Origin of the sequence: Janthinobacterium agaricidamnosum NBRC 102515 = DSM 9628 (assembly GCF_000723165.1) — a bacterium.
GTDB classification, from domain to species: domain Bacteria; phylum Pseudomonadota; class Gammaproteobacteria; order Burkholderiales; family Burkholderiaceae_D; genus Janthinobacterium; species Janthinobacterium agaricidamnosum.
The window spans coordinates 2,898,903-2,995,901 of the sequence record NZ_HG322949.1; the positions used below are offsets into that span (position 1 = coordinate 2,898,903).

General features: G+C 61.4%; 86 protein-coding genes. 41 read left to right on the forward strand and 45 right to left on the reverse strand.

The features are described 5' to 3' along the window. Nucleotides 1-15 precede the first annotated feature (15 nt). The 3 genes from prsT to GJA_RS12285 are packed head-to-tail and all read left to right on the forward strand — an operon-like array spanning nt 16 to nt 5,944. Entirely contained in the window at nt 16-2,766 is a 2,751-nt protein-coding gene (gene prsT / locus GJA_RS12275; RefSeq protein ID WP_038492586.1) for an XrtA/PEP-CTERM system TPR-repeat protein PrsT, read from the forward strand. A 5-nt stretch (nt 2,767-2,771) separates the two neighbouring features. Then, the gene (locus GJA_RS12280) at nt 2,772-5,195 is read left to right on the forward strand and encodes a hypothetical protein (protein WP_169803237.1); all 2,424 of its coding nucleotides are present in this window, start codon (nt 2,772-2,774) and stop codon (nt 5,193-5,195) included. Further along, nucleotides 5,192-5,944: a S1 family peptidase gene (locus tag GJA_RS12285; protein ID WP_038492591.1), complete on the forward strand. Its 753-nt coding sequence runs from the start codon at nt 5,192-5,194 to the stop codon at nt 5,942-5,944. The genes GJA_RS12280 and GJA_RS12285 overlap by 4 nt, the downstream gene beginning before the upstream one ends. A 29-nt stretch (nt 5,945-5,973) precedes the next feature. Here GJA_RS12285 and GJA_RS12290 read toward each other — a convergent pair whose 3' ends face one another. Next, the gene (locus GJA_RS12290; protein ID WP_038492594.1) at nt 5,974-6,720 is read right to left on the reverse strand and encodes an N-acyl amino acid synthase FeeM domain-containing protein; all 747 of its coding nucleotides are present in this window, start codon (nt 6,718-6,720) and stop codon (nt 5,974-5,976) included. 253 nt (nt 6,721-6,973) lie between these two features. Continuing rightward, the gene (locus GJA_RS12295; RefSeq protein WP_038492597.1) at nt 6,974-7,597 is read right to left on the reverse strand and encodes an XrtA/PEP-CTERM system exopolysaccharide export protein; all 624 of its coding nucleotides are present in this window, start codon (nt 7,595-7,597) and stop codon (nt 6,974-6,976) included. A gap of 189 nt (nt 7,598-7,786) precedes the next feature. Here GJA_RS12295 and GJA_RS12305 point away from each other — a divergent pair, with 189 nt between their 5' ends. Genes GJA_RS12305 through GJA_RS12365 form a run of 13 tightly spaced genes read left to right on the forward strand, consistent with a single transcriptional unit; the run spans nt 7,787 to nt 25,508 of the window. Continuing rightward, on the forward strand, nt 7,787-9,316 hold the full coding sequence (locus tag GJA_RS12305) for an XrtA system polysaccharide chain length determinant (protein ID WP_038492603.1): 1,530 nt from the start codon (nt 7,787-7,789) through the stop codon (nt 9,314-9,316). A gap of 42 nt (nt 9,317-9,358) precedes the next feature. Continuing rightward, entirely contained in the window at nt 9,359-10,219 is an 861-nt protein-coding gene (locus tag GJA_RS12310; protein WP_242404526.1) for an XrtA-associated tyrosine autokinase, read from the forward strand. Continuing rightward, the gene (locus GJA_RS12315; protein WP_081905374.1) at nt 10,203-11,765 is read left to right on the forward strand and encodes a TIGR03016 family PEP-CTERM system-associated outer membrane protein; all 1,563 of its coding nucleotides are present in this window, start codon (nt 10,203-10,205) and stop codon (nt 11,763-11,765) included. The genes GJA_RS12310 and GJA_RS12315 overlap by 17 nt, the downstream gene beginning before the upstream one ends. Before the next feature lie 16 nt (nt 11,766-11,781). After that, complete coding sequence (gene wecB, locus GJA_RS12320) at nt 11,782-12,927, forward strand: non-hydrolyzing UDP-N-acetylglucosamine 2-epimerase (protein ID WP_038492619.1); 1,146 nt, start codon at nt 11,782-11,784, stop codon at nt 12,925-12,927. Nucleotides 12,928-12,929: 2 nt separating this feature from the next. Continuing rightward, a complete protein-coding gene (locus GJA_RS12325) occupies nt 12,930-13,817 on the forward strand; it encodes an XrtA system polysaccharide deacetylase (protein WP_242404527.1) in 888 nt (295 codons plus the stop codon). Continuing rightward, complete coding sequence (locus GJA_RS12330; RefSeq protein ID WP_339325658.1) at nt 13,814-14,935, forward strand: FemAB family XrtA/PEP-CTERM system-associated protein; 1,122 nt, start codon at nt 13,814-13,816, stop codon at nt 14,933-14,935. The genes GJA_RS12325 and GJA_RS12330 overlap by 4 nt, the downstream gene beginning before the upstream one ends. Nucleotides 14,936-14,938: 3 nt before the next feature. Further along, entirely contained in the window at nt 14,939-16,231 is a 1,293-nt protein-coding gene (locus GJA_RS12335) for a TIGR03087 family PEP-CTERM/XrtA system glycosyltransferase (RefSeq protein WP_051780747.1), read from the forward strand. After that, entirely contained in the window at nt 16,228-17,814 is a 1,587-nt protein-coding gene (xrtA, locus tag GJA_RS12340; RefSeq protein ID WP_051780749.1) for an exosortase A, read from the forward strand. Before GJA_RS12335 ends, xrtA begins: the two co-directional genes overlap by 4 nt. Next, a complete protein-coding gene (locus GJA_RS12345) occupies nt 17,798-19,012 on the forward strand; it encodes a TIGR03088 family PEP-CTERM/XrtA system glycosyltransferase (protein WP_081905375.1) in 1,215 nt (404 codons plus the stop codon). Before xrtA ends, GJA_RS12345 begins: the two co-directional genes overlap by 17 nt. Before the next feature lie 25 nt (nt 19,013-19,037). Continuing rightward, nucleotides 19,038-20,972 (forward strand): XrtA/PEP-CTERM system amidotransferase, encoded by a 1,935-nt coding sequence (locus GJA_RS12350; protein WP_038492626.1) that lies wholly within the window; start codon nt 19,038-19,040, stop codon nt 20,970-20,972. Nucleotides 20,973-21,009: 37 nt separating this feature from the next. Next, nucleotides 21,010-22,287: a TIGR04063 family PEP-CTERM/XrtA system glycosyltransferase gene (locus GJA_RS12355; RefSeq protein ID WP_051780751.1), complete on the forward strand. Its 1,278-nt coding sequence runs from the start codon at nt 21,010-21,012 to the stop codon at nt 22,285-22,287. Then, complete coding sequence (locus tag GJA_RS26695; RefSeq protein ID WP_081905376.1) at nt 22,284-24,743, forward strand: glycosyltransferase; 2,460 nt, start codon at nt 22,284-22,286, stop codon at nt 24,741-24,743. Before GJA_RS12355 ends, GJA_RS26695 begins: the two co-directional genes overlap by 4 nt. 12 nt (nt 24,744-24,755) lie before the next feature. Next, on the forward strand, nt 24,756-25,508 hold the full coding sequence (locus GJA_RS12365; protein ID WP_038492629.1) for a class I SAM-dependent methyltransferase: 753 nt from the start codon (nt 24,756-24,758) through the stop codon (nt 25,506-25,508). Nucleotides 25,509-25,819: 311 nt separating this feature from the next. Here the strand turns inward: GJA_RS12365 and GJA_RS27805 are convergent, their stop codons facing one another. Next, nucleotides 25,820-25,996: a hypothetical protein gene (locus GJA_RS27805; protein ID WP_156484122.1), complete on the reverse strand. Its 177-nt coding sequence runs from the start codon at nt 25,994-25,996 to the stop codon at nt 25,820-25,822. 24 nt (nt 25,997-26,020) lie between these two features. Between GJA_RS27805 and GJA_RS12370 the strand changes: the two genes are divergently transcribed. Next, complete coding sequence (locus GJA_RS12370; protein WP_144241511.1) at nt 26,021-28,087, forward strand: hypothetical protein; 2,067 nt, start codon at nt 26,021-26,023, stop codon at nt 28,085-28,087. A 53-nt stretch (nt 28,088-28,140) separates the two neighbouring features. Here GJA_RS12370 and GJA_RS12375 read toward each other — a convergent pair whose 3' ends face one another. Further along, the gene (locus GJA_RS12375; protein WP_038492635.1) at nt 28,141-28,683 is read right to left on the reverse strand and encodes a TetR/AcrR family transcriptional regulator; all 543 of its coding nucleotides are present in this window, start codon (nt 28,681-28,683) and stop codon (nt 28,141-28,143) included. Between the two features lie 101 nt (nt 28,684-28,784). On the opposite strand from GJA_RS12375, the gene GJA_RS12380 reads away from it, so the two are divergent. Both GJA_RS12380 and GJA_RS12385 read left to right on the forward strand, forming a co-directional pair. After that, entirely contained in the window at nt 28,785-30,350 is a 1,566-nt protein-coding gene (locus GJA_RS12380; protein ID WP_081905377.1) for an MFS transporter, read from the forward strand. Nucleotides 30,351-30,397: 47 nt separating this feature from the next. Continuing rightward, entirely contained in the window at nt 30,398-31,414 is a 1,017-nt protein-coding gene (locus GJA_RS12385; protein ID WP_167541108.1) for an acyltransferase, read from the forward strand. On the opposite strand, the gene GJA_RS12390 is transcribed toward GJA_RS12385, so the two are convergent. The 5 genes from GJA_RS12390 to GJA_RS12410 are packed head-to-tail and all read right to left on the reverse strand — an operon-like array spanning nt 31,407 to nt 38,812. Continuing rightward, nucleotides 31,407-32,642 carry a hypothetical protein gene (locus GJA_RS12390; protein WP_174525976.1) on the reverse strand — a complete coding sequence of 412 codons (1,236 nt, stop codon included), beginning with the start codon at nt 32,640-32,642 and terminating at the stop codon, nt 31,407-31,409. The genes GJA_RS12385 and GJA_RS12390 overlap by 8 nt on opposite strands. Continuing rightward, nucleotides 32,642-34,168: an MBOAT family O-acyltransferase gene (locus tag GJA_RS12395; protein WP_038492640.1), complete on the reverse strand. Its 1,527-nt coding sequence runs from the start codon at nt 34,166-34,168 to the stop codon at nt 32,642-32,644. Before GJA_RS12395 ends, GJA_RS12390 begins: the two co-directional genes overlap by 1 nt. Beyond that, the gene (locus tag GJA_RS12400; RefSeq protein ID WP_051780753.1) at nt 34,158-35,243 is read right to left on the reverse strand and encodes a glycosyltransferase; all 1,086 of its coding nucleotides are present in this window, start codon (nt 35,241-35,243) and stop codon (nt 34,158-34,160) included. The genes GJA_RS12395 and GJA_RS12400 overlap by 11 nt, the downstream gene beginning before the upstream one ends. 9 nt (nt 35,244-35,252) lie before the next feature. After that, complete coding sequence (locus tag GJA_RS12405) at nt 35,253-36,701, reverse strand: lipopolysaccharide biosynthesis protein (RefSeq protein WP_242404528.1); 1,449 nt, start codon at nt 36,699-36,701, stop codon at nt 35,253-35,255. An 11-nt stretch (nt 36,702-36,712) separates the two neighbouring features. Further along, nucleotides 36,713-38,812: a glycosyltransferase gene (locus GJA_RS12410; protein WP_242404529.1), complete on the reverse strand. Its 2,100-nt coding sequence runs from the start codon at nt 38,810-38,812 to the stop codon at nt 36,713-36,715. 116 nt (nt 38,813-38,928) lie between these two features. Here GJA_RS12410 and GJA_RS12415 point away from each other — a divergent pair, with 116 nt between their 5' ends. Together GJA_RS12415 and GJA_RS12420 are read left to right on the forward strand one after the other, a co-directional pair. Next, on the forward strand, nt 38,929-40,230 hold the full coding sequence (locus GJA_RS12415) for a putative O-glycosylation ligase, exosortase A system-associated (RefSeq protein WP_051780757.1): 1,302 nt from the start codon (nt 38,929-38,931) through the stop codon (nt 40,228-40,230). Further along, nucleotides 40,227-41,168 carry a polysaccharide deacetylase family protein gene (locus tag GJA_RS12420; RefSeq protein WP_038492649.1) on the forward strand — a complete coding sequence of 314 codons (942 nt, stop codon included), beginning with the start codon at nt 40,227-40,229 and terminating at the stop codon, nt 41,166-41,168. Before GJA_RS12415 ends, GJA_RS12420 begins: the two co-directional genes overlap by 4 nt. Nucleotides 41,169-41,322: 154 nt before the next feature. Here the strand turns inward: GJA_RS12420 and GJA_RS12425 are convergent, their stop codons facing one another. Next, nucleotides 41,323-41,994, reverse strand: a complete 672-nt coding sequence (locus GJA_RS12425) for an SDR family NAD(P)-dependent oxidoreductase (RefSeq protein ID WP_038492652.1) — start codon at nt 41,992-41,994, stop codon at nt 41,323-41,325. Nucleotides 41,995-42,129: 135 nt separating this feature from the next. Between GJA_RS12425 and GJA_RS12430 the strand changes: the two genes are divergently transcribed. After that, nucleotides 42,130-43,086 (forward strand): LysR family transcriptional regulator, encoded by a 957-nt coding sequence (locus GJA_RS12430; protein ID WP_197539794.1) that lies wholly within the window; start codon nt 42,130-42,132, stop codon nt 43,084-43,086. Here the strand turns inward: GJA_RS12430 and GJA_RS12435 are convergent. From GJA_RS12435 to GJA_RS12445, 3 genes are read right to left on the reverse strand one after another with little or no spacing between them, the layout of a single operon-like run. After that, nucleotides 43,083-44,990, reverse strand: coding sequence for an asparagine synthetase B family protein (locus GJA_RS12435; protein ID WP_051780759.1), 1,908 nt, complete (start codon nt 44,988-44,990; stop codon nt 43,083-43,085). The two genes, GJA_RS12430 and GJA_RS12435, sit on opposite strands and share 4 nt — an antisense overlap. Next, nucleotides 44,987-46,216: a pyridoxal-dependent decarboxylase, exosortase A system-associated gene (locus tag GJA_RS12440; RefSeq protein ID WP_038492658.1), complete on the reverse strand. Its 1,230-nt coding sequence runs from the start codon at nt 46,214-46,216 to the stop codon at nt 44,987-44,989. Before GJA_RS12440 ends, GJA_RS12435 begins: the two co-directional genes overlap by 4 nt. Continuing rightward, entirely contained in the window at nt 46,213-47,856 is a 1,644-nt protein-coding gene (locus tag GJA_RS12445) for an acyl-CoA ligase (AMP-forming), exosortase A system-associated (protein ID WP_038499718.1), read from the reverse strand. The genes GJA_RS12440 and GJA_RS12445 overlap by 4 nt, the downstream gene beginning before the upstream one ends. Nucleotides 47,857-48,051: 195 nt before the next feature. Here GJA_RS12445 and GJA_RS12450 point away from each other — a divergent pair, with 195 nt between their 5' ends. Genes GJA_RS12450 through GJA_RS12475 form a run of 6 tightly spaced genes read left to right on the forward strand, consistent with a single transcriptional unit; the run spans nt 48,052 to nt 52,678 of the window. Further along, nucleotides 48,052-48,831: a hypothetical protein gene (locus GJA_RS12450; protein ID WP_038499719.1), complete on the forward strand. Its 780-nt coding sequence runs from the start codon at nt 48,052-48,054 to the stop codon at nt 48,829-48,831. After that, nucleotides 48,810-49,052 (forward strand): acyl carrier protein, encoded by a 243-nt coding sequence (locus tag GJA_RS12455; protein WP_038492661.1) that lies wholly within the window; start codon nt 48,810-48,812, stop codon nt 49,050-49,052. Before GJA_RS12450 ends, GJA_RS12455 begins: the two co-directional genes overlap by 22 nt. Next, a complete protein-coding gene (locus GJA_RS12460) occupies nt 49,049-49,888 on the forward strand; it encodes a hydrolase 2, exosortase A system-associated (protein WP_038492663.1) in 840 nt (279 codons plus the stop codon). Before GJA_RS12455 ends, GJA_RS12460 begins: the two co-directional genes overlap by 4 nt. Next, nucleotides 49,885-50,769, forward strand: a complete 885-nt coding sequence (locus tag GJA_RS12465; RefSeq protein WP_242404530.1) for a hydrolase 1, exosortase A system-associated — start codon at nt 49,885-49,887, stop codon at nt 50,767-50,769. The genes GJA_RS12460 and GJA_RS12465 overlap by 4 nt, the downstream gene beginning before the upstream one ends. Next, nucleotides 50,763-52,028 carry a glycosyltransferase gene (locus GJA_RS12470; protein WP_038492669.1) on the forward strand — a complete coding sequence of 422 codons (1,266 nt, stop codon included), beginning with the start codon at nt 50,763-50,765 and terminating at the stop codon, nt 52,026-52,028. The genes GJA_RS12465 and GJA_RS12470 overlap by 7 nt, the downstream gene beginning before the upstream one ends. Continuing rightward, on the forward strand, nt 52,025-52,678 hold the full coding sequence (locus tag GJA_RS12475) for a tetratricopeptide repeat protein (protein WP_051780763.1): 654 nt from the start codon (nt 52,025-52,027) through the stop codon (nt 52,676-52,678). The genes GJA_RS12470 and GJA_RS12475 overlap by 4 nt, the downstream gene beginning before the upstream one ends. A gap of 213 nt (nt 52,679-52,891) precedes the next feature. Here the strand turns inward: GJA_RS12475 and GJA_RS12480 are convergent, their stop codons facing one another. The 5 genes from GJA_RS12480 to queE form a co-directional block, all read right to left on the reverse strand. Next, nucleotides 52,892-53,839, reverse strand: coding sequence for an MBL fold metallo-hydrolase (locus GJA_RS12480; RefSeq protein ID WP_038492674.1), 948 nt, complete (start codon nt 53,837-53,839; stop codon nt 52,892-52,894). A gap of 197 nt (nt 53,840-54,036) precedes the next feature. Beyond that, on the reverse strand, nt 54,037-54,474 hold the full coding sequence (locus GJA_RS12485; RefSeq protein ID WP_051780765.1) for a DUF6678 family protein: 438 nt from the start codon (nt 54,472-54,474) through the stop codon (nt 54,037-54,039). A 206-nt stretch (nt 54,475-54,680) separates the two neighbouring features. Beyond that, nucleotides 54,681-55,166, reverse strand: a complete 486-nt coding sequence (gene tadA / locus GJA_RS12490; RefSeq protein ID WP_038492677.1) for a tRNA adenosine(34) deaminase TadA — start codon at nt 55,164-55,166, stop codon at nt 54,681-54,683. Beyond that, nucleotides 55,159-55,605, reverse strand: a complete 447-nt coding sequence (queD, locus tag GJA_RS12495) for a 6-carboxytetrahydropterin synthase QueD (RefSeq protein ID WP_038492680.1) — start codon at nt 55,603-55,605, stop codon at nt 55,159-55,161. The genes tadA and queD overlap by 8 nt, the downstream gene beginning before the upstream one ends. A 15-nt stretch (nt 55,606-55,620) precedes the next feature. Next, nucleotides 55,621-56,256: a 7-carboxy-7-deazaguanine synthase gene (queE, locus tag GJA_RS12500; RefSeq protein ID WP_038492683.1), complete on the reverse strand. Its 636-nt coding sequence runs from the start codon at nt 56,254-56,256 to the stop codon at nt 55,621-55,623. A 230-nt stretch (nt 56,257-56,486) separates the two neighbouring features. On the opposite strand from queE, the gene GJA_RS12505 reads away from it, so the two are divergent. The 5 genes from GJA_RS12505 to GJA_RS12525 all read left to right on the forward strand — a co-directional run bounded on the left by GJA_RS12505 (nt 56,487) and on the right by GJA_RS12525 (nt 62,759). Continuing rightward, nucleotides 56,487-57,446 (forward strand): sensor histidine kinase, encoded by a 960-nt coding sequence (locus GJA_RS12505; protein WP_051780767.1) that lies wholly within the window; start codon nt 56,487-56,489, stop codon nt 57,444-57,446. Nucleotides 57,447-57,592: 146 nt separating this feature from the next. Further along, entirely contained in the window at nt 57,593-58,639 is a 1,047-nt protein-coding gene (locus GJA_RS12510; protein ID WP_051780769.1) for a sensor domain-containing diguanylate cyclase, read from the forward strand. Between the two features lie 46 nt (nt 58,640-58,685). After that, nucleotides 58,686-59,276, forward strand: a complete 591-nt coding sequence (locus tag GJA_RS12515) for a TetR/AcrR family transcriptional regulator (RefSeq protein ID WP_038492685.1) — start codon at nt 58,686-58,688, stop codon at nt 59,274-59,276. 11 nt (nt 59,277-59,287) lie between these two features. Further along, the gene (locus tag GJA_RS12520) at nt 59,288-59,767 is read left to right on the forward strand and encodes a nuclear transport factor 2 family protein (protein WP_038492689.1); all 480 of its coding nucleotides are present in this window, start codon (nt 59,288-59,290) and stop codon (nt 59,765-59,767) included. A 112-nt stretch (nt 59,768-59,879) separates the two neighbouring features. After that, nucleotides 59,880-62,759: a M16 family metallopeptidase gene (locus tag GJA_RS12525; protein WP_038492692.1), complete on the forward strand. Its 2,880-nt coding sequence runs from the start codon at nt 59,880-59,882 to the stop codon at nt 62,757-62,759. A 55-nt stretch (nt 62,760-62,814) separates the two neighbouring features. On the opposite strand, the gene GJA_RS12530 is transcribed toward GJA_RS12525, so the two are convergent. The 4 genes from GJA_RS12530 to GJA_RS12545 all read right to left on the reverse strand — a co-directional run bounded on the left by GJA_RS12530 (nt 62,815) and on the right by GJA_RS12545 (nt 64,600). After that, nucleotides 62,815-63,264, reverse strand: a complete 450-nt coding sequence (locus GJA_RS12530) for a type II toxin-antitoxin system YafO family toxin (protein ID WP_051780771.1) — start codon at nt 63,262-63,264, stop codon at nt 62,815-62,817. Further along, nucleotides 63,261-63,449 carry a hypothetical protein gene (locus GJA_RS12535; RefSeq protein ID WP_144241513.1) on the reverse strand — a complete coding sequence of 63 codons (189 nt, stop codon included), beginning with the start codon at nt 63,447-63,449 and terminating at the stop codon, nt 63,261-63,263. Before GJA_RS12535 ends, GJA_RS12530 begins: the two co-directional genes overlap by 4 nt. Before the next feature lie 104 nt (nt 63,450-63,553). Then, nucleotides 63,554-63,808, reverse strand: coding sequence for a hypothetical protein (locus GJA_RS12540; RefSeq protein ID WP_038492698.1), 255 nt, complete (start codon nt 63,806-63,808; stop codon nt 63,554-63,556). A gap of 18 nt (nt 63,809-63,826) precedes the next feature. After that, nucleotides 63,827-64,600, reverse strand: a complete 774-nt coding sequence (locus GJA_RS12545; protein WP_038492702.1) for a DNA/RNA non-specific endonuclease — start codon at nt 64,598-64,600, stop codon at nt 63,827-63,829. 216 nt (nt 64,601-64,816) lie between these two features. On the opposite strand from GJA_RS12545, the gene GJA_RS12550 reads away from it, so the two are divergent. Continuing rightward, nucleotides 64,817-65,344: an SRPBCC family protein gene (locus GJA_RS12550; protein WP_038492705.1), complete on the forward strand. Its 528-nt coding sequence runs from the start codon at nt 64,817-64,819 to the stop codon at nt 65,342-65,344. A gap of 26 nt (nt 65,345-65,370) precedes the next feature. On the opposite strand, the gene GJA_RS12555 is transcribed toward GJA_RS12550, so the two are convergent. From GJA_RS12555 to GJA_RS12570, 4 genes are all read right to left on the reverse strand, one after another. Further along, the gene (locus GJA_RS12555) at nt 65,371-66,357 is read right to left on the reverse strand and encodes a response regulator (RefSeq protein WP_038492708.1); all 987 of its coding nucleotides are present in this window, start codon (nt 66,355-66,357) and stop codon (nt 65,371-65,373) included. A 511-nt stretch (nt 66,358-66,868) separates the two neighbouring features. Continuing rightward, on the reverse strand, nt 66,869-68,209 hold the full coding sequence (locus GJA_RS12560) for a sensor histidine kinase (protein ID WP_038492710.1): 1,341 nt from the start codon (nt 68,207-68,209) through the stop codon (nt 66,869-66,871). Between the two features lie 157 nt (nt 68,210-68,366). Further along, on the reverse strand, nt 68,367-69,794 hold the full coding sequence (locus GJA_RS12565) for a class I SAM-dependent methyltransferase (RefSeq protein ID WP_038492712.1): 1,428 nt from the start codon (nt 69,792-69,794) through the stop codon (nt 68,367-68,369). 507 nt (nt 69,795-70,301) lie between these two features. Next, nucleotides 70,302-70,568: a DUF378 domain-containing protein gene (locus GJA_RS12570; protein WP_051780773.1), complete on the reverse strand. Its 267-nt coding sequence runs from the start codon at nt 70,566-70,568 to the stop codon at nt 70,302-70,304. Between the two features lie 249 nt (nt 70,569-70,817). On the opposite strand from GJA_RS12570, the gene GJA_RS12575 reads away from it, so the two are divergent. Beyond that, on the forward strand, nt 70,818-71,768 hold the full coding sequence (locus GJA_RS12575) for a bifunctional helix-turn-helix transcriptional regulator/GNAT family N-acetyltransferase (RefSeq protein ID WP_038492715.1): 951 nt from the start codon (nt 70,818-70,820) through the stop codon (nt 71,766-71,768). A gap of 269 nt (nt 71,769-72,037) precedes the next feature. Here GJA_RS12575 and GJA_RS12580 read toward each other — a convergent pair whose 3' ends face one another. From GJA_RS12580 to GJA_RS12590, 3 genes are all read right to left on the reverse strand, one after another. After that, nucleotides 72,038-74,200 carry a prolyl oligopeptidase family serine peptidase gene (locus tag GJA_RS12580; RefSeq protein ID WP_038492719.1) on the reverse strand — a complete coding sequence of 721 codons (2,163 nt, stop codon included), beginning with the start codon at nt 74,198-74,200 and terminating at the stop codon, nt 72,038-72,040. A gap of 93 nt (nt 74,201-74,293) precedes the next feature. Next, the gene (locus GJA_RS12585; RefSeq protein ID WP_038492722.1) at nt 74,294-76,711 is read right to left on the reverse strand and encodes a putative bifunctional diguanylate cyclase/phosphodiesterase; all 2,418 of its coding nucleotides are present in this window, start codon (nt 76,709-76,711) and stop codon (nt 74,294-74,296) included. An 8-nt stretch (nt 76,712-76,719) separates the two neighbouring features. Next, on the reverse strand, nt 76,720-77,358 hold the full coding sequence (locus GJA_RS12590) for a methylamine utilization protein (RefSeq protein WP_051780775.1): 639 nt from the start codon (nt 77,356-77,358) through the stop codon (nt 76,720-76,722). A gap of 366 nt (nt 77,359-77,724) precedes the next feature. Between GJA_RS12590 and GJA_RS12595 the strand changes: the two genes are divergently transcribed. Continuing rightward, complete coding sequence (locus GJA_RS12595) at nt 77,725-79,539, forward strand: GGDEF domain-containing protein (RefSeq protein WP_167541157.1); 1,815 nt, start codon at nt 77,725-77,727, stop codon at nt 79,537-79,539. A 63-nt stretch (nt 79,540-79,602) separates the two neighbouring features. Here the strand turns inward: GJA_RS12595 and GJA_RS28520 are convergent, their stop codons facing one another. From GJA_RS28520 to GJA_RS12610, 3 genes are all read right to left on the reverse strand, one after another. Continuing rightward, nucleotides 79,603-80,985: a tetratricopeptide repeat protein gene (locus tag GJA_RS28520; protein WP_038499737.1), complete on the reverse strand. Its 1,383-nt coding sequence runs from the start codon at nt 80,983-80,985 to the stop codon at nt 79,603-79,605. Between the two features lie 180 nt (nt 80,986-81,165). Continuing rightward, nucleotides 81,166-81,798, reverse strand: coding sequence for a 3'-5' exonuclease (locus tag GJA_RS12605; protein ID WP_174525975.1), 633 nt, complete (start codon nt 81,796-81,798; stop codon nt 81,166-81,168). A 69-nt stretch (nt 81,799-81,867) separates the two neighbouring features. Beyond that, complete coding sequence (locus GJA_RS12610) at nt 81,868-83,118, reverse strand: Hsp70 family protein (protein ID WP_038492725.1); 1,251 nt, start codon at nt 83,116-83,118, stop codon at nt 81,868-81,870. 203 nt (nt 83,119-83,321) lie between these two features. Here GJA_RS12610 and GJA_RS12615 point away from each other — a divergent pair, with 203 nt between their 5' ends. Next, nucleotides 83,322-85,340, forward strand: coding sequence for an Ig-like domain-containing protein (locus GJA_RS12615; protein ID WP_167541109.1), 2,019 nt, complete (start codon nt 83,322-83,324; stop codon nt 85,338-85,340). Nucleotides 85,341-85,510: 170 nt separating this feature from the next. Continuing rightward, a complete protein-coding gene (locus GJA_RS12620; RefSeq protein WP_081905381.1) occupies nt 85,511-86,644 on the forward strand; it encodes a LacI family DNA-binding transcriptional regulator in 1,134 nt (377 codons plus the stop codon). A gap of 57 nt (nt 86,645-86,701) precedes the next feature. Here the strand turns inward: GJA_RS12620 and GJA_RS12625 are convergent, their stop codons facing one another. Then, nucleotides 86,702-87,115, reverse strand: a complete 414-nt coding sequence (locus GJA_RS12625; RefSeq protein ID WP_038492731.1) for a YidB family protein — start codon at nt 87,113-87,115, stop codon at nt 86,702-86,704. 230 nt (nt 87,116-87,345) lie between these two features. Here GJA_RS12625 and GJA_RS12630 point away from each other — a divergent pair, with 230 nt between their 5' ends. Then, entirely contained in the window at nt 87,346-87,558 is a 213-nt protein-coding gene (locus GJA_RS12630; protein WP_038492734.1) for a hypothetical protein, read from the forward strand. A 280-nt stretch (nt 87,559-87,838) separates the two neighbouring features. Beyond that, a complete protein-coding gene (locus tag GJA_RS12635; protein WP_081905382.1) occupies nt 87,839-88,324 on the forward strand; it encodes a helix-turn-helix transcriptional regulator in 486 nt (161 codons plus the stop codon). 25 nt (nt 88,325-88,349) lie between these two features. On the opposite strand, the gene GJA_RS12640 is transcribed toward GJA_RS12635, so the two are convergent. Then, complete coding sequence (locus GJA_RS12640) at nt 88,350-89,054, reverse strand: ribonuclease T2 family protein (protein WP_038492738.1); 705 nt, start codon at nt 89,052-89,054, stop codon at nt 88,350-88,352. A gap of 367 nt (nt 89,055-89,421) precedes the next feature. On the opposite strand from GJA_RS12640, the gene GJA_RS12645 reads away from it, so the two are divergent. Beyond that, a complete protein-coding gene (locus GJA_RS12645; RefSeq protein WP_081905383.1) occupies nt 89,422-90,108 on the forward strand; it encodes an HAD family hydrolase in 687 nt (228 codons plus the stop codon). Nucleotides 90,109-90,622: 514 nt separating this feature from the next. On the opposite strand, the gene GJA_RS12655 is transcribed toward GJA_RS12645, so the two are convergent. From GJA_RS12655 to GJA_RS12695, 11 genes are all read right to left on the reverse strand, one after another. Then, nucleotides 90,623-91,111: a hypothetical protein gene (locus GJA_RS12655; protein ID WP_038492744.1), complete on the reverse strand. Its 489-nt coding sequence runs from the start codon at nt 91,109-91,111 to the stop codon at nt 90,623-90,625. Next, nucleotides 91,111-91,596, reverse strand: coding sequence for a hypothetical protein (locus GJA_RS12660; RefSeq protein ID WP_038492747.1), 486 nt, complete (start codon nt 91,594-91,596; stop codon nt 91,111-91,113). The genes GJA_RS12655 and GJA_RS12660 overlap by 1 nt, the downstream gene beginning before the upstream one ends. 187 nt (nt 91,597-91,783) lie before the next feature. After that, nucleotides 91,784-91,930 (reverse strand): hypothetical protein, encoded by a 147-nt coding sequence (locus GJA_RS27810; RefSeq protein ID WP_156484178.1) that lies wholly within the window; start codon nt 91,928-91,930, stop codon nt 91,784-91,786. A 189-nt stretch (nt 91,931-92,119) separates the two neighbouring features. Beyond that, on the reverse strand, nt 92,120-92,266 hold the full coding sequence (locus GJA_RS27815) for a hypothetical protein (protein ID WP_156484177.1): 147 nt from the start codon (nt 92,264-92,266) through the stop codon (nt 92,120-92,122). 9 nt (nt 92,267-92,275) lie between these two features. Next, nucleotides 92,276-92,455 (reverse strand): hemagglutinin repeat-containing protein, encoded by a 180-nt coding sequence (locus GJA_RS12665; protein ID WP_038492750.1) that lies wholly within the window; start codon nt 92,453-92,455, stop codon nt 92,276-92,278. Nucleotides 92,456-92,644: 189 nt separating this feature from the next. Continuing rightward, nucleotides 92,645-92,977 (reverse strand): hypothetical protein, encoded by a 333-nt coding sequence (locus GJA_RS12670; protein WP_038492752.1) that lies wholly within the window; start codon nt 92,975-92,977, stop codon nt 92,645-92,647. Nucleotides 92,978-92,989: 12 nt separating this feature from the next. Next, nucleotides 92,990-93,472 (reverse strand): S-layer family protein, encoded by a 483-nt coding sequence (locus tag GJA_RS12675; RefSeq protein ID WP_038492755.1) that lies wholly within the window; start codon nt 93,470-93,472, stop codon nt 92,990-92,992. Nucleotides 93,473-93,546: 74 nt separating this feature from the next. Next, nucleotides 93,547-93,987 carry a hypothetical protein gene (locus GJA_RS12680; protein WP_038492758.1) on the reverse strand — a complete coding sequence of 147 codons (441 nt, stop codon included), beginning with the start codon at nt 93,985-93,987 and terminating at the stop codon, nt 93,547-93,549. Between the two features lie 22 nt (nt 93,988-94,009). Continuing rightward, nucleotides 94,010-94,612: a hypothetical protein gene (locus GJA_RS12685; RefSeq protein WP_038492761.1), complete on the reverse strand. Its 603-nt coding sequence runs from the start codon at nt 94,610-94,612 to the stop codon at nt 94,010-94,012. A gap of 205 nt (nt 94,613-94,817) precedes the next feature. Continuing rightward, complete coding sequence (locus GJA_RS12690) at nt 94,818-95,078, reverse strand: hypothetical protein (protein ID WP_038492763.1); 261 nt, start codon at nt 95,076-95,078, stop codon at nt 94,818-94,820. Continuing rightward, nucleotides 95,078-96,970 carry a hypothetical protein gene (locus GJA_RS12695; protein WP_144241516.1) on the reverse strand — a complete coding sequence of 631 codons (1,893 nt, stop codon included), beginning with the start codon at nt 96,968-96,970 and terminating at the stop codon, nt 95,078-95,080. The genes GJA_RS12690 and GJA_RS12695 overlap by 1 nt, the downstream gene beginning before the upstream one ends. Between the last annotated feature and the right edge of the window lie 29 nt (nt 96,971-96,999).

Here is a 96,999-nt window from a genome sequence, read left to right on the forward strand (position 1 = left end):
CTCATTCTTTCCGGTATGCCGCGCCTGAGCCGCGCCCTGTGCGCCTTGCTGATCTTGTCCGGACTGGCCGCCTGTCATGGCCGGCCAGGCACCGACGAGCTGCTGGCGGAAGCGCAGGCCTACCGCCAGCAAGGCGAAACCAAGGCCGCGGTGATCCAGTTGAAGAACGCCTTGCAAAACGCACCCGACAACACCCGCGCCCGACTGTTGCTGGGCCAGGTGTATATCGACGCCGGCGATCCGCTGTCGGCCGAAAAGGAATTGCGCAAGGCATTGTCGCTGGGTGAAAAATCCGAACTGGTGTGGCCATCGCTGGGCCAGGCAATGCTGATGATGGGGCAATTCGACAAACTGTTGCTGGAACTGGCCGACGATACGCGGCAGCCGGCATTGCGGCTGTTGCGCGCCAATGCCTATCTGGGGCTGGGCAAGATCGAACCGGCGCGCCAACTGTATGCACAGGTATTGCAAGCCCAACCCGACATGGTGCCGGCCCTGCTGGGCATGGCGCGCATTGCCGTCGCGACACAACAATTGGACCAGGCGATATCGCTGATACAGCAAGCGCTGAAAAAAGATCCGGCCGACACCGACAGTTTACGGCTGAAAGGCGATGTGCTGCGCATCCAGGGCAAGAACGACGCGGCGCTACTGGTCTATCAGCACATCTTGCAATTACATCCGGATAACACCCTGGCCCGTATCGATATTGCCAGCCTGCATATCCAGGCCGGACACTTCAACGATGCCAGGGCTGAAATCGGCATAGCCCGCAAGACCGCGCCGACCAGCCTGGCCGTGATGCACGCGCAAGCGCTGCTGGACTTCCGCGAAGGCAAGAACAAGGCCGCGCTGGAAGGCTTGCAGCAAATTCTCAGGGTGGCGCCGGATCATATGCCCAGCATCTTGCTGGCCGGCTCGGTGCAACTGGCGCTGGGCGCCCAACAGCAAGCCGAGCAATATCTGCACCGTTTCCTGGACGCCAATCCCGGCCATCCGTACGCGATCAAGATGCTGGCGTCGATCGCGATGGCGCGCGGCCAGACCGATAGCGCGCTCGACATGGTCATGCCCTTGCTACAAAGCAATCCGGATGACGTCGAACTACTGTCGATTGCCGGCGAAGCCAATATGCGCGCGCGGCGCTTTACCCAGGCCGCCGGCTACTTTGAAAAAGCCAGCGCACTGGCGCCGGACACCGCCGCGCTGCACACCGCGCTGGGCGTGACCCGGCTCGGCCTGGGCGAGAATGCGCGCGCGCTGGTCGAACTGGAGCGCGCCACCCAGCTCGACACGGGCGAGTCGCGGGCCGGCATCATGCTGGTGATGACCTTGCTGCGCAATCACGACAACGACAAGGCGCTGGCTGCCGTGAACAGCATGCAACAGCGGCAGCCGAATAATCCGCTGGTGCTGAATTTAAAGGGCGGCGTGTATCTGTCGATGAAAAATGTAGTGGCGGCGCGCGCCAGTTTTGAACAAGCGCTGCGTGCCGATCCGGCGTATATGCCGGCGCTGGAAAACCTGTCGCAACTCGATATTTCAGAGAAAAAGCCGCAACAGGCGCAAAAACGGCTCGAAGCGGCGTTGTCCAAGCAGCCGAAAAGTGCCGACTTGACGATGGCGCTGGCACGGCTGGCCAGTTTGCAAGGCAACAAGGCCGACACGCTGCGCTGGCTGGAACGGGCCAGCAAGGATCATCCGGACGCCTTGCCGCCGGCCATCATGCTCAGCAATTTCTACCTGCAAAACGGCGACACGCAAAAAGCCCTGACGCTGGCGCAGAACCTGCAATCGAGCAATCCATCGAATCCGCAAACGCTGGCCTTGCGCGCCCAGGTCGAATATGGCGCAGGCAATGTCCAGGCGGCGCTGGACAGCTACTACAAACTGGCCCAGCTGCAACCGCATCTGGCATCGCTGCAAATGCGCATCGCCGGCTTGCAAATCAGCATGAACGATATCGATGGCGCCTTGCAATCGGTAAAAAGGGCATTGACGCTGGAGCCGAATTTGCTGGAAGCACAAGTAATGCAAGTAGCCTTGTTGCTGGACAAGGGCAAACCTGCCGAAGCGCTGGTGCTGGCCAGGCGCTTGCAACAGCAGCAACCCTTGCTGGCGGCCGGCTTCAAACTGGAAGGCGACGTGCTGATGGCGCAAAAGCAGCCGCTGCCGGCGCTGGCCATGTACGACAAAGCCTTTAGCCTGAGCAAGATCGGACCGCTGCAAATACAAATCCACCGCGCCCTGCTGCAGGCCGGCAAGCCGCAAGACGCCGCAAGACGCATCGATGCGTGGCTGGCCGCCAATCCGGCCGATTTGAGCACCCGTTTGTATCTGGCCGGCAGCAGGCTGGCGCGCAAGGAATACAAACCGGCGATTGAACAATATGAAAAAATCGTCGCGCAGGACGGCAGGCACATCATTGCCTTGAACGACCTGGCCTGGGCTTACCAGCAAGACCAGGATGGGCGCGCGCTGGCCACCGCCGAACGGGCCCACCATCTTGCGCCGGACAATCCGGTAGTGCTCGATACGCTGGGCTGGATACTGGTCACGCAGGGCGATGCAAAACGCGCCCTGCCCTTGCTGCAAAGAGCGGCCAAGGCCGCGCCGGGTTCGGCCGACACTCAATATCACCTGGGTGTGGCCTGGATGAAAAGCGGCGATAAAAAAGCGGCCCGCAAACAATTGGAACGGGCGATCGCCACCAGCCAGGAGTTTGCCCACCGCGCCGAAGCGCAAGCATTGCTGACGCAGCTTTGACACCCATGGCCCGGCCCGGCACGTTTGCCAGTGCGACAACAATGCCGGGCCTGGCTTGTAGCGCGGCGCTCGGCGCAGTCTTTTTGTATGCGCTACATTTTTATCCGCTGGAGCACAGCTGGCTGCTGCCGATATTGCTGCTGTATATAGCGCTGCTGTGCTGGCGCCCGGATGGCTGGCTGTTCGCCTTGCCGGCCACGCTGCCGATGCTGGACCTGGCGCCGTGGACCGGCTGGTTCTTTTTCGAAGAAATCGACTTGCTGCTGCTGGTGACGGCGGCCTTTGCTTATTGGCGGCTGGCGACGCGTTCGCCACTATCGCCGCCGGGCCGCCTGCCGCGCGGAGCGGCCATCGGCATCGGCTTGCTGACGCTGGCTTACCTGGCCGGCACGGCCAAGGGCTTGCTGCCGTTGCCGGCGCTGGACGCGAATGCCTTCAACAATTACCTGAGTTCCTACAATAGCTTGCGTATCGCCAAAGCATGGCTGTGGGCCTTGATTTTATTGCCGCCGCTGTTAAACCATCCGGCGCGGCAGATATTTATTCCCGGCATGCTGACCGGCCTGGGCCTGGTGGCGCTGGCGACCTTGTGGGAACGCACGGTGTTTCCCGGCTTGAGCAATTTATCCAGCGATTACCGCACCACGGCGCCGTTTTCCGGCATGCATACCGGTGGCGCCGCACTGGATGGATATCTGGCGCTGAGCTTGCCCTTGCTGCTGATCTGGCTGCTGGTCCGGCCAGCGCGCTGGCGAAACGGCGCCGCGCTGGCCTTGCTGGTGCTGGGCGTCCATGCCGCGCTGACCACGTTTTCACGCGGCCTGTACGCGGGCTTGGCCGCGTCCGCGCTGCTGATCGCCTTTTTCCAGCTGGCGCTGCGCTTGCGCCTGCCTGGACTGCGCCGCACGCGGCTGGTCGCGGGCGCAGGGTTCGCCTTGCTGGTGTGGTGGGCGCTGCAGCACATGTTCGCGACCAGCGGCTATCGAGGTTTGCTTGCCGCCATCATGTTACTGGCTGCCGCTTGCTTGCTGGCCGGCATGGACTTGCCGCGCCGGCTGCTGCCCGCATCGGTCCTGTCCGGAAGCGCCGCGCTTGTCTTGCCGGGACTGCTAATGGCCAGCCTGCCCCACGCGGGCAGCGGCTGGCTGAAACCGCCCTACCTGCTGTTTATCGTGTCCACCCTGCTATTGGCCGCCGTCATCGGCCGCGCCTGGCTGCTGAAAGCGCCATGGCCGCGCGGCGCCGCCGCTGTCGCGCTGATGGCGTTTTCAGGCATGGCGTGCTGCACTGTCTGGATCGCCTGGCACCGGGCCGGCGCCGGCGCGCTGTGGCCGGCCTTGCTGGCGGTGGCGCTGGCGCTGCTGTTACTCAGCATTAAATCCGCCGGCGGCGCGCCATGGTGGACCATCCGCCGCGGCGCCGTTACCGGCCTGGCCGCCGGCATGATGCTGTTGATGCTGGTGATACCGATCTCGGCCAGTTATTACGCCACTGAACGGTTTTCCAGCAGCGCCGGCGATTTGCGCGGCCGCCTGCGGCACTGGTCGCAAGTGCTGGCCATGATGGACGATGGCTGGCCGACGGCGCTGACGGGCATGGGACTGGGCACCTTCCCGGCGACCTATTTCTGGCGCAACCAGCAACACGACTTGCCGGGCCGGCTGCAATACGTGGATCAGCCAGGCAACCGCTACCTGCGGCTGGACGCGCCCGGCTACAGCCATGGCTACGGTGAATTGCTGCGCCTGCTGCAACATGTATCGCTGCAGCCGCATACGCCCTATCTGCTGGCGCTCGACGTGCGGCGCACCGGCTTGATGCCGGTGCTGCAAATCAGGCTGTGCCAGCGCCTGCTGCTGTATCCGCAAAATTGCGTGGATGCGCCGCTGCGCCTGCTGCCGCCGGACGGCCACTGGCACCGCTATCAAATGACACTCGACAGCGCCGTGCTGGGCAGCGGTTCCTGGTGGCGGCGCGCGCCGGTGCAACTGGAAGTGGCGGCGGCCGGCGGGCCGGATGGCGGCAGTATCGATATCGATAATCTGAGCTTGCTCGATACATCGGGGCAGCATCAACTGATTAGCAATGGCAACTTTTCGCACGCCAATGATTACTGGTTTTTCAGCAGCGACCACCATCATTTGCCGTGGCATGCGAAAAATTTCGCGCTGAACCTGTATTTCGAGATGGGCTGGCCGGGCTTGCTGGCCATGACTGTGCTGCTGGCCGCAACCATGCGCCATCTGATCCGGCTAGCGCGCCAGCGCTGCACCGAAGCAATCGCCTGCCTCGCCGCGCTGGGCGGCTTCCTGGTGGTCGGTCTGTTCGACAGCCTGCTCGACGTGCCGCGCATCGGCCTGCTGTTCTTTTTACTCCTGCTGTATTCGCTGCTGTTGCCGCCGTCCAAGCTGAAAGAAAATCCGCCATGAAAACCGTGCTGAGCTGTGCAATAATGCTGTGCCTGCTTTCCACCGGCCGCGCCGAACCGCTGGCGCAGGTGGTCAACGCGATCAAGCCATCGATCGTCGGCATCGGCAGTTATCAAAAAACGCGCAGCCCTGCGATTACCTTCATCGGCACCGGTTTTGTCGTCGGCGACGGCTTGAGCGTGGTAACGGCGGCGCATGTGATCCAGTCGCTGCTGACCGCTGGCAGCCAGGAAACCATCGGCATCCTGACCGGGCGTGGCGACAACGCGCAGTTCCGCCCCGGCGCGGTGGTGGCGCTGGACCAGGAGCACGACCTGGCGCAAGTGCGCCTGACAGGCAGCGCCCTGCCCGCCTTGAAACTGGGCGACTCGGCCAGCGTGGCAGAGGGGCAGGCGATGGCGTTCACAGGATTTCCGTTAGGAATGATTCTCGGCTTGCACCATGTCACGCACCGTGCCACCGTATCGGCCATCACGCCGGTCATCATGCCATCGCTGAGCGCACAAAAACTGGACGCCAAACGGCTCGGTCAATTGCAAAAACCACTGTACAACGTGTTCCAGCTCGATGGCACGGCGTATCCCGGCAGCAGCGGCAGTCCGCTGTACGATCCGGAAACCGGCTTGGTCTACGGCGTGGTCAATATGGTGTATGTCAAAGGGTACAAGGAAGCGGCGCTTACCGCGCCCAGCGGCATCGCTTATGCGATCCCGGGAAACTATATCCGCAACCTGCTGCTGAAACAATAGGCGTTGGCGAAGAAGATATTGAATTAATATCAACTTCGCCCCTGCTTCAGCCGTTCGGTAATACCCGGCTCATCCCATGTAGGAAAAAAATACGGATAAAACGACCGCTCCCCTCCGTGCTGCTCCATCATGCCGCCGTATTTACGAATTTGCTCGCCCATGTAAGCCAGGTCCAGGTGCAGCAGCACGGCCGGCGCACCGACCCGGGTGCAGGGCCGTTCGCCGCCAAAATCCTTGAATCCCAGCATGCGCTTGTAAAACACCACATGGCGCGGATTCACTTCGATCACGTAATCGGTAAAACCGTGGATATTATGCGCGTAGATATACGAGATATGGATCAGCGCGGCGAATACCCGCTTGGTGACGCCCTTGTCGATCGCCAGGCGCGACGGTTCGCACAGGCGGCGGCCTTTTTCGCGCAATTCGTCAAGCTTGTCGCGGAAATTTTCATCGGCCGGCAAGCCGCTTTCCATATCGTCGAGGCACAAGGTCATGGTGCCGACCGTGGTGCCGTCGGTTTCGGCAAACAGGGTGATTTTATTCAAGGCGTGGCTGGCCGACGGATTGACCGAATAACCGCGCCAGCCATACATTTTCTTGATCAGGAGGCTGGCCGCTTCGCGCCGGCCGCGGGAGTTGGCCATGCGAATATGAAAACGCTGCTGGTCGATGGGATGGTCTAGCGCCGGGTCCAGTGCCCCTTCGCCAACGACAAGGTCGTTGAGTCCGGTCGGCGTGTCGAAAGAAATGATAGGTTGGTCATCTTGGCTCATCTTTTCCTCACAGTTTTGTTGACAGACCGCCTATAAAAGACGAGCTGAACGCAATGCCCTGTGACAATAGAAAAGACGGCTAAGTTCCCCTGATGCTGAAAATTTTGCAGGGGTCCAGCCGTATTTATAGTCTATCGACAAGTAAAAATTTTGAAGTTATCCTGTTTTATAAAACAAAGAACGCTGTTCGACGCCATACGCCGATTTTAAGAAAAAACGATTTTTTTGCTGAACAGCTCGGCAATTTGCTGACTTAAAAGAAACTTTCCGGTATTAATAAAACATCGCCGGGCCGCATCGCCACATTCGCCGAAATGTCGCCATCCTTCAATAAATCGTTCAGGCGCACCCGCATCTTTTGTTGCTTGCCATCTCTGATGCGGATGATGCTGGCCTTGTTGCCGGCGGCAAAATCGGTGATGCCGCCGACCGCGATCAGCACATCCATCAGCGACATGCCGAGCCGGTAAGGCAGCGCCTGCGGCTTGGCCGCCGCGCCGATGACGCGGATTTGCTGCGCATACGGTCCCGAGAAATTGGTGACGATCACCGTCACCACCGGTTGCTGGATGAATTTGCCCAGCGCCTGTTCGATATCGCGCGCCAGTTCGGTCGAGGTCTTGCCGCTGGCCGGCAAATCCTCGACCAGCGGCGTGGTGATCTTGCCGTCCGGCCGCACCGCGACCGTCAGCGACACTTCCGGATTGCGCCAGACGATGATATTGACCGAGTCGCCCGGTCCGATCAGGTAATCGCCGGTCGGGCTGGCGTCTTCCGCGAACGTTACGGAATCGCGTGTGGCGCAGCCGCCCAGCCACCCGGCCGGCAGCGATAGCGCCAATACTTTTCGTGCGAACACGCGCCTGCTCAGGTTCATCTGATGCCTCTTGTCGAAAGTGTGCCTGCCCTATGATTCATAAGAAGCCTGCCGGCATCTTTGACCTGAATCAACAACTTCCCACTTACAAGAAAGTGCAAGCACAGCCGCCCTATAATTCGCAGCATCAGGCCGATTATCAACCTCATCCCACACGCCGCGGTACCAAGAGAGACTGGGAGATCGAGCATGGAAGAATTGATCGAGCAATTGCTTTCCAGTCTCAAGGGGATTTGGAAGTACCGCTGGCACGCGGTGCTGGTGGCGTGGCTGGTGGCGATAGCCGGCTGGAGCAAGGTGATCAGCATGCCGGACGATTATCAAACCTCGGCGCGGGTTTTCGTCGATACCCAAAGCATCTTGAAACCATTGCTGGCCGGCATGACCAGCGTCCCCAACGTCGAACAGCAAGTGTCGATCATGAGCCGCACGCTGCTGAGCCGGCCGAACGTGGAACGGGTGATGCGCATGGTCGACCTGGACCTGGACGCCAGGACGGCGCGCGACCACGAACAGCAGCTCGATGAATTACTGAGCAAAATTAAGATCGGCGGCACCAATTCCTACGATATTTACACCATCACGTATAACAACAAAAACCCGAAACTGGTGCGCGACGTGGTGCAATCGCTGCTGACGATTTTTGTCGAAGGCAGTTTTAAAGGCAAAAAAGGCGATTCCGATAAAGCCGTGCAATTCATCGACGAACAAATCAAGAATTACGAAGATAAATTGAATGCCGCCGAAAACCTGGTCAAGGAATTCAAGATCAAGAACAATTTGCTGTTGCCGCGCCAGGGCATCGATTACGGCAGCCAGTTATGGATGTCGTCCGACAGCTTGAATAATGCGCGCCTCGAACTGGTCGAGGCGGAACAGGCGCGCAATGCGATCAATAGCCAGATTGCCGGCGATGAACCGGTGCTGGACCTCGATACCGCCCCCGCCGCGATCGACAACCCGGAAATCGACGGCCGGATTTCGGCGCTGAATAAAAACCTCGATGCGCTGCGCATGCAATATACCGAATTGCATCCAGACATTATTTCCACCAAGCGCCTGGTAGCCCAGCTGGAACAACGCAAGATCGAGGAAAGCAAGCTGAAAACGGCGAACAACGATCCCGGCAAGAATTACAGTCCGATGCTGCAACAGCTCAAGGTCGCGCTGGCCGAGGCCGACGCCAAGGTGGCGTCGATCAAGGCCCGGGTGCAAGAGTATGCGGCGCGTTATGAGCGGCTGACGGCGCAAAGCAATGCCGTGCCGGAAGTGGAATCGCAATTGTCGCAACTGAACCGCGACTACCAGATCAACAAGGAAAACTATGAAAAGCTGATCGGCCGGCGCGAAGCGGCCAAACTGTCCGGCGACCTGAGCAGTACCACCGAAATGATGACTTTCAAGATCATCGACCCGCCCACCGTGCCGTTCACGCCGGTCGGGCCGAACCGGCCCTTGCTGCTGAGCGCGGTGCTGGCCGGCGCGGTGCTGGCCGGCGCCGCCGCCGCGCTGCTGATCAGTCAAATCCGCCCGACCTTCCTGAGTCCGTCCGAATTGCGCGAAGTCACCGGCATGGCGGTGCTGGGCACGGTGGCGATGAACTGGACCGCCGCCCAGCGCATCAAGCGCCGCCACAGCCTGTACGGTTTCGGCCTGTGCCTGGGCGGGCTGTTCGTCATCTACGGCGGCGTGCTGACGGTCGCGCTGGTCCGGATTTAAGCCGTCACAACAGCGCCGCGCGCGCAAGGTGGAGAGCATATCGTGAGCGACAAGCAGATCCCCGATGGCACAAGCGGACCGGACAGCGCCGGCTTGCAGGTGGCCGAGGCGCCGGTCCATTATTACAGCGCCACTCCCGGCCCCGACGCCGGCGCCGCCGATGCTGTTCCGGACGCCACGGTCTCGCCCCGTTACCGCGAGCTGAACCTGGACCGGCTGCACCAGCTCGGCATGGTGACCCACGATGGCGGGCGCACCTCGGTGGCCGAGGATTTCCGCATCATCAAGCGGCCATTGCTGCGTTATGCGCGCGAAGCGGCGGCCACCACCAAGCATGGCAACCTGATCATCGTCACCAGCGCCCTGCCCGGCGAAGGCAAGACGTATTGTGCGGTGAACCTGGCGATGAGCATCGCGATGGAAATGGATATCACGGTCTTGCTGGTCGATGCGGACGTGGCCCGGCCTTCGGTCCTGAAGGTGCTGGGCCTGGGCGCGGAGCCGGGCTTGATGGATATCTTGCTCAACGATCAGCTGGAAATGTCGGAAGTGATCTTGAAGACCAATATCCCGACGCTGAGCATCTTGCCGGCCGGACGCAGCAACAAGCACGCCACGGAAAGGCTGGCCAGCCGCACCATGAGCCGCCTGCTCGATGAAATTTCCAGCCGCTACGCCGACCGCATCGTCATTTTCGATTCGCCGCCGCTGCTGATCACCACCGAGGCAAATGTGCTGGCGGCGCAAATGGGCCAGGTGGTGATGGTGGTCGAGGCCGAGACCACCACCCAGCACGCGGTGCGCGAAGCGCTGCGCCAGATCGACGGCTGTCCGCATATCAACCTGATCTACAACAAGACCAAGGCGTTTTCGGGCGGCGATTATTATGGCTATTACGACTAGCCGCCGATTGCGCCGCTGGTTGACCATGCGCCATCCGGCCGCCGGCCTGTGCACTTTGCTGGTCATGACGAGCATGGCGCCGGCGCGGACCAGCGCCGCCGACTGGACTGTCAATCCCGCGCTCAGGCTGCGCGAAAGTTATAGCGACAATATCTTGCTGGCGGCGCCCGGGCAAACCAGGTCCGACCTGATCACTGAAATCGCGCCGTCGATCGCGCTGATCGGCAGCGGTCCGCGCTTGCGCATCCACCTCGACTACACGCTGCAAAAACTGTTTTACCGGCACCAGGCCGACACCACCAATCATCAACTGGCGGCCGACGCCGCCGCCGAATTGCTGGAGGACTGGCTGTTCGCCGACGCCCGCGCGCATATCGCCCAGCACAATATTTCCGCATTCGGCGGACAAACGGTCGACAATTTGCCGCAGGGCGACAATAGCACCACGGTGCGCACGCTGACCCTCAGTCCCTACCTGCGCCACCGCCTGCGCGGCCTGGCCACGGCCGAATTGCGCTACACGCACGACCAGCTGAAAAGCGGCAACGATTTATTGTCGGTGCGCAGCGATGCGCTATTGTTCCAGCTCGATGGCGATACCGATCCGCGCAGCCTGGGCTGGAATGCGCGCTACGACCGGAAACGCACCGAGGATGGGCTGCTGGCGCCGGTCGACATGAGAAAAACCACCTTGTCGCTGCGTTATCCGCTGAGTAGCAAGCTGAACCTGTTCGGCAGCGGCGGCCATGAGGACGAGGGCTATGCGGCCAACGCCGGCGCCGCGTCGCAGGGCCGCTTCTGGTCGCTGGGCGCCGGCTGGTATCCCTCCGCGCGCAGCAGCCTGGTGGCCAGCACCGGCAAGCGTTTTTTCGGCAATACCTACACGCTCGACGCCAGCCACCGCAGCCGCTACACCAGCTGGGCGCTGAGCTACAGCGAAGACATCACCAGTTCGCCGGCGCAATTTTCGCGGCTGTCGCCGAGCCAGACCGCCAGCATGCTGGACCAGTTGTGGAGCGGCCTGCTGCCCGATGCGCTGCAACGCCGGCAGCGCATCATCGCCTTCCTGCGCTATTCGCAAGCGCTGGGGCCGGATGCCGGCGCGGTCAATTATTTCAGTCATCGTTATTTCCTGCAAAAACAATTCAAGCTGTCGATGCTGCGCGCCACAGGCAGAAGCACGTTTGTGCTGGCCTTCAATGCGACCGACCGCAACGCCCAGACCAGCAGCGGCATCGACAGCGCGCTGTTGCCGCCATCGGAACTGGCACTGCAAGACCGGACCCGCCAGACCGGCATCAATAGCGGCTGGAGCTGGCGCATGTCGCCGCGCAACAACGTCAATGCCAGTGCCGGCTACGGCACCATCGCCTCGGCCAGCAACGGCCGCAAGGACGCCAACCTGGCATTGAACGTCGGACTGAGCCGGACGCTGCAGCCGAAAGTCACCGCCGCCGTCGATCTGCGCCACTTGCGCCACACCAGCAACCGCGGCGGCGACTACCGTGAAAACGGCGTCAGCGCCACCCTCACCATCTTGTTTTAACTTAAGGAGTGACAGCATGCCGACCCGCCCTTCCGCACACATCGTCTGCGTGGTCGCCGCGCGCCCCAACCTGATGAAGATGGCGCCGATCCTGGCCGCGCTGCGGCGCCTGGTCCCGGCGCCGGCCATCACGCTGGTGCATACCGGCCAGCATTATGATAGCGCGATGAACCAGCGCCAATTCGCGGCGCTGGGCCTGGAAGCACCGGACCTGAACCTGGAAGTCGGGTCCGCCAGCCATGCCGTGCAAACCGCCGACGTGATGAAGCGCTTTGAAACCGTGCTCGAAAGCAGGAGACCGACGGCGGTGCTGGTGGTCGGCGACGTCAATTCGACGCTGGCCTGCGCGCTGGTGGCGGCCAAGATGGCGATCCCGGTGATTCACGTCGAGGCCGGCCTGCGCAGTTTCGACCGCGCCATGCCGGAAGAAATCAACCGCATCCTGACCGATCAATTGTCCGACCTGCTGTTCACCAGCGAAGCGGGAGCGCAGGAAAACCTGTTGCGCGAGGGCATACGGCAAGACGCCATCCATTTTGCCGGCAATGTGATGATCGATACGCTGCACCAGCAATTACCGTGCGCTGTCGCGCCGGAGCAGTCGCTGCGCAGGCATGGCCTGTCGCTGGAGAGTTGCGCGGCGGCGCCCGGCTACGCGGTGCTGACGCTGCACCGGCCGTCGAATGTCGACGATGCCGAACGGCTGGCTGGACTGCTGCATGCGGTGGCCAGCCTGAGCCGGAGCCTGCCGGTGCTGTTCCCGGTCCATCCGCGCACCGGCGCGGCGCTGGACCAGCCGGGCTTGCGCGACTTGCTGCGGCAACCCGGCATCGTGCCGCTGCCGCCGCTCGATTACCTGGAAATGCTTGGTTTGATGCAACACGCAACGCTGGTCCTGACCGATTCCGGCGGCATCCAGGAAGAAACCACGGCGCTCGGCGTACCGTGCCTGACGCTGCGCGCCAATACCGAACGGCCGGTCACCGTCAGCCAGGGCACGAATACCGTGGCCGGCCACGATCCGGCCGTGATCCTGGCACTGTGCGACGACATCCTGGTCAACGGCGGCAAGCGCGGCAAGGTTCCACCGCTATGGGACGGCCACGCCGCCGACCGCATCGCCGCCACCATCGCCGCCTGGTTGCGCGGACGGGGAGCATGACCATGGGCGCGCCTGAAATCTTGCTGGAACAAGTCTTGCAGCCGCAAGTTTTACCAATGCGCAATGCGCTGACCATCGATGTCGAGGATTATTTCCAGGTCTCGGCCTTCGCGCCCCACATTGAACGCGCGTCGTGGCCGGCCATGCCGTGCCGCGTCGAAGCCAACGTCGAACGCATCCTGGCGCTGCTGGCCACGCACCGTATCCACGCCACCTTTTTCACGCTGGGCTGGATCGCCGAACGCTATCCGGGACTATTGCGCAGCATCGTTGCCCAAGGCCATGAATTGGCCAGCCACGGTTACGGCCACTTGCGCGCCTGCGGCCAGACCCGCGCCGAATTCCTCAACGACATCAGTTCCAGCAAGGCCATCATCGAACAGATCGGCGGCCAGGCGGTGCTGGGCTACCGGGCGCCCAGCTTTTCCATCGGCAAAGGCAATCTGTGGGCGCTGGACAGCTTGCGCGAAGCCGGCTACCGCTACAGTTCCAGCATCTACCCTATCCTCCACGACCATTACGGCATGCCGGACGCGCCGCGGTTTGCGCACTATCCGAACGGCGCCGACGGCTTGCTGGAATTGCCGATCAGCACGGTGCGCCTGTGGTCGCGCAATTTCCCGGCCGGCGGCGGCGGATACTTCCGCTTGCTGCCCTATCCACTGTCGCGCTGGCTTTTGCGCCGTATCAACTCACTAGAGCGGCAAGCTGGCATATTCTATTTTCATCCGTGGGAGCTGGACCCCGGCCAGCCCAGGCTTTCCGGGCTCACATTCAAGACGCGTTTCCGGCATTACCTGAACCTGGAACAGATGGAAACCCGGCTCGATGCGCTGATGCGCGACTTCCACTGGGATCGCATGGATAGAATTTTCCTCGGGAGCACATGATGGTCGAGTGTCACACGGTTCTCCCGCCCGGCGCCGACGCGCAAGACATGCCGCCGGCAATGCGGCCGGACAGTGCGCTACTGAAGGTCGGCCAGCTGGCGCCGGGCGGCGCGGCGCGCTGGGACGCGTTTGTCATGCGCTGCCCGAATGCGACGTTTTTCCACCGCGCCGGCTGGCAGCACGTCATCGAACAGGCGTTCGGCCATCAAACCTGGTTCCTGTACGCCGAAATGGACCAGCGCATCGTCGCCGTGTTGCCGCTGGCGCTGATCGACAGCCGGCTGTTCGGCCGCTCGCTGTCTTCGCTGCCGTTTTGCGTGTATGGCGGCATAGCCGGCACCGACCCGCAAGCCTGCGCCGCGCTGGACCAGGCCGCGCAGGCGCTGGCCGGCCGGCTCGGCGTCGGCCACCTGGAATACCGCAACCGCGACGCGGCCGGTCCGTACCATGACCCGGCTGGCTGGCTGCAAAAACCGCTGTATGCGACCTTCCGCAAGGCCATCCACCTCGACGCGGCGCAAAACATGCTGGAAATTCCCCGCAAACAGCGCGCCATGGTACGCAAGGGCATCGCGGCCGGCTTGCACAGCGCCATCGATTACGATGTACAGCGGTTTTATCCGGTGTACGCCAACAATCTGCACCGGCTCGGCACGCCGGTATTCGGACGCCGCTATTTTGACTTGCTGCTGCGCGAATTCGGCCGCGATTGCGACATCATCAGCGTTTACCGCGAGCAGGAGGTGCTCAGCAGCGTGCTGGTGTTTTATTTCCGGAATGAAGTACTGCCCTATTACGGCGCCGGCAGCGCCAGCGCGCGCGACGTGGCCGGCAACGACTTCATGTACTGGGAAGTCATGCGCCGCGCCGGCGAGCGCGCCTGCACGCTATTCGATTTCGGACGCAGCAAGCTCGGTACCGGCGCCTACGATTTCAAGAAAAACTGGGGCTTCCCGGCGCACGTGCTGCCCTACCAATACAAATTGTACCGGGCCAAAACCTTACCGGAAGTGCATCCCTTGAATCCCAGATACCGTCACTTCATCCGGGCGTGGCGCCAGTTGCCGCTGCCGCTGGCCAATGCACTGGGACCATTGATCGTAAGAAATCTTGGATAGACCATGGCGGATTTACTTTATCTGGTGCACCGCATTCCGTATCCGCCCAACAAGGGCGACAAGATACGCTCCTGGCATGTGCTGAAATACCTGGCGGTCCATTTCCGCGTCCACCTCGGCTGCTTCATCGACGACGCCGACGATGCGCATCATATCGATACCGTCAAGGCGCTGTGCGCCAGCACCTGTTTTATCCGGCAATACCCGATGCTGGCGCGTGTGCGCAGCGTGAGCGGGCTGCTGACGGAACAGCCGATGAGCCTGCCCTACTACCGCAATGCCGGATTGCAACGCTGGGTCGACGCACTGCTGCATACCGGCCAGTTGCGCCAGGCGCTGGTGTTTTCCGGCCCGATGGCGCAATACCTCGATACCGGCCCCGGCCATGTGTTGCAGCGGGTGATAGATTTTGTCGATGTCGATTCCGAAAAATGGGACCAGTACGCGGCGACCAAGGCGTGGCCGCTGTCGCTGCTGTACGCGCGCGAAGCGCATTATTTGCGCAATTACGAACGCCATATCGCCCAGCAATTTAATGCCTCCACCTTCGTGTCCAGCGCCGAAGCGGCGCTGTTCCGCCAGCGCGCGCCCATGGCCAGGCGCAAGACCGGCTATTTCAATAATGGCGTCGACGCGGCCTACTTCGCGCCGCCCGCTGATACCGGCGCCGCCTGCGACAATCCGTATCCGGCCGGCCGGCGCGTGCTGGTGTTTACCGGCGCCATGGATTACTGGCCGAACGCGGAGGCGGTCGGCTGGTTCGTGCAACGGGTCTGGCCAGCGCTGCGGCTGCGCTTTCCCGAGCTGCTGTTCTATATCGCCGGCAGCCGGCCAGCGCGGCAAGTACGGGCGCTGGCCGATACGCCCGGCGTCGCGGTCACCGGTTTTGTCGCCGATATCCGGCCCTACCTGGCACACGCCGCGCTGGTGGTGGCGCCGCTGCGCATCGCCCGCGGCGTGCAAAACAAGGTGCTCGAAGCGATGGCGATGCAAAAGACCGTGCTGGCCACGCCGCAAGCGCTGCAAGGCATCAACGCGCAAGATGGCGTGGAAGTGGCCAGCGCGTCCGACGAGCATGAGTTTGTGCAACAAGCCAGCCGTCTGCTGACGGAAAATATCGACCTGGGCCCGGCCGCCCGCCTGCGCATCTTGCAAGATTACAGCTGGGACAAAAACCTGCAACGCCTGGGCGCGCTGCTCGGCATCCACAGCGATCCCAGCCTGGGCCGCGGCCCAGGCCATGGCGCGGGCAATGGTGCGGCTCACCCTCAGGCCCGGCGGGAACCGCCGTCATGAGCGCCGATGTCAAATCCGCGCTGCCGGCAGTCGCGCCACGCGGCGTGACATTGCTGCCCACGGCCAACCTTACGCTGCGCCCTCGCCAACTGCTGCCATGCCTGGGCGTGATCGCCGCGATCCTGCTGTTATATCGCGACACGCTGTCGGACATGGTCTTGTTATGGTGGCGTTCGCAAACCTTCGCCCATGGTTTTGCCGTGCTGCCGGTCTGCCTGTGGCTGGCCTGGCGCCAGCGCCGCAGCCTGGCCGCGCTGCGGCTGGCGCCGGCCGCCGGCGGCTTCGTGCTGCTGCCGTTGCTGGCGCTGGCATGGCTGCTGGCCTTTGCCGCCAATGTGCAAGTGGTCGCCCAATACGCGGTCACCGCGATGATCCCGGCCGCCGTGATCGCCATGCTGGGCTGGCCGGCGGCGCGGCGGCTGGCCTTTCCGCTGGCCTATCTATTCCTGGCCGTGCCGTTCGGCGAAGTGTTCATTCCGCCGCTGATCGATTTCACGGCCCGTTTCACGGTCGGCGCACTGCAACTGACCGGCGTGCCGGTATTTCGTGAAAATAATAATTTCAGTATTCCCAGCGGCAACTGGTCGGTGGTCGAGGCATGCAGCGGCTTGCGCTACGTGATCGCCTCGCTGGCGCTGGGTATCTTGTATGCGTACCTGAATTACCATGGCTTGTGGCGCCGCATCGCCTTCATCGTGGTGGCGCTGTTATTGCCGATCCTGGCCAACGGCTTGCGCGCCTATCTGATCGTGATGATAGGCCACTGGAGCAATATGCAACTGGCGGTCGGCGTCGACCACCTGGTCTATGGCTGGCTGTTTTTCGGCCTGGTGTCGCTGCTGCTGTTCTGGGCCGCCTCGTTCTGGCGCGACTCGCCGCCGGCGCACAGCAAGCCGGGCATGGCGGCGGCAAGCCTCCCCTTCCCCGCCCCGGCGCGCGCCATCCTGCTGGGGGCGGCGGCTGGCTGCGTCGCACTGGCGGCGGCCGGCCCGCTGCTGGCCGGGCGGATAGCGGCGCCCGGCGGCGACAGCCGTCCGGCCGCCGCCGCGCTGTCGATCGCAGCACCTGGCGGCGCCTGGTCGGCGTTGCCGGCCGCCGCCGGCCAATGGCGCGCGCCGCACGCCGGCACGCCGCTCGAATTCGTGCAATCGTACCGCGGTCCGGACGGCCCGGTCAGCCTGCAAGTGGCCTGGTATGCGCGCCAGAGCCGCGACGCTCAATTGCTGGCCCATCTCAACAAGCCGTATGGCGAGCCATGGCTGGCGCTGGACGATGACGCCAGGAGCGTGCCGGTCAACGGCAAAACCTTGCATCTGCGGCAAATCACGCTGCAAAACGGCAGTAGCCGGCTGCTGTTGTGGCGCTGGTACCGCCAGAGCGGCAGCGACACCGGCAACAGTTTTTTGGTCAAACTACTGCTGGCCAAGGCCAAACTCTTGCAGACCGACCAGGGCGGCGCCGAAATTACCATCAGCGCGCCCTACGATGACCTGGGCCCGCCGCCGGAGGCCCGTCTGTCGGCATTCTTGTCGGCCATGCTGCCGTCCATACAACAAGGATTGAACAATGCTGTTGACCAGTGAACCCGTCAGCGGCGCGCAGGGCGCCAGCCTGCAGGCCACGGCGCCGGGCACGCCGCCGCTGATCGTGCACCTGATCCACCAGTTGGGCGTCGGCGGCCTGGAAAACGGCCTGGTGAACCTGATTAACAATATGCCGCCGACACATTACCGGCACGCCATCGTCTGCCTCAAGGATTACACCGACTTTCATCAGCGCATCACTACGCCCGGCGTGCAAATCATCAGCCTGAACAAGCTTGAAGGCAAGGACTGGCGCCATTACCTGCGCCTGTACCGCACCTTGCGCGACTTGCGTCCGGCGCTGATCCATACCCGCAACCTGGGCTGCATCGAAGGCTTGCTGCTGGCGGCGCTGGCCGGCATCAAGTTGCGCGTGCATGGCGAACATGGGCGCGACATGCACGATTTGCATGGCACCAACTGGAAATACAATCTGCTGCGCAAGATGATGCGCCCGCTGGTCGGTCATTTCATTGCCGTCAGTCAAGACCTGCAATCGTGGCTGGTCGAGCGCATCGGCGCCCATCCGGCCCGTGTCACGCATATCGGCAACGGCGTCAACAGCCTGCAATTCCATCCGCGCCTGGGACCGGCGGCGGCGGTCGGTCCGCCTGGCTTCCTGTGCAATAACGCGTTTGTCATCGGCAGTGTCGGGCGGATGGTCGATGTCAAGGATTTCAAATCGCTGGTGCAAGCCTTTTTATTGTTGCTGGCACAGGAGCCGGGACCGGGTTCGCGCTTGCGCCTGATCATCGCCGGCGACGGTCCGTGCCGCGAAGCATGCCTGGCCCAGTTGCGCCAGGCCGGCGTGGCCAGCCTGGCCTGGCTGCCCGGCGCGCGCGACGACGTGCCCCAGTTGATGCGCGCCATGGACCTGTTCGTCTTGCCGTCGCTGACCGAAGGCAGTTCCAATACGATACTGGAAGCGATGTCGAGCGGCTTGCCGGTGGTCGCCACCACGGTCGGCGGCAATGTCGACCTGGTACAGCCGGGCTGGACTGGCACACTGGTGCCGCCGCAAGCGCCCGATTTGCTGGCCGACGCGATCGCCGACTACTACAGCATGCCGGAACTGGGACCGCGCCACGGCATGCGCGGCCGGCGCCAGGTGTTGGCGGAACACAGCTTGCTGGCGATGTCGGACGCGTATCTGGCGGTCTACGACGCGATGTTCCAGTCATTGCACCAGCAAAGCTGAGGGCCAGCGCCCCGAAAGGACCACCATGTGCGGCATCGTCGGCATTTTCGATTTATACGGCAGGCGCGACATCGACGCCCGGGTCTTGCACGCGATGAACCAGAGCCAGCGCCATCGCGGCCCCGATGAAGCCGGGCTGCACCGCGAACCGGGACTGGGACTGGGTCACCGGCGCCTGTCCATCATCGACCTGGCCAGCGGCCAGCAGCCGCTGTTCAATCAAGCGCGCGACGTGGTGCTGGTATTTAATGGTGAAATTTATAATTTCCAGGCATTACGACGCGAATTGAGCCAGTTCGGCCACCGTTTCCGCACCCACAGCGATACCGAAGTGATCGTGCATGCCTGGGAACAATGGGGCGAACGCTGCGTCGACCGCTTGCGCGGCATGTTCGCCTTCGGGCTGTGGGATAAGCGGCAGCAGCTGTTATTCCTGGCGCGCGACCGGCTCGGCGAAAAACCGCTGTATTACGGATTGCCCGGCGACGGCTGTTTGCTGTTCGGCTCGGAACTCAAGGCGCTGCTGGCCTATCCGGCGATGCCACGCAAGCTCGATCCCCTGGCGGTGGAGGATTATTTTGCCTACGGTTACGTGCCTGAACCGCGCAGCATCTTTGCCGCCATACATAAATTACCACCCGGCCATACACTCACACTACGCCACGGCGCGCCGCCGCCAGCCAGCCGGCAATATTGGGACGTTCCCTTCGAACCGCGCCAGGTGGCCAGCGAAGCGCAGGCCGGCGACGAATTGATCAGCCGGCTGCGCGAAGCAGTCAGCATCAGGCTGGTGGCCGAAGTGCCGCTGGGCGCGTTTTTATCCGGCGGCGTCGATTCCAGCGCGGTGGTGGCGATGATGGCCGGCTGCAGGCAGGAGCCGGTCGAGACTTGCTCGATTTCGTTTGGCGACCCGGCCTTCGACGAATCGTCTTACGCCGACCGCGTGGCGCGGCGCTACCAGACCCGGCACCATGCGCTGCGCGTCGAGCAAGACGATTTTGCGCTGGTCGACCAGTTGGCCGCGCTGTACGATGAACCGTTCGCCGACAGTTCCGCGTTGCCGACCTACCGCGTGTGCCAGCTGGCGCGCCAGCGCGTCACGGTGGCCCTGTCCGGCGATGGCGGCGACGAAAACCTGGCCGGTTACCGGCGCTACCGCTGGTTCATGCATGAGGAACGCTGGCGCAAGCTGTTGCCGGCGGGCTTGCGCCGGCCGCTGTTCGGCGCGCTCGGCCACCTTTATCCGAAAGCCGACTGGGCTCCGCGCATGCTACGCGCCAAGACCACCTTCGAAGGCCTGGCGCGCGATTCGGTGGCGGCCTATTTCCATGGCGTATCGATCATCAGCGATGCGATGCGCCAGCGCCTGTTCAGCGCCTCGCTGCGCCGCGAACTGGGCGGCTACCAGGCGGTCGAAGTGATGCGCCGCCACGCCGCCGCCAGCCCGACGCAAGACAGCCTGTCGCTGATCCAGTACCTGGACCTGAAAACCTATTTGCCGGGCGATATATTAACCAAGGTCGACCGGGCCAGCATGGCGCATGGCCTGGAAGTGCGCGTGCCGCTGCTCGACCATCCACTGGTGGAATGGATCTCCGGCTTGCCGCCCGGCTTGAAACTGCGCGGCGCCGAAGGCAAATACCTGTTCAAGCAAGCGTTGCGGCCCTACCTGCCGGACGACATCCTGTACCGCGACAAGATGGGTTTTTCGGTGCCGCTGGCGGCATGGCTGCGCGGCCCGCTGCGCCAGCGCCTGCGCAGCAGGCTGCTGGGGCCGACCTTGCGCGAATCCGGCCTGTTCGACATGGCGTGTATCGAAGACATGCTGGAACGCCACGATTCGGGCCGGCGCGACCATAGCGCGCCGCTGTGGTCGTTGCTGATGTTCGAATCCTTTTTGCGCCACACACTGGCCGGCGCCATGCCGCCAGCGACACAACCCGACCTGGCCATGGCCTGAAGCGCCGACTATCCATGGTATTACCCTAAGGAATCGCATGCGCATCCTGCACATACTGGATCATTCGCTGCCGCTGCAAAGCGGCTATACCTTTCGCACGCTGGCGATCTTGAAGCAGCAGCGCGCCTTCGGCTGGTCGACCAGCCATTTGACCAGCGCAAAACAAAGCCAGCATCGAGACAGGCACGACCAGCAATCCGGCCTGGCCGAACAGCGCGTCGACGGCTGGCATTTTTTTCGCACCGCGCCCAGCCGCCACTGGTGGGCCTGCCTGCCGCTGCTGGGCCATTACAGCATCATCATCGGCCTGCGCCAGCGCTTGCGCCAACTGGCGCAACAACTCAGGCCGGACATCCTGCACGCCCATTCGCCGGCGCTGAACGCCATCGCCGCGCTCAGCGTCGGCCGCGCGCTGGGCATTCCGGTGGTGTATGAAATCCGCGCCTTCTGGGAAGATGCGGCGGCCGACCATGGCACTGGCCGCATCAACGGCTTGCGCTACCGGCTCAGCCGCGCGCTGGAAAGCTATGCGCTGCACCGGGTCGACGCGGTCACCACCATTTGCGAGGGCTTGCGCATAGACCTGGCCGCGCGCGGCATTCCGGCGGCAAAAATCACGGTGATCCCGAACGCGGTCGACAGCAGCGCCTTCGAGCGGCCCTCGGCCGACGGACCGCAACTGGCGCGCCAACTGGGGCTGCACGGCCATCTGGTGCTGGGTTTCATCGGCTCCTTTTACGCTTATGAAGGCTTGGCGCTGTTGTTGCAAGCGATGCCGCGCCTGCTGGCCGCGTTTCCATCGCTGCGCCTGCTGCTGGCCGGCGGCGGACCGCAGGAAGCCGAATTGATGCGTCTGTCCGAACGGCTCGGCATCAGCCGCCAGGTGGTGTTCGCCGGCCGCGTGCCGCACGCGCAGATCGGCGCGTATTACCAGATGATCGACATGCTGGTCTATCCGCGCCTGCCGATGCGGTTGACCGAGCTGGTCACGCCCTTAAAACCGCTGGAAGCGATGGCGCAAGGCCGGCTGGTGGTCGCTTCCGACGTCGGCGGCCACCGTGAATTGATTAGCCATGGCAAGACCGGCATCTTGTTCGAGGCTGGCAAGGCCGATGCGCTGGCCGACGCGGTGCTGCAATTGCTGCACGACGCCGACAGCTGGCCGTTCCTGCGCCGGGCGGCGCGCCATTATGTGCTGCAGGAACGCAACTGGAGCAGCAGCGTCAGCCGCTACGCCGGCATTTACCAGCGCCTGATTTCAAACAATCAATCGCACCAGTCCCCGAGCAAGCCGTCCAGCAAGGTGCCGCCATGAAACTGTCCGGCCTCCGCATCGCGCTGGTCGGTCCCGTGCCGCCGCCGTCGGGCGGCATGGCCAACCAGACCGGACAACTGGCGGCGCTGCTGCGCGCCGACGGCGCCACCGTGCAACTGCTGGCAGTCAACCTGCCGTGGCCGCCGCACTGGGCCTGGCTGGGCCGGATCAAGTTCCTGCGCGCCATGCTGCGCCTGCCGCTCCATGTATGGCGCTTGTGGCGCGTGGCCGATACGGTCGACCTGTTCCACATCATGGCCAATTCCGGCTGGTCCTGGCATTTGCACGCCGCGCCGGCTGTATGGATCGCCATGCTCAAAGGCAAGCCATCGGTATTGAACTACCGCGGCGGCGAGGCGGCGGCATTTTTCGCCAGGAGTCCACGGCTGGTGACGCTCAGCCTGCGCCGCGCCGACAGCATCGTGGTGCCGTCGGCCTTCCTGGCCGCGATCTTCGAGCAATACGGCTTTGCCGCCCAGATCGTGCCGAATGTCATCGACCTGGGCCGCTTTGCGCCGCGTGGCCCCAGCCAGCCCCGGCTCCGTCCGGCCGGGAACGGTCCGCACATCCTGGTGGCGCGCAACCTGGAAACCATTTACGACAATGCCAGCGCCATACGCGCGTTTGCCGTCGTCAGGCAAACCTGCCCTGGAGCCAAGCTGTGCATCGCCGGCAGCGGTCCGCAACTGCCATCCTTGCAACAATTGGTGGCCACGCTGGGACTGGCCGATAGCGTCACCTTTACCGGCCGGATCGACAACAGTGCCATGAGCGCGCTGTACCAGGCCAGCGACATCGTGCTCAATCCCAGCCTGGCCGACAATATGCCGGTCTCGGTGCTGGAAGCGCTGGCTTGCGGCGTGCCGCTGGTCAGTACCGACGCCGGCGGCATTCCGCATCTCTTGCAACACCAGGCCAGCGCGCTGCTGGTGCCGCCCGGCGATGTGCAAGCGATGGCGCAGGCGCTGCTGACGCTGATCCGCAGCCCGTCGACGGCGCGTCGCCTGGCCGCCAACGGCTTGCTGCATGTCGCGCAATTTTCGTGGGACAGCGTGGCACCGCTGCTGATGGCGCAATACCGCCGCGTGCTGCGCGGCCCCCGTTCCGGCCTGTACACCCGGCTGGTAGCCGCCGTGCTGTTTCCGCTGCATGAAAAATGCAAGCGCCACGACAGCCTGGCGCTGCGCCGCCAGATGGAATTGTCGCAATGGTGGAGCGCCGAGCGGCTGCGGCAATGGCAATTGCAGCGCTTGCGCAGCTTGCTGGAACACGCCCAGGCCCATGTGCCCTACTACCGGGCCTTGTTCGCCAGCATCGGCTTCGACGCCGGCCAGGTCGATACGCTGGCCGACCTGGTCCGCTTGCCGCTGCTGGTCAAGGCCGACATCGGCTTTTGCCGCAACGCATTCAAATCCAGCCAGGCGCGCGGTTTGCAGCGTTTTAACACCGGCGGCTCCAGCGGCGAACCGCTGGTATTTTATATCGGCCGCGAACGCATCAGCCACGATGTCGCCGCCAAATGGCGCGCCACGCGCTGGTGGGGCGTCGATATCGGCGACCGCGAAGTGGTGGTGTGGGGTTCGCCGATCGAGCTCAAGGTGCAAGACCGGCTGCGGCGGCTGCGCGACCGCCTATTGCGCAGCACGCTGCTGCCGGCGTTTGAAATGTCGGCCAACAAAGTCGACGGCTTCATCCGCCAAATCCGCCGCATCCGGCCGCGCATGCTGTTCGGCTACCCGTCGGCGCTGAGCCATATCGCGCGCCGCGCCGCCGATACCGGCACCGCGCTGGACGGCCTCGGCGTGCGGGTCGCCTTCGTCACCTCGGAACGGCTGTACGATGAACAGCGCGACACCATCGGCCGCGCGTTCGGCTGCCCGGTGGCCAATGGCTACGGCGCGCGCGACGCCGGTTTCATCGCCCATGAATGCCCGGAAGGCGGCATGCACATCACCGCCGAAGACATCATCGTCGAAATCGTCGACGCGGCCGGCCAGCCGCTGCCGCCGGGCGCCAGCGGCGCCATCGTGGTGACCCACCTGGCCAGCCGCGATTTTCCCTTCATCCGCTACGCCACCGGCGACGTCGGCACGCTGGCGAGCGAACCGTGCGCCTGCGGCCGCGGCTTGCCGCTGCTCAAGCACATCGACGGCCGCAGCACCGACTTCGTGGTGGCCCACGACGGCACCGTCATGCATGGCCTGGCGCTGGTCTACATCTTGCGCGACTTGCCGCAAGTGCGCGGTTTCAAGATCATCCAGGAAAGCCTGCTGTTGACGCGCATCCTGCTGGTCGCGCTGCCGGTGCTGGACCAGGCCGCCAGGCTGGCCATCGTCGCCGGCTTCCAGGCCAGGCTGGGCGCGGCAGTCGCCATCGTCATCGAAGAAATGACGGAAATCAGCCCCGACACGTCCGGCAAATTCCGCTATGTCGTCAGTAAAATCCTTGCAACTTGAAAGAGAGCCCGCATGTTTCCCTTCACCACAGTGTTACTGATCCTTGCCGTATCGCTGCTGTGCCTCTATACGCTGCACAAAGTGCGGCTGATCCATTTGCTGCTGCACGATATCAAGGACCAGTCGCTGCACGGCCCCGACCAGTTGTTCCGCCAGGTCGAAGCGTTGCACAATCTGCAGCTGGAATTGCGGCTGGACAAAAGCCTGCCCGCCACGCGCGGCTGGGCGGCCTCGCCCGACTTCTTGCTGGAAGTGGCGCGCAACGTGCTGGCCGCCAAGCCGCGCAAGGTGCTGGAATGCGGCAGCGGCGCGTCGACCGTGGTGCTGGCGCGCTGCCTGCAATTGAATGGCGGCGGCAAATTATGGAGCCTGGAACACGATGCCGCTTACGCCGAGCAAACCCGGCAGCAACTGGCGCGCCACGGCTTGTCCGACTGGGCCGAAGTGCTGCATGCGCCCTTGCACGATGGCGTGACCGGCATCGATGGCTGGCCATGGTACCAGCATGACATTCTGTCCAGCAAAGAAGCAATCGACATGCTGGTAATCGACGGCCCGCCGCAAGCGGTACACCAGCTGGCGCGCTACCCGGCCGGCCCGGTCCTGTTCGAACGACTGCGCCTGGGCGGCAAGATCTTCCTCGACGATGCGGCCCGGCCCGATGAACAGCAAACGCTGCAACGCTGGAAAAGCGAATTCCCGCAATTCGAACATGCCACCCGGGTGTGCGAAAAAGGTTGTGCGGTGCTGACGCGTTGCCTTTGAATCGATCCGTGCAGCACTCCGCTGGCATGGCTCGGGTAGGGAACTTTACTTTGATCACGACCACTGAGATGGATACGCCATCCACTCAGCCATTCCTTATGCATTCCATTACCAGTTCCCTTGCCCAGCAACGCATCAGCCAGACGCGGCCACCGCACCATCCCTCCGCCAGCGCGCACAATTCTTCCGATTTCTTTGATGAAATCGAGAAGTTGGGCAGCTCCATCGAACCACGGCTCGATCAAATACATCTGTGCACCCAGAAATGCAGCGAGCATCCCGACGGGGCGCTGCAAGCGCTTGGCCAGCCGTCAGGCAAAGCGCTGTTCGAGCACCTGACAAGCATCTTCAACAGCGTCCAGAAGGATCTCAGTCACATTGGCCGCCAGGCAAAAGCGCATCTTGACGGCGATCACTTTGCAGGTCACAAAGAAACCTTGAAAGATCATATAGGCAACGCCAATGAAAGGCTGGCGGAAGCCTGTCATATCTATGGCGCCGCTCTATTGCATATGACCAAGATCGAAAAGCAGGCAAAAGTACAGGAACAGTTGCTCTACAAATCGCAAGAATTGCATGTCCAGGGCTTGAAGTATATAGACCAGGCGCTGGCCTTGCACGAAGAGCGCCAGCCACGGCCAAGGCTGACCGAGTTTTTACGGACCAAAAATAATTTCAAGGAACAGAGAAAAACCATCATTCTGTCGATGATACAAGTCGGTTACACGCTGCGCAACCTGCAGGCCAGCGCGGGCCGCGCCGCCACCGAGGCGCGGGTGCAGTGCGAGGCTTACGGCAAGGCGGCCACGCATATGGAACATGTGGTGCGCAATGAGCTGATGCTGCTGTCGGATCACCCTGACATGCGTGAAACCATGCGCAATGACTTGACCACGGTGATACAAGACCATGAACATGCGGCCCACCTGCATCTGCGTTTCGTCCAGGATATTTTGCGGCGCAAGCGAGCCGGCCTGCTGCAAGGCGGACTCAACCCGGCAGTACTGGCCGAACTGTTGAACAGGGCCCGTTTGCACGCGAACGGCGCGCAAAATGGGGTAGCCACGCTGCTGCAACAGATCGATAGCCAATCGGATCACCGCACCATCAGCAATTACCGCAGCCCGCTGACACAAAGCGCGCGCCTGGACGCGATCGCGGCGCGCGGCCGGGTCACAGGCGTATTCATCGAATCGGTCGCCACCCATGCGTGGCTGCAAAGGCAGTTAGTCATGCAAAACCTGGGCCGGATGGAATATGGCGGCGATGCCAGCATGCACCAGCGTATCAAGGAATGGCTGCATGAATTCAATACGCGCAGCGTGGTACTGGAAGGCGTGCTGCAGCAACAGTTGATCCCGATGCTGACGCAGCAGCGCACCGATGGCGGCATGGATGTGTCTTCCTATCGGATCTTGCATAGCGCCGTGCAGAATTTCCGCACGCTGGAACAAGAAGCCAGCGCAATTGCATCGTCGGCCAAAGAACATGGCCTGGCAGACAACGTGGCGGCCGCCTTCGCCGAACTGGCGCATCAAAAAGCCTATGTCTGCGAAACCTTGCAAGAAGATTTGGAACGCTTGAAGAATTACGCCGAACTACTCGATGCACCGATGTCCAGCGAAGCGGCGCCAGCGGCATCGTCGAAAAAGTCCAGGAAAACGGCCTCGGCGGAGCAAAAGAATTCACAAGGCCAGTCCGCGGCAAGCAGGCCGGCGCCGGCCAGCGACGCCCAGGAAGTATTCGACACCGTCATGGAAGGAACGCTCGCGGGAAGAAAAGAAGGCAGCTTAATGATCGTCGATAACGACTTCAACGGAAAACCGATCGCCTATCGCCAAAGTGAAGATGGTTTATGGAAACGCTTTGACGCCGATAGCGACCAGCAAGACGTTACAGCCGCGGCCCTTCCAGTCACGGCGCCTACCAAGCTGAGCGGTGTTGCAAAGGTGGTCGACAAGGCGCGCCAGCATGAAGCCAAGGCCGGCGCATGCATGCGTCATCTGAATCAGGAAACGAATTTCGCACTTGCGCATTTCTGGTACAAGCGCGCGATACAGGCACAAGACGACGCCGTCAACTACCTGACGGAGCGCTTGTCGGATATCAGGGCGTCCCATGGCATGCCCCAGGACATCAGAATAGTGGAACGACAACTACAACAAACCAAGGATGCCGGCAAGGCCATGCGGCCGCGTTTGCTGGACTGGACTTATCGCCAGGCACAGCAAAATAACGCCTCCTTGGCTTATCTGCTGGATCACGCGCCCCATGCCACCATCGAAAAAACGCTGACGCGCAAGCTGCTGGCCAATGCCAAAGTCATGCGAACCAGCGTACAAGTCGACTATATGGATGAGTATCACATCGATTTCGGCAACGGCACCGCGCCGTGCCAGGTGCACGTCCATTACGGCCAATCCAAGGCCGCCCTCGCCGACTTTACCGCCTGCCATCTGAAGTACGGCACCGAGGAAGAGCCTGTGCGCAACAAAGTGAGCCTGGAATTACTGGAGAAAATAGCCGGCAAGGTATTGCCGCAAACCAGAAGCAAACCCCAGCGCAGGAACAAAAGGTAAGGAACCAGCTTGACCGCCGCCGGCCCTGCCCGCCACGGTTTTCGGGGGATGGCCTAGCGTTGATTCATCAACGCCTTGATATCGGTAAACGCGTCACGCCACTCCTGCTCGCTCATTTTCATGAAGCCGAAGCTGCGCAGCAGGAACGCGCCTTCGTTGGCCAGGAAGGCCAGCCGCAGCCGGCGCGCTTCTTCACCGGCAAAATCCAGTCCCTGCAAGCGCGACGCATACCATTGCTGGGTGCGCCGCAAATGTTCGGTGGTGTCGAGCAAGGCCGCCATCATGCCGGCGGCCCGGTCGCTCTCGGCGTCGTCGGTGCGTTCGGTCACTTCGATATGCGCGCGGATAGTGGCTCCCGGCGTGCGCTGGGGGCCGGTGATGGCGCTGATATCGTTTTCAAACTCGGTTCCCCAACGCAAGAACATCGCGTCGATCAACGCATCCTTGCTGCCGAAACACGATTGCACCCCGCCCTTGGTGATGCCGACCGCCTTCGCCACCGCATCGATGGTCAAGCCCGCGACACCCTCGCTGCGGACGATTTTTTCCGCCGCATCCAATACCTGGTCCGGGTCGATGGTCCGCCGTCTGCCCATGAAAGTCTCTTCCTTTTTTTAAAGTACGATCGTATTTCTATTTATCTTTTCCCCAAATAGGAATATGATTGTATTCCTATTCTGAAAATACTGAGTATTATATGTCCCGCGTCCCTCTCCATCCCGCGGCGCATCCGCCTGCCGCTGCACAAAAATGGCTGATCCTCGCCATCATTTCCAGCGCATTGCTGCTGATCGTCATCGACATGACCGTACTGTACACCGCCCTGCCGCGCCTGACGCACGACCTGGGCGCGTCGGCGTCGGCCAAGTTATGGATCGTCAACGCCTATCCGCTGGTGGTGTCCGGCCTGCTGCCGGGTTTCGGCACGCTGGGCGACAAGCTGGGTCACAAGCGCCTGTTCATCGGCGGCCTGGCCGTGTTCGGCATCGCGTCGCTGGGCGCCGCCTATGCGCCGACGGCCGGGCTGCTGATTGTCGCGCGCGGTTTCCTGGCCGTTGGCGCGGCGATGATGATGCCGGCCACCTTGTCGATCATCCGCATCACCTTTACCGACGAGCGCGAACGTGCACTGGCGATCGGCGTGTGGGCCTCGGTCGCATCCGGCGGCGCCGCGTTCGGCCCGGTGCTGGGCGGCTTCTTGCTGGAACATTTCTGGTGGGGCTCGGTATTCCTGATCAATGTGCCGATCGTCTTGCTGGCCCTGGTGCTGGGCCTGATCCATATGCCGTATCATCCGGGCCAGCCGCAGCGGCGCTGGGATTTGCTGGGCTCGCTGCACATCATGGTGGGATTGATCGGCATCACCTATGCGATCAAGGAATTGAGCAAACGCCAGCCCTCGCCGGAAGCGGCGCTGGTGGCCCTGCTGGCCGGCCTGCTGTTCATGGTGTTGTTCGTGCGCCGCCAGCGGCGCCGTCCCGACCCGCTGATCGATTTCAGGATTTTCCGCGAACGCCGCTTTGCATCGGCCGTCGGCGCCGCGCTGATCGCCGCCGCGGCGCTGGTCGGCATGGAACTGGTGTTGAGCCAGCGCTTGCAACTGGTGCTGGACATGTCGCCGCTGCAAGCCGGCCTGTTCTTCTTGCCGATCCCGCTCGCGTCGTTCGTGGCCGGCCCGCTGACCGGCTTGCTGATACCGCGCATCGGCAGCGCGCGCGTGCTGTGGGGTTCGCTGCTCATCTCCGGCGTCGGCATGGGCGCCTATCTGCTGGCTTACCAGTCGGGCAACCTGATGCAGATGGCCAGCCTGACGGTGCAGGGTTTCGGCCTCGGCGCGGCGATGACGGCGGCGTCCAGCGCGATCATGCAAAACGCGCCGCCGGGCCAGGAAGGCATGGCCGCGTCGATCGAAGAGGTGTCGTTCGAACTGGGCGGCGCGATCGGCGTCACCGTGCTGGGCAGCATCATGTCGGGCGTCTATACCGCGTCGATGACGATACCCTCCGCCGTGCACGTGACGCCACTGGTGCGCGACAGCCTCGATGAAGCGCTGCTGGCCGCCGCACAACTGGCGCCGCAGGCCGCCGCCGTGCTGGTAACGCTGGGCAAAACCGCATTCGACCACGCGTTTGTCGCCGTGCTGGCCAGCGCGACGTCGATCTTGCTGCTGGCCGCGCTGGCGGTACGCTTATGGTCGGGAGCTGGCGGGCCGGCCACCACCAGGCAATCCATTCCGGCAAGCGGCGCTGTCGAACAAACATAACAATATTGTATGATTGCCTGAAAAATAAATTCTTTCAGGTAAATACAATGGATAGAAGAACCAGCTGGCTACGCGTCATCGCCTGTTTCATGGTCGTCTTGCTGCATGTCTGCGCCGATAATTTTTATGTCTACGACACGCGCTGGGCGTCGGCCAATCTTTATGACTCGATGATGCGCGCCTGCGTGCCGCTGTTTTTCATGATCAGCGGCGCCAACCTGCTGGCCAAGCGCGAATCGCTGTCGTCATTCTTGCGCAAGCGCTGCATGCGCATCCTGCCGCCGTTCCTGTTCTGGTCCTTGTTTTACTTGTGCTGGCGCAGCGCCAATGGCGAAACCATCGCCAACTGGGCGCAAGAAATCATCGCCAGGCCGGCCAGTTTTCACCTGTGGTATTTTTATGCGCTGATCGGCCTGTATGCGGTGGTGCCGGTATTGCGCAAATTTTACCAGCACGGCAGCAGCAATGAACAACTGGCCTTCCTGGCGCTGTGGCTGCTGGTGGCGTCGATTTATCCGATGATCGTAGGCTTGCAAGACGATCTGGCATGCGGCCACTGGCAAGCCAGCGGCGTGCCCGCCATGTATCAATTATTGTATTTCGGCGGTTTCATCGGCTATTTTGTGCTGGGCGCGATGCTGGCCGAGAATCGCGGTCCGATCAGCAATGGACTCGGCAGCGGCTTGCTGCTGTTCATGCTGGGGTCGGCCGGCACGGCCATCGCCACCTGGTGGCTGGCCGTCAGGTCTGGCGGCCGACCCTGCGAATTCTTTTACAGCTATCTGTCGCCGCTGGTCATCACCGCCGCCTATGGCCTGTTCTCGGCCTGCATGTCGCTGCCAGCGGGGCTGCCGTCGCGCCGGCTGGCGGTCGTGTCCGATTGCACGCTGGGGATATATTGCCTGCATATTTTTGTCATGCAAAACTTCAAGCTGACCGGCGTCACGGCGGCCGCCGGCAATGCCTGGATCACGTCGCTGACCACGGCGGCGGCGGTGTTTGCCGTGTCGTTGGCCGTGATCTGGCTGATGCGCAGCATCAAGCTATTCCGTCATGTCACTTGAGAGCGTGCTTGCCATTCACATCGCCACGACCGTCGACGATCGCCTTGGCGAACGCGGTTTCTTGCGCATGGTCCAGGTGATAACGCTCGCGGCTGCTGCGCAGCGCGGCCACGTGCGCCGGCAACATGGTGGTGTCGAGTTCGATGCCAAAATCGTCCGGCACCGGCTCGACGCCATGGAAGATGCGGTTCAGGATCAGGCTGCCGACGCTGGTCCGGTAATGCGATGCCTCCCAGTAATGCGCCATTTCGCGGCGCTGGCTCACTTGCGGGATCGGTTCGCTGGTGATGCTGTTGTAGCCTGAAAAATCGAAGATGCGCAGATCGCAGCCGGCCGCGCGCCGGCGCTCGCCTAATAACGCCAGGCCGCGCTGCCACTGCTCCATCGCCGGCCACTTGCCGGACCAGTACAGCACATCCAGCGTCAGCGCATGGGTCGGGTTGATATACAGCCGCACCCGCGTGCCGGCCTTGCACAAGTTGCCGACGCTGGTGCCGAAGGCAGCCATCGCCGCCGTCGTCGGGCCATCGCCGCGGCCGAATTCGCCCAGCCGCGGTCCCATCGCCGCGCTGGTGCCGCCCCAGCCGGATATCCGGTCGGAAATGCAGCTATCGTCGCGCTGGCCATAAAACGCCAGGCTGGAGCGGCATACCTTGCCAAAACTACCGTTCAACACACGCAGCGCATCGCCGGTCATGTCGACCGTCAAGCCGCGTTTTACGTTCAGCAAGGCGCGCCGCGCGAAAAACAGCGGTCCCGGCGCGGTCAATTCCGGCTCCAGGCCGGCCGAACCGGTCGCCATCGAAAACGAGGGCGCGTCGATGCCCCATACCACGGTGTCGAGCCGGCCGACCCGCGCCGCATGCCCGACCATGGCGATCGCATCGCCGACCGACGCGCCGGACAAGGCGGCATTGAACACGGTCTTGCCTTCAAATAATTCCGGCGCGCTGGTCGGCAAGCCCAGTTCGGTGCGTGAATTGCCGATATACACCACCGCCGGCCGGTATTTCGCCAATACATAGGTCTTGCCCCAGGCACTCAATTTTTCGCGGGTTGGCCGCATCCGTTGCAGCAATGGCGAATCCCACTGGTGTATCAGATAGGGATCGACCAGATAATTCAGCGTGGACACTGCAAGCAGGGCCAGCACGACCAGCCCGAAAAAGGTGCCGACGTAGGCGCGCCATGGCGTCACAACGATGTTGGTGGCCGGCGTATTCATCATCAGAATTGGAAATAAAGGAATTCGGTGACCCGGTTCATGCCGAAGATGCAGGCGATGAACAGCGCGGCACACCCCACGCTCCAGCGCTGGCTGGGAGACCAGCTGAATGTCCAGCGTTGCCGAGCTTGAAATATTCTTTCAATACAAGGTTCGTAATGACAGAATATTTCTTGCGTATTCGGCGCCAGAAACGCCAGCAACATTGCGCCCAGCAATACCGGCAAGCCGGGCCCGCCGAATTCGATCCAGCGGATGCCGTCGAACAGCGGCGCGAAGCCGAGGCTGTGGAACCAGCCGGCGTGGCCGGACCAGCCGCGCGGCAAGTTCAAGCCGTTGGCGCCGAACAGCGCGCCGAGAATGTCGACCGCGCTGGCCACATCGGGCGCGCGGAAAAATACCCAGCCCAGCATCACGGCGCTCAAGGTCAGCCAAGCCGCGGCATAGCGCCACCAGCGCGCGCGGCGCAGCGCGAGCTGCCCCGCCCACGCATCCCAGGCGTGGTGGATCACCAGATAAACCCCGTGCAAGCCGCCCCAGATGACGAAGGTCCAGCCGGCGCCATGCCACAGGCCGCCCAGCAACATGGTCAGCATCAGATTGCGGTAGCGCAGCAGCCTGCCGTTGCGGCTGCCGCCCAGCGCGATATACAGATAATCGCGCAAGAAACGCGACAAGGTCATATGCCAGCGGCGCCAGAATTCGCTGATATTGCCAGCCTTGTACGGTGAATTGAAATTCAGCGGCAATTTGACGCCGAACAGCCGCGACAGCCCGATCGCCATATCGGAATAACCGGAAAAATCGAAATACAGTTGAAAGGTATAAGCCAGCAAGCCGATCCACGCCTCGATCAGTTGCGGATGCGCGCCGGCCGCGAATACCGGGATCGCCATCGGCGACAGGTTGTCGGCGATCAGCACTTTTTTGGCCAGCCCGACCACGAAGATCGACATGCCGACCGCAAAATTGGCGGCGCTGGGCCGGCAATTGGCGGGGTCGGCGAATTGCGGCATCATTTCCTTGTGATGCAGCACCGGTCCGGCGATCAAGTGCGGAAAGTAACTGACGAACAAGACGTAATGGATAAAGCGGACCTCGCGCACTTCGCTGCGGTAACAATCGACGAGGAAAGCGATTTGCGTGAAGGTAAAAAAGGAGATGCCGATCGGCAGCACGATCGTCCACCCGGCCCAGCCGGTGCCGGCCACGCTGTTGACACTGTCGACAAAAAAATTCGCGTATTTATAATAGGCCAGCAACAGCAAATTGCCGCCCAGGGCCAGCACCAGCCAGCGTTTGCGGGCAAGCGATGAAGCGCTCGCCAGCATCCGGCCGCAGCCATAATTGATGCTGATCGAGGTAAGCAACAACGGCAGGTAGCGGGCATCCCAGTACGCATAGAAAAACAGCGAGGCCAGCGCCAGCCAGGCCACGGCCCGGCGCGGGTTGTAGCGGCCCAGCCAGAAATAGCCGGCCAGCACCAGCGGCAAGTAAAAAAACAGGAAGCCGAACGAATTAAACAACATGCAGCCGGCCCTCCCCGGCCTTGGCATGACGTTCCAGCAAATCGAAATAGGCGTCGGCAATTTGCGCAGCCACCCGTTCCCACGTGAAATGGGCCACCAGCGCGCGCACTTTTTCGCGTTCGGGCCTGGCTGCGACCAGCGCTTCGATGGCGTTGCGCTGCGCGACAGCATCGTCCCAATGCACTTTCTTCAGCGCAAAGGCCGCATCCGGCAAGTCCAGCGCGCTTTGCGCCGTCATCACCACCGGCGTGCCGGCCGCCAGCGCTTCCAGCACTGCCAGCGGAAACACTTCGCCATGGCTGGGCAAGGCCACCACCGCCGCCGCATGGAAGGCGCTGGCCAGCAAGGGGGCGGCATGTTCCAGCGCGCCCAGCCAGGTGACCAGCGGCAAGTGCAGCAAGTCTTGCAGATAAGCCAGGTCTTGCCGCTGCGGCGTGCCGATCATCACCAGCGGCAGCCCTGAGCCTTGCAAGGCCCGCGCCAGCCCGAGCTGGTTTTTATAGGGCGAAATCGCGCCGACCATCAGCACGAACGGCCCGCCGATGCCGGTTTCGCGGCGGAACAGCTTGCTATCCGACGTAAAGAAATGCGGGTTAATGCCGTTCGGAAAAACCTGGATCTTGTCCGGCGCGACCTGGAAGCCATCGATGATCGCTTGCCGTTCGGCGTCGCCCAGCGCGATCACCAGGTCGGCCAGTTGCAGCGCACGCTTGCTTTGCGCATAGCTGGTTTGCACATTCCACTCGGTCAATCTGCCGGCCAGCCGGTCGGCCAGCCGCGCGCGCAAGCCGCTGCCCCGGTTCCAGCCTGGCGACAGCAGCGGCGACAAGACCACCGGCAAACCCAGTTCGCTGGCCAGTTCGACGATGCGGTAATTGCCATTGATCGCAGAAAACACGTGGATCAAGTCGTAATCGTCCAGCCTCTCATGGTTGGCGTCGACCAGTTCGACTTGCAGCGGGCGCCCGGAACCGGCGCTGACACGGTTCAGCGCAGCAATCGTTTCACGCACCTGGATTTGCAGGCCGCCATCGCGCTGGAACAGCATCGGGTACGACAATATGCCTGCACGCATGGGACGCCCTTATTTGACGACATGATGGGGATGCGGCAAACCGAACACTTTGCGCCGCACGATATCGAATTCCAACGCGATCTCATGTTTCAGCAACAACACCCCGGCCACCCAGCACAGCAGCGCACCAAGCGCCGCCACGGCCAGCGGCCACAGCCAGTCCCCGGCATGGGGCCGCATCAGCAGCAGCACCAGCAGCGGCGCCAATGCCGTCAGGCAGCACAAGGCCAGGCTCTTGCGCACCGCCAGCAGCATCGGCTGGAGTGTCATGCCGCTCAGCCTCGCCAGGCAGCGGTATGTCAGCCAGCTGCGCAACAGCGTTCCCAGCAGCACCGCCCAGGCCACCGCTTCCAGTCCGAACGGCGCGGCGATGACGATGCCGGCAATCCGCGGCGGCACTGCCTGGGCGTCGAGTTGGGCCTGGGCTTTTACGTGCCCGATAGCAACAAATAAATACCGCGCCATGCTGAACATGCTATACAAGGCCGATGAGGCACACATGATGCGGATCAAGGGCACGGCGGCGTTCCATTGCGGTCCGTACAGCAGGTTGACCAGCGGCAAAGCCATCAAGCCGAGAAAGATAAAAAACGGCCAGGCCAGCGCCGTCAGGTAGCTGATGGTATGCAAATAGGCCAGGCGCACATCGCCGCCATCGCGCGCGCGCGCCGCGAACAAGGGAAAAATCACCGGCGAAATCGCGCTGGTGATCGCCTGGTTAAACACATTCAACATGCCTTGCGCCTTGCCGAAGATGCCGACGCTGGCGATATCGATCATCTTGCCGATCACCAGCTCCGGCGCCGCCACGCCGGCTTCATCGATCAGCCCGCCGCCAGTCGACAGCGCGCCGAACGACATGATCTTGCCGATACCCCGATGATGTGGCAGCCACGGCAATTCCGGCGGCCGCAGCCACAGGCTGACCAGCAAGGCCGCGCCGGTGCCGGCCACGGCGGCCCAGACCAGGCTCAGATACCCGAAACCGAGCAGCGCCAGCAATAGCGCCACCAGCAAGCTCACCGCGCTATTGCTGGTATTGATGGCGTACATCGCCGAAAAACGCATCTGCCGCCGCAAATACGGCAAGGTGGTGGCGCTGAAGGGTATCAGGATGAAGTTCACGGATAAGCATTGCAGCACGCCTTGCAAGCGCGGCTCGCCATAAAAGCGCGCCACCAGCCCGCTGGCCAGGAGCACCAGCGCCGCCAGCAGCCACGCGACGATCATGCTGGTCGCCAGCGCGGCGCGGATCTTTGCGGTAGTCAATTCCTTTTCCTGGATCAGGTATTGACCGACGCCGAAGTCGCGCACCACTTGCGCCAGCCCGACCAGGACCGCGCCGACCGAATACACGCCGATCTCGGCCGGCGTCAGCAAACGCGCCAGCACCATCGTCCCGGCCATGCCGAGCAATAACGCGGTATATTTCTCGCCGAACGAAAACAGCAAGGACATGCGCGTGCTATTCACAGCAAGCCGCTGTAAAAATCCACTACCTGTTGTTTCAAGCGGATACTGGAATACAGGGTCTCCGCCTCGCTGCGGGCCGCCAGTCCCATGGCCAGCCGGCGCGGCGTATCGGCCAGCAAGGCGGCCAGCGCATCGAGGATCGCGTCGTCGTCATGCAGCGGCACCAGCAGCCCGCCCTGGCTATGGCGCAAGATGTCGGCAGTACCCGGCACATCGGTGCCGAGCGCCGGCACGCCGCACGCCATCGCCTCGATGGTCGAAATGCCGAAGCCCTCATTGCGGCTCAGCAGCAAATGCAGATCGAAGGCCGGCATCAGCAATTCGACCTGCGCGCTGAAACCGGTGAATATCACCCGCTCGCCGACCTGCGCCGCTTGCGCCTGCAGACGCAGCATCGCTTCCAGCGGGCCGCTGCCGACCAGCACCAGGTACAAGCCTGGAAATCGGGCCAGCAAGGCGCAGAATAGTTTCAACAACACTTGCGGCCGTTTTTGCGCCGACAGCCGGGCCACCGAACCGAGCACCAGCGCATCCGGCGGGATATTCAGCAAGCGGCGGGCGTCGATGCGGCGTTGCGCCGAGACGATGAAGCGTTCGGTATCGACACTGTTCGGTATCACCGTCAGCCGCGTCGCCGGCACGATGTATTCCTGGTACAGCGCCAGGAAATGGGCCATCGCCGATTCCGACACCGCGTAAATTCCGCGCACCGAACGGAATGCCTGGCGCAGCAAGGGCCGGTGCCAGGCGCTGATTTCCTGTGGCGGGAACGCATTATGCACGCTGATGACGCTCGGCAAACGGCAATGCGAGGCCAGCCACAAGGCCGACGCGCCATAATGGCTCCAGCAAAACGCCACATGCACCAGGTCGCTGCGCTGGCGCCGCAGCGTCCAGGCCGTACCCAGCCGCGCGCGCCACAGGTTCAGGCGGCGCCACTCCCATTGTTCGAAAAATAGCGGCGGCTCGAACACCAGCACCGGCAGCCGCTCCTTGCGCAAGGTAGCGGCCCAGTCATCGAACCCGGGAAAGCGCCGCAGCGCCAGCGTGCTGTCGTATCCGGCGCCGGCCAGCCAGCGCGCCTCTTGCGCCATGCGCAATTCCATGCCGCCCAACTCGCCGGAATAACTGGTGATCAGCACTTTCGGCCGGATACCGGATGTGCCGGACCACGCTTCATGGAAATACCCGCGCAAATACGCCAGTTCCCAGCGCCGCAAGAACCGCTGGCCGGCATCGCCTGTCAGCGATGCGCGCAGCAAACCCAGGCATTCCAGCAAGAAACGCCGCCACATCCAGCGCGGCACCCTGGCGATCATGGGCAGCTTGTGTGCCGGATTGAATTTTTCCTGGCGAAACTTGCCGCGTCCAAACTGATACGCGCGCCGCAACACATACGCGGCGGCGACCTGGCGCGGCCGGATATGATGGGCGACCACGGCGTCAGGGCAAAACCATGACAGATAACCGGCGTCAAACAGCGCCCGCGTCATCAGCGTTTCGCTGCCCATCGCATAATTGCCGCGAGCGGCATGCGGACCGATGCTGTCGTCGAAGCGCCAGCCGGACTCGAACACCTGGCGCCGGATCGCCATATTGGCGCCCCACACCAAACCGGGAAATACCGGGCCTGACGGCAAAGCCGGGTCGGTGATGCCGTAAGTCAGCCCGAGCGGGGCCAGTTGCAGCAGCCATGCGGGCGGCGTTTCGCTCCAGTCGGCGACGATGGCGCCGCCGAATACCGTGTAGCCGGGCTGGGCCTTGGCGCACTCGGCCAGCCGCAGCAGCCAGTCGGGCGCCGGCGCCGCGTCGTCATCGGAAAACACGAAGACATCATCGCCGGCGCCGGGTTCTTGCAAGCTGAACGCCAGCGCACTGTTCAACGCGGCGTTCTTGCCGCGCCGGCCCTCGTATAAATACGTGATCGGCAGGCTGGACTGGAATTGGTCGATCACGGCGCATGTGCGGTCGCTGCTGCCATTGTCGGCGATCAGCAATTTCCAGCCGCCGGGCGGTGCGATCAAGCCTTGATAGGCTTGCAATACTTTCGGCAAGGTCGCAGCGCCATTGTAGGTCGCCATGAGAACGGTCAACAAGGGCGTCTCTCCTGTGTCTTACTATTACAAGGCCATCACAAAACAGTGTACTGATCGCTGTTAAGGTCCGGTTGACAGGGATCAAGACCGGTTCGCCACCCTTCCTCTGCCCAGCCATGCGCGACCTGCTGATTACCCTGGTGATATTCGGCTCCCTGCCCTTCATCTTGAAGGCGCCGGCGCTGGGCGGCCTGATGTGGGTCTGGGTCAGCGTGATGAATCCGCATACCCAGGGCTGGGGTTTCGCTACCCACTTGCCGTTCGCCTTCATCATCGCCATCGTCACCATGTTCAGCCTGCTGATTTCGCGCTTGCCGAAAAGCTTGCCGCTGACGCCGATCAGCGTGACGCTGCTGCTGTTCGTGCTGTGGATGAACGTGACCACCCCGTTCGCGCTGGTGCAGTCGGCGTCGTGGGTGCAATGGAACAAGGTCATGAAAATCATGCTGATGACGTTTGTCACCATGATGGTGATCCGCAACAAGCAAGACGTGCAGCGCCTGATCTGGGTACTGGTGGTTTCGATCGGTTATTACGGCGTCAAGGGCGGACTCTTCACGATACGCAGCGGCGGCACCGAGCGGGTCTGGGGACCGGAAGATACCTTTATCGGCGATAACAATGCGCTGGCGCTGGCGCTGATCATCACGATTCCGCTGATGCATTACCTGCAGCAAATCACGGATAAAAAATGGCTGCGCCGTGGCTTGACCGGCATGATGCTGCTGTCCGGCCTGGCCGCGCTGGGTTCGTATTCGCGCGGCGGCTTGCTGGCGATCGCCGCCATGTGCTTATTTATGTGGATCAAGAGCGGGCGCAAGCTGGCGCTGGGTGCCTTGTTGACCATGTGTATCCCCGTGTTCCTGCTGTTCATGCCGGCGCAATGGGCCGAGCGCATGGATACCATCAGTAATTACGAGGCCGACGAATCGGCGCAAGGCCGGCTGAACGCGTGGCGCATGGCCTACAACCTGGCCCGGGACCGCTTCCTCGGCGGCGGTTTCGACGTCTCCGACCCGCTGGTATTCTTGCGCTATGCGCCGAATCCGCTCGATGTCCATGCGGCGCACAGCATTTATTTTCAGGCCTTGGGCGAACACGGCTTTGTCGGCCTGATCCTCTACCTGGTGCTGGGCTTGCTGACCTGGCGCTCGGCCGCGTGGATCGTGCGCAATACGCGCGGCCGGGCCGAACTGGCGTGGGCGTTCGGACTGGCGCTGATGATACAGGCCAGCATGATCGGCTTCGCCGTCGGCGGCGCCTTCCTGAGCCTGCTGTATTTCGACATGCCGTATTATCTGATGGCGGCCGTCATCGCGACCCGCATCCTGGTGACGCAAGCACTGCTTGGCGCGGCGCCTGTGCCGCAAGCCAAAACCCGATTGGGCCGGCCCGTCGCCACGGCCGCCAAACCATGATTCCGGCCTGGCCATGGCGCACGCCATGCCTGTCGATCCTGATTTACCATCGGGTGGCCGCCAGCCCGCAAGCGCTGTTTCCCGGCGCAATGCATGCCAGGCTGTTCGAACGCCAGCTATCCGTGCTGAAACGGTTTTTCACCGTCTTGCCGCTGGAGCTCGCCGTGTGCCGGCTGCAAGACGGCAGCTTGCCGCAACGCGCGGCCTGCATTACCTTCGACGATGGCTATGCCGACAATGCCTCAGTGGCGCTGCCCTTGCTGCAAAAATACGGCTTGCCCGCCTGTTTCTTCATCAGCACAGGCTATCTGGATGGCGGCCGCATGTGGAACGACGACATCATCGAAGCGGTGCGCGATGCGCCGGACGCCTGCCTCGACCTGTCTGCACTGGGACTGGCAGTGTTGCCGATCGCCACGCTGGCCGAACGGCGCAGCGCCATCGCCACCATCATTGCCAAGCTGAAATACCTGCCCTTCAGCCGGCGCCAGGCGATCGCCGCGCAATTACATGCACAAAGCAGCCATCCGGCGGCGCCGCCGCTGATGATGAGCAGCGCACAAGTACGCACGCTGCAGCAGGCCGGCATGAGCATCGGCGCGCATACCGTCAGCCATCCTATCCTGTCCAGCTTGTCCGAACCCGCCGCCCGGGCCGAGATCGCCAACGGCAAGCGCCAATTGGAAGAATGCATTCAAGCGCCGGTGACGCTGTTTGCCTATCCGAACGGCAAGCTGCAACAGGATTACGGCCCGCTGCATGCGCAGATCGTCAAAAGCCTGGGTTTTACGGCGGCCGCGAGCACCGACCCGGGCGCGGCGCGGCACGGCGACGACTTGTTTCACTTGCCGCGATATACACCGTGGCGTCCTGGCGCGCTGGGATTTCTACTGCAACTGCAACAAAACCGTTATCGCCACGCGCCCTGTGCGCCATAAAAAAAATGCGGCCGGAACCAGGCCCGGCCGCACAAAACCTGCCGCCGCCACGCTTGGAGCGGACTTTGCAGGAAGGGTCGCTAATACACCGAGGAGCTACCCGTCACACCTTGCATATCGTTTACACACTCATCACAAGAACAGGCGGCGCGGATCAGCCGAAAGTGTGTTCCCAGGTCCAGTCATTCCTGGCTTGCGCATGCAGATCCCAGAACAGCTCGGCGATCTGGCGCGGCGCGTCGGACGCCGTATCCACCACTTGGCAAACGGTCACCGTGCCGATATGGATATTGTCTTTTTTCAGCGGCTGGAACAGCGCTTGCGCCGCGGTTCGCAAGCCGGCCTTGCCAATGCTCAGCGTCAGGAAATCGGCCGACGGATGCAGGGCCAGGCCGCCGCCGGTCAGCAAGATGGTGCCGCCGCCCTGCTGCCGCATGGCCGGCAAGGCCGTCTTGATCGCGACCAGCGCGCTGGACAAGTTGATTTGTAGGTCAGACGACAATTCGCCGGAAGATTGCTGGTCGATAGGCATCGCTTGCAATCCGCCCAGTGGATCGTAGTGCAACACTCCGGCGTTGTAATGCAGCACCAGCTCGCCATGAATCGCGGCGCGGCCGACCAGTTCCAGGATTTGCGCCGGTTTGCTGGCGTCGGCTTGCATCAGCGTGACATGGGCGCCGCCCTGGCCGAGCACTTCGGCCAGCTTGCGCAAGCTTTCCAGTTTGCGCGAAGAAAGAATGATGTTGTAGCCTTCTTTGGCAAAGCGCAAGGCCGTCGCCAGGCCGATGCCCGGGCCGCAGCCGATACTCAGGAAAGTCTTGGGCATGTATTGATCCTAAAAAATAAATGGACGCCGTGATGCGCTGTCATGGGTACAATGTAAAGCATGGCAACAATGAAGAGAATCGCCGCATTCATTCATACAGTATCAACAAATTATTCATAATCAGTGCAGACAAAAATGATGTCCCTTCCTCATACCGAATTGGCGTCCAATACCCGGGCGCTGTATTTGCCGGGCTTGTTCGCGTTTGAAAGCGTGGCGCGGCACATGAATTTTTCCAGGGCGGCAGTCGAAATGGGCGTCACGCCGACCGCCATCTCGCGTACCGTCAAAGTATTGGAAGAGCAATTGAATGTGCGGCTGTTCAACCGCACCACCCGCAGCGTGGCATTGACGGAAGCCGGTGCGCAATTGCTGGACACGCTGGCGCCGGCGCTGGAACAAATCCGCAATTCGGTACAGCAAGCCGGCCTGTCGGCGGACCAGCCGGTCGGCCTGCTGCGCATCAATACCTCGTATGTGGCGTACCGGACCCTGATCGAACCGCACCTGGAATCATTCCTGGCCCAGCATCCGGGCGTCAATGTCGAACTGGCGCTGGACAACCAGTTGAGCGATGTGGTCGGCGAAGGTTACGACGCCGGCATCCGGCTGGGGCATGCCATCCAGCGCGACATGATCGCCGTCTTGCTGGGCGGCGCGCAGCTGCGCACGCTGGTGGCGGCGCCGTCCTATTTACAACGGCATGGCGCGCCGAAAACGCCGCACGACTTGCTGAACCACGCTTGCATACGCCAGCGTTTCCCCGACAGCGGCCGGCCATTCGAATGGCGTTTCCAGAACGGCCGCGAGATCACCCAAATCGATGTGCAAGGCCGGCTGGTGTTCGATGAAATGCGTTCCGCGCAGGAAGCGGCCGTACGCGGCCTGGGCATCGCCTATGTCTTCGAGGACTTCGCCCGCGCAGACATCGACAGCGGCCGGCTGCTGCCGCTGCTGGAACGCTCCAGGGTGGCCGGCAGCGCGTTCTACCTGTATTACCCGAACCGGGCGCACATGCCCGGCAAGCTGCGCGCCTTCATCGACTTCATGCAGGCCGCCAACCGGCCGCCCGCACAGGACTCGCACGCCTAGGCCAGCTCGCGCCGCGGCCGCGGCCGCTCGACAAGTTGCTGATCCTGGTGTTGCTGCAGCCATTGCTCCAGCATCATCAAGACCCACACCATGGTGCCGTGATACGCCGGATGCCGCGGCAGATGGCGTTGTTGCAAGTCGTCGATGAACGACGCCCGCACGATGCGGCGTTTTTTCAAGGCGCTCAAGCTGTCGAAGGCCAGCGCGCGCAAGCCGGCATGGCCTTGCAGCCACAAGCCGAACGGCAAGCCGAAGCCATGTTTTTGCTTGCGCAATACCTGGCGCGGCAGGAAATCGGCCAGCGCCTGCTTGAAAAAGTAACGCAGCTGCGTGCCATGCAGTTTTTGCCACGGCGCCAGCCGGGCCGAGAATTCCACCATCGCATCGTTTAGAAAGGGAAACGCCACCTCGATGCCGGCCAATTCACACGCTTTCATCACTTTCGGCAAATCGTTATCGGCCAGCGTGAACTTCATGTCCAGCGCCAGCAAGCGGTTGATCTGGCTGTGGCCGTCGCTTAACCAGTACGCCTGGTTCAACAGGCCGATCGGCGCGCTGCTATCGATGGCGGCAAGAAAGCCGTCTTCCAGTACATGGGGATGGCCATAACGCTGCAACAGATTATAGGTTTCCAGCCGCGCCGGCAGCGGCAATGACGCTTGCTCGATATAACTGCGCGCCTTGCACAGCAGCTTGTGACGGCTGTTTCCCGCCAATTTGAATAACAGCGGCTCCAGTATCGCCTGGCGCAGCAGCGCCGGGACCTTGTCGTAGCGCTCGAAGACGGCCTGGCGCGCATAGCGCTCATTCCCGCCAAACAATTCGTCGCCGCCATCGCCGCCCAGCAGGCGCGTCACGCCATCGGCGCGCGCCATTTGTGCGCAATAAAAGGCCGGCACCACCGAGGCATTGCCGAACGGCTGGTCGACGATCGCGGCGATGCGCGGAATTGCCACCATCACATCGTCGGCCGTCACATACCGTTCATGGTGCTCGGCGCCGAAATGGCGCGCGGCAATGCGCGCATAGTCCATTTCATCGTAGCCGGGCGCATCGAAACCGATCGAATAAGCGCGCGCCGGCCGGCCCGACACTTGCCCCAGCATGCCGGCCAGCGTGGAACTGTCGGTGCCGCCGCTCAGGAAAGTGCCGGTAACGGCGCCAGCGCTATCTTGCTCGACCGCGCTGCGCAAGATGGCGAGGAATTCCGCTTTCAATTGCGGGAATGAACGAGCGGCATGCTGCTGCGCCTGGCCCCGTTCCTGGTACGCCATCTGCCAATAACAGCCGCGCTGCAAGCGTCCGGCGCGGAAATGCAGATATTCCCCCGGCAACAGGCGCTGCTGGCCCTGGTAAATCGTGGCCGGTCCCGGCACCATGTGGAAATACAGATAATTGTAAATCGCTTGCTTGTCGAGTCCGCTTTGCGCGGCCGGATGGGCCAACAACGCCACAGCCGACGACGCAAAGAACAAACCGTGCGCGCCATGCCGGTAAAACAGCGGCTGGATGCCGCTACGGTCGACCGCCAGCAACGCTTCGCCGCTGAATTCATCGACGATGGCCAAGGCGAACCCACCGCACAGGCTGGCGCACACCTTGCTGCCATGCGCACGCCACAACGGCGCCAGGTCGGCCGCCTGCAACAAGGCGCCGGCCAGCACCGGCCGGCCCAGCAGCGCGATGATCAGGCCATCCTTGTGATGCAACTGAGCGCCGGCCTGGATGCCGGCATCATCTGCAAGCGCCGCGACCGCCGCCGCACTGCCAGTGCTGACAAACGACTGCGGCATGCTGTCGTCATGCCGGCACAATGGCGCGGCCATGCGCGCCAGCAAGCGTGCATGTTCCGCTTCCGAATCGATTTCAGCCTGGCTCGCCAGCCAACCGCACAGGCCGCTCATACCAGCACCTCCAGCGCCGCCGGATGGCTCAGGAAAGCCCCCGGACTGGCGCTCAGGCCATACGCGCCGGACTGGAACACCACCACCAGGTCGCCGACTTCGGCATACGCCATTTCCATCCGGTCGGCCAGCAAGTCGAGCGGCGTGCACAAGGGGCCGACCACCGAGACAATTTCCCGCGCATCGCTAACGATATGGTTGCCGATCGCGACAGGATAATTCTTGCGCAGTACCTGGCCAAAATTACCCGACGCGGCCAGATGGTGGTGCAAGCCGCCATCGGTAATCAGGAATACTTGCCCGCGCGATATCTTGCGCTCCAATACACGGCACACATAGACCCCCGCCGGCGCCACCAGGTAGCGTCCCAGTTCCAGCACCAGCCGGGTTTGCGGCGAGACACGCTGCAGCAAGGCCAGTTGCCGCGCCAGGTTGTCGGCCACCGGCTGCAATTCCAGCGCCTGTTCACCAGGAAAATACGGCACGCCGAAACCGCCGCCGATATTCAGCAGGCGCATGGCTTTCGGCGCCTGCGGCAGCAATTCCAGCGCCAGCGCCACGCTCAGGCGCTGCGCTTCGCAAATCGCCGGTGCCGACAGGTTTTGCGAACCGCTGAAGATGTGAAAACCGTAAAAATCCAGCCCCAACTGGCCCAGCCGCACCAGCATGGCCGGCACGCGCTGCTGGTCGATACCGAACTGATGCGGGCCGCCGCCCATTTTCATGCCGGCATGTTTCAATTCAAAATCGGGATTGATGCGCAGCGCCACTTTCGGCCGGACCCGCTGGTATTGTCCCAGCAGCGCCACTTTTTCCATTTCCTGTTCCGACTCCAGGTTGATCAGCACGCCGGCCGCGACAGCGCAGCCGAGTTCGGCGTCGGTCTTGCCCGGGCCGGCAAAACTGATGCGTTCCGGCGCCATCGGCGTATCCAGCGCGGTCTTCAATTCACCGCCGGACGCGACATCGATGCCATCGACGAGACCGGCCATCAAGTTGACCAACGCCGGCATCGGGTTGGCTTTCATGGCGTAATGCAGCTCTATTCCAGCCGGCAAGGCTTCACGCAGCATGCCGATACGCCGCTCGATCTGGCGCCGCTCATACGCATAAAAAGGCGTGCGGCCGACCCGCCGCGCCAATTGCGGCAAGGACCAGTCGCCAATCCGCAGGCAATCGCCGCGCACCTCGAATTGCGTCATCGGCGCATGCACGGGCGCGCTCATGCCGCACCGCCGGCAAACACGCGCGACAGTTCGGCGGCCAGCGATTTGCGGTCGATCTTGCCGTTCGGATTGCGCGGCAAGGCATCGCTGCGGATATCGACCCAGGCCGGCACCATATAACCGGGCAAGGCCGCCTTGCATGCCGCCAGCAGCGCATCGGCCTGCAACGCCTGGCCAGGAGCGCTGGTGGCCAGCAAGGCGATGGCTTGGCCCAGCATCGGATGCGGCACGCCGAACGCCGCCGCTTCGCCGACCAGGCCGCTGCCATACGCGACATCCTCGATTTCACCGGGGCTGACACGATAACCGGACGTCTTGATCATATCGTCTTCGCGGCCAATAAAATACAGGAATCCTTCGCTATCGCGGCGCACCGTGTCGCCCGACCATACCGCCAGTTCCGGCAGCGGCAAACCGGGCTGGCGCGGCGGCAAGGGTTTGAAACGTTCAGAGGTCTTGCCGGCATCGTTCCAGTAGCCCATCGCCACCAGCGCGCCGCGATGTACCAGTTCGCCCGGCTCATCCGCCGCGCACGGCGTGCCGTCGTTGCGCAACACCATCACTTCAGCGTTCGGGATCGCCTTGCCGATCGAGTCCGGGCGCCGCGCCAGTTGTTCGGGCGCCAGGAAGGTCGAGCGGAACGCTTCGGTCAAGCCGTACATCAGGTAAATCTGGGTGCGCGGCAAGGCAGCGCGCAATTTATCGATGGTGCTGCGCTGCATGGCACCGCCCGAATTGGTGATGTAGCGCAAGGTGCACGACAACGGCCAGCTCAATTGCGACAACTGTATCCACAACGGCGGCACGGCGGCCAGGCCGGTGATCGATTCCTGCTCGACGGTTTCAATGATGTCGCGCACCAGCAAGTGATTCATCAGCACCGCGCAGGCGCCGCTGGCGAACACCGTGGTCAACTGGCTCAAGCCATAATCGAAACTGAGCGGCAACAGACACAAGATCCGGTCTTGCGCATGATTGCCGAGGTAGCCCGATACGCTCAGTGCGCCGGCCACCAGATTGCGGTGCGACAGCACCACGCCCTTGGGCTTGCCGGTGCTGCCGGAGGTGTACAGGATCGCCGCCATATCGCTGTCGATGACGCGGTGCGCTTCAGGCCGCGATCCAGGCTGCGACTCATGCCACGACTCATGCGGCGATTCTTGCGTATGCGCTGCGGCAATACCCAGGCTATCGCCCCAGTCGATGCAGCGGATGCCGGGCACCGGCACTGCCGGAAACTCGGGCGTGCCGGCCAGCACCACGGTGTTCAAGTCGGGACATCCGGCCAATACGCCATGCAACTGGCGCAGCCGCTCGCGCGACGTGACCAGGATACGCACATTGCAATCGGCTAATATATAAGCGACTTGTTCCGGCTTCAGCAAGGGATTGACCGGCACGAACACGGCGCCGGCCGCCGCCGCGCCAAACATCGCGATCACCGTTTCTTCGCGCTTTTCCAGGTACACCGCGACCCGCTCGCCACGCTCCAGTCCCAGCGCCAGCAACGCTACGGCGGCGCCGCCAAGCGCCGCGGCCAGCGCCGCATAATCCAGTTGCAGGCCCTGGCAAGACAAGGCGGGCGCCAGCGGCGTACGCCTTGCGGTCTCGATAATCAACTCGTGTATCAATTGGGTCATGACTTCCCTCGAAATGCGGCAGCCGATGGCCGGCAGCCATCCACCCTGCACTTCGCTATGATTCAGACAAACCGGACTGAGCCTCTTGATCTTTATCAATGAAACAAGTCCAAGCGAAGCTTGAGCCTGCTCAAGCCGAACGCGGGCCCGCTGCGGTCTAATAAAACCCTGAGCGCCACCGGGTCACCACATTTCATGCTGAAACGCATCCTCAACAATATCAGGCGCCTGGGCTGGCTCAATACCGGCTTGCTGGCCCTGTCGCGGCTGCTGGCACGCGCGTCGGGGGGCCGCTGCTCGCTGCTCAAATACCAGTTCGTCGCGCAAGCCGTGGCGCCCGGCTCGCTGTGCCACGGGCGCGGTCTCGGCATTACCATCCGCCTGTGCCGCAACATGGCCGAGTTGCCGCCCACCACCTTGCGTCCGGCGGCGGTGCTGGCCGGCCGTTTTGCGCAAGGCGCGGTATGCCTGGCCGCGCTGCGCGAGACCGGCCGCGATATTGGGCCGGATAGCGGGCCCGATACGCAGTCCGATAGCGGGCTGCGCGGATTCTTGTGGCTGTTGCGGGATGCTTGTCAGGAGGACGAGGTGCGGGTCCGCTATATCTTGCCATCGAGCCAGTCGGCCTGGGACCTGGATGTCTGGGTGCACCCGGATGCGCGCCTTGGCCTGACCTTTGCGCGCCTGTGGGAAGAAGCCAACCGCCTGCTGCACGCCGATGGCGTGCGCTGGTCGTGCAGCCGGATTTCCGCATTTAATGTGTCGTCGTTAAGCGCCCATGCCCGCATCGGCACGCTGCGCCTGGGCAGCGCCACCTTCCTGCGCTGCGGCCGCTGGCAATGGATGGCCAGCAGCATCGCGCCGTATTTCCACCTGTCGCGCAGTCCGACATCCTTTCCCAGCCTGTGGTTCGATACGTCAGGGCTGCGTTACTTTCCTTCGATGGAGTTGACATGCCGCATCTTGAAGCAGTAAAACATATATTGAGCACGACGCTGGGGCTGGGCCGGCAAGCGCTGGACGCCGAAACGCCGTTGCTGGGCAGCATACCCGAGCTCGATTCGATGGCGGTGGTCAACGTCATTACCGCGCTGGAAGGCCATTTTGGCATCGCCGTGGCCGACGACGAGATCCATGCGCGGCACTTCTCCACCGTCGCTACCCTGGCCGAGTTCGTCCGGGAAAAGCTGAGATGAATACGCCGCTGGCCGACTCCACCGGAGCCTTGCCGTTTTTCATGCCGGCCAGTCCGGGCGAACGCTTTTGCATCTTTCATTTGCCGGCGCCGGGTCAGAAGCCGCATGGCGCCATCCTGTATATCCATCCGTTCGGCGAGGAACTCAATAAAAGCCGGCGCACGGCGGCCTTGCAGGCGCGCGCCTTCGCGGCCAGCGGCTACAGCGTGCTGCAAATCGACCTGTACGGTTGCGGCGACAGCAGCGGCGAGTTTGCCGATGCGCGCTGGCACATCTGGCGCCACGACTTGCGCCTGGCCAGCGCCTGGCTGGCGCAGCGCGTCAACGGTCCGCTCAGCCTGTGGGGCTTGCGCCTCGGCGGCCTGCTGGCGCTCGACGTCGCGCACGGCATGCGCGGCGCGGCTGGCACGCCGCTCGACCAGCTGATCCTGTGGCACCCGGTGCTCAAGGGCTCGGCCTTCGTCGACCAATTGCTGCGCATCGAACTGGCCAGCCGCATGCTGTCGGGCGCCGACAGCGCCGACGGCATGAGCGCGCGCCAGCAACTGGCGGCGGGCCGCAGCATCGAGGTTGGCGGTTATCAATTGACGCCGGAACTGGCGTGCGCCATCGACGCCATCGACCTGGCCGCGATGACGCCCGGTGTTCCGGTGCGCTGGTTTGAAAACACCGTCAACGGCGACGTGGCGCCAGCCGCCATGCGCCAGGCGGAACGCTGGACCGCCGCCGGCGTCGAACTGGAGCTGGTGCCGGTGCAAGGTTTGCCATTCTGGAATAGCGGAGAAATCATCGAATGCCAGGCCCTGCTGGCGGCAACCGCGGCGCGCTACCCATGAGTTTACCGATGATCATCGAACAGCTTCTCCCTCCTCTTCGCGAACCCGTGCAGGCGGTCGAACAGCGCGCGCTAAGCTTCCTGTGCCAGTCGTGCCGCCTGGTCGGCATCCTCAGCGTGCCGCAACAGCCGCGGGCCCGCGGCGTGCTGATCGTCACCGGCGGCCCGCAATACCGCGTCGGCAGCCACCGCCAGTTCGCGTTGCTGGCCCGGGAACTGGCGGCACGCGGCATTCCGGTGATGCGTTTCGATTATCGCGGCATGGGCGACAGCCAGGGCGAAGCCCGCGATTACCGGCAGATCGGCGACGACATCGATAGTGCGACACAAGCATTTTTCAGTTGCGTGCCGCAATTGCGCGAACTGGTGCTCTGGGGCTTGTGCGACGGCGCCACGGCGGCGGCTTGCCATGCTTATCAAGACCCGCGCATCAGCGGACTGATCTTGCTCAATCCGTGGGTGCGCAGCGAAGCCGGCAACGCCCGGGTCACCTTGCGCCACTATTACCTGGCGCGGCTGCGACAGCGCGACTTTTGGCGCAAGCTGCTGAGCGGAAAATGGCACGCCGGCCAATCGCTGTCCGCGATGCGTCGGTTGCAGCTCAGCAGCCGCGCCGACCAGCAGCCAGACGACAGCCCGGCGCAGCGCCTGTACACGGGCCTGCGGCGGTTTCGCGGCCGTACGCTGGTGATCCTCAGCGGCGCCGACCTGGGCGCGCGTGAATACAGCGACCTGCCAAACCACCAGCCATTATGGCGCGAACTGCACCACAATCCGCTGATGCGGCAAGTCACCGTGCCGTACGCCAACCACACGTTTGCCCGCCGCGCCTGGCGCGATGCCGTGACAGGCATGTGCGCCGACTGGATCGGCTCATGGTAAGGCGCGTACTGATGATCGCCTACCATTTTCCGCCGATGCAAGGCAGCAGCGGCATCCAGCGCACGCTGAAGTTCGCCCAATACCTGCCGCAACATGGCTGGGAAGCTATCATCCTCAGCGTCAACCTGCGCGCCTACGCCGCCACCAGCACCGGCCAACTGCCTGAAATCAATGCCGCGATGACCGTCCGGCGCAGCTTCGCGCTGGACGCCGCGCGCCACATGGCGCTCGGGGGCCGTTATCCGGCGTGGCTGGCCTTGCCCGACCGCTGGAGTTCATGGTGGCTCAGCGCGGTGCCGGCCGGCCTGCGCCTGATCCGGCAATATCGCCCGGACGTGATCTGGTCGACCTACCCGATCGCCACCGCCCACCTGATCGCACTGACCTTGCAGCGCCTGAGCGGCTTGCCGTGGATCGCCGACCAGCGCGACCCGATGAGCGAAAACAACGGCGGCAAGCCTTATCCTGCCGATGCGCGCACGCGCCGCCTGCATCAATGGCTGGAACACAATATCGCTGAACACAGCGCCGCCGTGGTATGCACCACGCCTGGCGCCATGGGCAACTACCGTGCACGGTTCCCCCAATTGGAAGACCGGCTCAGCCTGATCGAAAACGCTTACGACGAAAGCAATTTCACGCTGGCCGGCGCCACGCCAGCCGCCGCACGCCAGCCTGGCGCGCCATTCAAATTACTGCACAGCGGCATCCTCTATCCATCCGAGCGCGACCCTTCGGCGCTGTTCGAGGCGCTGGCAAAGCTACGCGACGACAACGCCATCGGCGCGCATGACTTTCAACTGCTGTTGCGCGCCAGCGGCCACGACCGGTATTTACGGGGCATGCTGCAACAGTTCGCCATCGAAGACCTGGTGCAACTGGCGCCGACGCTGCCCTACCAGGCGGCGCTGGCCGACATGCTCGACGCCGACGGTTTATTGTTGCTGCAAGCAGCCCATTGCAACCATCAAATTCCCGCCAAACTGTACGAATACCTGCGCGCGCGGCGCCCGCTGCTGGCGCTGACCGACCTGGCCGGCGACAGCGCCGCCAAGCTGCGCAGTTGCGGCATCGACACGATAGCCCCGCTGAACTCGCCGGCCGGGATCGCCCACGCGCTGCCGCGCTTCCTGGCGCTGGCCCGTTCACACCAGGCGCCGCTGGCCGACAGCGACACCATCGCCCAACAATCGCGGCAAGCCAGGACCACCGTTCTAGCCGGCTTGCTGGACCGCATCAGCCACCGGGAGACCCCATGAAGCCAGCCATTTACCTGTTCTCGATGATCGTCTGCGGCCCCTGCGCAGCGGCACAAGCGGATTGCCCGGCCTATGTCAAGCACGACCCGGGCGGCGACTACACCAACGCCGACGACCGGCAAGGATTGGACGTGGTGGAAAGTTTTCACTTTTCCAAAAAAGTGGAAAACCTGGTGCAAGGCCTGTCCGGCAGCATCGGCGGCGACATCAGCTACACGCTGGAACATTTCCCCAACCACCACCGGGCGCTGGCGGCGATGGCCAAACTGAGCTTGCGCGACAAAAAGCCGCAACCGAACGGCGCACGATATCCGATCGACTGCTTTTTCGACCGGGCCATACGCTTCAAGCCGGACGATGCGACGGTGCGCATGGTGTACGGTTCCTACCTGTTGAGCGCGGGCCAGAACGATGCCGCGCTGGTGCAACTGAACGAAGCGGCACGGCTGGCGCCGGAACACCCGACCATCAATTACAACCTGGGCTTGATGTATATGAAAAAGAAAGACTACCCCAAGGCGCGCGACTATGCGTGGAAGGCGTACGCGCTGGGATTTCCGCTGCCGGGGCTGAAGAACAAGCTGCTGGAAGCGGGCCAGTGGCGAGAAGCGCCGGCCAGGGTGCTGGAAGAAAAGGAAGCCGCGGACTGAACTGTGCCAACTCAGGCGACTGGTTCGCCGCTGCAGGCGGCGTCAAGCAAACGCATTTGGGCTTGCTTGACGTCCTGCCTGCCCGCATCCAGCCGAGACAATCGCTGCTTGTCTCCCGGACGCGGTCATGGAGCAAGGTTTATTGCCGATACCCTGGCGCGCGGTTTAGAGCCTATCCCAGTAGATGAATACGTCCCCTGCTGGGATAGGCTCTTAATGCAGCTGGGTGTAATTGACCGGCAGCCACTCGAAGCCCTGGCCGACGCTGCGCAGACGCCCCAGGCCTGGGAACTGCATGTGGGCCGCGCCTATCATGGTGCCGTCTTTGGCGACCGTGGTGAAGACTTGCTTGCGCGTGGCGGCCGCAGCCTTCGGGTCGGCGTCGAAGTCGATGGTCACTTCCGGATGCGGCAGCTGCACGATGGCATTGTGGATCAGGTCGCCCACCAACAGCAACTTTTGGCCCTTGCTTTCTACCATGTAGTTGATGTGGCCGGGAGTGTGGCCGTAGCTGGTCACCGCGCGAATCCCTGGCACGATTTCACTCGCGCCGCTGAACTGTTGCATGTGCTTGTTTGCGATGTAGGGCGCCAGCGACGATGTCGCGCCCTGGAAGAAGCTCTTATCGGACGCCTTATCCATATTGGCCTGGCTGAGCCAGAAATCACTGTCACGCTGATCGGCACGGACAATAGCGTTGGGGAAGACCACGCGGCCATCGGCCACCAGACCGCCAACATGGTCCGGATGCAGATGGGTGATCAACACTTCATCGACCTGCTCCGGCTGGTACCCGGAAGCCTTCAGATTGGCCAGCATCTGCCCCAGCGTAGGGCCGAACAGGCTGCCTGCGCCGGTATCGATCAGCACCAGCCTGGACCCGGTGTTGATCAGATAGCTCATCACCGAGTTTTCCAGCGGACTGGACTCGTAGGCGCGCGCCAGTTGCTGGCCGGTCTTGGCCGGCGGCTGGTGCAAGAACTTTTCAATCGGCAGTGCGACGGTGCCATCGCTGATGGCGGTGACTTCAAAATCGCCCAGCATGATACGGAAGAAACCTGGGGCATTGGTGCCGGCCATCGGAGCCGCCGCCAGTACCGGGCTGCTGGCGGCGAACGCGAGCGCAGCCGCAAGTGGTATCAGTTTGTTGATGAATTTCATTTGGTTTCCTTGTGGATGAATTACGAAATGAAAGTATGCAATGAAAAGATTAGTTCGATAATACGCATAATTCAACAAGAGTTTATGAGCCAAATTCAGCAATAAGGGTTATGGGATTTTCTGTGTGAAATTGAACTATCGAACAGAGATGGCAGACACGCCCGGCGCTGGAGTTAGGGCTGGGGTTGAGACCGACATTACTCCCCCGCCCCGATCCGCAATGCATCGTACGACTTCGGCAAATGCCCCCAAATCCGCACGATGTCGCCGACCACTTCGTGCTCCAGGCCGATCTCAATCAGTTTCGGGCAAATCCAGGCCGCATGGTTGATGATGTCCGGCTCCGGCAATGGCCCGGCATGGATACGCTGATGGATGCCCAGGTCAAGCCATTCGACGCATAAAAATGAAAACGGCAGATGGTTACACCATGCGACCTCCCAGTTGGAAATATGGCCATCGACCGATTTATGCCGGTACGACGGGGTCCAGCCGTCCCGCTGGCGCATGAAGCGTATCAATGCATTCCACTTGCTGTTGTCAGCGGCGCCAGGCAGGCTGCGCTGCTCGGTCATGGCGTGCGACTTTTCGCCTTGCCGAGCGCCCAAGGTATCCGCCATCATGGAACCGTTCATGTCGATGCAAGCTTTCTCTTTTGGTAATTTATTTCAAATATACCAAATGTCGCATCTTTTATGCAATATTATTGCTAACAAGCACCATTTCTGCTGACAGTTTTCCAGACGGCATTACATTGCTGGGCAGGCCAGGCGCCGCTGTCAAGAAAACCGGCGCCGGATTCGATTGAAATTGAATTTCACTGACGCGGGTTTGCTTATGCTCAGGACTGGCTGGCCGCCAGCCGCGCTGCGGCCTGGGCTTTGCGCCGTTCGGCAAAAAAACTTTTGAGAAAGGCGCCGCATTGATCCGCCAGCACGCCGCCTTCGATGGCGGTCTGGTGGTTCAATTGTTCTTGCCCGAACAAATTGACGACCGAGCCGCAAGCGCCGGTCTTCGGGTCGGCCGCGCCAAACACCACCCGTTTCAAGCGCGCATGCAACATCGCACCGGCGCACATCACGCAGGGTTCCAGCGTTACATACAGTTCGCACCCCGGCAAACGATAATTGCCCAGCTTGTCGGCGGCAGCCCGCAAGGCCATGATTTCGGCGTGCGCGGTCGGATCGTGGCGGCCGATCGGCTGGTTGTAGCCGGTCGCGATCACCACGCCATCCTTGACCAGCACGGCGCCGACCGGCACTTCGCCCAAGTCCCATGCATGTTGCGCCTGTTGCAGCGCCAGTTGCATGAAATCACTATCAGGCATCGGTAATCTCTGCCCAGCAATTCGGGGTTTCATGCAACACCAGCTTGTGCAAATGCAAGCCAGTGCCAAACCGGTCTGTGTAGGCCGCTTTCAAGATGTCGAAGGCGATTTGCGCCAGGTTTTCAACGGTCGGGATACGGTCGATGACGACGGTCTTGTGGTTCGGCAAGGTCGCCAGGAAATCGCGCACCACGCTGTCTTTTTCATACACCAGGAAGGCGTGATCCCACACGTCGACCAGGTGTTCCTTGGCCAGCGCCTTGATATCGGAAAAGTCCATGATCATGCCATTGTCCGAATTGCCTTCGGCCTGGATGATTTGGCCGACCAGCGTGATTTCCACCGTGTAGCGATGGCCATGCAGGTTGCGGCACTGGCTTTTATGATCGGGAATCCGGTGGCCGGCGTCGAATTCGAGCTTGCGTGTAATTGTCAGCATTGAAAATCTTGATTATTAAGGTATTTGGAGGAGTTTGTGGGTTTGCAGGCTTAGCTTCCACTTCGGATTGCGCTTGCAGGTCTCGATCGCCAGCCTGGTATTGAATTCGGCCAATGGGCCATCCATCGCCTGGACATAAAAATTGTCGAAGTCCAAAGCTTCATAGGCGGCCAGATCTTGCCCGGTTTGCGGAATCACGACTTTCAATTCGCTGCCTTTGCTGACCACCAGTTGCGAACCCATTTTCGGACTGACGCAAATCCAGTCGACCCCTGGCGGCACCGGCAAGGTGCCGTTGGTTTCAATCGCAATCGTAAAACCGGCGCGGTGCATCGCATCGATCAACGGCGTATCGAGTTGCAGCAGCGGCTCGCCACCGGTAAACACCACGTATTTGCTGGCCGGATAGCTTGCCGGCCACAGGCCGTCGATCGCGGCGGCCAGCGCCTCGGCAGTCTTGAACTTGCCGCCGCCGTCGCCATCGGTGCCGACAAAGTCCGTGTCGCAAAAGGTGCACACGGCACCGGCGCGGTCGCTTTCGCGGCCAGTCCACAGATTACAGCCGGAAAAACGGCAAAACACGGCCGGACGTCCCGCCTGGGCGCCCTCGCCCTGCAAGGTATAAAAGATTTCTTTAATGCTATACGTCACTATATTTCCTAAAAACAGGCTGCTCCCAGTGGCGGCCCGGCCGCAACAACGGCGAAACAACCCTCTATTATAAGCTGCGCCGCTATTTCCCGTGTAAACAAGGATTTTTTAAAAGCAATAACAAAACCACGTCGCCATAAAAATCGTTGATCATTTGCGTTTAGACAATACTGATATCAGAAAGCAACTGTATTTTCAAGATACCGATCAACGAGAACGATCAGGGATACATGAAGTTTTTACAGCATCGCTTTATAACCGTCCTGTGCCTGGGCGCCGGCGCGGCCTTCGATTGCGCCGCGCAGCCCCCCGCGCTGGACGCTGAAACCCGGCTGTGGCGCGCCTCCGCGCTCAGCCTGGTCGACTGCCTGGCCGCCGCGGCCGTGCTGCTGGCGCTGATCGCCTTCCTGCTGCTGTGGCGCCAATACAAGGTGCGCCGCGCGCTGGCTGGCGAACAGCAATTACGCAGCAGCCAGGAAACCTTGCGCCACAAGAGCGAGCAAGCCTTGCTCGACACCCATGCCAGCCTGTGCCATTTGCTGGCGCAACAAGCCGGCATCAAGGAAAACGAACGGCGCCGGATTGGCGCCGAGATCCACGACGACCTGGGACAAAACCTGTTGACGCTGAAGATCGACATTTCGATGCTGCAAGTTAGCACTGCCGGCGCGCATCCGCTGATTCACCAGAAACTGGCCTTGATTTCGAAAAACGTCGACCTGACGATACGCTCGCTGCGCAGCATCATCAACGACTTGCGTCCGGCCGGCCTGGAAGACGGTTTGCAGGCGGCGCTGGAACGGCAAGTCAGCGAGTTTTCACGCATCAATGATATCGCGTGCCAATTCGACGCCGCCGACGATGCCTATGGCGCCGGACGGATGCTGGACGCGGTAGTGTTGCGCGTGGTCCAGGAAGCGTTGTCGAACGTGGCGCGCCACGCCAAGGCCACGCAAGTGCACTTGCGGCTGCGCCACGACGGCGACTTGCTGCTCCTGGACATCAGCGACAATGGCGTCGGCATGCTGCCCGATCCCTGTCGCCGCGGTTGCGGCTTGCCGGCCATGCGCGAACGCATCAGCGCCGCCGGCGGGCGGCTCGACATCGACACTGCCCCCGGCTGCGGCACCCGGCTCGCCATCACCCTGCCGCTGGAGCCGGCCCAGGCGCAAACCTTGCATATCCGCTGACACCGCAAACTCCCACGCCCCATTGTCACCATTTTTGTGCATTATCAAACAGTGCAACGCACTCCCGCCTCAAAATCCCCACTTGTATCTGGACAACATTTGTCTAGGTCAACAAATCTCACTCGGCAAACCATAAGGACTTGCTCATGACCAGCACGCAACAGATCCAGCCCCAGGAATTCGCGCAGCCCGCGCCGGCGCACAGCCTGGCGGTCAGGATGATGGAATTGCTGGTGATCCCGACGTTTGTACTGGATATGCATGGCAAGGTCATCATCTGGAACCGCGCCTGCGAACGCCTGACCGGCGTTGCGGCGCAGCACATGATCGGCACTTCCAGGCACTGGTCAGGTTTTTACAAACAGCAACGGCCAACGCTGGCCGACCTGCTGGTGCAGCAGTTGCGCGACGAACTGGACGCCGACCTGCGGCTCTATTTCGCACACCACCAGCGCCACGCCGATCACGATATCGGACAGCATAATATCAGCGCGGAAAGCTGGTGCGACATGCCGCGCGCCGGCGGCAACCAGCGTTACCTGGCGGTCGACGCCAGCCCGATCCATGACAGCGACGGCAAGCTGATCGCGGTGGTCGAAACCATGCGCGACATGACCGATGAAAAACGCGCCCAGAGCGCACTGGAACGGCTGGCCACACGCGACAGCCTGACCGGTCTGGCCAACCGGCGCTGTTTCGACGAAACCCTGCACGCCGAATGGCAGCGCGCGTCGCGCCAGCAGCAGGCGCTGTCGCTGCTGATGGTCGATGTCGACAACTTCAAGGAATACAACGACGCCTTCGGCCACCTGGGCGGCGACGATTGCCTGCGCCGCGTGGCCGGCGCGGTGGCCAGCGAATTGCGCACCAACGACCTGGTGGCGCGCTACGGCGGCGAGGAATTCGCCGTGATCCTGCCCAATCAGGCGTTGAAGGGCGCCGCCATCGTGGCCGAGCGCATCCGGCGCCGGGTCGAGCAGTTGCAACTGCCGCGCCTGAAAAGCGGCGCCGCCTGCGTCACCGTCAGCATCGGCGCGGCCACCGCGCTGGCGGCGCATGAAGCGGGACCCGGCCAGTTGCTGGCGATTGCCGACGCCGCGCTCTACCGCGCCAAGCACATGGGCCGCAACCGCATCAGCCTGCCCGAGCATGATGCGCCGGCAAGTGCGGCCCCGTTATTGACCCCCTCATGAAAATAACTGGCCATTCCGCTTGACAGGGGAGAACGATCGTTCTACCATGCATCGCATGGAAAACACCAATACCCCCTCAGTACAAAAGAAACTCCTCGATGCCACCGAGCGCCTGATCTATGCGGGCGGCATTTGCGCCACCGGCATGGACGCCATCGTCAAGGCGTCCGGCGTGGCGCGCAAAACCATCTACCGTTATTTCGGCACCAAGGACGGCCTGGTCGCCGAAGCCTTGCGGGCCCGCGACCAGCGCTGGATGGCCTGGTTTATCGGCGAAAGCTGCCGCGCCGCGCCCGGCGCCAGCCGCCTGCTGGCCACCTTCGACGTATTGACGCAATGGTTCGCCACGCCCGACTTCCGCGGCTGCGCCTTCATCAACGCGGCCGGCGAAACCGCCGATGCCGCCGATCCGATCCGCCTGGTGGCGAAACAACACAAACTGGCGCTGCGCGGCTTCCTGCGCCAGCTGGCAACAGAATATGGCGCCGCCGATCCCGATGCACTGGCCGACGCCTTGCTGATCCTGGTCGACGGCGCGATCACCGTCGCGCTTGTTACAGGCGACACCGAGGCCGCCAGCAAGGCGCAGCGCATCGCCCGCAGCCTGCTCAAGCCGGCACCTACCCTCCCCCACTAAAAGGAAACGCCATGTCATCCCCATCCGCCCCGCGTCCCCCGCTGCCGCCGTTCACCCGCGACAGCGCTATCGAAAAAGTCCGCCTCGCCGAAGACGGCTGGAACAGCCGCGACGCCGCCCGAGTCGCGCTGGCCTACAGCCTGGACACCAAGTGGCGCAACCGCGCCGAATTCGCCGTCAACCGCGACGAAGCCCAGGGCTTCCTGGAGCGCAAATGGAACAAGGAACTCGATTACCGCCTGATCAAGGAATTGTGGGCCTACACGGATAACCGTATCGCCGTGCGTTACGCCTATGAATGGCGGGACGACGCCGGCAACTGGTTTCGTTCGTATGGCAATGAAAACTGGGAATTCGGCGCCGATGGCCTGATGACCAACCGTTACGCATCGATCAACGACAAGCCGATCAAGGAATCGGAGCGCAAGTTCCACTGGCCGCTGGGACGCCGTCCGGACGACCATCCGGGCCTGTCCGATCTGGGTCTGTAAGCGGCAATGCGGCGCCGCGGCCATCCGTGGCGCCAAATTAGCCCTATGCATCGCGGCATGAATGTTTTATCCTTAAGATTGCACTCAGTTCAACATTAAGAAAGGAAACTTCGTGTCCAAGTTCACCCCGGTTTTCGCGCTGGCCCTGCCATGGCTGGCGTCGTCGGCGCTGGCGCAGACCAGCCCGCCTCCCGCACGTTCAGCGCCAGTCGCCGCGACCAAAGCAGCCGCGGCCAAAGCCGATTTGCTGCCATTCAAGGCGACCGAAAAAACCCTGGCCAACGGCTTGAAGATCATCATCGTACCGACCGGTTTTCCGAATATCGTCTCGCTGCAAATCCCGGTGCAAACCGGTTCACGCAATGAAGTCGAGCCGGGCAAGTCCGGTTTCGCGCATTTCTTCGAACACATGATGTTCCGTGGCACCAAGGCCTATCCGCCTGAAAAATACCAGGACATCATCACCAAGTCCGGCGCGCGCCAGAACGCCTACACCAGCGACGACTTGACCAATTACCACACCACCTTCGCCAAGGACGACCTGGAAACCGTGCTGAAAGTCGAAGCCGACCGTTTCCAGCACCTCGATTATTCGGAAGACGGTTTCAAGACCGAATCGCGGGCGGTGCTTGGCGAATACAACAAGAACAGCGCCAATCCGCTGACCAAATTGTTTGAAGTGATGCGCGACAGCGCCTTCCAGAGCCACACCTACAAGCATACGACGATGGGCTTCATCAAGGACATCGAAGACATGCCCAACCAGTATGCGTATTCGAAAGTGTTTTTCGACCGCTGGTACCGCCCGGAACGCACCACCGTGATCATCGCCGGCGACGTCAATCCGCAGCAGGCGATCGCGCTGGTCGAGAAATACTGGAGCAAATGGCAGCGCGGCACGGCCCAGGCGCCGGTGCCGGCCGAACCGGCGCCGCATGGCCCGGTATATAAACATGTGCCGTGGCCGACCCAGACCCTGCCGTGGGTGGCGGTATCGTTCCATGCGCCGGCGTTTTCCACCGAGAGCAAGGACCAGGCCGCGCTGGGCATGCTGCTGTCGCTGTCGTTCGGCCCCACCTCGGCGCTGCACAAGCGGCTGGTGCAGGATGAGCAAAAGGTCGACCAGTTGCTCGATTACACGCCGGAGCGGGTCGACCCGACGCTGGCCAGCATCGGCGCGCGCATCAAGAATATCGACGACGCCGTGTATGTGCGCGACGCGATCCTGCGTACCATCGCGCAATTGCGCGACACGCCGGTCAGCGAGAAAAACCTGGCGGACGCCAAGTCGGCGCAAAAATACGGCTTGATACGCTCGCTCGACAATACCGAACAAATCGCCGCCACGCTGGCCTCGTTCGTGCATTTCAATCGTTCCTACGGCACCATCAACCAGTATTACCGCCTGATCGACACGCTGACGCCGGCCGACTTGCAGGCCGCGGCCCGCAAATACCTGAGCGATGCCGGCCTGGTGGTGACCACGCTGTCGCACCAGGCGATGCCGCAAGCCATCGCCACCGTGCCGACACTGGCCAGCTTCGCGCCGCCGGCCAAGGCCGCGACCTTCGATGTGCTGGTGCAAAAATCGGCGCTGCCGCAAATCCGCTACAAGCTGCTGTTCAACGCCGGTTCGGCGCAAGATCCGCAAGGCAAGGAAGGCTTGGCGGCACTGACCGCCGCGATGGTCGCGTCGGGCGGTTCGCGCGAGCTGAAGGCCGATGAAGTCAGCAAGGCGCTGTTTCCGCTGGCCGGCAGTTTCAGCCAGCAGACCGACAAGGAAATGACGACGTTTACCGGCTCGATCCACAAGGATAACTGGGCCGGTTTCAGCGACATCGCGCTGCCGCTGCTGCTGTCGCCGGGTTTCCGCGAAGACGATTTCCGGCGCTTGAAAGATGCGCAAAAGAATGCCTTGCTACTCGACCTGAAAGACAATAACGAAGAGGAATTCGCCAAGGAACGCCTGCAAACCAATGTCTATGCCGGCACGCCGTACGGCCATCCGGTACTGGGCACGCTGAAAGGCATCGAAGCAATCACGCTCGACGACGTCAGGCAATTCTGGAACACCGCCTACACCCAGGGCGCGCTGAAGGTCGGCATTTCCGGCGACGTGTCCGACGCCATGACGGTTGCGCTGAAACAGGCGCTGGCCAAGTTGCCGGAAGGTCCAGGCCTGGCCGCCACCAAAGTTCCTGTCGGCAAGATGCCGCAAGGCTTGCAAGTGGAAATCATCCAGAAAAACACCCGCGCCACGGCGATCTCGTTCGGCTTGCCGATCGACGTGACCCGCGCCCATCCGGACTTCGCGGCCTTGTGGCTGGCCAAGACCTGGCTCGGCGAACACCGCGCATCGAACGCCTATCTGTACCAGCGCATCCGCGAAATCCGCGGCATGAATTATGGCGATTATGCGTACATCGAAGCATTCCCGCGCGGCATGTATCAATTCTTCCCCAGCCCGAACCTGGGCCGCAAGGCGCAATTGTTTGAAGTGTGGATACGTCCGGTCGCACCGGAAAACGCCCATTTCGCGCTGCGCGTCGCGCTGACCGAACTGGACAAGCTGGTGACGCATGGCTTGACCCAGGAACAGTTCGACCTCACCCGCGATTACCTGATGAAGAATGTGTTCGTGATGACGTCGACGCAAGACCAGCAACTGGGCTATGCGCTCGATTCGCAGTGGTATGGCACGCCGGAATTCACCAGGATGATGCGCGACGGCTTGTCCAGACTGAGCGTGGCCGACGTCAACCGCGCCATCAAGCAACATCTGTCGGCAAAGAATCTGTCGGTGGTGATGGTGGCCAAGGATGCGGCCGGCCTGAAGCAGCAATTGATCAGCGACGTCTTCTCGCCGATCAAATACGATGGTAACAAGCCGCAAGCGCTGCTCGATGAAGACCAGGTCATCGGCAAGATGAAACTGAGCTTGAGCGATGCCTCGGTGACGATCACGCCGGCCGGCCAGGCGTTCGCCCAGTAATATAGGGTAACAATAGCAACACCCCTCGGCAACCGGCGGCCAGCGCCGCCGGTTGCTACCCTATCACTTTCCCGGTATATAAAAACTCTTCGGCGATTTCCGCCAGGCTGCGCATCGCCTCGGCGTCTTGCGGGTACAGCATGCGGGTGATCTGATGCGCTTCCGGTTCCGGCAAGATAGCCAGCAACAGGTAGTTGCCGGCATCGTGGACATAGATCAGCACGCGGTCGCTGCTGCGCCGCGAGCGGCGCGAGGTGCGTAATTTCCAGCTCGGCTTTTTCGCCAGGTCGCGCAGCGGCACCAAGTGCACATGGCGCGCCACGTGCTGCTTGCCGGCGCTCAACGGACGAATATAGGCGCTATGCGCATCGAAGGGGTAAAACTCGTCTTCGCCGATCAGCGCGGCGGATTTCCAGGTCGTGAACAATTGCACAAAGCATGAAAAATCGAGCCGGGATAAACGAAACTGGCTCTCAAGGATCTTGCTGGCTTTGACGACGATCAAAACGGCTCCAGTTTCTTGCGCCGTATGCCTTGAAAGGCAACCCGGAAAGCTTCGGAAGTAAATTGCGGACTGGCCTCGATGGCAGAAAACAGGCGGCTGATTTTTTTCGGTAACACAGGCGCCGCCCGCCGCTCGGTCTCGGCGCCCAGCAGCGCTGCGTCAGAAAAACGGGAAGCGCGCTTCATGATGATCTCCAGATGCATGGAGAAAATTTATCACCAATCCGGCGCAGCGGCCTACGACCAAATCAAATGCACTAAGGCAATTATTTCCTGCGATACAAACCGCTTTACTCGAACGGGTTGCTGACTGTTTTCATCACCGGCGGCGGCAACTGCGCCGGCAAATCCTGCGCCTCCAGCCTGGCCACCACATCGTTCAGCAAGCGCTGCAACAATTTGGCGCTGGCCAGCCCGGCCTGATCCAGCGTCAAGTCGATATCGCCGCTGAGGGTGATGCGGTCGATCCGGTTTTCGATGGTCAGCCCCTGGATCTCGATCACGTCGCTTTCATTGGCGTAAGGGATGAATTTGGCTGTGCGCATAAGCACTCCTGTATGAAATTAGAAACTTTTTTTGCTGTTCACCTTCGGCAAGCGCAGCATCGCTTCTTTTTGCTTGCTGGACAGCGAAGGTAACAGATTGATGCCGATCCTGCTTTCCAGTGCGGCGATGCTGAGCATCTGGTAATCCCTAGTCGACTTGTTTTCAATAAAATAGGCCGCGCCGGCGCGTTGCCGCGGGCTATAGACTACTTTATAGATATGGCTGGGCACCAGTACATTGCCGATCTTTTGCAAGTTGCCGCCGATAAAGGCGGGACCGGTCAGCACATACAAATCCCCCTCTTTTTGCGCCAGCTTGCGCACCGCACCTTCGATACCGGCCCAGATATGGCGATTATTGTTACCGTCTTGCGGCACGATATTGGCCAGCGTAAAGCTGTCATGCTGGCTGACCCGGTCCGGCATGTCGCCGTTCGGCGCCATGTGGCCGCGGTCGAACCCGCTGCGCGCATAATCGGCCAGTTCGGCGCGCTGGCTGACCGGCAATTCCTGCTCGGCATGGAAAGAGTTTTCACGCGACAAGCTTTGCGCGGCATGGATGTTTTGCGCCGTCAAATGTTCGGCGGACCATAGCGGCGTGCGGGTGATACCCGAATGCATGACCCCGAACACGCTGTAACACAACTCCCTGGTGGCGCCGCCGAGTTTCTGGTTGAGAATTTCAGGCGAACGGCCATCGACATAAAACGACGGACACGCACCGGCACTGGCGATGCCGGACCACAACAAGCCACACGCCAGCGTCAGGCCGGCGATCGATTTTTGCACCATACATCCTTCTTGAAAAAAACAGCGTGAAAAGTACGCGCAACATTCTAACGGACCGACCGCGTTTTACCAGCGCTGTTACGCAACAGTGAGGCCACGCCGCACTGCACAATTGACCGATGCGCGCCACGTTTGATCAAGTTGCGTATTCCATATTCAAATCTGATAACATTGTCTCGTCTTGCCGCGTCATCCTTCCCATGTCAACAGGAGAGAATAATGATCAAGAAAGTTGTCATCGCCATCGTCGTCGTGATTGCCGCCATCCTGGGCTTTGCCGCCACCAAGCCCGACACCTTCAGCGTCCAGCGCGAAGCGACCATCAAGGCGGCGCCCGACAAGATACTGCCCTTGATCACCGACTTCCATTACTGGCGCGCCTGGTCGCCATGGGAAAAACTGGACCCGGCGATGCGCCGCACCCTCAGCGGCGCGCCCAGCGGCAAGGGCGCCATTTATCAATGGACAGGCAATGACAAGGTCGGCGCCGGGCGCATGGAAATCACCGATGTGACGGAACCGTCGAAAGTGACGATCAAGCTCGATTTCGTCAAACCGTTCGAAAGCCACAACACCACCGAATTCACGCTGGAACCGCAAGGCGACAGCACCAAAGTGACCTGGAAAATGCATGGCCCCAGCCCGTACGTGACCAAGGTGATGAGTGTGTTTGCCAGCATGGACAGCATGGTCGGCAAGGATTTCGAGGCCGGCCTGGCCAATTTGAAGGCCGCCAGCGAAAAATAGACGGCGTTCTCTAGCGAGACAGTTTCTTAAAACTGTTCAACCCAGGCCGCCAGCTGGCTCGGCGTCAACGGCAATTCCGCCTGCGCCAGCCGGCATTGCAAACCGAGGTCGGTGCGCGTCAATTGCAGCGACCAGCCTCGTTTTGCCAGCCACAGCAGGCAAGCCAGCCAAAACGCATGTTGCGACGATACGGGCGCGTGGGTCGGCGTTTCCAGGAACTCAGTCAATTGCCGGCCATCGAAGAACATCGCGGTGCCGGCGCCAAAGGTTTTCAATTGTTCGCCAAAGGCCAGCGCCAGCATGCCGATGGCTTGCTCGACGCCCTTGTCGGGATAATCGCGCTCGACTTGCTGGTAATGAATGCGTACGGCGGCGCCGAAAGCCGCGCTGCGGAACGCTTCGGAGCTGACCAGGTCGGAGTAATCCATCAACAGCCAGTCCGGTTCCGGTGGCGTCATGCCGGCCGTCAATGCCGCCGACAGGTAAGCTTCGACAGGCAGCAACTGTTCCGGTCCGGACAGGCTGGCGCACAAGGCGTAGACGGTGCCGATGCGGTTGGCCACCGCTTGTTTTTGACGCACCAGCAGCTTTTCGCGCAGTAATTGGGAATGTTCCTTGCGCAGCCGCGCCAGTTCCAGCGCCTGCTTCAATTCCATGCGCAGCGCGGAAATATCCCACGGTTTCTGGATGTAGCGGTGGATATGCCCCTGGTTGACCGCCTCCACCGTCTGTTCCAGTTCCGAATACGCGGTGGTCAGGATGCGCACGATGTGCGGGTAGCGGTCCCACGCATATGACAGCAATTCATTGCCGTAAGCGCCAGGCATGCGCTGGTCCGACACCAGCACCGCGATATGGCCGGCGTTCTGGTCGAGCATGCGCTTGCCTTCTTCCACCGAGCCGGCGGTCAGCACGGGCGCCAACGTCGCCATGGCGCGCTGAAAATACTTCAAGGCATTGGCTTCGTCATCGACGTATAAAATCGTCGGTGCCTGCGAACGGGGGTCAATCATGCTCATTCCTTATATGTACTGGAAAACTCAGTGTGACTGTGGTGGACTGCCCTTGCTGCGTCGCCACCTGGATATTGCCGCCGGAGGATTGCATGATACGCTAGTAAAAATCAAGTCCCGGCCACTGCCGCCAGCCTGCCCATGCAGCGCCACCGGATCGGCCGACAGCCGCTGCAACACGGCCGACGCTATCCCGAAACCATTATCGCTGATCCGGATGCGCGCGCGGACACGCTGAAACACAGGCGCCGTTCGATGCCGCCATCCAAGAACCTATCCCGGCAGAGAATACAGCGCCTGCTGACGGCCACTCAGCAGCCATCCGGCGACGCTCCCTGCCGGGATGGGTGCTAAGAGCCTATCCCAGTAGATGAATACGCCCTGTTCTGGCGCTCCTCAGGAACGGGGACTGCGTTGATCGTCGTCGCGTGGCCCGCCACGCGTCCTCCTCACGCCTGGTCCGCGCTCCCGATGCGCGGCCAGAACAAGACGCTCACTACTGGGATAGGCTCTAAGCCGCCTGCCACACATGGCGCGGCAAATCAAAATGCATGGCGGCCCATAGCCCGACCGCGCTTTCCGCAAACAAGGTGCCGCCATGGCGTTCGATGACGCCGTAACTGATACTCAGCCCCAAGCCCAGGCCCTGCCCCACTTCACGGGTGGTAAAGAACGGTTCGAATACCCGCGCCAGGTTTTCCGGCGCGATGCCGGGGCCGTTATCGCGCACGGTGACACGCAGCCGGTCGCCGTCCCAGCGCGCCGTCACGTCGATTTCAAACGGCGGCTTGTTGCCTTTGCGCATAGACAGTACCGCATTGCCCAGCAAATTGATCAGCACGCCGACAATCGCCGCCTCGTCGCCGCGCACCACGGTATCGTCCGGCAAATCGCGGCGTATCGTCACATACTTGATTTCATGGCCGACCAGCCGCGCCGCCGAATCCAGCGCGCGCGCCAACGCAAAATGCGCACCGGCAAGCTGGTTGCCGCTTTTCCGGTAAGCAAAGGTTTTCAAGTCGGACACGATGTGCTGCACCCGCAACATGCCTTCCTTGGCGTCGGTCAGGCATTCGGTCAGCAAGGGACTATTCTTGGCGGCCGGATCTTCAATCGCCACTTCGATAGCCATCATGCAATAGTTCACCGGATTATTGACTTCATGTAGCAAACCGGCCGCCAAGGTGCCGATCGCCACCATTTTCTCTTGCTGCAACATCTGGCCCTTGATATCGGCCAAGTCTTTATTCGTGATTTCGAGCTGGCTGTTTTTTTCCGCCACTTCCGCCTTCAACTGAAATAGCATAAAACGGGCCCGTTCGTTGAAGTAGGTAAACACCGCGCTGACCGTCGCCGACATGACCAGGAACAGCGAATTGACGATAAACGATGCGTGCGGTTCCAGGCCGCTGGGATGGCTCAAGCAGGCGATCACATACAGCAAATAGGAAATTGCGCCGAACACCAGGTTTTGCCACAGGCCGAAGGCCAGCACGATGCCGGATGAATAAATCGCCAGCGACAGGCCGACATAATAAATCGACGCCGCCCCTTCGGTAACGCTGATCATCCAGGCAATCATGACCTGCGGCGCCAGCAGCCATGCAAAGGTCAGCCACTGGATGCGGTTGAGCGCCCAGCGCGTGCGCATCAGCAAGATCACGCCAAACACCGCCGCCGCCGCCAGCATGCGCGCGCCGGCGAAACCGGCTTGCATTTGCGGGTACAAGGCGTAATCGAGCATCACGCCCAATAAAATCAGGACGATACAGGTGTACGCGGCGCCCCGGCTGAATTCGCGGCGGAAATCGCGCAGCACCGCCGCATAACCGGCGTGCATGGCTTGTGTCATGAGGGCACCTCGAAAAACCTGCCGCGCAGCCCACTTCCGGGCCTGCGTTGCTCGCTGACCCGGCATCCCGCTACCTGCCGTGCGGCTGCGCCGCCCGGCCCGGCATTGGGCTTGCTCGTAACGGTTTTCCGACTTGCCCATGAGACGCGGCCAGCCATCAATGAATACTCATTTCGGCAAACAGGTTGACCCCGGTTGCGTCGACATAGACTTTGCGCTGCCTGGCTTGCTCGGGCAGCAAGGCTTCGATACCGGCTTCATCGCGATAAATCAAATGCCACTCCAATAAATGCTCCATGCCAAACCGGCTCGGATTGACGGAATGGACATTGGTAACGAATAGCCGGCCACCGGGACGCACCCGCGACGCAAAATGCGTCATCAGCCGGGCGCAAACCTTGTCCGACAAATAATCGAACAGGCCGGCGCAATACACGGCGTCGTAACTGCCGGCCTGGTCCTGGTTCTGATCCTGGGCCTGATTCTGCGCCTGCTCCGGGAGCGCGCCATTGCGCCGCTTGAGCAGATTGTGCACCGAATCCTGGACATAGTCGATCTGTACCGGCTTGCCATTGCTTTCCATGATGGACGCCAGACGGTCGCGGGTCCAGTCCAGTGTTTCAGCGCTGAAATCGAGCAATTCAAACGATAGCGCACCGGGATCGGGATAGGTTTGCATGAAACGCTGGATTTCGATGGCCGGCCCGCAAGCGACGTTCAGGATGCGGAATGTCCGCCCGGCGGCGCGCGCCTGGTCGGCGCACTGCTTCAGGAAGTCGACCAGGATATCGATGCGGTTGCGGTGCGCAATGGCGACCGCGGCTTGCAGGAATACCGCGTTGACGATCTGAAAATACGTACTCGGCCCCTGGCGCGGATCATCCATCAACTGGTTCACCATTTGATAATCACCGGCATAACCGAGCGGCTTGGTAAAGGTGCGGAACACGAACGGCGCGCGCATGATCAGCGGATGCAGCGCGGCCTGGGCGAAAGCGCGGTGCGCTGGTGCATGTTCCTGGTCGACTTGCGCCGCCTCGTATTCCAGCTTCCGCAAATAATCCTGGGTGCGCCGCATCAGCGGGGTCGCCAACTCATCGAACACATCGGCGCGCAAACGGCCATTTTCCTTCGGCAAGGAATCAGATATATCGACTTGTTCGACCCAGCGCGCCACTTCCGACAGATAGGCGCGCAAATCATTGACCACGATCTGGTAATCGCGGCGTATCAGGCGCCGTTCATTCCAGCCGTCGACAAAGTTGCTGGCTTCCTTGCCGATCTCGCCCTTGAGCAGCACCACGTTGCTCAATTCGCTCCAATCGTCGAGCAGGCCGACCGAAACGATCGCGGTCAGTCCGGTATTGACCATGCTGATCACCACCGCCTTGCCGACATAAGCATGCTTGGTACCGATGCGCACCGTCAACTCATTCAAGACTTCACTGACTTGCAGGATGGAGTAAGGGTTGTAAATTTCCATCACCAGGGAATTCTTTTGGAGATTGACAAGCGTGCCACGCACTGTTTCATTTTGCGTATTACGGAAACTGACCACCGGATCGATTTGCGATTGTGAATACACGATTGAACACTATCAAGTTGCCGGGCGGCAAGAATCAACCAAACCGCCGGCCAAGGTTAGCACCAGGGGAACCCATGCTGCGCTCGGCAAGCCTGTGATCCGCCGTCAATGCATCGAGAAGTATGCCTTTACCGAAACAGTGCGCGCCACCCTCCCCATCCTCGGGCAAGCAGCGGCCTCCGTTTTCCAGAGCCGGACTCTACCGTTTTGCTTTCTAGGCAAGTGTACTATGGATGTGGAATATTGGGCAATTGCTGGCCCTTTAACCTGATGACTCCAGTCAACTTTTTGGGAGGCCAGGTTCGTCAAGTGCATGCCCGGCGACAGGCAAATGGCGAGCGGGGGATTACCCGGTCCCCCGCTGCCGCGGTCCGAGCCTGCCAGGTTTGGCCGTATTCGGCGCGCTGTGGGTTGACGCCCACCTTCTTGAGGCTGTGGTCACCCGCTTGGTAATTCGCGCAAGCGTTCAGACTGGGCGCCGACCGGCATCGTACCCAGCGACAATCGTCAAGTACTGGTCTTGGGCATCATCTTGACGCACAGGTAAATCGAATACACCGCCGCCAGTCCGACCAGCACATAGATGATACGCGACGCCGTCGTCATGTCGCCCAGTATCCTGGCCACCAGGTCGATATTGAACAAGCCGACCAGCGCCCAGTTGAGTCCCCCGACAATCAACAGGATCAAGGCGACCCAGTCCAAGGCATTGATGCGCGAGCTTAACAAATCGCGCCTGACCACACCGTCCACTCCAGATTGAATATCCGCCATCTCGGTCTCCGATCATGAAATCTTGCGTTTGAATGAGCTGCGCCGCAGGCAATCGCCGGCACAGAATTCCAGTGTACGCAGACGGCATCGGATCGGCAGTCGGAGTCCGCTTTCTTTTGACTAGGACAAATCCTAAATAATTGATGAGGCTGCTTTTAAAACGGCCCATCCTCGCCGAATGACAATAAGGTTGACATGGGCAATAGATTGTCATCATAGTATACGTAACTTGTTACGGATATTATCACCATGAGTACTTTGCATAATTACGGCTCGCTGCTGCTGGCCAGCCGCCTGCGGCGCCTGTCGGACCAATTGTATGCCGGCGTCGACCTATCCTACCAAGCGGCCGGCGTGGCGCTGTCGTCGCGCTGCTTCCCCCTTCTATTTTTGCTACGCGATAACGGCCCGACCTCGATTACCGCGCTGGCGGCGCAAATCGGCCAAAGCCACCCTATCGTGGTGCAACTGGGGCGCAAGATGCTCGATGCCGGCGTGGTCACCGAAATGTCGTCGCCGACCGATGAGCGGCGCCGCCTGCTGGCCCTGTCCGACGAAGGCCGGGCGCTGATGCAAGGCATGCAGCCGCTGTGGGCCGATATCCAGGCCGCTATCGATGTGCTGCTGAGCAATAATACCGATGCCTTGCTGGCCACGCTGGGACGGGTCGAAAGCCAATTGCAAGCCAGCGCCTTTGCCGAACTGATCGCCGCCCGCAAGCGCGCGCGGGAACAGGCTGCGCTGGAAATCATCGACTTCCAGCCGGAGTATGCGGCCGATTTCAAGCGTCTCAACATCGAATGGCTGGAACGCTATTTTTATGTCGAAGCGATCGACGACCTGGTGCTGTCCGATCCGCAGACGTCGATCCTGGCGCCCGGCGGCGCGATTTTCCTGGCGCGGTTGCATGGCGCCATCGTCGGCACCTGCGCGCTGATCGATGCCGGTGACGGCAAGCTGGAATTATCGAAGATGGCCGTAACGCCGGCTTGCCAGGGTCTCGGTGTCGGCCGGCGCCTGCTGGAACGGGCGCTGGCCGCTTACCGGGCCAGTGGCGCCGCCCTGCTCTACCTGGAATCGAACAGCAAATTGCAGCCGGCGCTGGCCTTGTATGAAAGTGCCGGCTTCATGCATGCGCAACGGCCACCGTCCGAAGCGCACTATCAGCGCGCCAACGTGTATATGGAATGGCAGGAGTGAATCATGTAGGCTGCTGGCGGCAACGTTGCAAAAAACTGTGCAGCCGGGGCGACAAGATCTTGTGCACCTGGCGTATCAGGTAGAAAGTGCGCTGCAGTGGCGGCAACAGGGTGTCGAGCTCGGATAGATGAATACGCCCTCTTCTGGCGCTCCTCAGTAGCGGGGACTGCGTTGCTCGTCGTCGCGTGGCCCGCCACGCTTGCTCCTCACGCCTGGTCCGCGCTGCCGATACGCTGCCAGCAGACGACGCTCGCTACTGGCATAGGCTCTTATTGTGCTGCCGCCTGGGCCGGCACATCCATCTGCAAGGCGCGGGTCAGGAAACCCCAACGGTCCGCGACTTCCTCGATCTGCTTGCTGGTCGGCTTGCCGGCGCCATGGCCGGCCTTGACGTCGATGCGTATCAGCACCGGCGCCGCGCCGCCCTGCGCCGCTTGCGCAGCGGCGGCGAACTTGAAACTGTGGCCAGGCACGACGCGGTCGTCGTGGTCGGCCGTGGTGACCATCGTCGCCGGGTAGCACGAGCCCGGTTTCAAATTGTGCAGCGGCGAATATTTGAGCAAGGCCTTGAATTGGTCGGCATCGTCGGACGAGCCGTAGTCCGAGGTCCACGATCCGCCGACGGTGAATTTCTGGAAGCGCAACATGTCCATCACGCCCACTTGCGGAATGGCCGCGGCGAACAGTTCCGGACGCTGCGTCAGCGTCGCGCCAACCAGCAGGCCGCCATTGCTGCCGCCGCCGATCGCCAGTTTTTGCGGCGAGGTAACCTTGTTAGCGATCAGCCATTCCGCCGCGCCGATAAAATCGTCGAACACGTTTTGCTTGTTCAGCTTGGTGCCGGCCTGGTGCCACGCTTCGCCGTATTCACCGCCGCCGCGCAGGTTGGCAACGACGTAGACACCGCCCATTTCGACCCACGCCAGGTTGGCCACCGAGAAATTCGGCGTCAGCGAAATATTAAAGCCGCCATAGCCATACAGATAGGTCGGATTGCTGCCATCGAGCTTGATGCCTTTTTTCGAGACGATGAACATCGGCACCCTGGTACCGTCGCGGCTGGTGAAAAATTGCTGGCGCACATCAAACGCGGCCGGGTCGAAATCGACCTTCGGCTGACGGTAGATGCTGCTCTCGCCGGTTTTCATGTCGTAGCGGTAAATCGTCGCCGGCGTGGTGAAGCTGGCGTAGGAATAAAACGTCTCGCTGTCGCCGCGCTTGCCGTGGAAACCGCTGACCGTGCCCAGGCCCGGCAAGGCGATCTCACGCACCGGCTTGCCCGTCAAGTCGGCAACCTTGACCAGGCTGTGCGCGTCGCTCAGGTATTCCAGCACGAACTGGCGGTTCAGGGTGCTGGCCGAGACCAGCGTTTGTGCGCTTTCCGGCACCAGTTCCTTCCAGTTCGCTTGCCCCGGCTTGCGGATGTCGATCGCCACCACGCGCGATTTCGGCGCCTTGTTGTCGGTCATGAACCAGAACACCGGGCCGTCGTTGTCGATGAAGTTGTACGATGCATCGTAGGCGTCCAGCAAGCCCACGACCTTGCCGTCCTTCTGGCGCAAGTCCTTGATGAAGATCAGGTTTTTCGGCGACGTGTCGGGATGCGCGGTAATGACCAGGTAATGGCCGTCATCGCTGACCTGGCCGTTCAATTCCCATTCCTTGTGGTCCGGGCGGTCGTAGACCAGCACGTCGCTGCTTTGCGGCGTGCCGATTTTATGGAAATACAGTTTATGGAAATAGTTAACGTCGGCCAATTTGGTCGCTTCGTTCGGCTCGTCGTAGCGGCTGTAGAAAAAGCCGCTGCTGTCCTTCAGCCACGACGCGCCCGACGACTTGACCCATTCCAGCTTGTCGCTCAAATCCTTGCCGGTATCGATGTCGCGCACTTTCCACTGGTTCCAGTCGGAACCGGAGGCGGCCGTGCCGTAAGCCAGGTATTTGCCGTTCGGGCTCACTGCCGTGCCGGCCAGCGCCACGGTGCCGTCAGCCGCCAGCGTGTTCGGGTCGAGCAGCAGGCGCGGTTTGTCGGCCAGGCTTTTCAGGGTGTACAGCACGGACTGGTTTTGCAAACCGTCGTTGCGGCTGTAGAAATACCGACCGCTTTCCTTGTACGGCACGCTGTAGCGCTCGTAATTCCACAGCGTGGTCAGGCGCTGCCTGATGGCGCCGCGGGCCGGAATCTGGCCCAGGTACGATTGCGTCAGCTGGTTTTGCGCGACCACCCAGTCATGCGTTTCTGCACTATTGGCATCTTCCAGCCAGCGGTAAGGATCGGCTACCTGGGTGCCGAAATAATTGTCTTGCTGGTCGATTTTCTTGCTCACCGGATAAGTCACGGCCGGGCCGCCGGCCGGGCAGGTTTGCGCCAGCGCGGAAGCGCCGAACGCGGCCATCAGGCTGAACAGGATGGTTGCACTACGTAATTGCATGGGTCGTCCGTCTGTTTGTTTGTATGAGGGAATACAAATCATAGCGCGTATCATGACTTTTAAAGCATTGTTATCTTGAAGTACCGCCATTTTTTATTTGGCGGCTTCGGTTACCTCGTCGTCGGAGATTGCGGCGCCAACGATAATCGGCGAACGCCATTTGCCCAGCCAGCCCGACAATTGATCGGCCGGAATCGGCCGGCTCATGAAATAACCTTGCCCCTGGTCGCAGCCCAGCTCGGCCAGCAAGCGCCATACCGCTTCGCTTTCGATGCCTTCGGCCACCACCCGCAAGCCCATATTGTGCCCCAGGTCGATGGTCGAGCGGACGATCTTGGTATCGCCCTCGTCGTTTTCCATATTCAAGACAAACGATTTATCGATTTTCAATTCGTCGACCGGCAAGCGCTTCAGGTATGCCAGCGATGAATATCCGGTGCCGAAATCGTCGATCGACAAATCGACGCCCATCGCATGCAACCGCTCCAGCGTGGTCTGGGCGCGTACCGGGTCGTCCATGATCGCGCTTTCGGTGATTTCCAGGCAGAACGACGATGGCGCCAGATTGTGACGCAGCAAGATATCGGCAAACTTGGCCGGCAAGTCCTGGTCCAGCAAATCGCGGGTCGACAAATTCACCGAGATTTTGAGGAATACACCCTGCTGTATCAATTCCTGGCACAGCGCAGCCGATTTTTCCAGCACCCAGCGGGTCAGCACGCGAATAAAACCGGTCTGTTCGGCAAATGGAATGAATTCATCGGGGAAGACATTGCCGCGCTCCGGATGCACCCAGCGCACCAGCGCCTCGACCCCGACCACCTGGCCGCTGCCGAGCATGATCTTGGGCTGTACATGCAGCCGGAACTCATCGCGCTCGATGGCCTTGCGCAATTCGCTGAGCAGCGACAAGCTCTTGTCGCTGCCCTTGTCCATCGCCGCGTCATACACCACCGCGCCATCGTTGCGCTGCTTGGCCGCATACATCGCCACTTCGGCCATGCTCATCAGCGCCGCCGCCGAATTGGCGTGCAGCGGGAAACCGGCGATGCCGAGGCCGGCGCCGATATCGACCATCTGGTCGTCCAGCGACAGCGGCGTTTCCAGCGCCCGCAAGATCGCGCCGGCCACCACTTGCGCCTGTTCCAGTTCGGCACCCGGCAGCAGGATCGCGAACTCATCGCCGCCCAGCCGCGCCACCTGCGCCGCATGAAAGCGGATCGCCGTCAATTGTTCCTGCAAGCGCCCGGCCACCTGGCGCAGCAACGCATCGCCAAAACCGTGGCCCATGACGTCGTTGACATGTTTAAAACGGTCCAGGTCCATCATCAGCACGAAGATCGGCTGGCCGCGCCGCGCCGCCTCGACCAGCGCATCGTCGAGCAACAGCACGAACTGGGCGCGGTTCGGCAAATTGGTCAGCGTATCCCAATACGCCAGCCGGCGGATTTCCTGCTCGCGCTTGGCGATCCCTTCGCGCATGCTGTTAAACGCTTGCGCCAGCGCACCGATCTGGTCATTCCGGTTCAAATCGATACTGGCCTTGTAATCGCCCTGCTCCAGCCGCTTGGCGGTATCGGCCAACTGGCTCAGCGGCTGGGCGATGCGTTTGGCCGTCAAGATGCTGGCCACGCTGGCGACCGCGATGCCCAGCATCGTCAAGCCCAGCAGCAAGCGTTGCAAGCTGGAATATTCGGCGGTGGCTTCATCGATCGAACGGGTCAGTACCACGCTGGCGACCTGGCCGGCGTCCTCGCCGATCAGCAGCAGCCGCGCACTGTATTTGCTGCCCTGGATATCCAGGTCGAACGGCACCGATGGCGCGGCCTTCATCGATTGGAGTTGCGCCACCACCGGATTGACGGCGACGGCCGGCAAGGTCGAGGCGGTCGACAGCCAGGCGCCGGCCACGTCGCGGGTCAGGATGTCGACTTGCAGCGACGAAATCTCGCGCATTTCATTGGCCAACTGATGATCGATCGGAAACGCCATCACGACATAGGCAATCGTGATCGGCGCGCGCACCGGCACCACCACGATTTGATACGGCCGCCGGCCGACGATGGCGATGCCGTCCGCGCCTTCCGACGCTTCGGCCTGGTCGAGCATGCTGAGCACCAGTTTTTCCAGGCCGGCCGATTGCCTCTCGTCGGTCGACACCTTGATTTGATGCTCGGCGCTGACCAGCATCGTCAGCGATGCGTTGATGCGCCGTCCACTATTTTCCAGCGCCGACTGGATGGTGGCGCGGTCGTCGTTTTCATCGTTGCCGATGGCTTCCACGAAGGCCCGGTCGCGCGCCAGCACGCTGGCGCCAAAACGCAGCTTTTGCGCATTCTGGTCGAGCAGGCGGCGGAATACCTTGGCGCCATTACCCAGCTCGCTGCTGATGGCGCGCCGCGCATTGCTGTCGATGCCCTGGCGGATCGCCACCAGGCCAGACAATTGCACGACCACGATCAACACCAGGAACAGCGTGACAATGCGGCTTTCGAGACTACGGAAACGCATGCAGCGGCCTAGTGCGCGGCAGCGGCGACATCGCCGGTGGCGACGGCTTTCAAGGCCAGTTTAAAGGTGGCCTTTTGCGCTTCGGCCCCCTTGACCACCAATACTTGTTCGGAAGGCTGGCCGCCGGTACTTTGATAATGCCATGCTTTCAAAATATATTTACCCGCCGGCAGCTCGATCCTGGCGTCGCCCGCTTCATCGGTCTTGGCGTAATACGGGGTGTCGACGACACGGATATAGGCCAGCATCTTGTCGTGGATATTGCAGCCCAACACGACTGTACCGGGCTTGTCGAACACTTGCCGGGCGGCGGCATCGCCGGCGTACAGCTTTTGGTCGAATTTCTTCGGCGCCGAAAAGGAATAGATGTGGTGCCGCACCTTGTCATTGTTCGGGAAGGAAATCGTGCTGCCGGTCTGTATCACCGTCATCAGCGGCACGAACTTCAAGCTCTTTTGCGCAATTTCGCCGGCGCGCAAGGTTTTAGGCGTCGCCCCGCCATCCGGTTCAGCATACACCGCCACATCCGGCAAGACTTTGCCATTGGAATCGAACACTTGCACCTCAACGGCGCTGGCGGCCGCACCGCCCGACACAGCCAGCAAACAAGCCAGCGAGGCGGTGGACACTAAAACTTTGGACAACATGGGCTGACTCTCTGGTTGGGCTGTCAAAAAGGCAAAAAAAGTAGCTAGCTAGACAAAATGCGCTGCCTCGTATTGTAGCGCTTGCGTAAAAGCAAGCGTAAGCAGATTTGCCCTGTATCACTGATTTTAATTTGAAATATTTCCGTAAATCATAAAGTTGTCATGGACTTGTCATAAAGCCTGATTAACATAGCCAAGTTGACCATGGCCCCGTGTCGACAACCTTGTCAGGTGCCATGCCAACCACCCCCTCTTTGTGCCCAGGCTATCCAAGTGAACAATATCGTGACCCTGCCCCAGGCGCCGGCGGCCGCAACAGCGCCGCCATCCAACGTGGCTTATTTGAAAGCCGCCACCAGCCATGCGATCGACAGCAAGACCAGCGACGACCTGGCCGGAGTACATTTGCTGGAAATTATCGCCGAACGCAATCTGACTGCGCTGTTCCAGCCGATTATCCAGATGCACAGCGGCGAAATCATCGCTTACGAAGGCTTGATACGCGGCCCGTCGGACAGTCCGCTGCATGCGCCGATGAATTTGTTCAAGATCGCCCGCGCCCACAAGCTGAGCCTCGAAGTCGAGCATCTATGCCGCCAGGTGGTGCTGGAATGTTTTGCGCAACTGGATTTGCCAGGCAAGTTATTCTTGAACGTCAGTCCGGAATGCTTGCTGGCGCACAATGCGCGGCATGGCGACACGCTGGAATACATCGAACAAATCGGCATCAATCCGGAGCGCGTGATCATCGAGCTGACCGAAAACCAGCCGACCTATGACTATGACTTGATGCGCGAGGCGGTGCTGCATTACCGCAATATGGGCTTTCAAATCGCTATCGACGACCTCGGCGAAGGTTTTTCCAGCCTGCGCCTGTGGTCGGAATTGCGGCCGGAATATGTCAAGATCGACATGCATTTTATCCAGGGCATCAATCACGACCCGGTCAAGCTGCAATTCGTGCGCTCGATCCAGGAAATCGCCGAAAAATCCGGCACGCTGGTGATCGCCGAAGGCATCGAAACTCAAACCGAGCTGCTGGTCTTGCGCGACCTCGGCGTGGCGTTCGGCCAGGGCTACCATCTGGGCCGTCCGCATGCGGTCCCGGCCAGGGAGTTGCCGGCCGAAGTCGTCAAGGCGCTGGGGCGCAATGGCGTTGCGGTATATCCCCAACGTAGCGGATTCGAGAAAAACGCGGTGACTATCTTAAAACTCTTGCACCGCGTGCCGTCGGTGCCGTCAACCACCAATAACAATGAAGTCTACGAAATTTTCGTCAAGGACCCGAAGCTGATGATCATCCCGGTAGTCGACGATGGCGTGCCGCAAGGCCTGATCAGCCGCTTCGACATGATCGACCATTTCGCCCGCCCGTATCAGCGTGAACTGTACGGCAAGAAGTCGTGCCGGCTGTTCATGGACGCCAAGCCGCTGATCGCCGACCAGGATACCAGCCTGCAAGACTTGAGTTTCATCATGGTGCAGGCCGACGCCCATCATTTGTTCAACGGCTTCATCATCACCGACCAGGGCCGCTACCTGGGCATGGGCACCGGCCACGATTTGATGCGCGAAATCACGCAAATGCAAATCAATGCGGCGCGCTACGCCAATCCGCTGACACAGCTGCCGGGCAATGTGCCGATCAACGAACACATCGACCGTTTATTGCAAAGCGGCACGCGCTTCTGGGTATGCTATTGCGACCTGGACAATTTCAAGCCGTTCAACGATGTCTACGGCTACCGCAAGGGCGACGACGTGATCCAGCTGACCGGGCAAATCCTCAGCGAACATTGCGATCCGAACCGCGATTTCATCGGCCATATCGGCGGCGACGACTTCATGATACTGTTCCAGAGCGAGGATTGGGAAAGCCGCTGCAACGCCATGCTGGAGCGGTTTGCGTTCGGCATACAAGATTTTTACAGCATCGACGACCGCGAGCGCGGCGGTTACCTGAGTGAAGACCGGCAAGGGAAAAAAGTGTTTTATTCGCTGATCAGCCTGTCGCTGGGCGTGATCAAGGTCGAGGCGCGCCAGTATTACACGCACCACCAGATCGCCACGGCGGCGGCCGAAGCGAAGAAACAAGCCAAGAAAATCCACGGCAACAGCCTGTTCCTGGACCGCCGCCAGCAAACCGCGCCGCGCCCTGCCGGCTGCGCAGAGACGGAGTAGCCTGGCCGGCAGCCGCGCCGAGCAGGCACACGGCGAGGCCAGCGCCCGGCCAGCAATCACGCATCAGGAATCAGGCAGGGCCGGGTGGCTGCGGTGCCATTGCACGGTCAAGTCTTGCGCCGAGCCGATTTCATCGGGCGACAGCCTGCCGCCGATGACGCTTTTATTGCTGTTGGCGGTTTCGTCGCCCGCCTCGGCGGCCAGCGAAATCCACATATAACAGCGCACCGGATCCTTGCTGACGCCGCGCCCGCTGTTATACATGCCGCCCAGGTTATATTGGGCCAGCGCATGGCCCTGGTCGGCGGCACGGTTATACCAGCTTACCGCCAGCGCATCGTCTTGCGGCACGCCCTGGCCGTTGGCATACATCACGCCCAGGTTATTTTGCGCGCTGGCGTCGCCCTGTTCGGCCGCCGTGCGGTACCACAACACGGCTTGCTTATCATCGCGCTCGACGCCGTGGCCATTCGCATACATCACGCCCAGGTTGAATTGCGCATTCGCCGCGCCCTGTTCGGCGGCCTTGCGGTACCACAACAACGCCTGCCGCAAGTCGCGCTCGATGCCGCGCCCGCCGGCATACATGCCGCCCAGGTTGTATTGCGCCAGCGCATGACCTTGCAAGGCGGCCCGCTCATACCAGGCCAGCGCCTCGCTTTCATCCTGCGCCACGCCCTGGCCGCGCGCCAGCATTACACCGAGATTGAATTGCGCGTCAGCATCGCTTTTCTCGGCCGCGCGCAGCAGCCATGCATAGGCGCGCAACTGGTCTGGCGCGACGCCCTTGCCTTCCGCATACGCCACGCCCAGTTGGCGCTGCGCCACCGCCATGCCTTGCGCTGCCGCCTGGCGGAACCAGGCCAGCGCCTGCACATCGCTTTGCGGCACGCCCTGGCCGCGCTTGTACACCAGCCCCAGGTTCAATTGCGCCATGGCATCGCCCTGCAAGGCGGCCTTGCGGAACCACGCCAGCGCCAGCGCATCGTTTTGCTTAGCCCCGCGGCCCAGCGAATACGCTTCGCCCAGCAGCGATTGGGCGCTGGCCACGCCTTGCTCGGAAGCGCGGTAAAACCAGGCCAGCGCCATTTCATCGTTTTGCCGCACGCCACGGCCTTTTTTATACATTTGTCCCAGGTTTTGCTGCGCCGAGGCATCGCCTTGCGCGGCGGCGCGGCGGAACCACAGCACCGCGTCGGCGTCGCTCTGGCTGATACCGCGGCCGTAGTAATACATCGCCCCCAAATGGTTCTGGGCAAACGCCAAACCTTGCAAGGCGGCCAGGCGCAGCCAGATAAAGGCGCGCTCGTCGTCTTGCGCGATGCCTTCGCCTTTTTTATACATCAAACCGAGATTAAATTGCGCGTAAGGATTGCCTTGCTCGGCGGCCGTGCGAAACCAGACATAAGCCTGGTAACTATCCTTGGCTGTATGACGATTGTCCATGCGCATCCCCTGCACTCAGATCAACATCGAATAGGTCCGCCACACGACCGGCCGCCGGTAAAAAGACGACGGATCAGGGCAAAGAAATATGTGTTGCCTAAATTATAAAACCAGCCAGACGCTTGGGTTTGATTGCGCGCAAGAGAGATATCAAATTATTATTAATTTGACGAGCTCGTTTCACCTGGTCGATGCGGCTTGCTTTTGCAGGAATTGCGGCACCTTGGCCGCGGCGAGACGGTTCAGCGCCACCAGCAGGTCCGGGTCGACATCGGCGATGCCGTAAGTGCGGCCCAGATGGCGACCGATATGGATCAATACCTGGGCCGCCACTTCCGCATCCGATTCGGCCCGGTGGGCCGCGCTGTTGAAGGCAATGCCAAGCTGGCTGGACAGCAAGCCCAGCTTGTAGCTGGACATGCCGGGAAACACCCGCCGCGACAATTTCAGCGAGCACACCAGGCTTTGGTGGGCCGGCGCCAGCCCGAGCCGGGCGCTTTCGGCGCGCAGGAATTTTTCATCGAAACTGGCGTTGTGGGCCGACAAGGCGTCGTTGCCGATAAAGTCCAGCAAGCGCGGCACCACCTGCGCCACCGGCGGCGCGCCATCGACCATGGCCTGGCTGATGCCGGTCAGGCCGGTGATGAACGACGGGATCCGCACATTGCAATTGATCAACGACACATAACGATCCACCACTTGCCCGTTAACGATGCGCAAGGCGGCCACTTCGGTGATGCGGTCGCCCATGTCGGGCGACAAACCGGTGGTTTCAAAGTCGATCATGACGATCGGTTTTTCAAACACATTCATCGACAATCTTTCATGCTGTGTACTACGGTTGCAGGCAAGTAAACAGCGATTATCCGGCGCGGCCCGGCATTACGCAAACTTGCGCACCGCATCCAGCGCCAAACCGGCGCCGATGCTGCCAAACAAATCGCCCTCGACCTTGCGCGCGGCCGGCACCAGCGCCGCGATCTGCTGGCGCAGCAAGCCCACGCCGCTGGAACCGCCGGTGAAAAACACGGTATCGACCTGTTCCGGCTTGACGCCCGCGTCGCGCAGCAAGTTCAGCACGGTTTGTTCGACCGAGCCGCACAGATGGCCGATCGCCTCGTTGAATTGCGAACGCTGCAAGGTCAGGCTGTGCGCCGGCCGCAAGCGATCCAGTTCCAGCTGCACTTCGGCGCTATCGGACAAGGCGATCTTGCCCTCTTCGACCTTCATCGCCAGCCAGTGGCCGGCGCGCTCGTCGATCAGCTTTTGCAGGCGGCCCATCTTGTCTTGCTCGCGCGCATCGCGGCACACATCGGCCAGTTGCACCCAGATTTTCTTGGTGTAGGCCAGGTTGATGGTGTGCCAGGTGGCCAGGTTGAAATAATAGCTGGACGGCACTTCGCTATTATTATTCAGGCGGCTGCCATAACCGAGCAAAGGCATCACCGACGACAAGCTCAGGTATTTATCGAAATCGGTGCCGCCGATATGCACCCCGCCGTTGGCCAGGATATCCTCGCGCCGCTCCACTTTTCCGGCCCGTTCCGGCGACAGGCGCACCAGCGAAAAGTCCGAAGTACCGCCGCCGATGTCGGCGATCAGGACCAGTTCTTCGCGGTCGATCTGCGACTCGTAGTCGAAGGCCGCCGCGATCGGTTCAAATTGAAACGCGACATCCTTGAATCCGACCGAACGGGCCACCTCGGCCAGCGTATCCTGGGCCAGCTGGTCGGCGACGGGATTATCGTCGATGAAGAACACCGGACGGCCGAACACGGCCGACGTGAATTCGCGGCCGGCCGACTGTTCGGCGCGGCGCTTTACTTCACCGATGAATTGCGACAACAGCAGCCGGAACGGCAGCGCGCGGCCGCCCACTTCGGTCTGGCCGTCGATCAGGCTGGTGCCCAGCAAGCTCTTGAGCGAACGCATCAAGCGCCCCTCGTAACCGGCCAGGTAGCCGGCCAGCGCGGCGCGGCCAAAGCTGACTTCCTCGTCTTCGGCATTGAAGAAAACGACCGATGGCAAGGTGGTTTTGCCATCCTCCAGGCCCAGCATCACCGGATGGCCGGGCCGTACCCAGCCCACTGTGGAATTTGACGTGCCGAAATCGACGCCGCAAGCATTGGCCATGTCGACCCTTCATATAATAAAGGGGCGTTATGTTACCAGAAAAACCGGCAGAAAAAAACGCCGCCAGCAAGATATCGTCCTGGCCAGCCTATTTATGGCGAACACGCAATATTGTTTTGCATCAAAAACATGCTTGTTTGCAAAAGATACCCTTGAGAAATTGGCATTTCACAGTTGCAACATGCTTTTCAGCGGGGGTTCTCTTGAAGCACACAACGATGGCGACTTACGGCTTGGCAATGGGCCTGTTGTTGACGGGATGCGGCGGCGGCGCGGCGGATCCGCTGCCGGCCAATGGCTGCACGCTGAGCAACCAGGCCGGCTGCGGCGGCAGCGGCGTGATTCCTCCCGTTAATCCGCCTGTGACGCCGCCGGTAACGCCGCCCGTCATTCCGCCGGTGGTGCCGGCCGACCTGGCCAGCGTGGTCAGCCTGCTGTTCGACGCCACTGAAATCAAGTCGGCCGGCGGCGAGATCGGCATCACCGCGCTGGTGACCAATGCGGCCAATAGCGCGCTGCCCGGCGCGGCGATCAGCTTCAGCGCCAATTCCGGCGTATTGAGCGGCGCCGACAGCGTGACCGACAAGAATGGCCGCGCCAGGGTGCTGCTCGGCAGCGGCGCCTCGAACGCCAACCGCAGCATCAAGATACTCGCCAAGGTCGGCGACAAGAGCGCGACCGGCAGCGTCGACGTGGTCGGCACCAGTGTCGTCATCGACGGTCCGGTGGCGCTGCGGCTGGGACAAAGCGCCGACTTGAATATCACCCTGCGCGACTCGGCCAGCCGCCCCATCGCCGGCGCAACGCTGGCATTCTCGAGCCAGAATGGCAATCCGCTATCGGCCAAAAACAGTACGCTGACCAATGCCCAGGGCAAGGTCACGCTCAGCCTGCAAGCCGCGCGCCTCGGCGCCGACGCCGTCAGCGTATCGGCGCTGGGCGCCAGCGCGTCGATCGCGCTGGCCATCGCCGGCACCGACCTGAGCATCACGCCTGCCGTGGGCAGCGACGCCAACGGCGCCGAACGGCTGATGGAAGTAGCCACCGGCGCTTGCCAGGCAGTCGATGTGCGCTATGAAAAACTGGGCGCCGGCCAGTCCGGCACGGTCAGCCTGAGCACCTCGCGCGGTATCTTGTATAGCGATGTCCTGTGCAGCCAGCCACTGAATGGCGCGCTGGCCTTGCATCAGGGCGACTTGCCGCGCAGCTTCGTCAAATCGGCCAACGCCGGCATCGCCACGCTGAGCGCGGCCGTGGCCGGCGGCCCGGTGGCGCACACCCGCATCGAATTTGTCGCGCCGCTGACGGCCAGCGCGCGGCTCAGCCTGCAAGCCGAGCCGGCTATCCTGGCCAGCAACAGCGCTACGGCGGCCACCGAACGCAGCGTGCTCAGCGCCGTGGTGCGCGACGGCAGCGCCGCCAGCAACCTGGTCAAGGGCGCCGGCATCGACTTCGCCATCATCCTCGATCCCAGCGGCGGCTATCTGCAACAACCGTCCGGCGCCAGCAGCGGCAGCGATGGCGCGGCGCAAGCGGTGTATATCGCCGGCCCGGCCGACAGCGGCAAGGACGGCGTCCTGATCGAGGCGCGCATTGCCGGCATCAACAGCAGCCAGGCGATTGCCCGGACCCGGCTGACCGTGGCGAAAAAGGCGCTGTCGATCCAGTTCGGCACCGGCAATAGTGCCACTGAATATTCGAATACCTTGCTGCAAAAGGAGTTTGCAGTCCTGGTGTCGGATGCGGCCGGCAATGCCGTGCCGGGCGTCAGCATCAGCGCGGCGGCCTGGCCCGCCTCTTACCGCAAAGGCCGTTTCATCTGGCAAGCCGACCAGGCCGCGGCACCCGATGTCGGCGTATGGCTGGCGGCGGCGCCGGTCTACACCTGCGCCAATGAAGACGTGCTGCGCAACGGCATCTACGACCCTGCCTATGACATCAACGGCAACGGCGTACTCGATCCCGGCATCCCGATTACCATCAGCAATGGCGGCCAGACCAATGCGCTGGGCTTGTCGACAGTGACGCTGAACTATCCGCGCAGCCACGGTTACTGGGTGCAAGTCGAACTGACGGTGCGCGGCAGCGTGGCCGGCACCGAGGCGGTCAGCAGCACGCGCCTGACGCTGCCGACGCTGGCCAAGGATTTCAGCGACCGCCGCGTGGCGCCGCCGGGCCGGATCAGTCCTTACGGCGAAGGCGCTTGCAATCACCCCGATTGAAACGGCCCCAGGCGGCTGAGGACTTCAGCATGCAATTTGCAACATAGACAAGAACATATTCTTGCCACAGAGTAAGTTTTTGCGCTATTCTGTCTCGACGCTGAAGCCGTGGCCGGTGGCCTGTTGTACCGCCGATCCACCCCGAGATACGTGGTTTGCCCAACCGAATAATGCGAAAAATAAAATCGTCGTCCAAACCGCCTGATCCCGAATTAAACGCCCCGCCGCTGCGCACTGAACGCCGGGTCACCTCGTACGACGTGGCGATGCTGGCCGGCGTCTCGCAATCGGCCGTATCGCGCTGCTTCAAGCCCGGCGCGAGTGTTTCCAAGACAACCTATGCGCGCGTGATGAAAGCCGCCGAATGCCTGGACTACATCCCCAACGCCGCCGCGCGCAGCCTGATTACGCGCCGTTCCAACCTGGTCGCGGTGATCATTTCCAACCTGGCCAACCTGCATTACCCACAAGCCCTGTCTGAACTGAGCCAGCGGATCGCCCGCCATGGCAAGCGCGTGCTGTTGTTTACGCTGGAACGCGAAGGCGATATCGAGCGCACCCTGTCCGACATATGGCAATACCAGATCGACGGCGTGATTTCCGCGACCCGCCTGTCGGACCAGCAACTGTCCGAATTCAAGCGTCGCCATGTGCCGCTGGTCATGTTCAACCGCTGCGCGAGCGGCAACCAGGTCCATTCCGTGGTGTGCGATCAAACCGATGCGGCGCGCCAGCTGGTGTCGCGCCTGGCGCACGCCGGCCACCGCCAATTCGCCCTCATCGACGGCCCCGGCGATTCGGTGGTGGCGCAAGAACGAAAGCTCGGCGCGCTGGAACGCTTGCTGGAACTGGGCTTGCCGGTGCCCATCGTGGTAAGCGGCAACGACGATTACGCCAGTGGCGGGCGCGGCTTGCGCAGCATCATCGAGCGTCTCGGCCACACGCCCGACGCCGTGATTTGCGGCAATGACCTGATGGCCATCGGCTGCCTCGACACGGCGCGCCACGAACTCGGCATCCAGGTGCCGCTGCATATGTCGGTGGCCGGTTTCGATGCGCTGGAACCGTCATCCTGGCTCAGCCACAAACTGACCACGCTGCGCCAGCCGATCCAGAAAATGGCACAGGCCGCTGCCGACATGCTGGCAGCGCTGATCGACAGCCGCGACAATAACCTGACCCAAGCCGAAAAACGCGTGTTTTATGCGCAGCTTATCGACGGCAATACTGCGCGCCTGCAACATCCGGCCAAGATACGCGAACTCACGCCAGAGCAGTTGGGACTGGGCGTGCTGGCGGCCTGATATCCAGCACCAGGCCTGGCAGCACCGCAAGGCCTGGCGTTGGTCACAGCGGCTGGATCAGCCGAATAACTTGCTTTTTAATAGTCCCAAACCTTGTTGCAGCAAATCATTGTCCGGCACCGCGCCGTTCGGCGTCAGCTTGTCTATGATCTGAGGCAACAGTTGCGCCAAGCCGGTGGACGCGTGTTCCGGCGCCACGCCGGCTTGTTCGGCAATCTTCGCCAGCGTGTCGCTGCCCAGCGCATCCTTGATCTGGTCGCCCGACACGGCGGCGTTTTCGCCATGGCCGATCCAGCTCGCCACCTGGTCGCCGAGGCCGCTCTCCTGCAGCTTTTGCAGCAAACCAGGCAAACCGCCGGCGTTATTGATCAGTCCCATCACGCCGGACAGCAAGTCCGACTGCGGCACCGGGTCCTGCGTCTGCTTGCCCAATGCGCCCAAAGCCTGTCCTGCAAGATCTAGCAAACTCATCTGAACCTCCCGATAACATTCAATTCAAGGAAATACCGCTAGGACGCGGTGCATAAACCGCAAGTTCATCTTACACGACTCTGTGCCATGCGGAATGCAATGATCTTACACACAATAAAATTACTCGCAAGACAACTTAAAACGCTCCCGCACGCAACTTTCAATCGAAATATCAAATCGATATGAGTCGATGTAGAATTAAAGTTCCTAACCATGAGGAGTATCAACACATGAACATCAATAAAGCGGTAGATAAAGCCTATGAGAAAAAAACGCTCAAGGAAATCGCGGATGCGCCTGTCGATGCCTTGCAAGGCGTCAGCGCCAAGGATGCGGCGCTGCTGAAGGAAGCGTTTAACGTCAAGACCGTGCGCGACCTGGCGAAACTGAAATACGCCGCCTGGGCCCGCGCCATCGTCGAGCTGGCCGATACGGAAGAATAAGCGCTACCCGGTGCTGGCCGGCAATGGCGGGCCGGCACCGCCTGATAGGGAATCTGCGCATTCCCGCAATGTCCGGCATTATCAAAAAAATCATCAATGTCCCTGTGCACTGGGAACAATCAGAGTTGAAGCCCGTGTAGCTGCAAAGGATCGCGCACCGGCTTCATCGCGGTGCCGCAATCAACATGCAGATTGCTTAAATATTAGTAATGAGACTTATTCTCATCTATAATCATGGTGCAGCCCAACTCTCCTGGCGCCGCGACTTTAGAGAGCAGTCATGGATAATGTGTCTCCCAATGTGCAGCAGTTGGAACAGATGCGGCGCCAGCCCAGCACGGCCGACGGGGTGGAGATCACGCATATCGATTACACGCCGGAGCACGACCTGGTCGTCGCTGCGGAGGCGCCGGACGGCGAGCTGCCAACCTTGCAACAGCGCGACCATCACAAACTGGAGCGGGCCCGCGAATGTTTGCTGGCCCGTTTGGACTATAACTGGTCGATCGCCGAACTGGCGCAGACCGTCAATTTGAACGAGCGCAAACTGAAGAAAGGTTTTAAAGCGCTGTACGGCAATTCCATCCACGCTTACCAGCAAGAAAAACGCATGCAGGCGGCCGCGCAACTACTGCGCCAGACCGAGATGAGCATCACCGAAGTGGTCATGCAAACCGGCTATGCCAATCCCAGCCATTTTGCCAAACTGTTCCGCCGCCACTTCGGCATGTCGCCGCGCCAATATACCCAGCTCAGTGCGCCTTAGCCGGCATCGGCCTCGGCCCGCAGCATTAGCGCACGCTGCGCAACAGGAACGACGGCTGGCCGCACGAGCTGTGCGAACGCTTCAACTCTTGCGGCGCGCAGCTTTGCGAGGCGCCGTTCTTGTCGTAGCAAACCCGGATTTCCTGCAAAAACTCGCCGCCACGGGTACAGAACGGCAGCACCGCGTTGCTGGCCAGCGCCGGGTTGGCGGACTGGAATGCGCGCGTAAAGTCGCTATAGGTCACCCGCACCGGCGCGGCCGGCTGCCGATAGGCCGATGGAATCTGCAAGCTGTTTTTCAGCTTGGCCGACAAGTCGAAATAAGCGGCCGGCGCCAGGCCGGAACAGGTGCCGTGCTTCGGCCACTCATGGTCGATCAGGCTCGGCGACGGATACAGGCCGGCGTATTTGGCCCGTACATTGTCCGGCAATTGCGCCGTCGAGCAGCTTTGCGGATACCCCTTGTCATATTGCGGCCACAAGCCGTGCAGCACAAACCCGAGCCGCCGCCCGTTGCCGCACTGGCCGGGGTCCGCGTCGGGATTGCTGCGCGTGGCGCAATACGACGGCGACCAGCTCAACGACAGCATGTAATAGTCGAACTGCCCCGCCTCGCCGACCGGCGCGGCATGGCGGCGCTCGCGGGCCTGGGCGCCGGAGGCCAGCAATAACAAGATCAGCAAGGAAGCTGGCAATAAGGAAGCTGGTAAAAAACCGCGCGCGCGTGTCATGGGAACTCCTGGCTGTGAGGATAGTCAAGATCAGCGGCCACGACGGCCGCCATCAGCCGCAGTGTATCAAATCACCGCTTGCGAACGCATGACCGCCAACTGTTTTTTCATTGCACCGATGTCGCGCGCGTGGCCGTCGCCCTTGCGCAGCGCCACGTCGGCATGCCGGTAGGATAGCCGCAACCGCCAGCGGCCGGTATGCTACGCTGCAAGACGCGGCGGCCGCGCTGGTCGCCTATGACAAGGAAGTGCTGCCCGATGCGCAATGGGCCGCCACCTACGCGCGCATGCAGCCGGTATTTGAAAAACTGTACCGTCACTCGCAGGCGATGTACAACGATTTGGACCATTTGGAAGGAACGATTTGATGAGCATAAGGGCAATCTTGTTCGATATGGACGGCACGCTGGTCGACAGCGAACCGCTGCACCACAGCGCCATGATGGAAACGCTGGACAGGGTCGGCGTGGCCCTGCCCGACAGATTTGCCGATGACACGACCGGCATGGCGATGCCGGCGGTGTATGAACTGCTGCGCGCCACCACCGCGCTGCAAATGGGCTACCAGGAATTGGTGGATGCCAAATACGCCAGCTTCCTGAAGCGCGCCGGCGAGATCCTGATGCGCCCCGGCGCCGCCGCGGCGATGGCGGCGGCGCGCCGGCTGGGCCTGGCGGTGGCGGTGGTGTCGAATTCCGACCGCATGCTGGTCGACGCCAGTCTCACCGTATGCGGCATCATCCGGCCCGACATGATCACCGTCACCCGCAACGATGTTCGCCACGGCAAGCCGCACCCGGAACCGTATCTGCGCGCCGCCTGGCTGCTCGGCGTCGATCCGGCCGAATGCATTGTCGTCGAAGACAGCGTACCGGGCGCGGCAGCGGGCCTGGCGGCCGGCATGACGGTGGCCGGCTGGCCGGAACCGCACCGCCGCGACCTGGTGTTCCCTGACGGCACCCGCCGCCTCGACAGCGACGACCTGGCCGGCTTCCTGCTACAACTGGCGGGCCCACACATGGACCCGGACACGCTGCAAGCGCCGGCGCATTGACCGAGCTGGCGCCGCAAGTGGCGCTGCTACCCGTCAACGGACGCGACATGGAGCGCAGCGGAGGTGCCGGTGATGGCGGCGCATCATTACGCCATATTCGACTTCAATACCGTCGAACCGCCGCTGATCGATGCGCGTGCAGAGCCGGAACATGATGGACAATTCGGCATGTTCCGGGGCAGCCGTGCTGGTTTAGAGCCTATCCCAGTAGTGAGCGTCTTCTGCTGGCCGCGCCTCGGGAGCGCGGACCAGGCGTGAGGAGGAAGCGTGGCGAGCCACGCGACGACGATCAACGCAGTCCCCGTTCCTGAGGAGCGCCAGAACAGGGCGTATTCATCTACTGGGATAGGCTCTTAGAGCCTATCCCAGTAGTGAGCGTCTTCTGCTGGCCGCGCCTCGGGAGCGCGGACCAGGCGTGAGGAGGAAGCGTGGCGGGCCACGCGACGACGAGCAACGCAGTCCCCGCTGCTGAGGGGCGCCAGCAGGGGACGTATTCATCTACTGGGATAGGCTCTTAGCTGGAACCCTCTTTCTTGCGATCGCGCCCGGCGCCGGCGGTGACGCCGATGCCGGTAAAATCGAACCGGGTCTTGCCCCCCAGCGTGCGGTAATCCTCCGGCAAGGTCAGCAATCTCGGTATCTGCAACACGGCCACCACTTTCTCCAGCCGCTGCAAGACCAGCGCGACATTCTCGGCCGGGCATTCCAGGTGTTGGCGCTTGACGCTGTCATTCGTCAACGTCAGGCCGCTATCCACCAGATCCGCCTCTCCCTTGAATAAAGCCAGGTCGGCGATTCTTTCAGTGACATCCACAGGCTGGCTGGCTGGCCAGTGCGGCGGCTGTAAAGCGTGCGCTTGCGCATCAGCAGGTCCGGCCGCGGCCATCACCTGCATCGTGCTGCGCAAGGACCGGGTTTTCACCAGTACCGTATAACCATGGCCGATATTCCACCACTCGCTGCTCCAGAGTCCTGGCAGGGTTTGTTCTCGAATTTTTTCCATTACCCCTCCGGGAATATCAGTGTGTCGCTGCCGGGCTGGATTTCAAATACATTCCGGTTGCCGCCGCTATCAATGATAACGCTGCGTCTTTGTTTTGAAAAAATACTTTGCAGCACAGCCCGGTCGCTACCGGACGCATTCACGCTGAGTTGGTCGCCCGGCCCATTGACACGGGGATGGCTATGGCCGGAAAAGCGATATCCGAGTCCCGCAAGCAGCCTCAATTCCTGCTCTGTCAATAAAATCCCGGCCGTATCTCCACGCACCAGCAAACGCCGCCCCTTCAACGTAAATAAGGCAAACTCATGGCCGCAAGCGGCGGCCAATGCGCCCAGGTCCCTGATGCTGACCTTGCTTTTTGCGATATCCAGCTGATCGCCGGGCATCGGCAGCGCCGCCAACAGCCCGGCTTGACGTCCCTTGAGTACAATATATCCGCGCTCCACGGCAGCCAGGTTTGGCGACAAGGCAGATATCATCAACATGCGCTACGGGTTCCTCGTGAATCGAAATGCCGGTAAAAGTTATAGGGGTGGGTGAAATCCCGAAGCATGCGGCAGCGACAGCCTTGCTCCCATGCCGGCATCATAGCAAGAATCTGGCCTTGACCGGCAAATGTCGCCAGGCGCCCCGCGCATCGTCTTGATTTTCATGCTGCTCCTTTATGTTCCTTTAATGACCGGGCGCCGCAGGTACTTCTGCCGGCGTAAAGCCGACCTGGCCATTGCGATAGTGCACCCGCAGATTAGCTTTGGCGTCATGCAATTGTCCGAGCTTCACGGCGGGCTGGAAGGTCCAGGTTTTCATGCTTTGGGGCATGGCTTTGTTCAACATCGGATGCATCTGAGCCTTGCCCGTTACGCAGGCGCCAAACACCCGCCAGCTACGCTATAACCCTGTCATGCCGCCGTCGATCAGCCAGGCACCACGGCCCCGCCATCCGTCGAGCGCCAAGAGAGGCTGGGATCAGGACAAGAGGGCAAGGGTTTGTTTCGCAATACTATATATTTAACGATAGAATATTCTGCCCACCAATGCCTCGGCGTATGGAACTTTGGTGACCGCACTGCCACCTATTTGGGTGGTCGCGTCGCGCTCCTGGTCGACCGTGGTGGTGCGCGTGCCGTAGCTGATGCCGAAGCCGCTACCGCTCATGCAACCGCTTTACTTGACACTGCGGTGCTGCGATTCGATACTGGTATCGGTTGCTGCGGCGATCGTGATGTCGCATTTGGCGATCAGGCTGGCCGCGTCGTCGCTGAGGATGGTCGAATTCGTCACCTTGAGATCGTTGCCGGCCGCCAGCGCCACCGTGTTGCCGCCGAACGCGCTGCCCGACGCCATGCTGCGCTCCAGCGTGTCGCGGCTGGTGATCGTTTCGCTGTGCAGGAAGCCTTTTTCGGTATACTGGTGGCCTTCGTCGAGCGTTTCCTTGTTATCCCGGCTGTCCGGTTGACATCATGGCCCGCGCTGACGACCAGCGTCTGGCTGACCTGCATGTCCGCCGCCCGCGCATACGATTCAGGAAATGTTCTATATAAAGCTCTCTCTCCCGCCTTCATGATTGAAGCAAAATATATCGGCGTCGCCGCCCGCTTTCAGCGACACGTTGCCGGCGCCGCGCATCTGGTTACCGGTATTGGCGACGACGCCCAGCGTCAAGTCGCGCCCCGCGACGATGCTGGTCACGCCATCCTTGCCGGCGTTGCCGATCACGCCGCCGAGTATCGATACGTCGCGACCGGCGGCCGCCATATACAGGCCGGCGACCCGATCGATGCTGTTGCGCGACTGCGGATAATCGCCGCCTTCCGCGTGGCGCACCGTCGTCTCGACCTGCAGGTCGCGGCCCGCCGTGGCGATCAATTCGCTGTTGGCCTAAATCGCGCCGCCGATATTATTCAGGTCGTTGCGCGCCGAAACCGCCACCGCGTCGCCATGGATACGCCCGCCCAGATTGTCGACATTGTCGACCGTCAGCCGCACCACGTCGCGCCCGGCGATAGTGCCGCTGTTGCTCAGGTCGCCGGACAGGTTGATATTGACGTCCTTGCCGGCCAGCAGGGCGCCGGAACCATCCAGGTCGCCCTCGCGCACCCGCACATAGACCTGCGGCACCAGCGCCTTTTGCGTGCTGCCGTCGGCCAGCGTGATGTCTTGCTCGACCAGCCAGACGATGTCGCTGGTCAGCGCAGCCATTTGCGCCGGCGTCAACGCCACGCCGGGGCGCAGGTTCCAGGTATTGGCATAGGCCGCGCCGGCTTCCATCAGGCCACGGTATTGCTGCTCATCGCTGCTGTAGTCGCCGACGAAACGCTGGCCGGTCAGTTCGGCAAAACGAAGGCCAGCTACGCCCCCCAACCGACGTCAAATGTCATTAATGCGCCGATTCCTGTCTGGGTAGACCCCGGCCTGCTCGCTGTTTACGCCCAGAATCAAGCCTCGGCTTGATGACCAGTAATCGTAAAGTTCAACCTTAACTGAAACGTATCTGGCACATCGAGATTCGTCGCTTGATAAGCGTGTTCGACATCCAATCTCCAGACTACGCCATTGGCAGCCCTAACACGCAAAGAGATTGGGAATGTAACGAAGAACTGTGTCACCACGCCGCTTTGCCCCTGATGATCCGTTTTCACCTTAGTTTCAAGGTTTGGCTTCGCCTTGCAGCTCACAGACAGGAGCTGCGAACCTGCATCTTGCGCGTACAGCTCAGTCTCAATATCACGAACAACAAACTGGCGGAAGTCTCGGCCTTTTCTCATCCATTCAAGCATATAAACGCTGTCATCGACAGTCTCGAACCCGGATATTTCGACCCGCTCAGGTATGTGCTGGGATTCAACGAAGTTTCTGCTGTTTTCTGTCTTTTCCATTCGTCCACTCTATAACTTTTATCTAAATAACACGAGGCACACCAGAAATCCTATCGTTATGACATTCACCACGAAGTATCAGGTCAAAGGTTAGCTCTAGCTGCTCCGCCATTTTAACGAGCGTGGCCGACTTGCCTTTGACGAACGGTGCTTCTGCTCGCAATATCTTAGCTGCTGTATGCAATTCATTAAGCAACGATTTCGAAATTAATTCGCTATTCTTAAGGAGGCGAGCTAGCAGCACCGAGGCAATCGTCGGCAGGTTGCCGCTATTGCCGCCCGTACCGGCCACCGACATGCCGCCGCTCACGCCCATGCCGTTCGCCTGCGATACCGCATGGTTGGCGATCTCGCTGTGCGTCAGCGTGCCGGTGCGCAGTGTATTGACGTCTGTTCCTTCCGCCGTGCTGCTGATCACCGCCCCCTTCAAATCGGTGTTGCCGGCCACCTTGATCTGGAAGCCGCCGTCGCCCGCCTTGATGCCGCTTTGTTCCTGCACGCTGGCGTAGTCGTTGTGGAGGTTGCTCTGGCTGTAGCTGCCGCTGGTGCTCTGGCTCTTGCTGTCGAATTTTGCCGTGTCCTGCAGGCTTTCCAGGTTCAGGCTGCCTTTGATGTCGCCGATCACCTGGTCAGCGCCGCCATTTGGGCCGGCGTCAACACCACGCCGGGACGCAGCAGGCTCCAGGTGTTGGCATAGGCCGCGCCAGCTTCCATCAGGCCGCGGTATTACTCTTCATCGCTGGTGTAATCGCCGGCGAAACGTTGGCCGGTCAGTTCGGCAAAACGAAGGCCAGTTACAATAAGAGATATGATCGCACGAAACTGGACACCTAAATTGCCTCTAATACATCCGCAAAATCAGCAGCAGCGTTACATAAATCGGGGTAGGCTAATAAATTATTTTCGCCTCTAAAAAATATCCAACTACATGGGAATTCCATCGCCTTAGTAACTCTCCCCACATCGACATCATCAAGAAGTTGCTTAATACAATTATAAGCCTCCATCACATCATTATCAGAAACAGAATACTTCTCGAGTAAAGCACGTAACATGTGTGCTTTACTCACCAGATTTTCGATAGTACCCATCAGTGTACTCCTTTCGATAGCAGTATAAATGGATTTACTGGTACTGGTGTTGTCCACTGTGCTCGATTAGGAACAATAACCTGTTGCGCTCCTCCTGGCATCGTAGCTGCCCCTTGCGATGTCTTAGCAACATCTGAGACAAATACATTTGGTGTCATACCAGGCTTAGGAGTAATTGCATAAAAATCTATGCCATTTTTTTGGATATTTCCTGCTTGCGCAGCAGGCAATCCAAGCACTTTACCTGCTTCTTCAGGAGACATAGTTGCAATTGCTCGTGCCTGTTGAGGACTCATCCAAAAACCAGAATAAGGTGATACATTATCTCCTTTCGGCACCGCCTTCACTAAAATACTACCTTGCGTAGCAATACCAGTTTGTGGCAGTGAATTCCCAGACTCAATATATGTTCTAGCAAATCGCTCAGCCGCACTTTGAGATAAGGTTGGGGTCCCCGCCTGGATTTCCTTGATAAGCGCTTGCACCTGAGGAGTAGCCAATATATCAGGCGTCATTTTGAGGCCGGCAGGCACAAAGTCCTGATAGCTCGCGGCGCTCAACTTATTCAATGCAGCCGCTTGATCAAGTACCTTGTTGACTGCCATATTCGCTGTCACAGCAGAGCCGATACCTAAGGCAGTCTCTACCAAGCCCGCCGCTTGCGGCGACATTCCCAAACCTTGTAAGCTTTGATTCAAGAATGTATCAACAGGATTCCCTGACACTAACCGCCGCGCGCCAGTATACGCAGCATCAGCGCTATACGTCCCTACTAACGCATTGGCAACGCAACCCACACCAGTCACACATGACAATGGTGCGGTAGCTAAACTGCCAGCAACGCCCAAACCACCCAAAACCAGCTGACCTGCGCCGAGTCCTCGATCAACAATCTGGTACGTGTTGTTCATCTGCTTTGCCGCATCAATCTTACTGTCGCTAATCCAACCTGTGGTTGTATAAGTGAATAAACCCCTCTGATTTACTAACTGTTGCCTCTCTCCTGAAAGTTCAGGACTGTTACCAATATCTGCCAACTGCTTGAGTTGTTTATATACGGCACTATCCACGGGATATTCAGCGTAACATTTGACGGCGGCACATGCAGCAGCGGTTAATTTAGCTTCTTTTGTCGAGTCACCATTAGCAAGTTGTTTAATGCGCTCTTTTTCTGTCGCATGCAATTGCCTGTTAAATACATCCACCGCCGTCGCGCTACTGCTGCCTTGCGACACACTGCCCAACGCATCGATACCGCCTTGTCCCGACACGCCCGCAGCCGCCAGACCGCCCAGCGCGCCGCCCAGACTGGCCAGCGCCTGCTGATAGGTATTCACCAGCGCGTCGGCCTCAGCCCCAGTCAGCCCCTGCTTCTTAGCTTCTGCTTCCCCTAAGCTCTTGCCCAGTTGCTGGCCCACATTGCCGCCGCCAACCCCGGCAACCCCGGACAGCGAACCAGCACCACCACCCGCCAGCGCGCCAATCAGCCCCTGGCTCGCCGCATGCAGCGCAAGCCGGTTTACGCCATTGTCACCCCACGAGTCCGCCGTCGCCTTGGCCTGATCCGCCAGTGATTGATAGCGGCTGGCATTCTCGGCATCGCCATTTCTCTTCGCTTCGTCCGCCAGATTTTGGTTAATGGTGCGATCCCGCTCCGCCGCATCCTGCTTCTCTTTGCCTATGTCCCCCACCTTATTCGCCAACAACGGCCCCGCAGCCTTCATAAACGCCTGCGTCACCTCGATCGTCGCCTGCAACGCCTGCTTGTCGAAGTTGTTGCCGATCTTGCCGCTGGTGTCCACGCCCGTGGTGACGTTGCGGTTCACGCCCGCTACCGTTTCCTCGGCGCCCTTGCCCGTCAATGCCCGCTGCGCCGCGTCGTCGGTGATCACCAGACTGCCCGCGCTGATGCCGCTGGCTG

Coding starts and splice junctions, on each gene's coding strand:
- prsT (WP_038492586.1), top strand. CDS start 16: ATGCCGCGCCTGAGCCGCGCCCTGTGCGCCTTGCTGATCTTGTCCGGA.
- GJA_RS12280 (WP_169803237.1), top strand. CDS start 2,772: ATGGCCCGGCCCGGCACGTTTGCCAGTGCGACAACAATGCCGGGCCTG.
- GJA_RS12285 (WP_038492591.1), top strand. CDS start 5,192: ATGAAAACCGTGCTGAGCTGTGCAATAATGCTGTGCCTGCTTTCCACC.
- GJA_RS12290 (WP_038492594.1), bottom strand. CDS start 6,720: ATGAGCCAAGATGACCAACCTATCATTTCTTTCGACACGCCGACCGGA.
- GJA_RS12295 (WP_038492597.1), bottom strand. CDS start 7,597: ATGAACCTGAGCAGGCGCGTGTTCGCACGAAAAGTATTGGCGCTATCG.
- GJA_RS12305 (WP_038492603.1), top strand. CDS start 7,787: ATGGAAGAATTGATCGAGCAATTGCTTTCCAGTCTCAAGGGGATTTGG.
- GJA_RS12315 (WP_081905374.1), top strand. CDS start 10,203: ATGGCTATTACGACTAGCCGCCGATTGCGCCGCTGGTTGACCATGCGC.
- wecB (WP_038492619.1), top strand. CDS start 11,782: ATGCCGACCCGCCCTTCCGCACACATCGTCTGCGTGGTCGCCGCGCGC.
- GJA_RS12325 (WP_242404527.1), top strand. CDS start 12,930: ATGGGCGCGCCTGAAATCTTGCTGGAACAAGTCTTGCAGCCGCAAGTT.
- GJA_RS12330 (WP_339325658.1), top strand. CDS start 13,814: ATGATGGTCGAGTGTCACACGGTTCTCCCGCCCGGCGCCGACGCGCAA.
- GJA_RS12335 (WP_051780747.1), top strand. CDS start 14,939: ATGGCGGATTTACTTTATCTGGTGCACCGCATTCCGTATCCGCCCAAC.
- xrtA (WP_051780749.1), top strand. CDS start 16,228: ATGAGCGCCGATGTCAAATCCGCGCTGCCGGCAGTCGCGCCACGCGGC.
- GJA_RS12345 (WP_081905375.1), top strand. CDS start 17,798: ATGCTGTTGACCAGTGAACCCGTCAGCGGCGCGCAGGGCGCCAGCCTG.
- GJA_RS12350 (WP_038492626.1), top strand. CDS start 19,038: ATGTGCGGCATCGTCGGCATTTTCGATTTATACGGCAGGCGCGACATC.
- GJA_RS12355 (WP_051780751.1), top strand. CDS start 21,010: ATGCGCATCCTGCACATACTGGATCATTCGCTGCCGCTGCAAAGCGGC.
- GJA_RS26695 (WP_081905376.1), top strand. CDS start 22,284: ATGAAACTGTCCGGCCTCCGCATCGCGCTGGTCGGTCCCGTGCCGCCG.
- GJA_RS12365 (WP_038492629.1), top strand. CDS start 24,756: ATGTTTCCCTTCACCACAGTGTTACTGATCCTTGCCGTATCGCTGCTG.
- GJA_RS27805 (WP_156484122.1), bottom strand. CDS start 25,996: ATGACAGGCTTCCGCCAGCCTTTCATTGGCGTTGCCTATATGATCTTT.
- GJA_RS12370 (WP_144241511.1), top strand. CDS start 26,021: ATGACCAAGATCGAAAAGCAGGCAAAAGTACAGGAACAGTTGCTCTAC.
- GJA_RS12375 (WP_038492635.1), bottom strand. CDS start 28,683: ATGGGCAGACGGCGGACCATCGACCCGGACCAGGTATTGGATGCGGCG.
- GJA_RS12380 (WP_081905377.1), top strand. CDS start 28,785: ATGTCCCGCGTCCCTCTCCATCCCGCGGCGCATCCGCCTGCCGCTGCA.
- GJA_RS12385 (WP_167541108.1), top strand. CDS start 30,398: ATGGATAGAAGAACCAGCTGGCTACGCGTCATCGCCTGTTTCATGGTC.
- GJA_RS12390 (WP_174525976.1), bottom strand. CDS start 32,642: ATGATGAATACGCCGGCCACCAACATCGTTGTGACGCCATGGCGCGCC.
- GJA_RS12395 (WP_038492640.1), bottom strand. CDS start 34,168: ATGTTGTTTAATTCGTTCGGCTTCCTGTTTTTTTACTTGCCGCTGGTG.
- GJA_RS12400 (WP_051780753.1), bottom strand. CDS start 35,243: ATGCGTGCAGGCATATTGTCGTACCCGATGCTGTTCCAGCGCGATGGC.
- GJA_RS12405 (WP_242404528.1), bottom strand. CDS start 36,701: ATGTCCTTGCTGTTTTCGTTCGGCGAGAAATATACCGCGTTATTGCTC.
- GJA_RS12415 (WP_051780757.1), top strand. CDS start 38,929: ATGCGCGACCTGCTGATTACCCTGGTGATATTCGGCTCCCTGCCCTTC.
- GJA_RS12420 (WP_038492649.1), top strand. CDS start 40,227: ATGATTCCGGCCTGGCCATGGCGCACGCCATGCCTGTCGATCCTGATT.
- GJA_RS12425 (WP_038492652.1), bottom strand. CDS start 41,994: ATGCCCAAGACTTTCCTGAGTATCGGCTGCGGCCCGGGCATCGGCCTG.
- GJA_RS12430 (WP_197539794.1), top strand. CDS start 42,130: ATGATGTCCCTTCCTCATACCGAATTGGCGTCCAATACCCGGGCGCTG.
- GJA_RS12435 (WP_051780759.1), bottom strand. CDS start 44,990: ATGAGCGGCCTGTGCGGTTGGCTGGCGAGCCAGGCTGAAATCGATTCG.
- GJA_RS12440 (WP_038492658.1), bottom strand. CDS start 46,216: ATGAGCGCGCCCGTGCATGCGCCGATGACGCAATTCGAGGTGCGCGGC.
- GJA_RS12445 (WP_038499718.1), bottom strand. CDS start 47,856: ATGACCCAATTGATACACGAGTTGATTATCGAGACCGCAAGGCGTACG.
- GJA_RS12450 (WP_038499719.1), top strand. CDS start 48,052: ATGCTGAAACGCATCCTCAACAATATCAGGCGCCTGGGCTGGCTCAAT.
- GJA_RS12455 (WP_038492661.1), top strand. CDS start 48,810: ATGCCGCATCTTGAAGCAGTAAAACATATATTGAGCACGACGCTGGGG.
- GJA_RS12460 (WP_038492663.1), top strand. CDS start 49,049: ATGAATACGCCGCTGGCCGACTCCACCGGAGCCTTGCCGTTTTTCATG.
- GJA_RS12465 (WP_242404530.1), top strand. CDS start 49,885: ATGAGTTTACCGATGATCATCGAACAGCTTCTCCCTCCTCTTCGCGAA.
- GJA_RS12470 (WP_038492669.1), top strand. CDS start 50,763: ATGGTAAGGCGCGTACTGATGATCGCCTACCATTTTCCGCCGATGCAA.
- GJA_RS12475 (WP_051780763.1), top strand. CDS start 52,025: ATGAAGCCAGCCATTTACCTGTTCTCGATGATCGTCTGCGGCCCCTGC.
- GJA_RS12480 (WP_038492674.1), bottom strand. CDS start 53,839: ATGAAATTCATCAACAAACTGATACCACTTGCGGCTGCGCTCGCGTTC.
- GJA_RS12485 (WP_051780765.1), bottom strand. CDS start 54,474: ATGAACGGTTCCATGATGGCGGATACCTTGGGCGCTCGGCAAGGCGAA.
- tadA (WP_038492677.1), bottom strand. CDS start 55,166: ATGCCTGATAGTGATTTCATGCAACTGGCGCTGCAACAGGCGCAACAT.
- queD (WP_038492680.1), bottom strand. CDS start 55,605: ATGCTGACAATTACACGCAAGCTCGAATTCGACGCCGGCCACCGGATT.
- GJA_RS12505 (WP_051780767.1), top strand. CDS start 56,487: ATGAAGTTTTTACAGCATCGCTTTATAACCGTCCTGTGCCTGGGCGCC.
- GJA_RS12510 (WP_051780769.1), top strand. CDS start 57,593: ATGACCAGCACGCAACAGATCCAGCCCCAGGAATTCGCGCAGCCCGCG.
- GJA_RS12515 (WP_038492685.1), top strand. CDS start 58,686: ATGCATCGCATGGAAAACACCAATACCCCCTCAGTACAAAAGAAACTC.
- GJA_RS12520 (WP_038492689.1), top strand. CDS start 59,288: ATGTCATCCCCATCCGCCCCGCGTCCCCCGCTGCCGCCGTTCACCCGC.
- GJA_RS12535 (WP_144241513.1), bottom strand. CDS start 63,449: ATGAAGCGCGCTTCCCGTTTTTCTGACGCAGCGCTGCTGGGCGCCGAG.
- GJA_RS12540 (WP_038492698.1), bottom strand. CDS start 63,808: ATGCGCACAGCCAAATTCATCCCTTACGCCAATGAAAGCGACGTGATC.
- GJA_RS12545 (WP_038492702.1), bottom strand. CDS start 64,600: ATGGTGCAAAAATCGATCGCCGGCCTGACGCTGGCGTGTGGCTTGTTG.
- GJA_RS12550 (WP_038492705.1), top strand. CDS start 64,817: ATGATCAAGAAAGTTGTCATCGCCATCGTCGTCGTGATTGCCGCCATC.
- GJA_RS12555 (WP_038492708.1), bottom strand. CDS start 66,357: ATGATTGACCCCCGTTCGCAGGCACCGACGATTTTATACGTCGATGAC.
- GJA_RS12560 (WP_038492710.1), bottom strand. CDS start 68,209: ATGACACAAGCCATGCACGCCGGTTATGCGGCGGTGCTGCGCGATTTC.
- GJA_RS12570 (WP_051780773.1), bottom strand. CDS start 70,568: ATGGCGGATATTCAATCTGGAGTGGACGGTGTGGTCAGGCGCGATTTG.
- GJA_RS12575 (WP_038492715.1), top strand. CDS start 70,818: ATGAGTACTTTGCATAATTACGGCTCGCTGCTGCTGGCCAGCCGCCTG.
- GJA_RS12580 (WP_038492719.1), bottom strand. CDS start 74,200: ATGCAATTACGTAGTGCAACCATCCTGTTCAGCCTGATGGCCGCGTTC.
- GJA_RS12585 (WP_038492722.1), bottom strand. CDS start 76,711: ATGCGTTTCCGTAGTCTCGAAAGCCGCATTGTCACGCTGTTCCTGGTG.
- GJA_RS12590 (WP_051780775.1), bottom strand. CDS start 77,358: ATGTTGTCCAAAGTTTTAGTGTCCACCGCCTCGCTGGCTTGTTTGCTG.
- GJA_RS28520 (WP_038499737.1), bottom strand. CDS start 80,985: ATGGACAATCGTCATACAGCCAAGGATAGTTACCAGGCTTATGTCTGG.
- GJA_RS12605 (WP_174525975.1), bottom strand. CDS start 81,798: ATGAATGTGTTTGAAAAACCGATCGTCATGATCGACTTTGAAACCACC.
- GJA_RS12610 (WP_038492725.1), bottom strand. CDS start 83,118: ATGGCCAATGCTTGCGGCGTCGATTTCGGCACGTCAAATTCCACAGTG.
- GJA_RS12620 (WP_081905381.1), top strand. CDS start 85,511: ATGCGAAAAATAAAATCGTCGTCCAAACCGCCTGATCCCGAATTAAAC.
- GJA_RS12625 (WP_038492731.1), bottom strand. CDS start 87,115: ATGAGTTTGCTAGATCTTGCAGGACAGGCTTTGGGCGCATTGGGCAAG.
- GJA_RS12630 (WP_038492734.1), top strand. CDS start 87,346: ATGAACATCAATAAAGCGGTAGATAAAGCCTATGAGAAAAAAACGCTC.
- GJA_RS12635 (WP_081905382.1), top strand. CDS start 87,839: ATGGATAATGTGTCTCCCAATGTGCAGCAGTTGGAACAGATGCGGCGC.
- GJA_RS12640 (WP_038492738.1), bottom strand. CDS start 89,054: ATGACACGCGCGCGCGGTTTTTTACCAGCTTCCTTATTGCCAGCTTCC.
- GJA_RS12645 (WP_081905383.1), top strand. CDS start 89,422: ATGAGCATAAGGGCAATCTTGTTCGATATGGACGGCACGCTGGTCGAC.
- GJA_RS12655 (WP_038492744.1), bottom strand. CDS start 91,111: ATGGAAAAAATTCGAGAACAAACCCTGCCAGGACTCTGGAGCAGCGAG.
- GJA_RS12660 (WP_038492747.1), bottom strand. CDS start 91,596: ATGTTGATGATATCTGCCTTGTCGCCAAACCTGGCTGCCGTGGAGCGC.
- GJA_RS27810 (WP_156484178.1), bottom strand. CDS start 91,930: ATGCCCCAAAGCATGAAAACCTGGACCTTCCAGCCCGCCGTGAAGCTC.
- GJA_RS27815 (WP_156484177.1), bottom strand. CDS start 92,266: ATGAGCGGTAGCGGCTTCGGCATCAGCTACGGCACGCGCACCACCACG.
- GJA_RS12665 (WP_038492750.1), bottom strand. CDS start 92,455: ATGGCGTCGGGCAGCGCGTTCGGCGGCAACACGGTGGCGCTGGCGGCC.
- GJA_RS12680 (WP_038492758.1), bottom strand. CDS start 93,987: ATGGAAAAGACAGAAAACAGCAGAAACTTCGTTGAATCCCAGCACATA.
- GJA_RS12690 (WP_038492763.1), bottom strand. CDS start 95,078: ATGGGTACTATCGAAAATCTGGTGAGTAAAGCACACATGTTACGTGCT.